95 protein-coding genes and 1 tRNA gene (2 of these 96 running past the window's edge) are annotated in these 113,210 nt (G+C 71.5%); 37 read left to right on the top strand and 59 right to left on the bottom strand.

Going from position 1 to position 113,210, the window contains the following annotated elements; all coding sequences use genetic code 11:
* Window positions 1-391 carry the final stretch of an ATP-binding protein gene (locus ACIRDU_RS08540; RefSeq protein ID WP_403576108.1) on the top strand. The gene continues 569 nt to the left of window position 1, outside the view, so 391 of the gene's 960 nt are visible here — the last part of the coding sequence; the start codon falls outside the window, past its left edge; the stop codon is at window positions 389-391.
* A 48-nt stretch (window positions 392-439) separates the two neighbouring features.
* Here the strand turns inward: ACIRDU_RS08540 and ACIRDU_RS08535 are convergent, their stop codons facing one another.
* Window positions 440-982, bottom strand: coding sequence for a hypothetical protein (locus tag ACIRDU_RS08535; RefSeq protein WP_403576106.1), 543 nt, complete (start codon window positions 980-982; stop codon window positions 440-442).
* A gap of 169 nt (window positions 983-1,151) precedes the next feature.
* Here ACIRDU_RS08535 and ACIRDU_RS08530 point away from each other — a divergent pair, with 169 nt between their 5' ends.
* Window positions 1,152-1,778: an HD domain-containing protein gene (locus tag ACIRDU_RS08530; RefSeq protein WP_403576104.1), complete on the top strand. Its 627-nt coding sequence runs from the start codon at window positions 1,152-1,154 to the stop codon at window positions 1,776-1,778.
* A 76-nt stretch (window positions 1,779-1,854) separates the two neighbouring features.
* On the opposite strand, the gene ACIRDU_RS08525 is transcribed toward ACIRDU_RS08530, so the two are convergent.
* The 4 genes from ACIRDU_RS08525 to ACIRDU_RS08510 are packed head-to-tail and all read right to left on the bottom strand — an operon-like array spanning window position 1,855 to window position 6,405.
* On the bottom strand, window positions 1,855-3,213 hold the full coding sequence (locus ACIRDU_RS08525; RefSeq protein ID WP_403576102.1) for a GH1 family beta-glucosidase: 1,359 nt from the start codon (window positions 3,211-3,213) through the stop codon (window positions 1,855-1,857).
* 29 nt (window positions 3,214-3,242) lie between these two features.
* Entirely contained in the window at window positions 3,243-4,082 is an 840-nt protein-coding gene (locus ACIRDU_RS08520) for a carbohydrate ABC transporter permease (protein ID WP_403577323.1), read from the bottom strand.
* Between the two features lie 11 nt (window positions 4,083-4,093).
* The gene (locus ACIRDU_RS08515; RefSeq protein WP_403576100.1) at window positions 4,094-5,083 is read right to left on the bottom strand and encodes a carbohydrate ABC transporter permease; all 990 of its coding nucleotides are present in this window, start codon (window positions 5,081-5,083) and stop codon (window positions 4,094-4,096) included.
* A gap of 5 nt (window positions 5,084-5,088) precedes the next feature.
* The gene (locus tag ACIRDU_RS08510) at window positions 5,089-6,405 is read right to left on the bottom strand and encodes an ABC transporter substrate-binding protein (RefSeq protein ID WP_403576098.1); all 1,317 of its coding nucleotides are present in this window, start codon (window positions 6,403-6,405) and stop codon (window positions 5,089-5,091) included.
* Window positions 6,406-6,648: 243 nt separating this feature from the next.
* Here ACIRDU_RS08510 and ACIRDU_RS08505 point away from each other — a divergent pair, with 243 nt between their 5' ends.
* Window positions 6,649-8,460 (top strand): coagulation factor 5/8 type domain-containing protein, encoded by a 1,812-nt coding sequence (locus ACIRDU_RS08505; RefSeq protein ID WP_403576096.1) that lies wholly within the window; start codon window positions 6,649-6,651, stop codon window positions 8,458-8,460.
* A gap of 53 nt (window positions 8,461-8,513) precedes the next feature.
* Here the strand turns inward: ACIRDU_RS08505 and fusA are convergent, their stop codons facing one another.
* Window positions 8,514-10,556 carry an elongation factor G gene (gene fusA / locus ACIRDU_RS08500; RefSeq protein ID WP_403576094.1) on the bottom strand — a complete coding sequence of 681 codons (2,043 nt, stop codon included), beginning with the start codon at window positions 10,554-10,556 and terminating at the stop codon, window positions 8,514-8,516.
* A 505-nt stretch (window positions 10,557-11,061) separates the two neighbouring features.
* Between fusA and ACIRDU_RS08495 the strand changes: the two genes are divergently transcribed.
* Window positions 11,062-11,445: a DUF6083 domain-containing protein gene (locus ACIRDU_RS08495; RefSeq protein WP_403576092.1), complete on the top strand. Its 384-nt coding sequence runs from the start codon at window positions 11,062-11,064 to the stop codon at window positions 11,443-11,445.
* Between the two features lie 75 nt (window positions 11,446-11,520).
* On the opposite strand, the gene ACIRDU_RS08490 is transcribed toward ACIRDU_RS08495, so the two are convergent.
* The 5 genes from ACIRDU_RS08490 to ACIRDU_RS08470 form a co-directional block, all read right to left on the bottom strand.
* A complete protein-coding gene (locus tag ACIRDU_RS08490) occupies window positions 11,521-12,435 on the bottom strand; it encodes a YceI family protein (protein WP_403576090.1) in 915 nt (304 codons plus the stop codon).
* Window positions 12,436-12,572: 137 nt separating this feature from the next.
* Window positions 12,573-13,415 (bottom strand): NAD(P)H-binding protein, encoded by an 843-nt coding sequence (locus ACIRDU_RS08485; protein WP_403576088.1) that lies wholly within the window; start codon window positions 13,413-13,415, stop codon window positions 12,573-12,575.
* Between the two features lie 9 nt (window positions 13,416-13,424).
* Complete coding sequence (locus ACIRDU_RS08480) at window positions 13,425-14,531, bottom strand: maleylacetate reductase (RefSeq protein ID WP_403576086.1); 1,107 nt, start codon at window positions 14,529-14,531, stop codon at window positions 13,425-13,427.
* The gene (locus ACIRDU_RS08475; protein ID WP_403576084.1) at window positions 14,528-15,397 is read right to left on the bottom strand and encodes a dioxygenase; all 870 of its coding nucleotides are present in this window, start codon (window positions 15,395-15,397) and stop codon (window positions 14,528-14,530) included. The genes ACIRDU_RS08480 and ACIRDU_RS08475 overlap by 4 nt, the downstream gene beginning before the upstream one ends.
* Window positions 15,398-15,442: 45 nt before the next feature.
* On the bottom strand, window positions 15,443-17,191 hold the full coding sequence (locus ACIRDU_RS08470; RefSeq protein ID WP_403576082.1) for an FAD-dependent oxidoreductase: 1,749 nt from the start codon (window positions 17,189-17,191) through the stop codon (window positions 15,443-15,445).
* Between the two features lie 174 nt (window positions 17,192-17,365).
* Between ACIRDU_RS08470 and ACIRDU_RS08465 the strand changes: the two genes are divergently transcribed.
* Window positions 17,366-19,081: a sigma-54-dependent Fis family transcriptional regulator gene (locus ACIRDU_RS08465; RefSeq protein ID WP_403576080.1), complete on the top strand. Its 1,716-nt coding sequence runs from the start codon at window positions 17,366-17,368 to the stop codon at window positions 19,079-19,081.
* A 105-nt stretch (window positions 19,082-19,186) separates the two neighbouring features.
* Here the strand turns inward: ACIRDU_RS08465 and ACIRDU_RS08460 are convergent.
* Window positions 19,187-19,271, bottom strand: a tRNA-Leu gene (locus ACIRDU_RS08460).
* Window positions 19,272-19,413: 142 nt separating this feature from the next.
* Between ACIRDU_RS08460 and ACIRDU_RS08455 the strand changes: the two genes are divergently transcribed.
* A complete protein-coding gene (locus ACIRDU_RS08455; protein ID WP_403576078.1) occupies window positions 19,414-20,745 on the top strand; it encodes a DUF2254 domain-containing protein in 1,332 nt (443 codons plus the stop codon).
* Between the two features lie 185 nt (window positions 20,746-20,930).
* Here ACIRDU_RS08455 and ACIRDU_RS08450 read toward each other — a convergent pair whose 3' ends face one another.
* The 3 genes from ACIRDU_RS08450 to sucC form a co-directional block, all read right to left on the bottom strand.
* The gene (locus ACIRDU_RS08450) at window positions 20,931-22,472 is read right to left on the bottom strand and encodes an aldehyde dehydrogenase family protein (protein WP_403576076.1); all 1,542 of its coding nucleotides are present in this window, start codon (window positions 22,470-22,472) and stop codon (window positions 20,931-20,933) included.
* 96 nt (window positions 22,473-22,568) lie between these two features.
* The gene (gene sucD, locus ACIRDU_RS08445; protein ID WP_403576074.1) at window positions 22,569-23,480 is read right to left on the bottom strand and encodes a succinate--CoA ligase subunit alpha; all 912 of its coding nucleotides are present in this window, start codon (window positions 23,478-23,480) and stop codon (window positions 22,569-22,571) included.
* 14 nt (window positions 23,481-23,494) lie between these two features.
* Entirely contained in the window at window positions 23,495-24,625 is a 1,131-nt protein-coding gene (gene sucC / locus ACIRDU_RS08440) for an ADP-forming succinate--CoA ligase subunit beta (RefSeq protein WP_403576072.1), read from the bottom strand.
* 176 nt (window positions 24,626-24,801) lie between these two features.
* On the opposite strand from sucC, the gene ACIRDU_RS08435 reads away from it, so the two are divergent.
* The 4 genes from ACIRDU_RS08435 to ACIRDU_RS08420 all read left to right on the top strand — a co-directional run bounded on the left by ACIRDU_RS08435 (window position 24,802) and on the right by ACIRDU_RS08420 (window position 31,395).
* A complete protein-coding gene (locus tag ACIRDU_RS08435) occupies window positions 24,802-26,484 on the top strand; it encodes a thiamine pyrophosphate-binding protein (protein WP_403576070.1) in 1,683 nt (560 codons plus the stop codon).
* 9 nt (window positions 26,485-26,493) lie between these two features.
* Complete coding sequence (gene frc / locus ACIRDU_RS08430; protein ID WP_403576068.1) at window positions 26,494-27,735, top strand: formyl-CoA transferase; 1,242 nt, start codon at window positions 26,494-26,496, stop codon at window positions 27,733-27,735.
* 4 nt (window positions 27,736-27,739) lie between these two features.
* Window positions 27,740-29,884, top strand: a complete 2,145-nt coding sequence (locus tag ACIRDU_RS08425) for an acetate--CoA ligase family protein (RefSeq protein ID WP_403576066.1) — start codon at window positions 27,740-27,742, stop codon at window positions 29,882-29,884.
* A 122-nt stretch (window positions 29,885-30,006) separates the two neighbouring features.
* Window positions 30,007-31,395: an OFA family MFS transporter gene (locus ACIRDU_RS08420; RefSeq protein WP_403576064.1), complete on the top strand. Its 1,389-nt coding sequence runs from the start codon at window positions 30,007-30,009 to the stop codon at window positions 31,393-31,395.
* Between the two features lie 215 nt (window positions 31,396-31,610).
* Here the strand turns inward: ACIRDU_RS08420 and ACIRDU_RS08415 are convergent, their stop codons facing one another.
* The 19 genes from ACIRDU_RS08415 to ACIRDU_RS08325 form a co-directional block, all read right to left on the bottom strand.
* The gene (locus ACIRDU_RS08415) at window positions 31,611-32,663 is read right to left on the bottom strand and encodes a sugar phosphate isomerase/epimerase family protein (RefSeq protein WP_403576062.1); all 1,053 of its coding nucleotides are present in this window, start codon (window positions 32,661-32,663) and stop codon (window positions 31,611-31,613) included.
* An 81-nt stretch (window positions 32,664-32,744) separates the two neighbouring features.
* On the bottom strand, window positions 32,745-34,163 hold the full coding sequence (locus ACIRDU_RS08410; RefSeq protein WP_403576060.1) for a nucleotide pyrophosphatase/phosphodiesterase family protein: 1,419 nt from the start codon (window positions 34,161-34,163) through the stop codon (window positions 32,745-32,747).
* Window positions 34,160-35,329, bottom strand: a complete 1,170-nt coding sequence (gene eboE / locus ACIRDU_RS08405; RefSeq protein ID WP_403576058.1) for a metabolite traffic protein EboE — start codon at window positions 35,327-35,329, stop codon at window positions 34,160-34,162. The genes ACIRDU_RS08410 and eboE overlap by 4 nt, the downstream gene beginning before the upstream one ends.
* 3 nt (window positions 35,330-35,332) lie before the next feature.
* On the bottom strand, window positions 35,333-36,244 hold the full coding sequence (locus ACIRDU_RS08400; protein ID WP_403576056.1) for a TatD family hydrolase: 912 nt from the start codon (window positions 36,242-36,244) through the stop codon (window positions 35,333-35,335).
* Window positions 36,244-37,038, bottom strand: coding sequence for an EboA domain-containing protein (locus tag ACIRDU_RS08395; protein WP_403576054.1), 795 nt, complete (start codon window positions 37,036-37,038; stop codon window positions 36,244-36,246). Before ACIRDU_RS08395 ends, ACIRDU_RS08400 begins: the two co-directional genes overlap by 1 nt.
* Window positions 37,035-38,081: a sugar phosphate isomerase/epimerase family protein gene (locus tag ACIRDU_RS08390; RefSeq protein ID WP_403576052.1), complete on the bottom strand. Its 1,047-nt coding sequence runs from the start codon at window positions 38,079-38,081 to the stop codon at window positions 37,035-37,037. Before ACIRDU_RS08390 ends, ACIRDU_RS08395 begins: the two co-directional genes overlap by 4 nt.
* Window positions 38,078-39,115, bottom strand: a complete 1,038-nt coding sequence (locus tag ACIRDU_RS08385; protein WP_403576050.1) for an SCO3242 family prenyltransferase — start codon at window positions 39,113-39,115, stop codon at window positions 38,078-38,080. Before ACIRDU_RS08385 ends, ACIRDU_RS08390 begins: the two co-directional genes overlap by 4 nt.
* The gene (locus tag ACIRDU_RS08380; protein WP_403576048.1) at window positions 39,112-40,296 is read right to left on the bottom strand and encodes an inositol-3-phosphate synthase; all 1,185 of its coding nucleotides are present in this window, start codon (window positions 40,294-40,296) and stop codon (window positions 39,112-39,114) included. Before ACIRDU_RS08380 ends, ACIRDU_RS08385 begins: the two co-directional genes overlap by 4 nt.
* An 87-nt stretch (window positions 40,297-40,383) precedes the next feature.
* Window positions 40,384-44,106 (bottom strand): ThuA domain-containing protein, encoded by a 3,723-nt coding sequence (locus ACIRDU_RS08375; RefSeq protein ID WP_403576046.1) that lies wholly within the window; start codon window positions 44,104-44,106, stop codon window positions 40,384-40,386.
* A gap of 266 nt (window positions 44,107-44,372) precedes the next feature.
* Window positions 44,373-45,371: a sugar phosphate isomerase/epimerase family protein gene (locus ACIRDU_RS08370; RefSeq protein ID WP_403576044.1), complete on the bottom strand. Its 999-nt coding sequence runs from the start codon at window positions 45,369-45,371 to the stop codon at window positions 44,373-44,375.
* A 14-nt stretch (window positions 45,372-45,385) separates the two neighbouring features.
* Window positions 45,386-46,600, bottom strand: a complete 1,215-nt coding sequence (locus ACIRDU_RS08365) for a Gfo/Idh/MocA family protein (RefSeq protein ID WP_403576042.1) — start codon at window positions 46,598-46,600, stop codon at window positions 45,386-45,388.
* Between the two features lie 55 nt (window positions 46,601-46,655).
* Window positions 46,656-47,702 carry a substrate-binding domain-containing protein gene (locus tag ACIRDU_RS08360; RefSeq protein WP_403576040.1) on the bottom strand — a complete coding sequence of 349 codons (1,047 nt, stop codon included), beginning with the start codon at window positions 47,700-47,702 and terminating at the stop codon, window positions 46,656-46,658.
* 17 nt (window positions 47,703-47,719) lie between these two features.
* Window positions 47,720-48,739: an ABC transporter permease gene (locus ACIRDU_RS08355; RefSeq protein ID WP_403576038.1), complete on the bottom strand. Its 1,020-nt coding sequence runs from the start codon at window positions 48,737-48,739 to the stop codon at window positions 47,720-47,722.
* The gene (locus ACIRDU_RS08350; RefSeq protein WP_403576036.1) at window positions 48,736-50,253 is read right to left on the bottom strand and encodes a sugar ABC transporter ATP-binding protein; all 1,518 of its coding nucleotides are present in this window, start codon (window positions 50,251-50,253) and stop codon (window positions 48,736-48,738) included. Before ACIRDU_RS08350 ends, ACIRDU_RS08355 begins: the two co-directional genes overlap by 4 nt.
* 85 nt (window positions 50,254-50,338) lie before the next feature.
* Window positions 50,339-51,520, bottom strand: coding sequence for an ROK family protein (locus ACIRDU_RS08345; protein ID WP_403576034.1), 1,182 nt, complete (start codon window positions 51,518-51,520; stop codon window positions 50,339-50,341).
* A gap of 222 nt (window positions 51,521-51,742) precedes the next feature.
* Entirely contained in the window at window positions 51,743-52,420 is a 678-nt protein-coding gene (locus ACIRDU_RS08340; protein WP_403576032.1) for a GntR family transcriptional regulator, read from the bottom strand.
* Between the two features lie 147 nt (window positions 52,421-52,567).
* Entirely contained in the window at window positions 52,568-53,506 is a 939-nt protein-coding gene (locus ACIRDU_RS08335; RefSeq protein WP_403576030.1) for a beta-ketoacyl-ACP synthase III, read from the bottom strand.
* Window positions 53,507-53,655: 149 nt separating this feature from the next.
* Window positions 53,656-53,796 carry a hypothetical protein gene (locus tag ACIRDU_RS08330; protein ID WP_167526639.1) on the bottom strand — a complete coding sequence of 47 codons (141 nt, stop codon included), beginning with the start codon at window positions 53,794-53,796 and terminating at the stop codon, window positions 53,656-53,658.
* Window positions 53,765-55,096, bottom strand: a complete 1,332-nt coding sequence (locus ACIRDU_RS08325) for an OFA family MFS transporter (protein ID WP_403576028.1) — start codon at window positions 55,094-55,096, stop codon at window positions 53,765-53,767. The genes ACIRDU_RS08330 and ACIRDU_RS08325 overlap by 32 nt, the downstream gene beginning before the upstream one ends.
* A 234-nt stretch (window positions 55,097-55,330) precedes the next feature.
* Between ACIRDU_RS08325 and ACIRDU_RS08320 the strand changes: the two genes are divergently transcribed.
* Genes ACIRDU_RS08320 through fdhD form a run of 5 tightly spaced genes read left to right on the top strand, consistent with a single transcriptional unit; the run spans window position 55,331 to window position 61,767 of the window.
* Window positions 55,331-56,302 (top strand): 2-dehydropantoate 2-reductase, encoded by a 972-nt coding sequence (locus ACIRDU_RS08320; protein ID WP_403576026.1) that lies wholly within the window; start codon window positions 55,331-55,333, stop codon window positions 56,300-56,302.
* Window positions 56,299-58,224, top strand: a complete 1,926-nt coding sequence (locus tag ACIRDU_RS08315; RefSeq protein WP_403576024.1) for a molybdopterin oxidoreductase family protein — start codon at window positions 56,299-56,301, stop codon at window positions 58,222-58,224. Before ACIRDU_RS08320 ends, ACIRDU_RS08315 begins: the two co-directional genes overlap by 4 nt.
* Before the next feature lie 6 nt (window positions 58,225-58,230).
* Window positions 58,231-60,054: an NAD(P)H-dependent oxidoreductase subunit E gene (locus tag ACIRDU_RS08310; protein WP_403576022.1), complete on the top strand. Its 1,824-nt coding sequence runs from the start codon at window positions 58,231-58,233 to the stop codon at window positions 60,052-60,054.
* A complete protein-coding gene (locus ACIRDU_RS08305) occupies window positions 60,051-60,911 on the top strand; it encodes a 2Fe-2S iron-sulfur cluster-binding protein (protein WP_403576020.1) in 861 nt (286 codons plus the stop codon). The genes ACIRDU_RS08310 and ACIRDU_RS08305 overlap by 4 nt, the downstream gene beginning before the upstream one ends.
* Window positions 60,912-60,918: 7 nt before the next feature.
* Window positions 60,919-61,767 carry a formate dehydrogenase accessory sulfurtransferase FdhD gene (fdhD, locus tag ACIRDU_RS08300; RefSeq protein ID WP_403576018.1) on the top strand — a complete coding sequence of 283 codons (849 nt, stop codon included), beginning with the start codon at window positions 60,919-60,921 and terminating at the stop codon, window positions 61,765-61,767.
* Between the two features lie 106 nt (window positions 61,768-61,873).
* On the opposite strand, the gene ACIRDU_RS08295 is transcribed toward fdhD, so the two are convergent.
* Window positions 61,874-62,311 (bottom strand): MarR family winged helix-turn-helix transcriptional regulator, encoded by a 438-nt coding sequence (locus tag ACIRDU_RS08295; RefSeq protein ID WP_403576016.1) that lies wholly within the window; start codon window positions 62,309-62,311, stop codon window positions 61,874-61,876.
* A 102-nt stretch (window positions 62,312-62,413) separates the two neighbouring features.
* On the opposite strand from ACIRDU_RS08295, the gene ACIRDU_RS08290 reads away from it, so the two are divergent.
* From ACIRDU_RS08290 to ACIRDU_RS08280, 3 genes are all read left to right on the top strand, one after another.
* Window positions 62,414-63,331 carry a zinc-binding alcohol dehydrogenase family protein gene (locus ACIRDU_RS08290; RefSeq protein WP_403576014.1) on the top strand — a complete coding sequence of 306 codons (918 nt, stop codon included), beginning with the start codon at window positions 62,414-62,416 and terminating at the stop codon, window positions 63,329-63,331.
* Between the two features lie 140 nt (window positions 63,332-63,471).
* On the top strand, window positions 63,472-65,343 hold the full coding sequence (locus ACIRDU_RS08285) for an exo-alpha-sialidase (RefSeq protein WP_403576012.1): 1,872 nt from the start codon (window positions 63,472-63,474) through the stop codon (window positions 65,341-65,343).
* Window positions 65,344-65,354: 11 nt separating this feature from the next.
* Entirely contained in the window at window positions 65,355-66,590 is a 1,236-nt protein-coding gene (locus ACIRDU_RS08280; RefSeq protein WP_403576010.1) for a DUF4185 domain-containing protein, read from the top strand.
* Here the strand turns inward: ACIRDU_RS08280 and ACIRDU_RS08275 are convergent.
* Window positions 66,526-67,539 carry a bile acid:sodium symporter family protein gene (locus ACIRDU_RS08275; protein ID WP_403577320.1) on the bottom strand — a complete coding sequence of 338 codons (1,014 nt, stop codon included), beginning with the start codon at window positions 67,537-67,539 and terminating at the stop codon, window positions 66,526-66,528. The genes ACIRDU_RS08280 and ACIRDU_RS08275 overlap by 65 nt on opposite strands.
* A 160-nt stretch (window positions 67,540-67,699) precedes the next feature.
* Here ACIRDU_RS08275 and ACIRDU_RS08270 point away from each other — a divergent pair, with 160 nt between their 5' ends.
* The 3 genes from ACIRDU_RS08270 to ACIRDU_RS08260 all read left to right on the top strand — a co-directional run bounded on the left by ACIRDU_RS08270 (window position 67,700) and on the right by ACIRDU_RS08260 (window position 71,654).
* Window positions 67,700-68,578, top strand: coding sequence for a LysR substrate-binding domain-containing protein (locus ACIRDU_RS08270; protein WP_403576008.1), 879 nt, complete (start codon window positions 67,700-67,702; stop codon window positions 68,576-68,578).
* A gap of 300 nt (window positions 68,579-68,878) precedes the next feature.
* Window positions 68,879-70,705: an AMP-dependent synthetase/ligase gene (locus ACIRDU_RS08265; RefSeq protein WP_403576006.1), complete on the top strand. Its 1,827-nt coding sequence runs from the start codon at window positions 68,879-68,881 to the stop codon at window positions 70,703-70,705.
* Window positions 70,706-70,862: 157 nt separating this feature from the next.
* Window positions 70,863-71,654 (top strand): aldo/keto reductase, encoded by a 792-nt coding sequence (locus tag ACIRDU_RS08260; protein WP_403577318.1) that lies wholly within the window; start codon window positions 70,863-70,865, stop codon window positions 71,652-71,654.
* A gap of 72 nt (window positions 71,655-71,726) precedes the next feature.
* Here ACIRDU_RS08260 and ACIRDU_RS08255 read toward each other — a convergent pair whose 3' ends face one another.
* From ACIRDU_RS08255 to ACIRDU_RS08245, 3 genes are all read right to left on the bottom strand, one after another.
* On the bottom strand, window positions 71,727-72,428 hold the full coding sequence (locus tag ACIRDU_RS08255; protein ID WP_403576004.1) for an SDR family oxidoreductase: 702 nt from the start codon (window positions 72,426-72,428) through the stop codon (window positions 71,727-71,729).
* Between the two features lie 87 nt (window positions 72,429-72,515).
* Complete coding sequence (locus ACIRDU_RS08250) at window positions 72,516-73,412, bottom strand: class I SAM-dependent methyltransferase (RefSeq protein ID WP_403576002.1); 897 nt, start codon at window positions 73,410-73,412, stop codon at window positions 72,516-72,518.
* 130 nt (window positions 73,413-73,542) lie between these two features.
* Complete coding sequence (locus tag ACIRDU_RS08245) at window positions 73,543-75,255, bottom strand: glycoside hydrolase family 6 protein (protein ID WP_403576000.1); 1,713 nt, start codon at window positions 75,253-75,255, stop codon at window positions 73,543-73,545.
* A 401-nt stretch (window positions 75,256-75,656) separates the two neighbouring features.
* On the opposite strand from ACIRDU_RS08245, the gene ACIRDU_RS08240 reads away from it, so the two are divergent.
* Both ACIRDU_RS08240 and ACIRDU_RS08235 read left to right on the top strand, forming a co-directional pair.
* Entirely contained in the window at window positions 75,657-78,575 is a 2,919-nt protein-coding gene (locus ACIRDU_RS08240) for a glycoside hydrolase family 48 protein (RefSeq protein ID WP_403575998.1), read from the top strand.
* Between the two features lie 215 nt (window positions 78,576-78,790).
* Window positions 78,791-81,445: a cellulose binding domain-containing protein gene (locus ACIRDU_RS08235; RefSeq protein ID WP_403575996.1), complete on the top strand. Its 2,655-nt coding sequence runs from the start codon at window positions 78,791-78,793 to the stop codon at window positions 81,443-81,445.
* A gap of 352 nt (window positions 81,446-81,797) precedes the next feature.
* Here ACIRDU_RS08235 and ACIRDU_RS08230 read toward each other — a convergent pair whose 3' ends face one another.
* A complete protein-coding gene (locus ACIRDU_RS08230; protein WP_403575994.1) occupies window positions 81,798-82,760 on the bottom strand; it encodes a helix-turn-helix transcriptional regulator in 963 nt (320 codons plus the stop codon).
* Window positions 82,761-82,799: 39 nt separating this feature from the next.
* Here ACIRDU_RS08230 and ACIRDU_RS08225 point away from each other — a divergent pair, with 39 nt between their 5' ends.
* Both ACIRDU_RS08225 and ACIRDU_RS08220 read left to right on the top strand, forming a co-directional pair.
* Window positions 82,800-83,279, top strand: coding sequence for a hypothetical protein (locus ACIRDU_RS08225; RefSeq protein ID WP_403575992.1), 480 nt, complete (start codon window positions 82,800-82,802; stop codon window positions 83,277-83,279).
* A complete protein-coding gene (locus ACIRDU_RS08220; RefSeq protein WP_403575990.1) occupies window positions 83,276-83,752 on the top strand; it encodes a hypothetical protein in 477 nt (158 codons plus the stop codon). The genes ACIRDU_RS08225 and ACIRDU_RS08220 overlap by 4 nt, the downstream gene beginning before the upstream one ends.
* Here ACIRDU_RS08220 and ACIRDU_RS08215 read toward each other — a convergent pair.
* Window positions 83,721-84,464: a class I SAM-dependent methyltransferase gene (locus tag ACIRDU_RS08215; protein WP_403575988.1), complete on the bottom strand. Its 744-nt coding sequence runs from the start codon at window positions 84,462-84,464 to the stop codon at window positions 83,721-83,723. The two genes, ACIRDU_RS08220 and ACIRDU_RS08215, sit on opposite strands and share 32 nt — an antisense overlap.
* Before the next feature lie 4 nt (window positions 84,465-84,468).
* A complete protein-coding gene (locus ACIRDU_RS08210; RefSeq protein WP_403575986.1) occupies window positions 84,469-84,774 on the bottom strand; it encodes a 4a-hydroxytetrahydrobiopterin dehydratase in 306 nt (101 codons plus the stop codon).
* Window positions 84,775-84,901: 127 nt separating this feature from the next.
* On the opposite strand from ACIRDU_RS08210, the gene ACIRDU_RS08205 reads away from it, so the two are divergent.
* Entirely contained in the window at window positions 84,902-85,708 is an 807-nt protein-coding gene (locus ACIRDU_RS08205; RefSeq protein ID WP_403575984.1) for a helix-turn-helix domain-containing protein, read from the top strand.
* Here the strand turns inward: ACIRDU_RS08205 and ACIRDU_RS08200 are convergent.
* Window positions 85,690-86,115: a hypothetical protein gene (locus tag ACIRDU_RS08200; protein WP_403575982.1), complete on the bottom strand. Its 426-nt coding sequence runs from the start codon at window positions 86,113-86,115 to the stop codon at window positions 85,690-85,692. The genes ACIRDU_RS08205 and ACIRDU_RS08200 overlap by 19 nt on opposite strands.
* Before the next feature lie 242 nt (window positions 86,116-86,357).
* Between ACIRDU_RS08200 and ACIRDU_RS08195 the strand changes: the two genes are divergently transcribed.
* The 3 genes from ACIRDU_RS08195 (at window position 86,358) to ACIRDU_RS08185 (ending at window position 88,724) form a co-directional block, all read left to right on the top strand.
* Window positions 86,358-87,221, top strand: a complete 864-nt coding sequence (locus ACIRDU_RS08195; RefSeq protein WP_403575980.1) for a helix-turn-helix domain-containing protein — start codon at window positions 86,358-86,360, stop codon at window positions 87,219-87,221.
* Window positions 87,222-87,320: 99 nt separating this feature from the next.
* Complete coding sequence (locus tag ACIRDU_RS08190) at window positions 87,321-88,142, top strand: SAM-dependent methyltransferase (protein WP_403575978.1); 822 nt, start codon at window positions 87,321-87,323, stop codon at window positions 88,140-88,142.
* Window positions 88,143-88,256: 114 nt separating this feature from the next.
* The gene (locus tag ACIRDU_RS08185) at window positions 88,257-88,724 is read left to right on the top strand and encodes a nitrate reductase molybdenum cofactor assembly chaperone (RefSeq protein WP_403575976.1); all 468 of its coding nucleotides are present in this window, start codon (window positions 88,257-88,259) and stop codon (window positions 88,722-88,724) included.
* 21 nt (window positions 88,725-88,745) lie between these two features.
* On the opposite strand, the gene dnaK is transcribed toward ACIRDU_RS08185, so the two are convergent.
* The 8 genes from dnaK to ACIRDU_RS08145 form a co-directional block, all read right to left on the bottom strand.
* The gene (dnaK, locus tag ACIRDU_RS08180; protein WP_403575974.1) at window positions 88,746-90,611 is read right to left on the bottom strand and encodes a molecular chaperone DnaK; all 1,866 of its coding nucleotides are present in this window, start codon (window positions 90,609-90,611) and stop codon (window positions 88,746-88,748) included.
* A 63-nt stretch (window positions 90,612-90,674) separates the two neighbouring features.
* Window positions 90,675-91,415, bottom strand: coding sequence for a glycerophosphodiester phosphodiesterase family protein (locus ACIRDU_RS08175; protein WP_403575972.1), 741 nt, complete (start codon window positions 91,413-91,415; stop codon window positions 90,675-90,677).
* On the bottom strand, window positions 91,412-92,797 hold the full coding sequence (locus ACIRDU_RS08170; RefSeq protein WP_403575970.1) for a hypothetical protein: 1,386 nt from the start codon (window positions 92,795-92,797) through the stop codon (window positions 91,412-91,414). The genes ACIRDU_RS08175 and ACIRDU_RS08170 overlap by 4 nt, the downstream gene beginning before the upstream one ends.
* A 124-nt stretch (window positions 92,798-92,921) precedes the next feature.
* Window positions 92,922-93,350, bottom strand: a complete 429-nt coding sequence (locus ACIRDU_RS08165) for an OsmC family peroxiredoxin (protein ID WP_363116990.1) — start codon at window positions 93,348-93,350, stop codon at window positions 92,922-92,924.
* A 78-nt stretch (window positions 93,351-93,428) separates the two neighbouring features.
* The gene (locus tag ACIRDU_RS08160) at window positions 93,429-95,159 is read right to left on the bottom strand and encodes a hypothetical protein (RefSeq protein WP_403577315.1); all 1,731 of its coding nucleotides are present in this window, start codon (window positions 95,157-95,159) and stop codon (window positions 93,429-93,431) included.
* Between the two features lie 68 nt (window positions 95,160-95,227).
* On the bottom strand, window positions 95,228-96,289 hold the full coding sequence (locus tag ACIRDU_RS08155) for an ATP-binding protein (RefSeq protein WP_403575968.1): 1,062 nt from the start codon (window positions 96,287-96,289) through the stop codon (window positions 95,228-95,230).
* Between the two features lie 97 nt (window positions 96,290-96,386).
* Window positions 96,387-98,462 (bottom strand): phage holin family protein, encoded by a 2,076-nt coding sequence (locus ACIRDU_RS08150; protein ID WP_403575966.1) that lies wholly within the window; start codon window positions 98,460-98,462, stop codon window positions 96,387-96,389.
* Between the two features lie 108 nt (window positions 98,463-98,570).
* The gene (locus ACIRDU_RS08145) at window positions 98,571-98,972 is read right to left on the bottom strand and encodes a hypothetical protein (RefSeq protein WP_403575964.1); all 402 of its coding nucleotides are present in this window, start codon (window positions 98,970-98,972) and stop codon (window positions 98,571-98,573) included.
* Window positions 98,973-99,055: 83 nt separating this feature from the next.
* Here ACIRDU_RS08145 and ACIRDU_RS08140 point away from each other — a divergent pair, with 83 nt between their 5' ends.
* Window positions 99,056-99,829: an MBL fold metallo-hydrolase gene (locus tag ACIRDU_RS08140; RefSeq protein ID WP_403575962.1), complete on the top strand. Its 774-nt coding sequence runs from the start codon at window positions 99,056-99,058 to the stop codon at window positions 99,827-99,829.
* Window positions 99,826-100,476 (top strand): DedA family protein, encoded by a 651-nt coding sequence (locus tag ACIRDU_RS08135; RefSeq protein WP_403575960.1) that lies wholly within the window; start codon window positions 99,826-99,828, stop codon window positions 100,474-100,476. The genes ACIRDU_RS08140 and ACIRDU_RS08135 overlap by 4 nt, the downstream gene beginning before the upstream one ends.
* A gap of 28 nt (window positions 100,477-100,504) precedes the next feature.
* Here the strand turns inward: ACIRDU_RS08135 and ACIRDU_RS08130 are convergent, their stop codons facing one another.
* The 4 genes from ACIRDU_RS08130 to ACIRDU_RS08115 all read right to left on the bottom strand — a co-directional run bounded on the left by ACIRDU_RS08130 (window position 100,505) and on the right by ACIRDU_RS08115 (window position 104,654).
* Window positions 100,505-101,566 carry an MBL fold metallo-hydrolase gene (locus ACIRDU_RS08130; RefSeq protein WP_403575958.1) on the bottom strand — a complete coding sequence of 354 codons (1,062 nt, stop codon included), beginning with the start codon at window positions 101,564-101,566 and terminating at the stop codon, window positions 100,505-100,507.
* Complete coding sequence (locus ACIRDU_RS08125) at window positions 101,563-102,810, bottom strand: aminotransferase class I/II-fold pyridoxal phosphate-dependent enzyme (protein ID WP_403575956.1); 1,248 nt, start codon at window positions 102,808-102,810, stop codon at window positions 101,563-101,565. The genes ACIRDU_RS08130 and ACIRDU_RS08125 overlap by 4 nt, the downstream gene beginning before the upstream one ends.
* 183 nt (window positions 102,811-102,993) lie before the next feature.
* Window positions 102,994-103,695 (bottom strand): hypothetical protein, encoded by a 702-nt coding sequence (locus tag ACIRDU_RS08120; protein WP_403575954.1) that lies wholly within the window; start codon window positions 103,693-103,695, stop codon window positions 102,994-102,996.
* 164 nt (window positions 103,696-103,859) lie between these two features.
* The gene (locus ACIRDU_RS08115; protein WP_403575952.1) at window positions 103,860-104,654 is read right to left on the bottom strand and encodes an RNA polymerase sigma factor SigF; all 795 of its coding nucleotides are present in this window, start codon (window positions 104,652-104,654) and stop codon (window positions 103,860-103,862) included.
* Between the two features lie 240 nt (window positions 104,655-104,894).
* Between ACIRDU_RS08115 and ACIRDU_RS08110 the strand changes: the two genes are divergently transcribed.
* Window positions 104,895-106,688, top strand: a complete 1,794-nt coding sequence (locus ACIRDU_RS08110) for a thiamine pyrophosphate-requiring protein (RefSeq protein ID WP_403575950.1) — start codon at window positions 104,895-104,897, stop codon at window positions 106,686-106,688.
* On the opposite strand, the gene ACIRDU_RS08105 is transcribed toward ACIRDU_RS08110, so the two are convergent.
* Window positions 106,642-106,827, bottom strand: a complete 186-nt coding sequence (locus tag ACIRDU_RS08105; RefSeq protein WP_403575948.1) for a hypothetical protein — start codon at window positions 106,825-106,827, stop codon at window positions 106,642-106,644. The genes ACIRDU_RS08110 and ACIRDU_RS08105 overlap by 47 nt on opposite strands.
* Window positions 106,828-106,986: 159 nt before the next feature.
* On the opposite strand from ACIRDU_RS08105, the gene ACIRDU_RS08100 reads away from it, so the two are divergent.
* The 3 genes from ACIRDU_RS08100 (at window position 106,987) to ACIRDU_RS08090 (ending at window position 108,625) form a co-directional block, all read left to right on the top strand.
* Window positions 106,987-107,388: a DUF2795 domain-containing protein gene (locus ACIRDU_RS08100; RefSeq protein ID WP_403575946.1), complete on the top strand. Its 402-nt coding sequence runs from the start codon at window positions 106,987-106,989 to the stop codon at window positions 107,386-107,388.
* 67 nt (window positions 107,389-107,455) lie between these two features.
* A complete protein-coding gene (locus ACIRDU_RS08095) occupies window positions 107,456-107,887 on the top strand; it encodes a CBS domain-containing protein (protein ID WP_403575944.1) in 432 nt (143 codons plus the stop codon).
* Window positions 107,888-108,082: 195 nt separating this feature from the next.
* Complete coding sequence (locus ACIRDU_RS08090) at window positions 108,083-108,625, top strand: type 1 glutamine amidotransferase domain-containing protein (protein ID WP_403575942.1); 543 nt, start codon at window positions 108,083-108,085, stop codon at window positions 108,623-108,625.
* Between the two features lie 89 nt (window positions 108,626-108,714).
* On the opposite strand, the gene ACIRDU_RS08085 is transcribed toward ACIRDU_RS08090, so the two are convergent.
* A complete protein-coding gene (locus tag ACIRDU_RS08085) occupies window positions 108,715-109,002 on the bottom strand; it encodes a DUF6158 family protein (RefSeq protein WP_031118201.1) in 288 nt (95 codons plus the stop codon).
* A gap of 64 nt (window positions 109,003-109,066) precedes the next feature.
* On the opposite strand from ACIRDU_RS08085, the gene ACIRDU_RS08080 reads away from it, so the two are divergent.
* Window positions 109,067-110,167 carry a Vms1/Ankzf1 family peptidyl-tRNA hydrolase gene (locus ACIRDU_RS08080; RefSeq protein ID WP_403575939.1) on the top strand — a complete coding sequence of 367 codons (1,101 nt, stop codon included), beginning with the start codon at window positions 109,067-109,069 and terminating at the stop codon, window positions 110,165-110,167.
* A gap of 13 nt (window positions 110,168-110,180) precedes the next feature.
* On the opposite strand, the gene ACIRDU_RS08075 is transcribed toward ACIRDU_RS08080, so the two are convergent.
* Complete coding sequence (locus tag ACIRDU_RS08075) at window positions 110,181-111,800, bottom strand: ATP-binding cassette domain-containing protein (RefSeq protein WP_403575937.1); 1,620 nt, start codon at window positions 111,798-111,800, stop codon at window positions 110,181-110,183.
* Between the two features lie 63 nt (window positions 111,801-111,863).
* Entirely contained in the window at window positions 111,864-112,406 is a 543-nt protein-coding gene (locus tag ACIRDU_RS08070; RefSeq protein WP_403575935.1) for an MOSC domain-containing protein, read from the bottom strand.
* Window positions 112,407-112,772: 366 nt separating this feature from the next.
* Here ACIRDU_RS08070 and ACIRDU_RS08065 point away from each other — a divergent pair, with 366 nt between their 5' ends.
* Window positions 112,773-113,210: the 5' portion of a class I SAM-dependent methyltransferase gene (locus ACIRDU_RS08065; protein WP_403575933.1), read on the top strand. Its footprint extends 384 nt past the window's final position; the window shows 438 of its 822 coding nt (coding positions 1-438); the start codon lies at window positions 112,773-112,775; its stop codon lies off the right edge, out of view.

Genomic DNA, 113,210 nt, shown 5'->3' with positions numbered 1-113,210 from the left:
GTACCGCGACCACGCCGAACAGTTCGGCATCCGCATCGCCGTCGTCGGCAACAAGGTCACCTGCGAGGACGACCTGCTCTTCCTCAAGGAGCAGGTGGGCGACGACCTCCTGACCCACCTGGAACAGTCCCCCTGGGTGCGCGCGGCCGAGCAGGGCCGCACCGAGTCCGGCCCGGACGCCCTGGCGTCGCTGGAGCCGCACAACCGTCACGCCCTCACGGTCCTGCGCGAGACGGTCGACTCCCACCCGCGCGACTGGGACCGGCTCCACGGGCACGCGGTCGAATTCCACCTGCGCAACGTCCACGCCTGGGCGGACGCCCGCACGGGGGAGGATCTGGCGGGGCAGGTGGATCCGGAGTACGTCCCGGGGCCGGCCGCCCTGGCCTGAGGGGCACCACACTCATCACGGCTCTCTCCTGCTGACCCGTCCCGCCGGCTACTCGATCCCCGTGGCATCGAGTAGCCGGACCATGTCCTTGCGCCCGTACCCGAGCGATCGGGCGCGGCCGGCGGCCATCAGCAGCAAGTGCGCGACGATCTTCGCCGCGTATCCGTTCTTGTCGTCCGCGTCGAACCATTCCTGGGGTTTCTCGACACCCAGGCTGTTCATCACCACTCCGTGCTCTCGGCGGACCTCCGCGACCGTACCGGCGACCGCGTCCATGAGCGTCTTCCCTGGCCGCTCGCACTCCAGAGCGAAGCACCCCCGGTCGACGGGCACGCACCCCTCCGGGGGACGCGCCCGCAGCCCCGCATACCTCTCGTCCCCGAACCCCGAGGCCCGGAAGTCCTCGTGCACCAAAGAGAACCGATGGAACCCGGGCGGAGTCGGAGGCGGTGGAGGCGTGTACTCCCACCCGGCGTCCTCGTACAACTGCCGCTTCACCTCTTCCTCTTCGACATGCGTCACGGTGAAGCCGTTGGCCTCGTTGCGACCGGTCGTCGTGCCGTCGGGGTTGCGGTGGAAATGCAGGCCCATGGTGTGCTCCCGTTACCGTGCTGAGAAGGGACGACAAGTTCCGTCACCAGCTCGAACGGCCCGCAGGCCGGGCGGGTGCCCGCTCCCCGAAGCACCATCCGATCGCGTGAAAAGGGGCGCTGCGGGAACTTCCCGGCTCAGCCGGACGAGCGATTGTTACGCTCACCCGATGAGGATTCCGGGCCCCGCAGAGATCCGGGCGCTGCACGAGAAGTACGCGCCCACCACCGAGGCGTTCACGCTCGTCCACACCCATTGCGAGATCGTCCGGGGGATCGCCGAGCAGCTCATGTCCGCACCCCACCTCGCTCACCTCGACGCCGAACTGGTCCGCGCCGGCTGCCTCCTGCACGACATCGGCGTCTACCGCCTCTACGGGGACGACGGACGGCTGGATCACGAGAACTACATCCGACACGGACTGCTCGGCCACGAGATCCTCGAAGCGGAGGGCTTCCCCGAGCCCCTGCGCCGCTTCTGCTCCCACCACACCGGAGTGGGACTCACGCGGCACGACATCGTGAGCCAGGGTCTGCCCCTCCCTCCCGCCGACTACCTGGCGGTGACGGAGGAGGAGAGGCTGGTGATGTACGCGGACAAGTTCCACACCAAGTCCCGGCCGTCGGTGTTCCTCTCCCCCGACGAGTACGCCGCCCACATCAGCCGCTTCGGCGGGGACAAGGTGACCGCCTTCCAGGCCCTGCGGGCGGAGTTCGGCGACCCGGACCTCAACCGGCCTCTCGGCCGGTCGACGCCCGTGTCGGCGCACACAACAGAGCCATGTCCGGGGCCTTGACACCGCCTCGCCGCCGGACGGCAACCATGGGCCGCCGGAACCCCGGGCAGGGGTTTTGGCGGCCGGTCGTCGCCTCTCAGGCAGCCCTGCGCGCCTGACTCCGATGGGCCCGGACGACATCGGCGTACCGATGCCCCGTGCCCTTGATCGTGCGCCGCTGCGTCTCGTAATCCACGTGGACGAGGCCGAACCGCTTCTCGTAGCCGTACGCCCACTCGAAGTTGTCCAGCAGCGACCAGGCGAAGTAGCCGGCCAGCGGGGCGCCCTTGCGGGCGGCGGAGGCGCAGGCCTCGAGGTGCCGCAGCAGGTAGTCCTGCCGCTCGGGGTCGTCGACCGTGCCGTCGGGGCGGACGACGTCCGGGAAGGCCGAGCCGTTCTCCGTGACGTACAGCCGGCGGGCCCCGTAGTCGTCGGTGAGCCGCAGCAGCAGTGACTCGATGCCGCTCGCGTCGATCTCCCAGTCCATGCCGGTGCGCGGGACGCCGTCTCGGCGTACGGCCCGGGCGTGGGGCGCCGGTCCGTCCGGGTCGTCGGCGACGGTCTGCGGGAAGTAGTAGTTCAGGCCCAGCCAGTCCAGCGGAGCGGCGATGGCCGCCGAGTCGCCGGGCCGTTCCGGGAGTTCGACGCCGTAGAGCTCGCGCATGTCCGACGGGAAGCCCCTGCCGTGCACCGGGTCGAGCCACCAGCGGTTGGTGTGGCCGTCCATGCGGCGGGCGGCGGCGATGTCCTCGGGGCGGTCGGTGGCGGGGTGGACGGTGGAGAGGTTGTTGACGATGCCGATCTGGGCGTCCGGGGCCGCCGCGCGGATCGCGCGGGTCGCCAGGCCGTGGCCGAGCAGCAGGTGGTAGGAGGCGCGGACGGCGGCCGTGAGATCCGTCAGGCCGGGTGCCATCGTGCCCTCGAGGTGGCCGATCCACGCCGAGCACAGGGGTTCGTTGAGCGTGGCCCAGTGGGTGACGCGGTCGCCCAGGCGTCCGGCGACCACCGAGGCGTACTCCGCGAAGGCGTGGGCGGTGTCGCGCTCCGGCCAGCCGCCCCGGTCCTGGAGCGTCTGCGGCAGGTCCCAGTGGTAGAGGGTGACGGACGGGGTGATGCCCGCCTCCAGCAGGCCGTCGATCAACTCGTCGTAGAAGGCGAGGCCCTTGGCATTGACGGGGCCGTCGCCGCCCGGGACGACGCGCGGCCAGGCGACCGACAGGCGGTAGGCGTTCACCCCCAGCCGGCGCATCAGGGCGATGTCCTCGGGCCAGCGGTGGTAGTGGTCGCAGGCGACGTCGCCGTGGTCGCCGCCGGCGGTCTTCCCGGGGGTGTGCGAGAACGTGTCCCAGATCGACGGCGAACGGCCGTCCTCCGCCACGGCTCCCTCGATCTGGTACGCCGAGGTGGCCGTGCCCCACAGGAAGTCGTGCGGGAGTGCGGCGAGGTCGATGGTCACGGAAGTCCCTTCGAGAACGGGCGAGTCGGTCACTTGACGGCTCCCGCCGTCAGGCCGGCCACGAGATAGCGCTGGAGCAGCAGGAAGCCCGCGACCACGGGCACGCTGACGACCAGCGAGGCGGCCATGATCTGGTTCCAGTACACGTCGTTGAGCGTGGAGTAGCCCTGGAGGCCGACGGCGAGGGTGCGGGTGGTGTCGTTGGTCATGACGGAGGCGAACAGGACCTCGCCCCAGGCGGTCATGAAGGCGTAGACCGCGACCGCGATGATGCCGGGGACGGCCGCCGGGACGACGACCCGGAACAGCGCGCCGAGCGGGCCGCAGCCGTCGACCAGGGCCGCCTCGTCCAGATCGCGCGGCACCGAGTCGAAGTAGCCGATCAGCATCCAGATCGAGAACGGCAGGGAGAAGGTGAGGTACGTGAGGATCAGGCCGCCGCGGGAGCCGAACAGCGCGATGCCCGTCGCGTTGCCGATGTTGACGTAGATCAGGAACAGGGGCAGCAGGAAGAGGATGCCCGGGAACATCTGCGTCGACAGCACGGTGACCGTGAAGAGGCGCTTGCCGCGGAAGTCGTAACGGCTGACGGCGTACGCGGAGAAGACCGCAATCACCACGGAACAGACCGTCGCCGCGCCCGCCACCACCAGGGAGTTGACGAAGTAGCGCGCCAGCGGGACCGTCGACCAGATGTCGATGTACGGGCGGATCGTCAGCTCGCTCGGCAGCCAGCGGAACTCGCCGGTGACGTCCGCCAGGGGCTTCAGCGAGCTGGAGACCATGACGTAGACCGGGATCAGCACGAAGCCCGTCAGCAGCGTCAGGAAGATCCGCCGGGACCACAGGAACGAGCGGGGCGGGGCCATGGGGGACGTGGTCATGGGGCGGTCCTCCGTCCGCGCGAGGTGAGCACGAGGTACGCGCCCGTGACCAGCAGCAGGAACAGCAGCAGCAGGACGGACATCGCGGAGCCGGTGCCGAAGTTCCAGGTGACGAACGACGCCTGGTAGATGTGCACCGAGATGAGGTCGGCGGCCTCCGGCGCGGTCCTGCCGAACAGGACGAACGGCGTGTTGAAGTCGTTGAACGTCCAGAGGAAGAGGACGAGCACCAGGACCTGGTTGACCGGGCGCAGCGACGGCAGGGTGATCCGGCGGATCTGCTGCCAGACGCCGGCCCCGTCCAGGGCGGCCGCCTCGTACAGTTCGCGCGGGATGTTCTGCAGGCCCGCCATGATGATGAGGAAGGCGAACGGCCAGCCTTTCCACACCGACACCGTCAGCAGCGCGATGAAGCTGTTGTCGCCGATGAGCCAGAAGGACGGCTTGTCGGTGAGGCCCAGCTGGTCGTGCAGGACGTGGTTCACCAGGCCGTTGTCATGCTGGAACATGAACACCCAGGTGATGACGGCCGCGTAGACCGGCAGCGCGTACGGGACGAGGAACAGGGCACGGAGCAGGCCGCGGCCCCGGAAGGTGTCCTGCATGAAGACCGCCGCGGCCGTGCCGATCAGCCAGCACAGGCCCACCGACAGCAGGGTGAAGGCGATCGTGACGAGGAACGAGTGGAGCAGCGCCTCGCCGACCGGGGCGTCGAAGTCCACCGACACCTTGTAGTTGTCGAGGGCGGACCAGGGGGCGGCGCCCCAGTCGCGGATGTAGAACTGTGTGAGCTCCTTGAAGCTCATGACGATGCCGATCACCATCGGCACCAGGTGGACGAGGAGTTCGAGGAGCAGGGCGGGCAGGAGCAGCAGGTAGGGCAGGCCGAAGCGCTGGAGCCGCCCGGTGCGGCGGCGGGGGCCGCGTGCCGCGCCGGGCGGGCTCTTGCGGACCGCCGGCCTCTCGGCCTGGGCAGTGGTGGTCATGTCGCTCAGGCCGCCGGCATCTGCTGCTGGGCCTTCTCCAAGGCCGCCTTCACCGAGGCCGTGGTGACCGGGCGTCCGGCGGCCGCGTCGGCGAACAGGCCCTTGATGGCCGTGCCGACCGCCGTCTCGAACTGGGACTCGTCGGCGACCTGGGGCAGCGCCACGGCGCTCTGCGCCAGGGTGTCCTTCAGGACGGTGTTGGCCGGAGTGGCGAAGGCGGCGTCCGCCTGGGCCGACTTGACCGGTGGAATCGTGCTGTAGGCCTTGTTGAGGATCTTCTGCTCGGCGTCGCTCGTCATGAACTTCACGAACTTCGTGGCGCCGTCGGTGTTGTCGGTGTTCTTGAAGACGGCCAGGTTGATGCCCGCGACCATCGAGTTGACCTGCTTGCCGGTGCCGGGGGTGCCGGACTGCACGGGCACCGGGGCGATGCCGTAGTCGTCCTTGCTCATGCCCTGCGACTCGAGGTTGGCGGACGCGGACTGCCACAGCAGCATCGCGGTCTTGCCCTTGGCGAAGTCGCTGACCGACTGGTTCTGCGCGTACTCGGCGTTGCCCGGCGCGATGACCTTGTCCTTGGCCATCAGGTCGACGTACTGCTTGACCGCGGCGACCGTCCCGTCGCTCGTGAACTCGGGCTTGCCGTCGGCGGTGAAGAAGTCGGCGCCGTGCTGCTCGGCGAAGACGAACGCGTGGTGGATGTTCTCCGACGGGTTCGAACCCTCCATGCCCAGGGCCCACTTGCCGTCCTTGGACAGCTTCTTCCCGTCGGCGACGAGCTCGTCCCAGGTGGCCGGTGGCTTCGAGATGCCCGCGTCGGCGAACATCTTCTTGTTGTAGTAGAGCGCGTACGACATCGAGTACAACGGCACCGCCGCCGGGTCCTTGCCCTCGGCGCCCGTGGAGCCGAGCGCCGAGTCGACGAACCGGTCCCTGCCGCCGATCTTGTCGAAGTTCTTCTGGTCCCACGGCAGCAGTGCGCCGGTGGCCTGGAGCGAGGCGCTCCAGGTGTTGCCGATGTTCAGCACGTCCGGGCCCTGGCCGGAGGTGGTGGCGGTGAGGATCCGGTTCAGCAGGTCCGACCAGGGGACGACCTCCAGCTTCACCTTGATCCCGGTCTGCTGCTCGAACTTGTCGAGTTCGGGCTGGAGGACCTTCTTGTCGACCTCGATGCTGGCGCCCTGGTTGGACGCCCAGTAGGTGAGCGTCTCAGGCGAGTCGTTCGACCCACCGCCGGTCGCGGAGCCGCCTCCGCAGGCCGTGGCCGCGAGGGCGAGTGACAGTGTGACGGCGCCTGCCGCCGCGGCTCGGATGCTGCGCATGGCTGCTCCTGGCCCTTCCGGGAGTACGGGAGTGCGTCCCCCTCACGTCGCGAGGGAGTCGTCATGGCTTAATTTAGGACGTGAGTTAATCCCCGGAAGGCAGTCCCGTCAAGGGGTTGGACACACTCTTGGAACTCTCGCCGGACCCCTTGACGCATCTGTTCCACGGATGAACCATTCAGCGGCGAGAGAGCGCTCCCCGCACCCCACTTCGTTCACTTCCTGAACCAGGAGAGCCGCCCCATGCCTGCTGACTCCCCGCAATCCCGCATGCCCGGGCCCGGCCGCCGGGCCGTCCTCACCGCCGCCGCGGCCGCGTCCACGCTCGCGGCGCTGCCCGGCACGGCCTCCGCCGCCACGGCCGCCCCGGCCGGTCGCGAGCAGCCCGTGCGCAAGAAGCCGCGCGCGCTGCCCGGCGGTGGCGACCTCGGCCCGAACGTGCTGGTCTTCGACCCGGCCACCCCGAACATCCAGGCCAGACTGGACGAGATCTTCCGGCAGCAGGAATCGGCCCAGTTCGGCACCGGCCGCTACCAGTTGCTGTTCAAGCCCGGCACCTACCACGGCCTGAACGCGCAGATCGGCTTCTACACCTCCGTCTCCGGCCTCGGCCTCTCCCCCGACGACACCACCATCAACGGCGACATCACGGTCGACGCCGGCTGGTTCAACGGCAACGCCACCCAGAACTTCTGGCGTTCGGCGGAGAACCTCGCGGTCGTCCCCGTGAACGGCACCAACCGTTGGGCGGTCTCGCAGGCGGCCCCGTTCCGCCGGATGCACGTCCGCGGCAACCTGAACCTCGCCCCGACCGGTTACGGCTGGTCCAGCGGCGGCTACATCGCCGACAGCCGGATCGACGGCCAGGTGCAGCCGTACTCGCAGCAACAGTGGTACACCCGGGACAGCGCGATCGGCGGCTGGCTCAACGGCGTGTGGAACATGGTGTTCTCCGGCGTCGAGGGCGCCCCCGCGCAGGGCTTCCCGAACCCGCCGTACACCACGCTGAGCACCACGCCGGTCTCCCGCGAGAAGCCGTTCCTGTACCTCAGCGGCGGCGAGTACCGGGTCTTCCTGCCCGAGAAGCGGACCAACGCCCGCGGTGTGACCTGGGGCAACGGCACCCCTCGGGGCACCTCGCTGCCCCTGTCGCGCTTCTACGTCGCCAAGCCCGGCGTCTCGGCGGCCACGCTGAACCAGGCCCTCGCCCAGGGACTCCACCTGCTGCTGACACCGGGGATCTACCACCTCGACCAGCCGGTCAGGGTCGATCGCGCCAACACCGTGGTGCTCGGGCTCGGTTACGCCACGCTCATCCCCGGCAACGGGGTCACCGCGCTGAAGGTCGCCGACGTCGACGGCGTACGACTGGCCGGGTTCCTCGTCGACGCCGGGCCGGTCAACTCCGCCGTCCTGCTGGAGATCGGCCCGAGGGGTGCCTCCCGCGACCACTCCGCCAACCCGACGACCGTGCAGGACGTGTTCATCCGGATCGGCGGGGCGGGCCCGGGCAAGGCCACCACCAGCATGGTCGTCAACAGCCGGCACACCATCGTCGACCACACCTGGGTCTGGCGCGCCGACCACGGTGACGGCGTCGGCTGGGAGACCAACCGCGCGGACTACGGCGTCGTCGTCAACGGCCACGACGTGCTGGCGACCGGGCTGTTCGTGGAGCACTTCAACAAGTACGACGTGCAGTGGTTCGGCGAGCGCGGCCGCACGATCTTCTACCAGAACGAGAAGGCGTACGACGCCCCGAACCAGGCCGCGATCCAGAACGGCCCGGTCAAGGGCTACGCCGCCTACCGGGTCGGGGACGACGTGACCAGCCACGAGGGCTGGGGCCTGGGCAGCTACTGCTACTACAACGTCGACCCGACCATCGTCCAGCACCACGGCTTCGCGGCACCGACCCGGCCCGGAGTGCGCTTCCACGACCTGCTCGTGGTCTCGCTCGGCGGCAACGGGCAGTACGAGCGCGTCATCAACGACACGGGGTCGCCGACGTCGGGGACGTCCACCGTGCCGTCGACGGTGGTGTCGTACCCGTAACCCGTAGGACGGGGCGGGCCCCTCCCCCCTTCGGAGAGGGGCCTGCCCCGTCACTACCGCACCGGCGTCACGACCGGCGCCGGCGCATAACCGGTGGGCCGGGCCGTGAACGTGCCGCGGCCCTGGGTACGGCTGCGCAACCGGGTCGCGTAGCCGAACAGCTCGGCCAGCGGCACGGTGGCAGTGACCACTGCCGCTCCCGCACGGGTGGCCGAGCCGGTCACCCGGCCGCGACGGGCGGCGAGATCGCCCAGCACACCGCCGACCGCGTCCTCGGGGACGGTGACCGTGACCTCGACGACCGGCTCCAGCAGGACCATCGCACAGGCACGCAGGGCCTCTCGGAGACCGAGGCGGCCGGCCGTGCGGAACGCCGTGTCCGAGGAGTCCTTCACATGGGTCGCCCCGTCGGTGAGCGTGACGCGCAGCCCGGTCACCGGGTTCCCGCCGAGCGGGCCCTCGGCGAGGGCGTCCCGGCAGCCGGCCTCGACCGCCCGGACGTACTCCTGCGGCACGCGCCCGCCGACGACGGCCGAGCGGAAGTCGAAGACTCCCTCCTCGTACGGCTCCACGTCGAGGACGACATGGGCGAACTGACCGGCCCCGCCGTCCTGTTTGACGTGCCGGAACACCAGCCCGGACACGCCCCGGCCGACGGTCTCGCGGTAACTGACCCGGGGGCGGCCGACGTTGACCTCCAGCCCCAGCTCGCGCCGGAGCTTCTCCACCGCCACCTCAAGGTGCAGTTCACCCATGCCGGACAACACCGTCTGCGCGGTCTCCGGGTCGGTCCGCACGACCAGCGACGGATCCTCCTCGGTGAGCCGCGCCAGCCCCGACGCCAGCCGGTCCGTGTCACCGGCCCGGCGGGACTCGACCGCGACCGACACCACCGGCTCGGGCACCCCGGGCGGTTCCAGGACGAGCGGTGCGTCCGGTGCGCACAGGGTCGAGCCGGCGCGGGCCGACTTCAGCCCGACGACGGCGACGATGTCCCCGGCGACGGCCCGGTCCAGCGGGGCGTGCCGGTCGGCCCGGACGCGCAGGATGCGCCCGATCCGCTCGGTGCGCCGCGCGCTCGCGTCCCACAGGGTGTCTCCCTTCTCGATCGTGCCCGAGTAGATCCGCAGATAGGTCAGCCGTCCCGTCGAGGTGGCGTGCACCTTGAACGCGAGAGCGGCCGCCGGTGCGTCCGGGTCGGCGGGCCGTTCCCGCTCCTCGCCGTCGTGTGTGCCGCGCACCGGCGGCACGTCCAGCGGCGACGGCAGATAGGCCACGACCGCGTCGAGCAGCGGTTCGACACCGCGGTCGCGGTACGCGGAACCGCACAGCACGACCACGCCGTCACCGTCACGGGTCACCTCGCGCAGCGCCGAGGAGAGCGTCTGCTCGCAGAGCGTGCCCGTGTCGCAGAACTCCTCGAGCGCGCCCGGGTGCAGTTCCGCCACGGCCTCCTCCAGCGCCCGGCGGCGGGCGACGGCTTCGTCCCGAAGGTCGTCCGGCACCGGCGCCTCCTCGACGGCGTCGCCATCCGCCCACAGCAGGGCACGCATGCGCACCAGGTCGACGACGCCGGTGAAGGCGTCCTCCGTGCCGATCGGCAGCTGCACGACCAGGGGCGCCGGGTGCAGTCGCTCCCGGATCGACGCCACGGCCGCGTCGAGGTCGGCGCCCGCGCGGTCCATCTTGTTGACGAACGCGATCCTGGGTACGCCGTGCCGGTCGGCCTGCCGCCACACCGACTCGCTCTGCGGTTCCACCCCGGCCACCGCGTCGAACACGGCCACGGCACCGTCGAGCACCCGCAGGGCACGCTCCACCTCGTCGGCGAAGTCGACGTGCCCGGGGGTGTCGATGAGGTTGATCCGGTGACCGTCCCAGGCGCAGCTCACCGCCGCGGCGAAGATGGTGATGCCCCGGTCCCGCTCCTGCGGGTCGAAGTCGGTGACGGTCGTGCCGTCGTGGACCTCGCCGCGTTTGTGAGTGGTTCCGGTGGCGTACAGGATCCGTTCGGTGACGGTGGTCTTGCCGGCGTCGACGTGGGCGAGGATGCCGAGGTTGCGGACGACGGCGAGCGGGTTGGGGTGGGTGCGCACGGCCCAGGGCCTTTCGAGTGCGATCGGAAAGAGGCAGCGCGATTTCCGGGCGCCAGGAGCAAGCAAGGCGGGCCTGACGACCCGTCAGATCAGCGACGTGTGTCCGGCGTTCGTCCCGGTCAGCCGATGCCGCCGCGCAGCGGGCACCGGGGCGACGAAGACACGAGGATCACCTCGTAGCGCGGCAGGGAGACGGCGACAGCGGTGTGGTCACGCATGGCCGTCTCCCTTCGTTCGTCACATCGGCGCACCGCCGGGATCGTGGGCGGCGCGGGTACGGGCGTGAGTGTAGGGAGGCAGGAGGGGCGGGGGCCAGGGATTTTCGGCGGTGTACCGCGGGTGCGGGGCGGTGGCGTGCCGTCGCATCCCGGCCGCCGCAGATCCGGCGGTGGTTGCTGGTCGGACCTGCCGAGCTTCGCTCCGCCCCGGTGGCATCAACGCAACTCAGGCGCCTCGTCCGGTTCGCGCTCTACTCGCCGCGCCGGTAACTGCGCACTCTGGCTGTATGGGGGCTGTTGACGAGGGGCTGCGCCGATTACAGGTCGGCCGGGATGCGTGTCCGCGCTGCCGTTTGCCGCAGGACCGCATGGTGACGCTGGAGCAGGACTGGGTTCTGCTGGAGCCCGGACTGGAGGTGCCGGCACATCTCGTGCCCGCGGAGCATCGGTGGATCACGCTGTCGGACGGCCGGGTCACGGTGTACGGCGTGTGCCCGCCGGACGGGTCGCAGCGATGCCGGATCGAGCACCGGCTGGCGTGCTCGAAGCAGCCGCTGCCGGACCTGTGGCCGTGGCTAACGGCTCTGCGGGAGGAGAATGCCCGGGCGGCGGAGCGGCGGACCGACCAGGAACCGCCCCGGCCGCCGGAGGTGTGGCCGGATGCCGGTTAGGCGTGGCTTGTCCGTACGGCGGAGCCGAGGGCCCGGGGCGTGACCTGGGCCCTTCGGAGGGCCCAGGTCAGGTGACTACTCCGGCGGCGTAGGCGTGTCGTGCGTGCGGTACATCGCCTGGACGTCCAGCTCCAGTTGGACGGTCGGGCCGACCACGGCGATGCCCCGGGCCAGCATGGAACGCCAGTTGAGGGTGTAGTCCTCGCGGTGGAGTTCCGCCGTGGCGAGGGCGGCGCAGCGCAGCTCCTGCCCGTAGCCGCCGTTCACCGTGCCGAGGTACGTCGTGTCCAGGCCCACCGAGCGGCTGACGCCGTGCATCGTGAGGGAGCCCTGAAGCGTCCACTTGCTGCCGCCCCGGTAGGCGAAGCGCGAGCTCGTGAAGTCGATGTGCGGGAAGCGCTCGACGTCGAGGAAGTCGGCGGACCGGAGATGGTTGTCGCGGGTGGTGTTGCCGGTGGTGATGCTGGAGGCGTCGATGCGGACGTGCACGCGGGAGTCGGTCATGTCCGGGGCGATCCGGATGCCGCCCTCGAAACGTTCGAAACGGCCGTGCACATGGGCCATGCCGACGTGCTTGGCGATGAACCGGATCGCGGTGTGCGGCGGGTCGAAGAGCCAGGTTCCGGCATGCGGCAGCTGGAGCGCCTCGGCGGGTTGCAGCCAGACACGCTCGGTGGCCGTCGGGGTGCCCGGGCCCGTCTCGATCGTCTCGCGGTGCGGCCGCAGGCCCTCCGCCGAGATGAGCAGGCTGTACCGGCCGGGCGGCAGCGCCGCGAGGAAGTAGCCGTACGGGTCGGTCGTGCCGCGGGCGGCGACGCGGTGGGTGTCCAGGGCGGTGACGGTGACGTCCGCGGCCGCCAGGGGCGAGCCCATCGGGTCGACGACCTCGCGGGCGACGGCGCCCGCGCCGGCGGGGAGGGGGAGGGCGAGGCCCGCCGCTGCGGCGGGGGTGCTCTTGAGCCACCGGCGCCGGAGCAGTGCGAGGGCCATGGTGGTCACCTTTCTTCGGGTGTGCGGCCGGCCGGCGGCGATTCAGCGCACGCCGACGGCCGCACCTTGCTGCGGTCACACCCCCTTGTCGATCTTGACGGACCGGGCTCCGGTGCGGGTGTCTCAATACGAGACAGTCAGGACTGTCCCCTGAACGCGTCCGCGTGTTCGGCGGCCCACTGGGCGAAGGTGCGCGCGGGGCGGCCGGTGACCTTCTCGACGGTGCCGGAGACCGTACGGCCCACCTCGGGGGTGTCCCCGTACGCCATGAGCAGGAAGCCGATGACGTCCTCCGCGAGACCGGCCGCCCGCCACTGCGCGACGGCCTCCTCCTCGGTCAGTTCGACCAGGGTGATCTCCCGGCCGACGGCTGTGGCGATCGTCTTCACCTTGTCGCCGACGGTCAGCACCTCGGGGCCGGTGATCACGTACTCCTGGCCGCCGTGCCCCTCCTGCGTGAGCGCGACCGCGGCGACGGCGCCGATGTCGCTCTCGTGGACCATGGCACTCAGCCGGTCGACGAACGGCTCCCGCACCTCGCCCGAGGCCACGATGCCGTCCGCCCACTCCAGGGCGTTGGCCATGAACTCGACCGGCATGAGCACGGTCCAGGCCACGCCGTCGTCGGCGCGCACCGCGTCCTCCAGCGGGGTGGGGCCGCCGCCGTGCAGCACGGTGACCCGGCGGACCCCGGCCGAACGGGCGAGCTCCAGGATCCGGGGTCCGGTCTCCAGCGGGCTGAAGGCGGCGCCGCCGAAAGTGATCAGATGAACGCCGGTGACCCCCTCCAGGGCCGGGACCAGGCTGTCCGGCTCGGTCAGGTCGCCCTCGACGACTTCGACCCCGGGCGGAAAGACGGCCTTCGCGGCATCACGGGTGAGGGCACGCACCTCGTGTCCTCGGGCGAGCAGTTCGGTGACGACCTGACGGCCGACGGTTCCGGTGGCACCGGTGACAAGAATTCTCTGCGTCTGCGTCATGCCACGACCCTAGGAAGGCTTGCGGTCACCTTCTGTCCGCAAGCCGGAGTTCGGCGGGCCTCCTTCGTAGGCGGCGAGCAGGACGCCCCGAACGCCCTCCGCCGTCACCTCGCGCGGGTTGGCGTACGGCTCGCCCGCGACCCGGTCCGCCGCCGGGGCCACGTCGGCCTGCGCGAGGCCGAGTTCGGCGAGGGAGCGCGGGGCGCCGAGGCGTCCGGCCAGGTCCCACAGGGCGCGGGGCACGTCGTCGGTGTCGAGGGCGCGGCCCAGTACCGTCAACGCCAGCGGGGCCGCGGGGGCGTTGTGGGCGAGGGCGTAGGGCAGGACCACGGTGTGGGTCTCGGCGTGCGGCAGGCCGTAGGTGCCGCCCAGGACGTGGCACAGCTTGTGGTGCAGCCCCATCGTGGTCGCGCCGAGGCACGCGCCGCACAGCCACGCCGCGTACAGCGCCCGGCTGCGCGCGTCGAGGTTCTCCGGGTCGTCGGCCAGCCGTGGCAGCGCCTCGGTCATCGCCCGGGCGCCCTCCTCGGCCATGAGCGTCACCAGCGGCGAGGCGTCCGGGGCGTACAGCGCCTCGACGGCGTGCGCGAGCGCGTTGATCCCGCTGGTCACGGTCAGCGGCACGGGCAGGGAGAGGGTGAGCCGGGGGTCGTAGACGACGCTGCGGGGCTGGACGACCGGGTCGCGGCCGGTGCGCTTGGTGCCGTGCTCGGTCAGGCCCCACACCGGGGTCATCTCGGAGCCCGAGTAGGTCGACGGCACGGCGATCAGCGGCAGTCCGGTGCGCAGGGCGATCGCCTTGCCGAGCCCGATCGCGGAGCCGCCGCCGACCGCGACGCAGCCGTCGGCCCCGGCCGCGCGTACGGCCGCGACGGCCCGGTCGGCGTCCTCGACGGGCACGTGCATGCGGGCCTCGGCGTGCAGCCCGGCACAGCTGTCGCCGAGGGCGTCCGCGACGGCCCGGGCCACGGGCTCGCCCCGGCTGCCGCACACCACGAGCAGCCGCCTCAGGCCCAGGCGCGCCGCCTCACCCGGGGTCGCGGAGACGGCGGCGCCGGGCCGGAAGACGACCCGCACGGGCCGCGTCTCGTACGTGAAGTCCTCCTGGAACGTCATGCGGTGCGCTCCAGGACGAGGTCGAAGCGGGCGTGCCGGAAGGGGTTGTCCACGCCGAACTCCCGGGCCAGCGAGGGGTCGTCCGTCTCCGCGAAGTCCTGGACGAGGCTCTGCTTCACGGCGAACACCGCGTCGGAGTCGAGGTAGTCGCCGCCGGCCACGAAGATGTGCGTGGTGACGGGCGTGTGGCCCTCGGCCGCGGCGATGAAGTGGATGTGCGCGGGGCGGTAGGGGTGCCGCCCGGTCGCGCGCAGCAGTCCGCCCACGGGGCCGTCGGTGGGGATCGGATACGCCGCCGGGACGCAGGTGCGGAACCAGAAGCGGCCCTCGGCGTCGGCTGTGAAGAGTCCGCGTCCGTTGCCCGCCGGCTGGACGCCGGGTTGCTGGACGTCGTAGTAGCCCTGGTCGTCGGCCTGCCAGACGTCGACGACGGCGCCGGGCAGCGCGGTGCCGTCCGCGGACCGCACCCGGCCGCTGACGACGCATTTCTCGCCGCCGCCGACCAGGTCGATGTCGTCGCCGAGCGCGCGGACCGGCGACTCGGTCATGTGGAAGGGGCCCAGCACGGTCGATTCGGTGGCCCCGGCCGCGCGATCGCCGTGGACGGTCTCCACGAGCATGGAGAGGCCCAGCACGTCCGACAGCAGGATGAACTCCTGGCGGGTGTCGGTGCACGTCTGCCCGGTCGCGGTCAGGAAGGCGACGGCCCGCTCCCACTCGTCCTGGGTGAGTCGGGTCTCGCGCGCGAAGTCGTGCAGATGGCGGACGAGGCCGGTGAGCAGTTCGCGCAGCCGCGGGTCGGCGGTCCCGCGCAGGCTGGCGAGGGCCTGCTCGGTGACGCCGGCCCCGGTGGCATCGGTGGTCATCCCGGCTCCTCGTCGTCGGTGTCCGCTTCTTCCATGATGGCGCGCTCAGGCATACCCGAGGATCCGCCGCAGCGCGTCCCCGAGCAGGTCTGCGGCGTCCGGACCGGCGGAGGCGTGCCGGAAGGCGACGAACCCGTCCGGACGCACGAGGAGGGCGCCCGCGTCGGGGATCTCGCGCAGCCGCGCCCAGTCGCCGTACGGGTCCTCGTACTGCTGCCCGGGGCCGATCACCACCGTGGCGATCTCGACCTCCTGAGCCTCTGCGGCCCGCACCCAGGCCTCTCCCCCGATGCCGGTCAGCAGGGTGAAGCGGCCCCGTCCCACCGTGTCGAGGGTGGAGAGCGTGCGGGTGCCGGAGGTGATCCAGGCGTGCGGGAGCCGGGCGCCGGGCCGGGAGGACGGCTGGTGGTACAGCTCGGGGTCACGGGCGAAGCCGGGGTCGGGCGTGCCGTCCGGGACGATCGCGGCGAAGCTGTCGGCGGGATAGCGCTGGTTGAGGTCGACGCCGTGCGCATTGAACTCGTAGACCTTGAAGGCGATCGCCTCGCGCAGCTTCGCCCGCTGCTTCTCGGCGGCCTCGGTGGCGTCCTTGCGGGCGGCGATGTTGGCCCACAGCTGCTCGGGGGTCTGCGGGGAGAGCCCGTCGAGGGCTTCGAAGACCGGGGCGGTCTCGCGGATGGACCGGTTGGCGCGGGTGACGATCTGCCGGCCGACGGGTGCGCGCTCGGCGGTGTAGCTGTCGAGCAGCCCGGGGTGCGCGGTGCCGTCGAGGACCAGCTTGAGCTTCCAGGCGAGGTTGTAGGCGTCCTGGATCGAGGTGTTGGAGCCGAGGCCGTTGGACGGCGGATGCCGGTGCACGGCGTCGCCGGCGCAGAAGACCCGCCCGTTCGTGTACGTCTGCGCGTACATCTCGTTGACGGTCCACGCCGAGGAGGACTTGACGGTCACGGGGATGTCGTCGTCGCCGACGAGCCCCCGGACGATTCCCTCGGCGTACTCGGTGGTCAGGTCGGGCGCGCCCGCACTCACGTCGTAGCCCCACACGATCAGCCACTCGTTCCAGGGACGTACGCAGCGCACCAGGCCCGCGCCGATGCCGCCGACCGTGGCGCCAGGAGCGAGGACCCAGTAGAGGGTGGACGGGCGATGGGCGGTGTACTTGGCCAGGTCCGCCTCGAAGACGATGTTGATGCTGCCGGCCACGCCCATCTGACCGCCCATCGGCAGCCCAGCGTCCGCGGCGACCTTCGACCGTCCGCCGTCGGCGCCGATCAGGTACTTGGCGCGGATCTCGTAGGTGTCCCCGCGCAGCCGGTCGCGGACGGTGGCCGTGACGCCGTCGGCGTCCTGGGTGTGGGAGAGGTACTCGTTCTGGAAGCGGAGCCGGGTGCCGCGGGCGACGGCCGCGTTCACGAGGACCGGCTCCATGAGGTGCTGCGGCATGTCGCACATGCGGGTGGGACTGGCGAGTTCGTGCTCGGCCTGCACGAGCGGGTCGTTGCCCCAGGAGCGCACCCGGCCCAGTTCCTCGCCCGCCAGGCTGGTGCAGAAGGTCGTGTTGCCCATCAGGTGCTGCGGGGTGGCCTGTGCGACGACCTCCTGCTCCACGCCGAGGTCGCGCAGCACCTCCATGGTGCGCTGGTTGGTGATGTGCGCACGCGGGGTGTCGGCGAGGCTCGCGTAGCGGGTCACCACGATGTTGGGGACGCCGTAGGTGCTCAGGGCGAGCGCGGCCGAGGCGCCGGCCGGGCCGCTGCCCACGATCAGGACGTCGGTCTCGACGACGGTGGACACGGGGCGCTCCTGCGGAAGGGGGTGGGGCGGGCGGGATGCGGAACGTGCTTGATCATGGGGCGCTTCGGCGGGGCGCGGGTGTCTCATTACGAGACACCGGTGTGCCGGTGAAGGGCGGCGCCGCGACCCGCAGTTGTTTCCCGTTCAACCGAACCGGCTACGGTGGTCTGTGCCGTGACCACCACAGACCCCTCCCCCGGAACCACCGCCCGGCCCACGCTCCGTGTCGCCCGCGAGCGGTTCCTGTCGGGGTACCCGCTGCCCGAGGGCGTACCGGAGGAGGTCGCAGCGGCGTGGCGGCGGGCCCGGTTCTTCGGTGTACGGCACGACTTGGAGGAGCCTCCGGCGTGCCCGTCGCGCCCCCGCGAGTCGGAGCTGCTCGGTGCGGCCCGGCCGGTGCTCGACCGGATCGTCCCCGCCCTGGGGACAGGCCGGTCGCTGCTCATCCTGACCGACGAGCGGCTGCGCGTGCTGTGGACGGCGGGGAAGGTGCCCGGGGTCGGGGCGTGCACCGTCCTGTCGGAGCAGGAGGTCGGCAACAACAGCGCGGCCCTGGCCCTGCGCACCCGGAGCCGGGCCGAGGTCCACGGGCCCGAGCACTACCTCGACCGCTGGCAGGAGGTGTCCGCGGTCAGCGTCCCGGTGCTAGGGCCGGAGAGCGGGCAGGTGCTGGGCACCCTGACGGTCGCGTCACGGTTGTGCGCCGCGGCGCCGCATCCGCAGGCGGCGTTCGTCGAGGCGGCGGTCGCGGCGGTCGAGACGGAGCTGCGGGCGCGGGCGGGCCGGGGCGAGCGGGCGCTGCTGGACGCCTACATGCGGGCGGCGCGCGGGCAGGACCGGGCCGTGGCGGCGCTCGACGGCCGCAACCGCCTGGTCAGCGACGCGGCACAGCGGTTGCTGACGCCCGAGGTGCTCGGCGTGCTGGAGCGTACGGCGGCCGGCGCGGGGGACCCGGACGTCACGGGCTTCGCGGAGTTGCCGGAGGGCGCCGGGTGCACCGCGCGCGTCACCCCGGTGCGTCTGGACGGCACGGCCATCGGGATCGTGGCCGTCCTGGAACCGCTCGACGATCCGGCGCCCTCGGCGACGTCCTCCCCGTGCCCGCCGGCCGCACTGACCGGCTCCTCGGTCCCCTGGCGGCACGCCGTGGGGCGCGCCATGGAACTGGCCCGCTCCCGGGAGCCCCTGCTGCTCACCGGCGAGCGCGGAACCGGCAAATCCGCACTGGCGTGGGAGTTGCTCGGCCCGGACCCCGCCCGGATCGCCGACGCGGCGCAGGACGCCGGGCTCGACCGGACCCTGCCCGCGTGGCAACCCGATCGCCCGCTCCTGCTCCGCCATGCCGAGCGCCTCGCGCAGTCCGGCGTGGCCGCGCTCAACTCCCTGCTGGACCAGCACCCGGACGCCCGGCTGCTGGTCACCCATACTCCCGGTGCGCCGGTCGGCCCCTGCCTCCAGCGCCTGCTGGACAAGCTGTCCGCACGCTCGGTGACCCTGCCGCCGTTGCGGGAACGGACCGAGGACATACGGGACCTGCTGCCGGCCCTCACGCCCCGCCCGGCGCCCGGGCAACCGCCGCTGACCTGGACCCTGGACGCCCTGCGCGCGCTGGAGCTGTACCCGTGGCCCGGCAATGTCACCGAGCTGGCCCATGTCGTCCGGGCCCTGGCGGAGCACCGGCGGGCGTCCGGGCCGGTGCGCCGGTCCGAGCTGCCGGACGCCGTCCGGGAAGGACCGGCGGCGCGCCCGCTCAGCCCGATGGAGCACGCCGAGCGCGCCGCGATCCTGGAGGCGCTGCGCCGCCACGGCGGCAACAAGGCCCGCGCCGCGGCCGCGCTGGGAATCGGCCGGGCGACGCTGTACCGCAAGCTGCGGGGGTACCGGCGCTGAGCCGGGAACGACGCTGAGACACGGTGTGCCGCGGGAACACGGTCGCCGGCGACGCACGACAGCTCGGGCGGGCCGAGAAGATCTCGACCCGCCCGAGCTGGTCTGTGTCCGAGGGGGGACTTGAACCCCCACGCCCGATAAAGGGCACTAGCACCTCAAGCTAGCGCGTCTGCCATTCCGCCACCCGGACCAGGTGTCCGCCGCCTTGTCAGGGGTGCTCCCCGCGGCGACACGGACAACAATACCAAGGTTTCGGAGTGCCCTTCACCTGCGTTTCCGTCCGCCTGGCGGGGGTCCGGGACCTCGCGCCCCGATGGCTCTAGGGTCACACCATGAGTGACTGGATGGTGACGCAGAGCTCCTCGGCGGGGCGGCGCCCGCGTGCGCTGTCGCCGCTCAGGGAGCATCTGCGGGACACGTTCTGGTTCGCCCCCACCGCGGCGATGGTGAGCGTCTTCGTGGTCTGGGTGGGGGCGCAGATGCTCGACACGGCCCTCGTCGACGCGCTCCGGGAGGACCGGGACTTCGAGACGCTCGACGAACTGCTGCGGTTCTCGGAGGACGCGAAGGCCGTCGTGAGCGCGGTCGGCTCGGCGATGATGACCTTCATCGGTGTGGTGTTCAGCATCTCGCTGGTCGCCGTGCAGATGGCGAGCGGGCAGTTCACCCCGCGCGTGGTACGGCTCTTCGTCCGGAGCCGGATCACCAAGGCGACCTTCGCCGTCTTCCTGGCGACCTTCGTGCTGACCCTGCTGGTCCTGACGAGCTTCGACAGTGTCGACGACCCCCGTGCCGTCAGGTCGGTGCCTCTGGTGCAGTCGGTCCTCACCCTGTGCATGGTGGGGCTGAGCCTGCTGCTCTTCGTGCTGTACGTGAACGCCACCCTGCGGCTGATGCGGATCAGTCAGGTGATCGCGCGGATCGCCTCGGAGTCGTTCCGGGTGGCCGCCGCGATGCCCGTGCCGGTGGGCGGGCAGGACGCTGCCGGCCTCGGCCCCGAGACCGCGCAGGTGCCGCACGAGGGCCGGGCGGGGGTGCTGCGGGACGTGCACATCGCGCGGTTGGTGCGGGTGGCGCGCACACACGGGGTCGTGTTGCGGCTGATCCCGCGGATCGGCGACTTCGTGGTGCCCGGGATGCCCGTACTGGCGGTGCACGGCGGGCCGGTTCCACCGCGCAGGGTGCTGCGCTACGCGATCTCGGTGGGGGTGGAGCGGACCTACCACCAGGATCTCGGTTTCGGGCTGCGGCAGTTGTCCGACATCGCGTTGCGCGCCCTGTCGTCCGCGATCAACGATCCGACGACCGCCGTGCAGGCGCTGGACCGTGTCGTCCAGTTCCTCGCAGCGCTGAGCCGTCGGCCGCTGGACGCCGCCCTGCACCGGGACCGGGCCGGTGCGGTGCGGCTGGTGCAGCCCGTGCCGGGGTGGACCGAGCTGGTGGATCTCGGGTTCACCGAGGTACGGGGCTGCGCCATCGGGAACCCGCAGGTCTCCCGGCGCATGCTGGCCGGCCTGGACGACCTGCTCCTGCTGGCGCCGCCGGAACGCCGCGAGCCGCTGCTGCGCCATCGCGAACTGCTCCGGCAGGCCGTCGACCTCGCCGCGCCGACGCCGTCGGACCGGGACTTCGCCCTGCGCCCGGACCGGCAGGGGATCGGCTGAGCGACGTACCGGCACAGTCGGGACAGGCTTCCCGGCCAGGACGGCCCGGATCGGGGAGCGGCCGGACCGCCGTAGGGAGCCGAACCGCCGTGGCAGGCAAGTCCGGCGTCGGACCGTGTTCGGCGGCCGACGCCGGCACCACGGGACGAACGTGTGGTGCACCGGCGTCGGCCGCTCCCCCCTTCTCATGGCAGCAACTGGTACTCCGGGAAGTTCCCCGGCAGCCGCTCCCCCTCCGGTCCCCGCGTCACCGCGCGCACCAGCAGGTCGCCGCCGACGAACGCGCCTCGCCAGGACGCGCCGAGCCCGCCGAACAGCTCGTCGCGATCACCCCGGGAGCGGGGCGCGCCGTGGCCGACCTTGAACGCGCGGATGTGCGGGGCGAGCCGGTCGTACGTCGACCGGTCGTCCGTGGACAGCGTGGCGACCAGCGCGCCGTTGGAGGCGTTCATCGCGGCCAGCAGCTCCGCCTCCGTGTCGACCAGGACGATCGTGTCGACCGGGCCGAACGGCTCCGCGTGGTGCAGCGGAGACGACGAGGGCGGGTTGAGGAGGGTGACCGGCTGGACGTAGGCGGAGGTGTCCTGGCCGGGCAGGAAGCGGGCGTCGTCGGGTGTGGCGCGGTGCAGCGGTACGGCGCCGCGCTCGATCGCCTCGGCGACCTGGTCGCGCAGTTCCTTCGCCTTGGCCGCGTTGATCACCGGCCCGAAGTCCGGTGCCGGGTACGGGTCGTCCGGCTGTTCCACGGCGAGCGGATGCCCGACCCTGAGGGTGCGCACCGCCGGGAGGTACGCCGCCAGGAACGCGTCGAACAGGTGCCGCTGGACGACGAAGCGCGGGTACGCCGTGCAGCGCTGCTTGCCGTAGTCGAAGAGCTTGGGGATCACCGCGGTGAGGGCGTCCCAGTCCGAGTAGTTCCAGATCCCCCAGGTGTTGAGTCCTTCCTGTTCGAGTACGTGTCGTTTGCCGAGGTCGGCGACGGCCGTGGCCACCGCGGCGCCGGTGTCGCGCCCGCCGACGAAGGAGACGCAGCCGATCTCGGGCGCCCGCACCAGCGCCTGGGAGAGCTCGCCTCCGCTGCCGCTGACGAGGGTCACGGGAACTCCCTCGCGGGCGGCGAGGGCGCAGGCCAGGGTAAGGCAGGCGACACCGCCGTCGGTCGGGGTCTTGGCGATGACCGCGTTGCCTGCCAGTGCCTGGACCAGCATGGCGTGAACGAGCACGCTCATCGGGTAGTTCCAGCTGGCGATGTTGGACACGGGACCGTCCAGCGGGGAACGGCCGGCGAGCATCGGTTCGACGCCGTCGACGTACCAGCGGACCCCGTCGATCGCCCGGTCGACATCCGCGAGGGCGAGCCGCCAGGGCTTGCCGATCTCCCAGACGAGCAGCAGCGCGAGCAGGCTGCGATGTTCCGCGAGGGCGTCGAGGGTGGCCGCGACCCGGGCCCGGCGCTCGTCCAGGGGGAGGCGCCGCCAGGCACGGTGCTGGTCGAGTGCCGCGCACACGGCCCGGTGGGCGGTGGTCCCGTCCAGGCGGGGCGGGCCGGCGATCGGGCTGCCGTCGACCGGGCTGACGGCGGGCAGGACCCGGCCGTCCTCCTGCCAGGTGCCGTTCCAGAGGTTGAGGACCCGGTCGTCGCGGAAGGCCTCGGGGGCGACGGCGAGGCAGCGCCGCCAGGCCTCGGGCCAGGACGTGCCGGTCTTGAGGGTGAGGGTGGGTGCCATGGGGTTGCTCCGCTCTCGGTGCACAGTCGGGGGCGGGGAATTCGGCGTGGGGCGGCCCGGCAATCGGCCGGAGAATCGGCGTGGGCGGCCCGGTTGTCAGCGTTCGAGTCGCGCGAGCACCAGCTTCGCCGTCTCGGTCGGTGTGCTGCCCACGCTCACCCCGACCGCCTCCAGGGCCTCCTTCTTCGCGGCGGCGGTGCCCAAGGAGCCGGACACGATCGCGCCCGCGTGCCCCATGGTCTTGCCCTCGGGTGCGGTGAACCCGGCGATGTAACCGACGACCGGCTTGGTGACGTGCTCGCGGATGTAGGCCGCGGCGCGTTCCTCCGCGTCGCCGCCGATCTCGCCGATGAGGACGATCAGATCGGTGTCGGGGTCGTCCTGGAAGGCGGCGAGGCAGTCGATGTGCGTGGTGCCGACGACGGGGTCGCCGCCGATGCCGACGCAGGTGGAGAAGCCGATGTCGCGCAGCTCGTACATGAGCTGGTACGTCAGCGTGCCCGACTTGGAGACCAGTCCGATGCGGCCCGGTTTGGTGATGTCGGCCGGGATGATGCCCGCGTTGGACTGGCCGGGGGTGATCAGGCCCGGACAGTTGGGGCCGACGATGCGGGTGCCCTTGTCCTTCGCGTAGGCGGTGAAGGCGACGGAGTCGTGGACGGGGATGCCTTCGGTGATGACGACGGCGAGGGCGATGCCGGCGTCGGCGGCTTCGACGACGGCCGCCTTGGCGAAGGCGGGCGGTACGAAGACGACGGTGACGTCCGCTCCGGTGGCGCGCATCCCGTCGGCGACCGAGCCGAAGACGGGCACGGCCCTGGGGGCACCTCCCAGGCCCTTCAGGCACTGGGGGACGTCGAAGTCGACGGTGCGGCCCGCCTTGCGCGGGTTCACCCCGCCGACGACGTTCGTGCCGGCCGCGAGCATCCGCCGGGTGTGCTTCATGCCCTCGCCGCCGGTCATGCCCTGGACGAGGACCTTGCTCTCCTTGGTGAGGTAGATGGCCATGGCGTTCCCTCTCCTCAGGCCGTGGTGGCGAGTCGGGCGGCACGGGCGGCGGCGCCGTCCATGGTGGTGACCTGCTGGACCAGCGGATGCGCGTGCTCGTCGAGGACGGCCCGGCCCCGGGCCGCGTTGTTGCCGTCGAGGCGCACGACGAGCGGCTTGGTCAGCCGGACGGTTTCCAGGGCCTGCACAATGCCGTCGGCGACCGCGTCGCAGGCGGTGATCCCGCCGAAGACGTTGACGAAGACGGATTTCACGGCCGGGTCGGAAAGGATGACCGACAGTCCGTCCGCCATCACCTGGGCGCTCGCACCGCCGCCGATGTCGAGGAAATCGGCCGGTCGCGCTCCGCACCCCGCGACCACGTCGAGCGTCGACATGACGAGGCCGGCGCCGTTGCCGATGATGCCGACCTCGCCGTCCAGCTTGACGTAGTTGAGTCCCTTCGTGGCGGCGGCCGCCTCGAGCGGGTCGTCGTGCCCGGTGTCGTCCGCGCCCCAGCGAGCCTGCCGGAAGCGGGCGTTGTCGTCGAGGGTGACCTTGCCGTCGAGGGCCAGGATCTGGCCCCCCTTCGTGCGGACGAGCGGGTTGACCTCGACGAGGAGGGCGTCCTCGCGGACCAGAACCTCCCACAGGCGGACGAGCACGTCGACGGCCTGGTGCGGAAGCCCGGCCGCGTCGGCGATCTCGGTGGCCCTGGCCGGGGTCACGCCCTCGGCCGGGTCGACGGGGATGCGGGCGACCGCCTCCGGCCTCGTGACGGCGACCTCCTCGATCTCCATGCCGCCCTCGGCCGAGGCGATCGCGAGGAAGCGGCCCGCCGCGCGGTCGAGTACGTAGGACACGTAGAACTCGGTTTCGATGTCCACGGGTTGGGCCAGCATGACCTTGCCGACCGTGTGGCCCTTGATGTCCATGCCGAGGATCTGGCGTGCGGTCAGCTCCGCCGCGGCCGGGTCTGCGGCGAGTCTCACACCGCCGGCCTTGCCGCGCCCACCGGTCTTCACCTGGGCTTTCACCACGACCCGACCGCCGAGCCGGCGTGCGATCTCGCGCGCTTCCTTGGGCGAGTCGGTCACCTCGGCCCGCGGCACCAAGATGCCGTGCTCTTCGAAGAGTTCTTTTGCCTGGTGTTCGTACAGGTCCATTTCGGCTCCTGACTGCTGTGTCTTCCGGGGAGCGACCTCCAGCCCCCCGAAAATGCCGCACGCCCCCTGGACACCACCCACCGGATGCGGGATAACAAGCTTCATACAGTATTCGTCGACTGTATGCAATGTACCGCGAACCGCTCCAACCCCCTACGAAGGGACAGGACTTCGCCATGCCCGACGACACCCAGGACTTGATTTCCGGTGGTCATCTCGTAGCCAAGGCGCTGAAGGCCGAGGGGGTCGACCGCATCTACACCTTGTGCGGCGGCCACATCATCGACATCTACGACGGCTGCGTCGACGAGGGCATCGAGGTCGTCGACGTACGCCACGAGCAGGTCGCCGCCCACGCCGCCGACGGTTACGCGCGCATCACCGGCAAGCCCGGCTGCGCGGTGGTCACCGCGGGACCGGGGACGACCGACGCCGTCACCGGTGTCGCCAACGCCTTCCGCGCGGAGTCCCCGATGCTGCTGATCGGCGGTCAGGGAGCACTCGCCCAGCACAAGATGGGGTCCCTCCAGGACCTGCCGCACGTCGACATGATGAACCCCATCACCAAGTTCGCGGCGACCGTGCCCGACACGGCCCGCGCGGCGGACATGGTGTCCATGGCGTTCCGCGAGTGCTTCCACGGCGCGCCCGGCCCCTCCTTCCTGGAGATCCCGCGCGACGTGCTGGACGCCAAGGTCCCGGCCGCCAAGGCGCGCGTGCCGCAGGAGGGCGCCTACCGCGCCTCGACCCGCTCGGCGGGCGACCCCGAGGCGATCGAGAAACTCGCCGACCTGCTGGTGCACGCCGAGAAGCCGGCCATCCTGCTCGGCAGCCAGGTGTGGACGACCCGCGGCACCGAGTCGGCCATCGAGCTCGTGCGGGCCCTCAACATCCCCGCCTACATGAACGGCGCGGGACGCGGCACCCTCCCGCCCGGCGACCCGCACCACTTCCAGCTCTCACGCCGGTACGCCTTCTCAGGCGCCGACGTCATCGTCATCGTCGGCACGCCCTTCGACTTCCGCATGGGCTACGGCAAGCGGCTGTCGCCGGACGCGACCGTCGTGCAGATCGACCTCGACTACCGCACGGTCGGCAAGAACCGCGACATCGACCTCGGCATCGTGGGCGACGCCGGTCTGGTGCTGAAGTCCGTGACCGAGGCGGCCTCCGGACGCATCAACGGCGGTGCGTCCAAGCGCAAGGAGTGGCTGGACGAGCTGCGGGCGGCCGAGCAGACCGCTCTGGAGAAGCGGCTGCCGAACCTGAAGTCCGACGCCTCACCCATCCACCCCTACCGTCTGGTCAGCGAGATCAACGACTTCCTCACCGAGGACTCGATCTACATCGGTGACGGCGGCGACATCGTCACCTTCTCCGGGCAGGTCGTCCAGCCCAAGTCGCCCGGGCACTGGATGGACCCGGGCCCCCTCGGCACGCTCGGCGTCGGTGTCCCCTTCGTGCTCGCGGCCAAGCAGGCGCGGCCCGACAAGGAGGTCGTCGCGCTCTTCGGTGACGGCGCGTTCTCCCTGACCGGCTGGGACTTCGAGACGCTCGTCCGCTACGACCTCCCGTTCGTCGGCATCGTCGGCAACAACTCCTCCATGAACCAGATCCGGTACGGCCAGGCCGCCAAGTACGGCAAGGACCGCGACCGGGTCGGCAACACCCTCGGCGACGTCCACTACGACAAGTTCGCCCAGATGCTGGGCGGTTACGGCGAGGAGGTCCGCGACCCCGCCGACATCGGCCCGGCGCTGCGACGCGCCCGCGAGTCCGGCAAGCCGTCGCTGATCAACGTCTGGGTCGACCCCGACGCGTACGCCCCCGGAACCATGAACCAGACCATGTACAAGTGAGGTGCCCCGATGACCCCTACGTCCACCAAGGCCCTCGAAGGCATCCGCGTCCTGGACATGACCCACGTCCAGTCCGGGCCGTCGGCGACCCAGCTGCTCGCCTGGCTCGGCGCGGACGTCGTCAAGCTGGAGGCGCCGACCGGCGACATCACGCGCAAGCAGCTGCGTGACCTGCCGGACGTCGACTCCCTCTACTTCACGATGCTCAACTGCAACAAGCGGAGCATCACCCTCAACACCAAGACCGAGCGCGGCAAGGAGATCCTCACCGAGCTGATCCGGCGCTCCGACGTCATGGTCGAGAACTTCGGCCCGGGCGCGGTGGACCGGATGGGCTTCACCTGGGACCGCATCCAGGAGATCAATCCACGGATCGTCTATGCCTCCATCAAGGGGTTCGGCGAGGGCCCGTACACCAACTTCAAGGCGTACGAGGTCGTCGCGCAGGCCATGGGCGGGTCGATGTCGACCACCGGTTTCGAGGACGGGCCGCCGCTGGCGACGGGGGCCCAGATCGGGGACTCGGGGACGGGGGTGCACGCCGTGGCGGGCATCCTCGCCGCGCTCTACCAACGGGAGCGCACCGGGCGCGGGCAGCGGGTCAACGTGGCCATGCAGCACGCCGTGCTGAACCTGTGCCGGGTGAAGCTGCGGGATCAGCAGCGCCTGGCACACGGGCCGCTCGCTGAATATCCCAACGAGGACTTCGGCGACGAGGTTCCCAGGTCCGGAAACGCCTCCGGCGGCGGGCAGCCCGGCTGGGCGGTCAAGTGCGCGCCGGGCGGCCCGAACGACTACGTGTACGTCATCGTCCAGCCCGTCGGCTGGCAGCCGATCAGCGAGCTCATCGGCCGGCCCGAGCTGGCCGCCGACCCCGAGTGGGCGACGCCCGAGGCGCGGCTGCCCAAGCTCGGCAAGATGTTCCAGCTGATCGAGGAGTGGTCCTCGACGCTGCCCAAGTGGGAGGTGCTGGAGCGGCTCAACGCGCACAACATCCCGTGCGGGCCGATCCTGTCCACCCGGGAGATCATCGAGGACCGTTCGCTGGTCGCCAACGAGATGGTCGTCACCGTCCCGCATCCCGAGCGCGGCGACTTCGTGACCGTCGGCAGCCCGCTCAAGCTGTCCGACTCTCCGGTCGAGGTGACCAGTTCCCCTCTGCTCGGCGAGCACAACGAAGAGGTCTACGTCGGAGAACTCGGCCTCGGCGACGAGGAAGTGCGCCTGCTCAAGTCGAACGGAGTGATCTGACGTGATGGCGGAAGACCGGGTCCTGCGGGTGCGGTCCCTCCTGGAGTCCGTGCGGGCCGAGGGGCGGACCGCGCTGACCGCGCCCGAGGGCAAGGTGATCGCCGACGCGTACGGGATCGCCGTACCGGGCGAGGAGCTGGCGACGGACGTCGACGAGGCCGTGGCGTTCGCGGCGCGCTTCGGCGGGCCCGTCGTGATGAAGATCGTTTCGCCGGACATCCTGCACAAGACCGACGCCGGCGGAGTCATCGTCGGGGTCGAGGGCGCGACCGACGTACGGGCCGCCTTCCACACCATCATCGACAACGCGCGTGCGTACGACGCCGATGCCCGCATCTCGGGCGTGCAGGTGCAGGAGCTGCTGCCGAAGGGGCAGGAGGTCATCGTCGGCGCGGTCACGGACCCGACGTTCGGGAAGGTGGTCGCCTTCGGGCTCGGAGGGGTCCTCGTCGAGGTCCTGAAGGACGTGACGTTCCGGCTCGCGCCGGTGGACGCCGACGAGGCGCTGTCGATGCTGGACTCGATCCGCTCGGCGGAGATCCTGCGCGGGGTGCGCGGCCAGGCGGGCGTGGACCGGTGGGCCGTCGCCGAGCAGATCCGCCGGGTGTCGCAACTCGTCGCCGACTTCCCCGAGATCGCGGAGGTGGACCTCAACCCGGTGATCGCGACGGCGGAGGGGGCCGTCGCGGCCGACATCCGGGTGATCCTCGCCGAGTCGCAGCCCGCGCCGCGCCGGACGTACTCGCGCGAGGAGATCCTCACCTCGATGCGCCGGCTGATGCAGCCGAGCTCGGTCGCCGTGATCGGCGCCTCCAACGAGCAGGGCAAGATCGGCAATTCGGTGATGCGCAACCTCATCGACGGAGGGTTCGCCGGTGAGATCCATCCGGTGAATCCCAAGGCCGATGACATTCTGGGACGCAAGGCGTACAAGAGTGTCACGGACGTTCCCGGTGAGGTGGATGTGGCGGTCTTCGCGATCCCCGCCAGGTTCGTGGCCTCGGCCCTGGAGGAGGTGGGACGCAAGAAGATCCCGAACGCCGTGCTGATCCCCTCCGGGTTCGCGGAGACCGGCGAGCACGAGCTCCAGGCGGAGATCGTGGCGATCGCCGAACGGCACGGCGTACGGCTGCTGGGGCCGAACATCTACGGCTACTACTCGACCTGGCAGGACCTGTGCGCCACGTTCTGCACGCCGTACGACGTCAAGGGCGGGGTGGCGCTGACCTCGCAGTCGGGCGGCATCGGGATGGCCATCCTGGGCTTCGCCCGCACCACCAAGACGGGTGTGTCGGCGATCGTCGGGCTCGGCAACAAGTCGGACCTCGACGAGGACGACCTGCTGACCTGGTTCGGTGAGGACCCGCACACCGACTGCATCGCGATGCACCTGGAGGACCTCAAGGACGGCCGCGCCTTCGTGGAGGCGGCGCGGGCGACCGTGCCGAAGAAGCCGGTGGTCGTGCTGAAGGCCGGGCGCACCGCCGCGGGTGCAAAGGCGGCCGGTTCGCACACTGGGGCCCTCGCGGGCGACGACGCCGTGTACGACGACATCCTGCGGCAGGCCGGAGTCATCCGGGCGCCCGGGCTGAACGAGATGCTGGAGTACGCGCGCGCGTTGCCGGTGCTGCCCGCACCCAAGGGCGACAACGTCGTGATCATCACGGGCGCCGGCGGCAGTGGTGTGCTGCTCTCCGACGCGGTGACGGACAACGGCCTGTCCCTGATGGAGATCCCGCCGGACCTGGACGAGGCGTTCCGGAAGTTCATCCCGCCCTTCGGGGCCGCGGGCAACCCGGTGGACATCACCGGGGGCGAGCCGCCGTCGACGTACGAGGCGACGATCCGGCTGGGTCTGGACGACCCGCGCATCCACGCGCTGGTCCTCGGCTACTGGCACACCATCGTCACTCCTCCCATGGTCTTCGCGGAGCTCACCGCGCGCGTGGTGGCCGAGTTCCGCGAGCGCGGGATCGAGAAGCCCGTGGTGGCCTCGCTCGCGGGCGACGTGGAGGTCGAGGAGGCCTGCCAGTACCTCTTCGAGCACGGGGTCGTGGCGTACCCGTACACGACCGAGAAGCCGGTGGCAGTGCTCGGCGCGAAGTACCGCTGGGCGCGGGAGGCGGGGCGGCTGGGGGGCGGTACATGAGGTGAGTGAGCGGGGGGCCGGCCGACGGTGCGCGTCGGCCGGCCCCGGGACCCGCACGCGCACGAAAGGCATGGGACAGGGGGCGCTGGCCAGATCTTTCGACGCAAGGGGTGCGACACGACATGACAACGACCGATCTGCCCACCACGGTTCCCTACCGGGAGGTCACCGACGCGAACGGTCGCGTCTACCGCCTCGGTGAGACCGACATCGACATCATGGGGCGCAAGCGCAAGTGGATGGTGATCCTGCCCTGGATCGGCATGATGGGCATCTCCTCCGCCGAGTACGCGTTCGCGTCGGCCGAGGACACCCTGCACACGGCGCACAGCTGGAACAGCATGCACATCTTCTGGATGATGACCGTCTGGGTCTTCTTCCAGGCCGCGGTGGCCTTCCCCGCGGGCAAGCTGCGTGAGAGCGGAAAACTGCCGGCCCGCTGGGCCATGATGCTCGGCGCCACCGGCACGCTGCTGGGCTACCTGTCCCTCGCCTTCGCGCCGCACGTGGTCTTCGCCTACATCGGCTTCAGCATGTTCAGCGGCATGGGCGCGGGAATGGTGTACGCCACCTGCGTCAACATGGTCGGCAAGTGGTATCCGGAGCGCAAGGGCGGCAAGACCGGCTTCGTCAACGGCGGTTTCGCCTACGGCTCGGTGCCCTTCGTCTTCCTCTTCAACGGCTACATGGACCTGACCAACTTCCGCTGGGTGCTGGTCTCGGTGGGTGTGTTCCTGGCCGCGATGGTCGCGTGCTCCGGCTACTTCTTCAAGGACCCGCCGAAGAACTGGTGGCCCTCGACGATCGACCCGCTGAACCCGCCGGACGACCCGCGCGCGGCTCGTTCGATGCGCATGAACCCGCCGGCGGTGCGCCAGTACTCCCCCAAGGAGGCGTGGAAGACCGGCCGGGTGGCCCTGATGTGGTTCTGTCTGGCCTGTACGTCCGGCGTGAACATCTTCGGTATCGCCTTCCAGGTGGAGATCGGCGAGGAGGCCGGATTCGCGGGCGGGATCGTCGCCACGGCCATGTCCCTGAAGGCCATCGTCAACGGCACCGGCCGCGGTGTCATCGGCTGGCTCTCCGATCTGTACGGCCGCAAGCGATGCCTGCTCGTCGTGTGCGTGATCCTGGGCCTGTCCCAGTACGGCATCCTCTGGTCGGCGAACGCCGAGAACCTTCCGCTGTTCCTGATCTTCTCCTCGATCTCCGGATTCGGCGGCGGCGCCATCTTCCCGATGTTCGCCGCGCTCACCGCCGACTACTTCGGTGAGAACAACAACGCCTCCAACTACGGCATGGTCTACAGCGCCAAGCTCGTCTCCGGTCTGGGCGCCGGCATGGGTGCCGTGGTCGTCGGCGCCTGGGGGCACTCCGGTGCCTTCATCCTGGCCGGCTCCATCTCGCTGTTCGCCGGCTGCGTGGCGCTGTTCCTGACCCCGCCGGGACGCGACAAGGAAACGCGCCGCATCTCCCCCAACCCGCAGCCGCTCGGCGAGGACACGACCTGACATGACGGCGGATCCGCCCGCGGCGAGCAGACCGTTCACACCGTCCGCCGTACACCGTCCCCATCGTCGAACGACCGACTGCCACCCCCGCCTGCACCGCCTCGGCGAGACGGGCGGGGACGTCCCGGGCCGGGCTCGGCCCGCGGCCTGACCGTCCGCCACGTGAGGAGGCCCTTCCCCGGGCGGGGAAGGGCCTCCTCACGCTTCCACGACTGTCAGCACCTCTCCCTCAGGGAGTGCAGGTGCGCGCTTGAGCGGCGCGCGAACGTGAAGGACTCGGCCGGGTTGTCGTGCTCGGCCTGCCAGTGGTGGGCCATGCGGTGGCCGCGCAGCCGGGTCACGGCGGAGATGAACCGCTGGTAGTCGATGTCACCGTCGCCGACGTCGGTCATGCGGTAGCCGTACGGGTTCGACGGGTCGCTCTCGCCGTCCTTCACGTGGAAGAGCGGGTAACGGTCGGGCCGCCGCAGGACGTAGTTCAGCGGCTCGAACGGCGCGGGCGTGCCGTCGGGCCGCTTGGAGAAGCGGAACTGGCCGACGTACGCCCAGTAGATGTCCATCTCCAGGTACACGAGGTCGGGGTCGGTCTCCTTGAGCAGGATGTCGTAGAGGCGGACCTTGGGGTTGTCGGTGGCGAAGGAGAACTCCTCCGAGTGATTGTGCTGGTAGAACTTCATGCCCCGGGCCCTGGCCGCCGCGCCGTAGGTGTTGAAGTCCTCGGCGGCGCGCTTCCAGGCGTCGACGGTCGAGCCGTAGCGGAACGGGCCGGAGGCCGTGCCGATGTGCTTGAGGCCGAGGGCCTGGGCGTCGTCGAGGACCTTGGTGAGGTTCTGGGCGAAGGTGTAGGCGTTCGGGTCGTCGGAGTAGTAGCCGACGTGACTGCCGATCGGGTTCAGGCCGTGGTCGCGGGCCAGCCGCTTGAGCTGGGCGAGGGTGATGGGGCCGGCCGAGCCCTGGGTGTAGCCGGCGAACTCGACCTCGTCGTAGCCGTAGCGCTCCAGTTCGGCGAAGACGGGGCCGAAGCCGAGGGTGGAGACCTTGTCGCGCAGGCTGTAGAGCTGGATTCCGAGGCGGCCGGGCGGCAGGACGGGACGGCCACGGCCCTTGGCGCCGGAGGCGGTGCCGGTGGTGGCTGCCGTGGGGGCGGCGGCCGCCGGGGCCGCGGCACCGAGCAGGGCGGCGGCGGTGGCACCGGCGGCCACGCCGAGCATGCCTCGTCTGCTGAGGCGGTGGCTGAGCTCGGGGTCGGGCTGGGAGAAGCGGCTCATGCGTGGAACTCCTCGTGATCGCGGGGCGTTGTCAGTGGTGAGTGCTTCACTTGTGACCAGTCGGTACCGAGGGCTGTGACCTCAGGCGAGACCGGCGAGTCGGAGCAGCAGTGACTTCACATCGGTGGCCGCGACGCGGTCGCCGACAGCGCGGGGGGTGGAGCAGATGAGGAGCGGACCGTCGTCGTCGCTCTGCGGAAGGCGGCCGTGGCTGCCGCGAATAGGCGAGGGGTCCAGAGGCACGACCGCCATGCGGTAGCGCATGCCGAGCTTCTTGCGCGCCAGTGCGGTGGCCGCCTTGACCTTCACGTACGGGTCGAGGGGATCCATGAAGAGTTCGACCGGGTCGTAGCCGGGTTTGCGGTGGATCTCGACGAGTTGCGCGAAGTCGGGCGCCTGGTCGTCGTCGAGCCAGTAGTAGTACGTGAACCAGGCGTCGGGTTCCGCCACGGCGACGAGTTCGCCCGCGCGCGAATGGTCGAGATGGTGGCTCTTCTTGCCCTCGTCGTCGAGGAGTTGAGCGATGCCGGGCAGGCCGTCGAGTGCGGCCCTGGCGGCGTCGAGGTCCTCGGGGCGGCGCACGTAGACATGGGCGATCTGATGGTCGGCGACCGCGAAGGCACGGGACGCCATCGGGTCGAGGTACTCCATGCCGTCCTGCGTGTGCACCTCCAGCAGCCCGGCGCGGCGCAGGGCGCGGTTGATGTCGACGTGCCGGTCCACGCGGGTGATTCCGTACTCGGACAGCGCGACGACGGTGCGGCCCTCGGCGCGGGCGTCGTCCAGCAGCGGGGCCATGGCGGCGTCCAGGTCGGCGGCCGCCTTCAGTGAGCGCGGGTCGTCGGGGCCGAAGCGCTGCAGGTCGTAGTCGAGATGAGGGAGGTAGCAGAGCGTCAGGTCGGGGTGGCGGGTGTCGATGATGTGGCGGGTCGCGTCGATGATCCACCGGCTGGAGACGAGGTCGGCTCCGGGGCCCCAGAAGTGGAACAGGGGGAACGTGCCGAGCTTCTCGGTGAGTTCGTCGTGCAGTGCGGCCGGCCGGGTGTAGCAGTCGGGTTCCTTGCGGCCGTCGGCGTAGTAGACCGGACGGGGGGTGACGGTGATGTCGGTGTCGGCGCCCATGGCGTACCACCAGCAGATGTTCGCGACGGTGTAGCCGGGGTGGGCGCGGCGGGCGGCGTCCCAGAGCTTGTCGCCGGCCACGAGCCCGTTGTGCTGGCGCCACAGGAGGACGTCGCCGAGTTCGCGGAAGTACCAGCCGTTGCCGACGATGCCGTGCTCCGAGGGCATGGTGCCGGTGAGGAAGGTGGACTGGGCGGCGCAGGTGACGGCGGGCAGGACGGTGCCGAGTGGGGCCCGGGAGCCGGACTGGCCGAGCGCCTTGAGGTGGGGCATGTGGTCGAGCAGACGGGGGGTGAGGCCGACGACGTCGAGGACGAGGAGCGGGGTGGGTCGGTGCGGGGTGGCCGGGGCGGGGTGCTCATGGATGCCGGTGCTCATGGCAGCTCCTTCAGGCCGAGGTCCGTCAGCAGGTCGCGGGCGAGGGTGAGTTCGGCGGCGATGCCCTCGGCGAGCTGGGTGCGGCCCTTGGGGCGCAGCTCGGGCGGGAGGGCCTGCCAGGTGTAGGTCTCGACCTCCAGGTGGCGGGTGAGCGGGGCCGGGCCGCCGACGAGCCGGGTCAGTGCGGATCTCAGGACCGGGAGGGTGGAGGTGAGGGGCGCGGCGGGGGCCGCGTGCAGCGGGACGTGGAAGTGGGCGCGCCAGGGTGAGCCGTCCGGCAGGGCGTGTCCGGCGAGGGCCTCGTCGAGGTCGTCGGTGGCGCGCAGGCCGGCGGAGGTGGCGGTGCGGGTCTGGTGCAGGAAACGGGGTTCGGCGAAGGCGGAGAGGGCCTCGCGTACCTCGGGGAGATGGGGGTGTTCGGCGTGCAGGGCGGCGGAGAGCTGGGATTTGACGACGGGGACGCGGGCTTCGGTGAGCGCGTCCAGGGCGGTGTGCGGATCTTCGAAGGAGGTGGCGAGATGGCAGGTGTCGACACAGATGCCGATGCGGTCGTGGCCGATCGCGGTGAGCGGGGCGATGGCGTCGCGGGTGGTCTCCACGACGCAGCCGGGTTCCGGTTCCAGGCCGACGCGGATGGAGCGGCCGGTCAGCTCCTCGAGGGCGTCGAGGCGTTCGGCGAGGGTGCGCAGCGCGGTGCGTGCGGTCTCCGCGCGCTCGTCGTCGTAGGCGGTGCGCCAGGCGAGGGGCAGGGTGGAGATGGTTCCGTCGGCGACGTCGTCGGGAAGGAGCCCGGCGAGGACGCGGGCCAGGGCGGTGGTGTGGTCGAGGCGTTCCGGGTCGGCCCAGTCCGGCTTGTAGACGCGGTACTTGACCTCCTCGGCGCCGAAGCCCTCATAGGGGAAGCCGTTGAGGGTGACGACCTCGAGGCCGCGCCGGTCCAGCTCGGTGCGCAGCTTGCGCAGTGCGGAGGGGTCGGTGACGAGGGCGTGGGCGGCGTCCTTGGCGAGCCACAGCCCGATACCGAGCCGGTCGCGGCCCAGGCGGCGCCGGACGGGTTCGCAGTGGTCGCGCAGCTGGGCGAGGACACCGTCGAGGGTCTCGGCGGGGTGGACGTTGGTGCAGTAGGCGAGGTGGACGGTGGAGCCGTCGGGGTGGCGGAAGCGCATGGGTCACGCCTCCGCGGCGGGGACGCGGGCCGGCATGCCGGGGCCGCGGTCCGGCTCGTGCGGATCCTTCGGGGCGCCGCGGAGGATGGAGTTGCCTTCGTGAGTGGCCTCCGTGCCGGTGACGTCGAGGTTCAGGCGGCCGCTGAGCCCGTAGAAGGCGACGGGGTTGCGCCACAGCACCTGGTCGACGTCGTCCTCGGTGAAGCCCTCGGCCAGCATCAGGTCACCGACCTTGCGGGTCTTGAGGGGGTCGCTCTTTCCCCAGTCCGCCGCGGAGTTCACCAGGACGTGCTCGGTCCCGTGGGCGCGCAGGATCGCCACCATCCGCTCCTCGTCCATCTTGGTGTCCGGATAGACGGAGAAGCCCAGCCAGCAGCCGCTGTCCCTGGCCTCCTTGACGGTGGTCTCGTTGAGGTGGTCGACCAGGACGCGGTCCGGGGCCAGTGCGGACTCCCGGACGACGTCGAGGGTGCGGCGCAGTCCGGCGAGCTTGTCGCGGTGCGGAGTGTGCACGAGGGCGGGCAGGCCGTGCTCGGCGGCGAGCTGGAGCTGCGCGGCGAGGGCGGTGTCCTCGGCGGGGGTCATGGAGTCGTAGCCGATCTCCCCGACGGCCACGACGTTGTCCTTGACGAGGTACCGCGGCAGTTCGTCGAGGACGGGCGAGCAGCGCGGGTCGTTCGCCTCCTTGGGGTTGAGGGCGATGGTGCAGTGGTGGGCGATGCCGTACTGGGCGGCGCGGAAGGGTTCCCAGCCGAGGAGGGAGTCGAAGTAGTCGCGGAAGGAGGCGGGCGAGGTGCGCGGCTGGCCGAGCCAGAAGGACGGCTCGACGACGGCGCGGACACCGGCGGCGTACATGGCCTCGTAGTCGTCGGTGGTCCGGGAGGTCATGTGGATGTGGGGGTCGAAGATGCGCATCAGGACTCCTTGCCGTGGGGGTGGTCCGTGCCGGGGGCCGGGGTGACGGACTCGGTGAGGTCCAAGACGCGGTGCAGGTCCTCGGGGACGGAGCGGCCGGCGGCGGTGCGTTCGGCGGCGTAGTCGCCGAGCATCCGGGCGAGTTCGCCGTCGCCGGCGGCGCGTCGGGGCAGGTCCGCCACGTGGTCCACGGGGACGCCGGTGAACAGGCACTTCAGCACGGCGTGACGCCAGGCGTGGGCGGTCAGGTGCCGGGCGGCGTAGGGGCCGACGGCGGCGCTGAGGAGCCGGGTGTCGTTGGTGCGCAGGGCGTCCTCGATCAGCGGGAGGGCGTCCGGGCCGGACACGAGGTGGGGCAGGGCGTGCAGGACGGCTCGGCGCTCGTCGGCGGTGCCCTGGAAGTACACCCGGGTCAGGGCGTCGGTGCCGGCGCGGGCCGCGTCGAGGATGAGGACGCGGGCGGCGTCGGCGTGCGCGGTACCGCAGCGCCGGCCGGCTTCGGCGAGGCGCAGCTCCCACACGGAGATGGGCCCGTGGAGGCCGGGGTGGGCGGCGGCCTCGTCGAGGGCGTGGTCGAGCCAGGCGCGGGCGGCCGGGTCCAGGTGGGTGGCGAGGTGGTGGCGGAGGCCGGTGAGCGAGGGGGTGGGGGCGGTGTCCTCGGTGGGGAGGCGGGTGCGGGTGCGAGCGTCGCACGGGTCCTGTGCACTCCGGTCGGTGTCCTTGAGGCCCTGGGTGACCCGGGTGCTCTCGGTCTTCTCGGTACTCGCCGCTGGTGTGGTGCGGGGTCGGCTCATCTGGTGCTGCTCCCCTCATGGGTGGCGGAGGGAGCGCCGTGGGGTGGCGCGGCCTGCTGGAGGGCCGGGGCGGGGCCGGGCGGCAGGGTGGCCGCGGTCCGCTCGGCGTGGTGGAGGAACGGGAGGGAGTGGGCGGCGAAGTGGGGACCGGCGTGCGAGTGGCGGGGCAGTTCGACGACGGTCAGGCCCTGGTAGCCGGTGGCGGCGAGGGCCGCCAGGACCGGCGGGAAGTCGATCTCCCCGTCCCCGAAGGGGAGGTGCTCGTGGACGCCGCGCCGCATGTCCTCGATCTGGACGTGCCGCAGCCAGGGGGCGGCGGCGCGTACGCAGTCGGCCGGCGGCAGGGGTTCGAGGCACTGGCAGTGGCCGATGTCCAGGGTGAGGCCGAGAGGTTCGGGGTCGCCGAGGGCGGCGCGGAGGTGGTGGAAGTCGGCGAGGGTCGCGAGGAGGTGGCCCGGCTCGGGTTCGATGGCGAGCGGAATGCCCGCGGAGGCGGCGGCGTCCAGGACGGGGGTCAGGGTCTCGGCGAGGCGCTTCCACGCGGCGTCCGTGTCGGTGCCCTGCGGGACGACACCGCTGAAGCAGTGGACGGCGTGGGCCCCGAGGTCGCCCGCGACCTGGACGGCCCGGACGAGAAGGCCGACGCGGCGGGCCCGGTCGTCGGGGTCCGGGTCCAGCAGGGACGGGCCGTGTTTGCGGCGCGGGTCGAGCACGTAGCGGGCGCCCGTCTCGACGGTGACGCCCAGGCCGAGCGCGTCCAGCCGGTGCGCGACCCGGCGCGTGCGGGCGGCCAGGTCGGGGGCGAGCGGGTCGAGGTGCATGTGGTCGAGGGTCAGTCCGACGCCGTCGTAGCCGAGGTCGGCGAGGAGGGAGAGGGCGTCGTCGAGCCGGAGGTCGGCGAGGCCGTTGGTGCCGTAGCCGAAGCGGAGGGAGGGTAGGGCACCGGGCGGGGCGGTGGTGGTGCGGGGCGAGGCGGCGGCCTGGGCGCCGGGGGCTCGCGCGGCGCCGGCACGGCTCTCGGGGGCGCGGGCTTCGGGGCTCATGTGACGCTCACCTTCTTCGCGAACCGGGCTCCGAGGGGGGCGAGGGCCGCGATGAGGAGGGCGGTGGCCGTGCCCCGGGAGCGGGCGGCGAGGGTGGCCTGGAGGGGGATGGTGGCGCGGATGCCGGCGCCGACGGCGCGTTGGGTGAGAGGAGGCGAGGGGTTCAGGGTGGCGTGGAAGCAGGGGCGTGCGGTGGTCGCGGCGTAGGCGGCTCCGAGGGCGGTGGTGAGCAGCACCGCGCGCTCCTGTCCCGGGTACCGGGCTGCTCGGGGGCCCGTCGGCCCGTGGACGGTTGCCTGCCGGCGGCCTCTGGGCGGAGCAGCGGGGCGACGCGTCACCAGTCGGGTCAGCAGCGCGGTCGTCGCGAGGGCCGCCAGGGGAGGCAGGGGTGATCCGCCCTGCGCCTCCTGGCGGGAGACCGTGGTGACGGCCAGGGTGTGGGTGCCGAGGAGGGCGGCGGAGGGCAGGGCCTCTCGGGTGCGGCCGGTGGTGGCCGCGGCTCCCAGGAGCAGGTCGAGGCCCCGGGCCGCGCCCATGGCCACCGGTCCGGCGGGTGTGTGTTTCAGGCCGAGGTCGTACGCCCAGACGGTCGCCGCCAGGGGTGCGGCCACGGCCAGCGCCGGGCGGCCCGCGCGGGTGGCCAGGACCAGTCCGGCTCCGGTGAGGGCGCAGGCCGCCGTGAGGGCGGCGGCCGGCCGGATGCGGCCGGAGGGCAGGGGGCGGTGCGGTCGTTCGACGGCGTCGACGTCGCGGTCGGCCCAGTCGTTGAGGGCCATGCCGGCCTCGTAGAGGCAGAGGGAGGAGGTGATGGCGAGCAGGGTGCGGGGGTTGGGTGCCGAACCGGTTGCGGCGGCTCCGGCCAGGGCGTCACCGGGGACGCTGAACAGGGCGGGCAGGCGGAGGAGTTCGGCCCAGGCCCGGCTCCGGTGCGAGCGGCCGGTGCATGCGCGGGTGGCCGTGGCGACGGCAGCGCCTCCAGGGGCGGTCGCGGACACTGTGTCGGGGCATCCGCAGGGGGTCTCGCGCAGGGTCACAGCGCTTCCTCCGACTCGTCGGCCCGCTCCACCGACCCCACGCCAGGGCCCTCTTGGGCGGCTGCCGCAAGGCTCCGCCCGAACCGCACCAGCGCCTCGTACTGCTCGGACAGCCCCGAGGGCCCCTCCCCCACCGGGTCCTTGAAGTAGAAGCCGAGTGCGTCGAGCGGGCCGGACAGGCCGGTCTCGTGGGCGCGGGCGGTCAGGCGGGCCAGGTCGAGGACCAGGGGTGCGGCAAGGGCCGAGTCGCAGCCCTGCCAGATGGTCTGGAGGATCATGCGGGTGCCGAGGAAGCCGTCGAAGGCGATGTGGTCCCAGGCGGTCTTCCAGTCGCCGAGGGCGGGGACGTCGTCGATGTGGACCTCGCCCTCGGGTGCGGTGCCGAGGGTGTCGGCGAGGACGCGTTCCTTGCCGGCGTTCTTCGCCGCCGCGGCGGCGGGGTCGGCGAGGGCCGCTCCGTCACCGCCGCCGAGGAGGTTCGTGCCGGACCAGGCGCGGACCCTCAGCGCCCGCTGCGCGAACATCGGGCCCAGCACGGCGCGCAGCAGCGTCTGTCCGGTCTTGCCGTCCCGGCCGGCGAAGGGCAGGCCGCTCCGTTCGGCCGCGCGGGCGGCGACGGGGTGGTGCATGCCCTCGGACGGGGTGAAGTTGACGTAGGGGCAGCCTGCGCGCAGCGCGGCCAGCGCGTACAGGGTGCTGGCCGGCAGCGGGGTGTCGGGCCCCTGGGGCGCGGGTTCCGTGGAGGCGACGTTCACCACGACGGCCCGCTCCAGCTCGTGACGGTGGACGAAGTCGCGGATGTCGCCGGCGAAGGCGGTGATCAGTTCGGTCTCGCTCCTGGCGTCCCCCGGCGTGGGGCCGCCGGGCCTGATCTCGCGGTCGGCGGCGGCGAGTTCGGCGGCGACGGCCGTGGCGACGCCGGGTGGGAGGACGCCGCCGGCGGTCAGGGTCTCGGCGCGTTTGGGCAGGGGGCAGTCGAGGGTGTCGTGCCCGCCGAAGACCAGGTCGGACAGTGCGGGCAGACCGCTGTCGGTGAATGCCGGAGTCTCGGTCACCATGCCGGTGGGCGGGTGCAGTCCCGCGGTGACGGCGGCGCACCCCGTGACGACGGTGGTGGCGACGGAGCCTCGGGCTCCGATCAGCCACACCCCCACACGCGGTCGGGAGAGGGACGCGGACATGGGCAGCCTCCTGATCGTGCGCGAGCACCCGGGGGGAGAGGTGGAGAGACGGCGGGCGGGGGTCCGGCGTCCCCCGCCCGCCGCCGTTCACTGGCCCTGGACGGGCAGTTCCTTGAGCTGGATGTTGCGGAAGGAGACCTGGTCGTCGGCGCCATGGTTCTGCAGGCCGATGTGGCCGTCGGTCAGGCTCCGCTGGGGGTCCTTGTTGGTGAAGTCGTTGATCTTGACTCCGTTGAGGAACACCTGGAGGCGTTCGCCCTGGACCTTGATCTCGTAGGAGTTCCACTGGCCGGGCGGCCGCAACACCTGGTCACGGGCCTTGATGTCGGCCGACTTGAACGAGTAGACGGAGCCCGTGGTGCGGTCGGCGGCGTCGGTGGCGTCGATCTGGATCTCGTAGCCCTTGTTCACCGCGGACCAGGGGTCGTCGGAGGCGGGGAAGCCCACGAAGATCCCGGAGTTGTCGTCGCCCCGCATCCTCCAGTCGAGCTTGAGGGAGTACGACTTCAGCTCCTTGGCCTGGTACCAGAGCAGCCCCATGCCGCCCTCGGACTCCATCACGCCGTCCTTGACGACGAACGTGCCGGGTCCGGCCTGCTTCCAGCCGTCCAGGGTCTGGCCGTTGAAGATCTTCCGGTAGTCCTTGCTGGGCTTGCAGTCCGCCTTCACCTGGCCGGTGGCGTACTGGAGGCCGCCGAGCAGATGGGCGCGGAAGGCCGCGTCGGCGTAGGACTCCTTGGTATGGCCGCCGCCGGTGTAGAAGGAGCGGCCGCCGCCGTAGCTCTGGCACCAGGCGATCGGATGGTCGCCCTTCATGGTGCCGCCCTGGTAGGTGGTCTCGTCGAGGGTGGCGAGGACCTTGGCCTGGTCACGGGGGTTGGTGCGGTAGTTGTACCACTCGTCGGTGCGCTCCCAGGTGTCGTCCAGGTGCGCGGTCGACGGGTGGTCGTGGTCCTCGACGCGGACGGTGGCCTTCTGGATGGCCGGGTGCGAGTGGAAGTAGGCGCCGACGAGGCCGCCGTAGAACTCCCAGTCGTACTCGGTGTCGGCGGCGGCGTGGATGCCCATGTAGCCGCCGCCGTTCTTCACGTAGTTCTCGAACGCCTGCTGCTGTTCGGCGTTGAGGACATCACCCGTGGTGGACAGGAAGGCCACGGCGTCGTACTTGGCGAGGTTGGCCGTGGTGAACTGCCTGGCCTCCTCGGTGGCGTCGACCGTGATGCCGGCCGGGCCGCCGAGCTCCTTCAGCGCGGTGATGCCGGCCGGGATGGAGTCGTGTCGGAAGCCGGCGGTCTTGGAGAAGACCAGGACCTTCTTGCCGCCCTTGAACGGTTCCTTGGAGAACTCGAAGTCGTCCAGGTCGTACAGCGCGCCTTCGCCGCCCTTGAAGACCAGGTAGATGTCCGTGGTCTTCTTCGGCAGCGACCGCAGGGGCACGTCGACGTTCTGGAAGGTCTCCCAGCCGCCGGTCGGCGGGATGTACGCCGAGCCGTGCAGCGGTCCCTCGGGCGAGCCGGTGCGCAGTTCGATGAAGCCGCCCGCGCCGCCGGAGGAGGCCCGGACGGTCATCTTCCTCTGCCCGTCGAACCGGTAGGGGGTGAAGGAGATCCAGTCGCCGTCGTTGATGTCGCCGACGGTCTTGCCGCCGTTGGCGCCGGTCTTGTCGATGACCGATACGCCCGACTGGGTGGTGAAGTGCTCGCCCTGGCGGTGCAGCGGCTGGAGCACGGTGCGGGCGGTGCCGGTCAGCGCCTCCTGGCCGTTGGCCCCGCCGTCGGTGTAGCCGGCGCCGACGACGCCGTAGATGTTGGCGTTGGGGTCGTGGCCGCCGTCACCGGCGGGCGGTGTCAGGGTGCCCTCGCAGCCCATCTCGCTGGTCAGCTCGTGGGCGTGGGAGTCGTGGCCGAGGCTGTAGGTGACCTTGACCTTGGAGCAGTCGACGGTCTCCTCGGGGTCGGTGACCTTCACCTTGAACGGGACGGGCTTGCCGAAGGCGGCCAGGGTGCCGTTGGCCGGGGTTTCGATCGTCACCTTGGGCTCGGTGTTGCCGACGACGATCCGGACGCTGGCGTTTCCGGTGTTGCCCTCGGGGTCCTTGGCGGTGAAGGTGGCGCTGTAGGTGCCGACCTTCTTGTACCGGTGGGTGGGGTTGAGGCCCTCGCCCTTGGTTCCGTCGCCGAAGTCCCAGCTGTAGGTGAGGTCCGTGGAGTCGGCGTCCTTGGCGGAGGCGGTGAACTTGACCTTCAGACCGGCCGCGCCGGACGTCTTGTCGGCGCTCACCTCGGCGATCGGCGAGAAGCCGTCCTCGGCGTTCTCGATCCGGTACAGAGCGGAGTGCTCGTCGCCCTGGAACCAGGAGACGCCGTAGTCGAGGACGTACAGCGCCCCGTCGGGGCCGAACTCCATGTCCATGATCTGGGTGCCGGTCCACGGGAAGTCGTTGATCTTCGCGACGGACCCGTCCCCGTTCTGCTCGATGCGCTTGATCCAGCGGCGGCCGAACTCACCGGCGAAGAAGTCGCCGTCGTAGGCCTCGGGGAACTTCACGCTGGAGTCCAGCTCGGGGTCGTAGCGGTAGACCGGGCCGGCCATCGGGGACTCGGAGCCGCTGCCGAACTCGGGCACGGATCCGCCGTCGTACGGAATCCAGGCGGCCTGCGCGGGCGGCAGGTCGACCAGGCCCGTGTTGTGCGGCGAGGTGTTCTTCGGGGCGGCGCAGTCGAACGTCTCGCCGGACTCCTTGGTGGCGAAGTCGTAGTCGACGTAGGCGTCGTTGTCGCCGGTGCAGAAGGGCCATCCGAAGTTGGCGGCCTTGGTCACCTTGGCGAACTCGACCTGTCCCGCCGGTCCGCGCTGGGGGTCGGCGGCACCCGCGTCGGGGCCGTAGTCGCCGACGTAGACGACGCCGGTCTTGTCGTCGACGCTCATCCGGAACGGGTTGCGGAAGCCCATCGCGTAGATCTCGGGGCGGGTCTTCTCGGTGCCCGGGGCGAAGAGGTTGCCCTCCGGGACGGTGTACGAGCCGTCCTCGGCGACCTTGATCCGCAGGATCTTGCCGCGCAGGTCGTTGGTGTTGGCGGAGCTGCGGCGGGCGTCGAAGGCCGGGTTGCGGTTCGGCCGGTCGTCGATGGGGGTGTAGCCGTCGGAGGCGAAGGGGTTGGTGTCGTCGCCGGTCGACAGGTAGAGGTTGCCGTCCGCGTCGAAGTCGATGTCGCCGCCGACGTGGCAGCAGGTGCCCCGGGAGGCCGCGACGTCCAGGACCTTCTTCTCACTGGCCATGTTCAGCGTGCCGTTGGCGTTGAGCACGAAGCGGGAGAGTCGGTTGACGCCGTCGAACTTCTTGAAGTCCTCGGCGGTGCCGGTCTCCGGGGCGTCGCCCGCGGGGGTGTCGAGCGGCGGGGCGTAGTAGAGGTAGATCGCCCGGTTGTTCTTGAAGTCCGGGTCGATGCCGACGCCCTGGAGGCCTTCCTCGTCGTGGCTGTAGACGTCGAGCTTGCCGGCGATCTTGGTGACACCGCCCTGGTCGGTCAGGCGCAGCGTGCCGTCGCGCGAGGTGTGCAGGACGCTGCGGTCCGGGAGCACGGCCAGCGACATCGGCTCGCCCGTCTCGGGCTCGCCCTTGGCGAGCGGCACCTGCTGGAACTGGCCCTCGGCGGCCGCCGGTTCGTCGTGTTCCGGGTGCCCGGGGTGGGCACCGGCGACGGTGGCCGGGGTGCCGACGGCGAGGAGCAGGCCGGTGAACAGGGCGACGGTGGTGCGAAGCCCGGTACGCCTGGGGGTGCGGGTGCTTCTGGGTCTGGTTCTGTGCACGAAGTCCCTCCGGGAACGGGGTGGGCCGTACGGGGTGGGTGCGTGGTACGTGCGGTGCGGGCGCCGGGGTGCGCCGTCACCCCGGAGGTGCGTGTGTCCTGAACACTTCAAAGGACGGTAACCGCGTCCGTCCGGGGCGAACACCCCTTGCGCCGGACTCGGTTGCTCTTTCTCCCATCCCAGGACAAAGCAGGGATTCACGCAGGCCGGAGGGGGGACCGGCGGTGCTGCAGGTCCCCGTCCCCGGCCTGCGCCGGGAGCGTGGTTCAGCTGTTGAACGCGGCGTCGAAGGACGCGCTGGGCGGCTCGAAGTCGAACGCCTTGAGACGGGTCAGCGCCTCGGGCGCACCCTGGAGCCGGTCCATGCCGGCGTCCTCCCACTCGACCGAGATCGGGCCCTGGTAGTCGATGGAGCGCAGCATCCGGAAGACGTCCTCCCAGGGGACGTCGCCGTGCCCGGCGGAGACGAAGTCCCAGCCGCGCCGCGGGTCGCCCCAGGGCAGGTGGGAGCCGAGCCGGCCGTTGCGTCCGTCGAGGCGCTTGCGGGCCTCCTTGCAGTCGACGTGGTAGATGCGGTCGCGGAAGTCCCAGAGGAAGCCGACCGGGTCGAGGTCCTGCCACACGAAGTGGCTGGGGTCGAAGTTGAGGCCGAAGGCGGGGCGTCGGCCGACGGCTTCGAGGGCCTTCTGGGTGGTCCAGTAGTCGTAGGCGATCTCGCTGGGGTGGACCTCGTGGGCGAACCGCACGCCCTCGGCGTCGAAGACGTCCAGGATCGGGTTCCAGCGGTCGGCGAAGTCCTGGTAGCCCCGTTCGATCATCGCGTCGGGGGCGGGCGGGAACATGGCCACCAGGTGCCAGATGGCGGAACCGGTGAAGCCGATGACGGTGCTGACGCCGAGGGCGGCCGCGGCCCGGGCGGTGTCCTTCATGCGTTCCGCGGCCCGCTGCCGGACCCCTTCCGGGTCTCCGTCGCCCCACACCTCCCGCGGCACGATGGCCTGGTGGCGTTCGTCGATGATGGCGTCGCAGACGGCCTGGCCGACCAGATGGTTGGAGACGGCCCAGCACTTCAGGCCGTACTTGTCGAGGAGCTGATGTCTCGACTCCACGTAGGAAGGATCACTCAGCGCCTTGTCGACTTCGAAGTGGTCGCCCCAGCAGGCGAGTTCCAGGCCGTCATAGCCGAAGTCACGGGCCAGACGGCAGACCTCCTCCAGGGGCAGGTCCGCCCACTGGCCGGTGAAGAGCGTGAAGGTGCGCGGCATGGAAAGGGGCCTCCTCAGACCGCGATCGGGGTGTAGACGGAGTTCTTCTCGGCGCTCTCCTCCACCGCTGCGAGCACCCGCTGCACCTGGAGCCCGTCCGCGAAGGAAGGTTCGGGGCGGCGGCCCTCGGCGATGGCGTGGACGAGGTCGCGGGCCTGGTGGACGAAGGTGTGCTCATAGCCGAGACCGTGGCCCGGCGGCCACCAGGCCTCCAGGTAGGGGTGGTCGGGTTCGGTGACGAGGATCCGGCGGAAGCCCGCCTCCGCGCCCGGCTCGGTGGCGTCGTGGAAGGACAGCTCGTTCAGCCGTTCCAGGTCGAAGGCGAGCGAGCCGCGCTCCCCGTTGAGTTCGATGCGCAGGGCGTTCTTGCGGCCGGTGGCGTAGCGGGTGGCCTCGAAGGAGGCGAGGGCCCCGGAGAGGAAGCGGGCCGTGAACAGGGCGGCGTCGTCGACGGTGACCTGGCCGGTGCCGGCGGACGTGACGGCGGACAGCCCGCTGGTGGCGCCGGTGGGCAGGGGCCGTTCGCGTACGAAGGTCTCCGTCAGCGCGGACACACCCGCCAGCGGCTCCCCCACCAGGTACTGCGCGAGGTCGACGATGTGCGCGCCCAGGTCGCCGAGCGAGCCCGAGCCCGCCTGCTCCCTGCGCAGCCGCCAGGTCAGCGGGAACGCGGGGTCGACCAGCCAGTCCTGGAGGTACGTCACGCGCACGTGCCGCAGCCTGCCCAGACGGCCTTCGGCGACCATCCGGCGCGCCTGGGCGGTGGCCGGCACCCGGCGGTAGTTGAACCCCACCATCGCCACTTGGCCGCGCGTGTGGGCCTCTTCGGCCGCCAGCGCCATCGAGGTGGCTTCCTCGACGGTGTTGGCCAGGGGCTTCTCGCACAGGACGTGCTTGCCCGCGGCCAGGGCGGCCAGCGCGATCTCGGCGTGGCTGTCGCCGGGGGTGCAGATGTCGACGAGGTCGACGTCGTCCCGTTCGACGAGGGCGCGCCAGTCGGTCTCGGTGGACGCCCAGCCGTGCCGGTCCGCCGCCGCGCGGACACCGGCGGCGTCCCGGCCGCAGATCACGGCCTGCACGGGGTTCAGCGGCAGGTCGAAGACGCGGCCCGCGGTGCGCCAGCCCTGGGAGTGGGCGGCGCCCATGAAGGCGTAGCCCACCATCCCCACGCGCAGGGGTGGCTTGCCTGCCTCCTCGGTCCCTTCTGACTGCTGCTGCGGCTGTCCCATACGGGTGTCCTCCTCGTCCTGGTCGGGGTGGCGCACGTGGGGGGTGCGGGATGGATCACTTGAAGCCGGTGGACATGTACTGGTCGACGTTGGTCTTGTCGACGACGGCCGAGTAGAGGGTGATCGACGACGGGATCTCGAACTCGGCGAGGCCACCGATGCCCTTGCTCTGGCCGAGTGCGCGGGCCAGGTCGATCGCGGAGGCGGCCATGGTGGGCGGGTACAGCACGGTCGCCTTGAGCACTCCGTCGTCCTGCTTGATGGCCTGGAACGCGGAGAGCGCGCCGGCGCCGCCGACCATCAGGAAGTCGTCGCGCCCTGCCTGCTCGATTGCGCGCAGCGCGCCCACGCCCTGGTCGTCGTCGTGGTTCCACAGCGCGTCGAACTTCGACTGGGCCTGGAGGAGTTGGGCCATCTTGGCCTGGCCGGACTCGACGGTGAACTCGGCGGCCTGCCGGGCGACCTTCTTGATGTTCGGGTAGTTCTTCAGGGCGTCGTCGAAGCCCTGGGTGCGCTGCTTGGTGAGCTCCAGGTTGTCCAGGCCCGCCAGTTCGATGACGCGGGCGCCCGACTTGCCCTTGAGTTTCTCGCCGATGTAGTGCCCGGCGTTGAGGCCCATGCCGTAGTTGTCGCCGCCGATCCAGCAGCGGTAGGCCTGCGGCGTGTTGAAGATCCGGTCGAGGTTGACCACGGGGATGCCGGCGCGCATCGCCTTCAGCCCGACCTGGGTGAGGGCCTTGCCGTCGGCGGGCAGCACGACCAGGACGTCGACCTTCTTGTTGATGAGGGTCTCGATCTGGCCGATCTGCTGGGCGGTGTCGTTGGAGCCCTCGGTGATCTCCAGGGTGACGTCGGAGTACTTCTCGGCGCGGCTCTTGGCGTTGTCGTTGATGGCGTTGAGCCAGCCGTGGTCGGCCTGCGGGCCGGCGAAGCCGATGGTGACCTGCTTGCCGGGCTTGTCGTCGGCGGCCGGCTGGTTGTTCCCGGCCGGCTCGTCCTTGGAGTCGGAGGGCTCGTTGCTGGTGCACCCCGTGAGGAGGGCACCGGCGGAGACGGCGGCGGCCCCGAAGAGCAGTCCTCTGCGGCTCGTGTTCTCTGGCATGGCGGGGAACCCTTTCCTCAGGTCGTGCTCGCGGTACGGCGCTGGACCAGCACGGCGGCGACGATGATCGCGCCCTTGGCGATCTGCTGGACGTCGCTCTGCAGGTTGTTCAGGGCGAAGATGTTGGTGATGGTGGTGAAGATCAGGACACCGAGCACGGAGCCGGTGATGGTGCCGCGGCCGCCGGTGAGCAGGGTGCCGCCGATGATCGCGGCGGCGATGGCGTCGAGTTCGTAGAGGTTGCCGTTGGTGTTCTGGCCGGAGCCGGCCAGGACGATCAGCAGGAACGCGGCGATGCCGCAGCACAGCCCGGACAGCAGGTAGAGGTAGAGACGCTGACGGCGGACGTCGATACCGGCGAGCCGGGCGGCCTCCGGGTTGCCGCCGACGGCGACCGTGCGGCGTCCGAAGGTGGTGCGGTTGAGGACCAGCCAGCCGATGACGGTGACGACGGCGAACACCATGACCAGGGGCGGGATGCCGAGGACGTAGGCGTCACGCTCCCCCAGGTCGAGGACGGAGGGCACGGTGACGATCTGCGTCTTGCCGTCGGTGATCTGCAGGGACAGGCCGCGGGCGGAGGCCAGCATGGCGAGGGTGGCGATGAACGGCACCATCGCGCCGTAGGCGATGAGCACCCCGTTGACCAGGCCGCAGCCGACTCCGACGACGACCGCCGTGAAGAGGATGCCGGCGAAACCGTACTCCTGGGTGGCGACGGTGGTCGCCCACACGGAGGCGAGGGCGACGATCGCGCCGACCGACAGGTCGATGCCGCCGGAGACGATGACGAAGGTCATGCCGACGGTGACGACACCGATCACGGACGCCTGGGTGAGGACGAGTTGCAGGTTGCGGGTGTCGAGGAACTCGTCGGGCTTGGTGATGCCGCCGATGAGGATCAGCGCGGCGAGCACGCCGAGCAGGGACAGGGTGCGGACGTCGGCGCGGATCAGCAGGCCGCGCCAGGCGGGGGGCTGCGCCTGGGGCACCTTGGCGGTGCTGCTGTCCCGCGGCGGGGAGACGGGCTGCGTCATGACGCCGGGCTTCCTTCCATGACCAGGTCGAGTACGCGGTGTTCGTCGAGTTCGCGCGCGGGTGCCGTGTGGACGACACGGCCCTCGCGCAGCACCAGGACGCGGTCGGCGAGGCCGAGCACCTCGGGCACCTCGCTGGAGACCAGCAGCACGGCGAGGCCCTCGTCGGCCAGCCGGCGGATGACCGCGTACAGCTCTGCGCGGGCGCCGACGTCGACGCCGCGGGTGGGTTCGTCGAGCAGCAGCACCTTGCAGCCGCGCAGCAGCCAGCGGGCCAGGACGGCCTTCTGCTGGTTGCCGCCGGACAGGGTGCGCACGGGCACGGACGGGTTGTCCGGCCTGAGTGACAACGCGCGGGTCGCGGCCCGGGCGGCGCCCAGTTCGGCGCCCCGGTCGATCCAGCCGCCGCGCGAGAAGCGGGACATGGAGGAGAGCGACACGTTGCGGGTGACGGACTCCAGCATCAGCAGGGCCTGCGCCTTGCGTTCCTCGGGGGCGAGCCCGAGTCCGGCCCGGACGGCGGCCCGTACGCTGCCCGGCTTCAGGGCCTCGCCGTCGACCAGTACCTGACCGGTCGTCGGTTTGCGGGCACCGTAGACGGTCTCCAGGATCTCGGAGCGGCCCGAGCCGACGAGTCCGGCGAGTCCGACGATCTCGCCCGGCCGCACCTCCAGGTCGAAGGGCTCGAACTCCCCTTGCCGCGACAGTTCTTGGACTTTCAGCACGGGCTCGGCGGGTGGCGGGGAGGCGGGCCGGTCGGGGAAGACGTACTCGACGTTGCGGCCCGTCATCAGCGCGACGACCTCGCGGGTCGGGGTCGACTTCGCCGGGAGTCCGTTCGCGACGGCCCGGCCGTCCTTCAGCACCGTCACCCGGTCGCCGATGCGGCGGATCTCCTCCAGGCGGTGCGAGATGTAGACGACGGCGACTCCGGCGGCGGTGAGGTCGCCGACGATGCGGAAGAGGTTGTCGACCTCGTCCGGGTCGAGGGCCGCGGACGGCTCGTCCATCACGATGAGCCGCACGTCGTGGGAGAGGGCACGCGCCATCGACACGATCTGCTGCTGAGCCGCCGACAGTTCGCCGACCAGCCGGGCGGGATCGACTTCCGGGTGCCCGAGACGCTTCAGCAGAGCGGCCGTCGAGGACCTGGCCGCCTTCCCGCGCACGACGAATCCGGCGGCGGTCGGCTCATGCCCCAGATGGACGTTCTCGGCGACCGACAGGTGCTCCACCAGGTCGAGTTCCTGGTAGATGGTGGCGATGCCGAGGCGCATGGCGGAGATCGGTGAGCGGAGCGTGACCTCCTCGCCGCGCCAGCGGAGGCGGCCGGTGTCGGGCTGGTGGGCGCCGGCCAGGACTTTGATGAGGGTCGATTTGCCGGCGCCGTTCTGGCCGAGCAGGCAGTGCACCTCACCGGCCTGGACGTCGAGGTCGACGCCGTCGAGGGCCCGGACTCCGGGGAACGACTTGGTGATGCCGGACATGCTGAGCAGCGGTGGTTCTGGTGCCATGAGGTCCCCTTGGCGGGCGTGCGGGCCGGTTTCAGGGCAGGGCGAAGCAGGGCGCTGTGCTGGTAGGCCGTACTGAACTGAGTGCTTACGCGGGAGAGAACAGGTGGTCGCTGATGAGCCGGGCCGCGCCGATGACGCCGGCAGTGGGGCCGAGCTCGCCCAGGACGATGGGCAGGTTGCCGGTCGCGAGCGGCAGCGACTGGCGGTAGACCTGGGTGCGGATCGCGGCGAGCAGGGTGTGGCCGAGGCCGGTCACCCCGCCGCCGATCACCACCAGGCCCGGGTTGAAGAAGCTGACCAGGCCGGCGATGACCTGGCCGGTGCGGTTGCCGCCCTCGCGGATCAGATCGAGGGCGGTGGCGTCACCGGCTGAGGCGGCGGCGGCGACGTCGACGGCGGTGAGGCCGCCGTTCGTCTCCAGCCGCGAGGCCAGTTCGTCCGAGAGTCCCTGCTGGGCGGCCTCCGTGGCGTCGCGGGCGAGGGCGGCCCCGCTGAAGTGGGCCTCCAGGCAGCCCCGGTTGCCGCAGGCGCACGGGCGGCCGTCGGGGACAGCCTGGATGTGCCCGATGTCGCCGGCGCTGCCCGTCGTACCGCGGTAGACCTCACCGCCGACGACGATGCCGCAGCCGATGCCGGTGCCGATCTTGACGCAGAGGAAGTCCGCGACGGTGCGGGCGACGCCCGCGTGCTGCTCCCCCATCGCCATGAGGTTCACGTCGTTGTCGACCATGACCGGGCAGCCGAGTTCCTGGCTGAGCGCCTCCCGCACGGGGAAGCCGTCCCAGCCCGGCATGATCGGCGGTGCCACCGGGATGCCCTCGGGGAAGCGGACCGGGCCCGGGACGCCGATACCGGCGCCGTCGAACCCCTCCGCGAGCCCGGAGGCCCGCAGTTTCGCGGCCATGGCCAGGACCTGCTCGAAGACCGCGACCGGGCCCTCGCGCACGTCCATGGGCTGGTTGAGGTGCCCCAGGGTCTCCAGCTCGGCGTTGGTGACGGCGACGTCGATCGAGGTCGCGCCGATGTCGACGCCGAGGAAACGCAGTTCGGGGTTGAGCCGGATGTTGTGGGAGCGGCGGCCACCGCGCGAGGCGGCGAGTCCGTCGGCCACGACCAGCCCCGTCTCCAGCAGCCGGTCCACCTCCACGGCCAGCTTGGACCGCGAGAGATCGACCTGGTCGCCCAGCTGGGCACGGGAGTTGGGTCCGCCGTCACGCAACAGCTTGAGCAGCCGGGCCTGGTGGGCGTTCGCGGGTCGTGCGGTCATACGTCTCACGAGCCCCTCCCCGCCTGATCGGCCTGCGCGCGCCGGTTTTCCGCCACCGCTGCGGCTTGCTTTCGGAGGGAACGTAGCAGTGGCTGCCGGGAGTGGGAAGAAGTCGCGCAGGAATTGCCCCCCACTTTTTCCACTCACAGGACAAAGGAGCAGTGGCGGGTGCCGCGGCCGAGCTTCCCGGCGGCGATAGATCGCAGGACTGTCGTGGCGGCGCTAGGAACGCGAACGCTCGTGGTACGACCGTCGCGTGTGCTCCGTGTGTGCGCGCATCAGCTCGGTGGCGCGCTGTTCGTCCCGGTCGGCGACCGCGGCGATCAGTTCGCGGTGCTCGATCCAGGACTGGTGGCCGCGCCGGCGGGCCACCGGCGTGTAGTACCAGCGCACGCGCCGGTCGACCTGGGCGGCGAGTTCGGCGAGGACCGCGTTGCCGGCGAGCTCCATGATCTTGGCGTGGAAGCGGGCGTTCATGGCGACGGCCCCGTCCACGTCGTCGGCCTCGACGGCCTTCTCGCCCTCCGCGCACAGCGCTTCCAGGGCGGCGATGCCCGCGCTGTTCGCGCCCGCCGCCGCGAGCCGGGCCGCCTCGGCCTCCAGGAGTGTACGGACCGTGAGGAGCTGGTCGGCCTCCTCCTCCGTCGGCTCGTGCACGAACGCGCCCTGCGCGGGCCGCAGATCGACCCACCCCTCGGTGTTGAGTCGCTGCAGCGCCTCGCGCACCGGCTGCCGCGAGACCCCGAGATGCCCGGCGAGTTCGCTCTCGACGAGATGCTGGCCGGGCTGGAGCGCACGGGTGGTGATGAGTTCGAGCAGTGCCTCGTAGACACGGTCGCGCAGCGGACCCGGACGTTCCAGCTTGGGTACCGCCCCCTGGGGCAGGCCTGTCGACAGCATCGCGGTCCCCCTCCTCGGCAGGGCCGTGCACAGCGCGGCGCGAGCCGGTGCCGCCGCAGAGTCAGTATTGATTGTCTTTCGTCTACAGTCTACGGCGCACAAGAGCCAGGGTTTCGGGGAGTTGACCGCGTCACACGGCCACGCCGCTCACGGGCAGCGCACGACCTGCCCCGCGTACGACAGGTTCCCGCCGAAGCCGAACAGCAGTACCGGGTCGCCCGTGGTGAGCGCCCCCTGCTCGACCAGCTTGGAGAAGGCCAGCGGAATGCTCGCGGCCGAGGTGTTGCCGGACTCGGTGACATCGCGCGCGACGACCGCGTTGACGGCGCCGATCTTCTCCGCGAGGGGTTCGATGATGCGCAGGTTCGCCTGGTGCAGCACGACTCCGGCGAGGTCGGCGGGTTCCAGCCCGGCCCGCTCGCAGGCCCGGCGCGCGATGGGCGGGAGCTGCGTGGTGGCCCAGCGGTAGACGCTCTGCCCCTCCTGGGCGAAGCGCGGCGGGGTGCCCTCGATGCGCACCGCGTTGCCCATCTCGGGCACCGAGCCCCACAGCACCGGCCCGATGCCCGGCTCACCGGCGGCCTCCACCACCGCTGCGCCCGCTCCGTCACCGACGAGCACGCACGTGGTGCGGTCGCTCCAGTCGGCCACCTCGGACATCTTGTCGGCCCCGATGACCAGTACCCGGCTCGCGCCCCCCGCGCGGACGGCGTGGTCGGCGGTGGCCAGGGCGTGGGTGAAGCCGGCGCACACGACGTTGAGGTCCATGGTGGCGGCCTGCGGGATGCCCAGGCGCGCCGCGACCCGGGCGGCCATGTTGGGCGAGCGGTCGACGGCGGTGGAGGTGGCGACCAGCACCAGGTCGATGTCGGCCGGGGTCAGACCGGCTGCGGCCAGGGCCTTCGCGGCGGCGTGGGCGGCCAGCTCGTCGACCGGCTCGTCGGGAGCCGCGATGTGGCGCGTGCGGATGCCCACCCGGCTCCTGATCCACTCGTCGCTGGTGTCCACCAGGCCCGCCAGGTCCTCGTTGGTGAGCACCTTGGCGGGCTGGTAGTGGCCGACGGCGGCGATGCGCGAGCCGTTCATTGGGTGGGTCCCCCTCGTTGCCTTGGGTAGCGGATCCTCCAGTCTGATCAATGACTCGCGGGTACGACGGCAGCCAACGTGACAGGAAACGGGCGCCGGGGTTGTCAGCTTCTGTCAGCACCTCGGGCGCCCGGGCACCTGTCGAACCTCTACCCGGTGAACAGCTGCGTCGCCTTCCGCACCAGTTCGTACAGCCCGTACGCGAGCGGCACGCCCACCCACACCCAGGCGAGGGCGATCAGCCACCGCCGGTCCGGGCTAGGCGGACTCTGACTGCTGTCGCTCGACATGGGCGGCCTCCTTCGGGACGGGGACGTGATGGCGGGGGTCGACGGGCCGGACCAGTTCATTGGCGACGAAGCCGACGACGAGCAGCCCGATCATGATGACGAACGACAGCCCGTACAGGGACGCCCCGTGCCGGCCCGCCTCCTCCTGCCGGTCGGCGATCCAGTTCACGATCAGCGGGCCGAGCACCCCGGCCGTGGACCAGGCGGTCAGCAGCCGCCCGTGGATGGCACCGACCTGGTACGTACCGAACAAATCCTTCAGATATGCCGGAACCGTGGCGAAACCACCTCCGTAGAAGGAGAGGATGACCAACGCGCACAGGATGAACAGCGGCTTGGAGGAGTCGCCGAACAGGGCGATGAGCGCGTACATCAGGGCACCGGCGCCCAGGTAGACGCGGTAGATGTTCTTGCGGCCGATGAGGTCGGACGTCGACGACCAGCCGATACGGCCCGCCATGTTCGCCGCCGACAGCAGCGCGACGAAACCGGCGGCGGCCGTCACCGACACCGGGGTGGAGGTGTCCGCGAAGAAGTCCGTGATCATCGGCGCGGCCTTCTCCAGGATGCCGATGCCGGCGGTGACGTTCATGCAGAGCACGAGCCACAGGAGCCAGAACTGCGGGGTGCGGACGGCCTGGTTCGCGGAGACCTGCGGGCCGGCGAGGACACTCGGCCCGCTCTCCACAGGCTTCTCGACGCGAGGCACCCGGACCAGCAGCACACCCAGCAGCATGAACACCGCGTACGACAGCCCGTGCACGAGGAAGGCGAGCGCGATGCCGGAGCTGTCGCCGCCGAACGACTCCAGCATCTGGGCCGACCACGGGGAGGCGATGAGCGCGCCGCCGCCGAAGCCCATGATGGCGATGCCGGTGGCCATGCCGGGCCGGTCCGGGAACCACTTGATCAGGGTGGAGACGGGCGAGATGTAGCCGATGCCCAGGCCGATGCCGCCCACGAAGCCGTAGCCGAACACGATCAGCCAGTACTGCTCCAGGGACGCGCCCAGCGCGGAGAGCAGGAATCCGGAGGAGAAACAGAGCAGGGCCACGGTCATGGCCCAGCGGGGGCCGTTGCGCTCCACGAGCGTGCCGCCGAACGCGGCGGACAGACCCAGCATGACGATGCCCAGCTGGAAGGGCAGCGCGCTCTGCGTGCCGCTGAGGCCGAGCGCGGACTCCAGGGGCGGCTTGAACACACTCCAGGCGTAGGCCTGGCCGATGGAGAGATGTACGGAGAGAGCGGCGGGCGGGACGAGCCAGCGGCTCCAGCCCGGGGGCGCGACTGGGGGACTCATGAACCCCGGACGGTAGGGATCCGCAACGGAGTTGAGAAGGCGGCGCGTCGACCGTATGCGGTGAGCGGTATCCAGCATGCGCCGAACGGTCGGCGCACGGACCCTTGCCGCCCCAACCTCCATACTGTAGACAATATTTCGTCGACACAAGCCGTCCACGAGCCCTACGCGGCCCGTGGGCGGCCGGACGCCGGCCACCTCCGCGGTATCCCTCAAACCGAACGGAGTGTTCCCGTGAAAGTCGCAGTTCTCGGCGCCGGTGCCATCGGCGCCTACGTCGGCGCCGCGCTCCATCGCGCGGGTGCCGAGGTGCATCTCATCGCCCGTGGACCGCATCTGGCGGCCATGAGGCAGCACGGAGTCCGGGTGCGCAGCCCACGTGGCGACTTCACCGCGCACCCCCACGCCACCGACGACCCGGCCGAGGTCGGCCCGGTCGACCATGTCTTCCTGGGCCTGAAGGCCAACGCGTACGCGGCGTGCGGGCCGCTGATCGCGCCCTTGCTGCACGAGACGACGTCGGTCGTCGCGGCCCAGAACGGCATCCCCTGGTGGTACTTCCACCGGCACGGCGGCCCGTACGACGGCCACCGGATCGAGAGCGTGGACCCGGACGGCGCGGTCAGTGCGGTGCTCGCGCCCGAACGGGCCGTCGGATGTGTCGTCTACGCGGCGACCGAGCTCGAAGGGCCGGGCGTCGTCCGGCACCTGGAGGGCACGCGGTTCTCCGTCGGCGAGCCAGACCGCAGCCGCTCCGCCCGCTGCCTCGCCTTCAGCGAGGCCATGCAGGCGGGCGGACTGAAGTGCCCGGTCGAACCGGACCTGCGCAGCGACATCTGGGTCAAGCTGCTCGGCAACATCTCCTTCAACCCGATCAGTGCGCTGGCCCGCGCGACCATGCGGCAGATGTGTCTGCACGGCGGCACCCGCAAGGTCATCGAGATCATGATGACCGAGACACTGGCGGTCGCCGAGGCCCTCGGCTGCGAGGTCGGTGTCTCCATCGAGCGCCGGCTCGCGGGTGCCGAGCGGGTCGGCGACCACCGCACCTCCACGCTCCAGGACCTGGAGCGCGGCAAGCCGCTCGAACTCGACGTGCTGCTCGCGGCGGTCGTCGAGCTGGCGGAGATCACCGGCGTGGAGGTGCCCACCCTGCGCACCGTGCACGCCATCTCGGACCTGCTCGCGCTGAGGAGCGCCGCATGAGGACACGCGACCGGACCCCCAAGACCTACACCCGGCTCACCCACCCGCTCGTCAGGGACTCCCGTGACGAGCCGTTCCGGCAGGCCACCTGGGAGGAGGCCCTGGAGCGGGCCGCCCTGGGCCTCGGGCGCAACCGCGACGCCTTCGGCATGTTCAGCTGCGCCCGCGCCACCAACGAGATGAACTATGTGGCCCAGAAGTTCGCCCGGGTCGTCATGGGCACCAACAACGTCGACTCCTGCAACCGCACCTGCCACGCCCCGAGCGTGGCGGGCCTGTCGGCGGCGTTCGGCTCGGGCGGCGGGACGTCGTCGTACGAGGAGATCGAGCACACCGACGTCATCGTGATGTGGGGCTCCAACGCCCGGTTCGCGCACCCGATCTTCTTCCAGCACGTGCTCAAGGGGATCAGGAACGGCGCCCGGATGTACGCCGTCGATCCGCGCCGGACCTCGACCGCCGAGTGGGCGGAGAGCTGGATGGGGCTCAACGTCGGCACGGACATCCCGATGGCGCACGCGATCGGCCGCGAGATCATCCACGCGGGGCTCGCGAACGAGGCGTTCATCGAGCGCGCGACCAGCGGCTTCGAGGGGTACAAGGCCCTGGTCGAGCCGTGGACGCTGTCGCTCGCCGAGAAGGTGACGGGCGTACCGGCGGCGGCGATCCGCGAGCTGGCACACGCCTACGCCCGCGCCGAGCGGGCCCAGTTGTGCTGGACCCTGGGCATCACCGAGCACCACAACGGCACCGACAACGTCCGCGCCCTGATCAACCTGTCCCTGCTCACCGGGCACGTCGGCCGCTACGGCTCGGGGCTGCAACCCCTGCGCGGGCAGAACAACGTGCAGGGCGGCGGCGACATGGGCGCGATCCCCAACCGGCTGCCCGGGTTCCAGGACATCCTGGACGCGAGCGTCCGTCTGAAGTTCGAGTCGGCCTGGGACACCGTGATCCAGCCGCACTACGGCCTGAACCTCACGGAGATGTTCGAGGCGATGGAGGACGGCACGCTCAAGGCCGTCTACTGCATCGGCGAGAACCCGGCCCAGTCCGAGGCGGACAGCGAGCAGGCCGTACGGCGGCTCAAGGCGCTGGACTTCCTGGTCGTTCAGGACATCTTCCTGACCAGGACGGCCGAGCTCGCGGACGTCGTCCTGCCGGCCACCGCCGGCTGGGCGGAGACCGACGGCACGACCACCAACAGCGAACGGCGGGTCCAGCGCGTCCGCAAGGCCGTCACCCCGCCCGGCGAGGCCCGCGAGGACATCGACATCCTCTGCGACCTCGCGGCCCGCCTCGGTCACGACTGGAAGTACGCCGACGCCGAGACCGTGTGGAACGAGCTCAGGTCCGTCTCGCCCGACCACTACGGCATGACGTACGAGCGCCTGGAGGAGCACCAGGGCATCCAGTGGCCCTGCCCGAGCACGGACGGGATCGAACCGACCTATCTGCACGGCCGGTTGTGGGAGACCGATCCCTCGCGGCGCGGGCCGCTCGCGCCCTTCGGGATCGTGCAGCACGACCCGCCCGTGGACCTCACCGACGAGCGGTACCCGATCCGGCTCACCACCGGGCGGCGGCTCGACTCGTACAACACCGGGGTGCAGAGCGGCGGTTACGCCTCGCCGCTCAGGCGCGGGGAGTTCATCGAGCTGAGCCCGGAGGACGCCGAGCGCTACGGGGTCGTGGTCGGCGAGCACGTCCAGGTGACCTCGCGGCGCGGGTCGGTGACCGCGCCCGTGTGGGTGGACCCAGCCCTGCGGCCGGGGCTCGCCTTCATGACCATGCACTTCCCGGACGAGGTGGACACCAACCAGCTGACGATCGAGGCGAACTGCCCGATCGCGGGGACGGCGGAGTTCAAGGCGTCGGCGATCCGGATCGAGAAGCTGCCCATCGCGACCATCGTGGGGTGAACGCACGTGGACCTGCACTTCGGTGACAGCAAACCGACGGACGAGGAACGGGCGGCCGTCGACGCCCTGCTCGGGCCTCCGGAGTCCTCCTGGGAGGGTGCCGACCGCTCCGACGCCGATCTGAGGTGGGCGCGTGGCGGGCGCGAGGCCCGGGACCGCCGCGACCTGCTGTTGCCGGGGCTGCACGCGGTCAACGACCGGATCGGCTGGATCAGCGAGGGCGCCCTCGACTACCTGTGCCGGCGGCTGACGGTGCCGCCGGCGGAGGCGTACGGGGTCGCCACCTTCTACGCCATGTTCTCGGTCAAGCCGCGTCCGGCGACCGTGCTCCACGTGTGCACGGATCTGGCGTGCGCGGCGGCCGGGGCGCCGGAGCTGTGCGCCGGGATCGAGGAGCGGCTGGGCCTCGGCAGCGGGGTGAGTGTCGAGCGCAGCCCCTGCCTGGGCCTGTGCGAACGCGCCCCGGCCGCGCTCGCGATCAAGGCCGGGGACCCCGTGCGTACGGCGGTCTCGGCGCCGGCGACCGTCCCGGACTCCGTACTCGCCGCGAGCTCGCCCGGCTCGGCACCCGAGGAGCCGCCCGCCGCGCTGGCGGTACCCCAGGCCGGGCAGGACGGTCTGATGCTGCTGCACCGCGTCGGCGTGGTCGACCCGTGGTCCCTCGACGACTACCGCGCCCACGGCGGCTACACCGCCCTGCGCCGGGCCTTCGCACTGGGCCCCGCCGGCGTCATCCGCGAGGTCACCGACTCGGGCCTGGTCGGGCGCGGCGGCGCCGCCTTCCCCACCGGCCGCAAGTGGCAGGCCACGGCGTCCCAGCCCGACCGTCCGCACTACCTCGTCTGCAACGCCGACGAGTCGGAGCCGGGCACCTTCAAGGACCGGGTGCTCATGGAGGGCGACCCGTACGCGCTCGTCGAGGCGATGACGATCGCCGGGTACGCGACCGGCGCTCACAAGGGCTACCTGTATCTGCGCGGCGAGTACCCGCGCGCCCTGCACCTGCTGGAGCACGCGATCGCGCAGGCCCGTGCGCGCGGACTGCTCGGCGACGACGTCCTCGGGCAGGGCTACGCCTTCGACATCGAGATCCGGCGCGGCGCGGGCGCCTACATCTGCGGTGAGGAGACGGCCCTGTTCAACTCCATCGAGGGCTACCGGGGCGAGCCGCGCTCGAAGCCGCCGTTCCCCGTGGAGAAGGGCCTGTTCGGCAAGCCGACGGTCGAGAACAACGTGGAGACGCTGGTCAACGTCCTGCCGATCCTGGCCATGGGCGCCCCGGCGTACGCGGCGATCGGCACCGGGCGCTCCACCGGTCCGAAGCTGTTCTGCGTGTCCGGGAGTGTGGAGCGGCCCGGTGTCTACGAGCTGCCCTTCGGCGCGACCCTCGGCGAGCTGCTCACGCTGGCGGGGGTGCGCGACGGGCTGCGGGCGGTGCTGCTCGGTGGGGCCGCGGGCGGTTTCGTCCGGGCCGACGAGCTGGACGTCCCCCTCACCTTCGAAGGGACGCGGGAGGCGGGCACCACACTCGGCTCGGGGGTCGTCATGGCCTTCGACGACAGCGTGCCCCTGCCCCGGCTGCTGCTGCGCATCGCCGAGTTCTTCCGGGACGAGTCGTGCGGGCAGTGCGTGCCCTGCCGGGTCGGGACGGTGCGGCAGGAGGAGGCGCTGCACCGGATCGTGGAGCGCACGGGCGCCGACGCCGCCGGCGACATCGCGCTGCTGCGGGAGGTCGGCCGCGCCATGCGGGACGCCTCGATCTGCGGTCTGGGGCAGACCGCGTGGAACGCCGTGGAATCCGCCATCGACCGTCTGGGGGCGTACGAATGACCGTCACACCGCTGGGGATCCCGCGGCGCATGCTGGAGTTCACTCTCGACGGGGAGGAGGCGCGGGTCCCCGAGGGCTCGACGATCCTGGACGCCTGCCGGGCGGCCGGGAAGGACGTCCCGACCCTGTGCGAGGGCGACACCCTGCGGCCGAAGAACGCCTGCCGCGTCTGTGTCGTGGAGGTGGAGGGGGCCAGAACGCTCGTGCCTGCCTGCTCCCGCAAGGCGGAGCCCGGCATGGAGGTGCGCACGGACACCGAGCGCGCCCGGCACAGCCGGAAGGTCGTCCTGGAACTGCTCGCGTCCTCCGTCGACCTGTCGACGACGCCGAAGGTCGCCGGGTGGCTCAAGGATTACGAGGCGAAGCCGGACCGCTTCGGCCCGGACGCGGCGCGGCTCGACGAGGAGCCGAGGGTCGACAACGACCTGTACGTCCGCGACTACGACAAGTGCATCCTCTGCTACAAGTGCGTCGACGCCTGCGGGGACCAGTGGCAGAACTCCTTCGCGATCTCGGTCGCGGGTCGCGGCTTCGACGCCCGGATCGCCGTGGAGCACGACGCGCCGCTGACCGACTCGGCGTGCGTGTACTGCGGGAACTGCATCGAGGTGTGCCCCACGGGCGCGCTGTCGTTCAAGTCCGAGTTCGACATGCGTGCGGCGGGTACCTGGGACGCGTCGCGGCAGACGGAGACGACCACGGTGTGCGCGTACTGCGGAGTGGGCTGCAACCTGACGCTGCACGTGCAGGACAATGAGATCGTGAAGGTCACCTCGCCGCACGACAACCCGGTGACCCACGGCAACCTCTGCATCAAGGGCCGCTTCGGCTACCAGCACGTACAGAACCGGGACTGATCGGGACATGGGACGAGTCACGGAACGACGCAAGGTACTCCGCATCCGGGACGGGGCGGTCTCCAGCCGCCCGGACACGCTCGTCGCCGAGGAACCCCTGGAGATCCGGCTGAACGGCAAGCCCCTGGCGATCACCATGCGCACGCCGGGCGACGACTTCGCGCTGGCGGCGGGCTTCCTGGTGAGCGAGGGGGTGCTGGGCGGGCAGCAGGACCTCCAGAACATCGTCTACTGCGCCGGGGCAACGGTCGACGGTTCGAACACGTACAACATCGTCGACGTGAAGACGGCCCCGGGCGTGGTGATCCCCGACATCACGCTGGAGCGCAACGTCTACACGACGTCCTCCTGCGGCCTGTGCGGCAAGGCGTCGCTGGACGCGGTACGGACGACGGCTCACTGGCCCATCGCCGACACTCCCCCGGTCCGGGTCACCCCGGAGCTGCTGGCGAGCCTTCCCGACCGGCTGCGCGCCGCCCAGCGGGTCTTCGACCGGACCGGGGGCCTGCACGCGGCGGCCCTGTTCTCGGAAGGCGGCGAGCTGCTGGACGTCCGGGAGGACGTGGGCCGGCACAACGCGGTCGACAAGCTGGTCGGCCGCGCCCTGCAGAACGGGGAGCTGCCGCTGTCGCGGGCGATTCTGCTCGTGTCGGGCCGGGCCTCCTTCGAGCTGGCCCAGAAGGCCGTGATGGCCGGCATGCCGGTCCTGGCGGCGGTGTCGGCACCGTCCTCGCTGGCGGTGGACCTGGCCGCCGAGACGGGCCTGACGCTGGTGGGCTTCCTGCGGGGCAGCTCCATGAACGTGTACGCGGGTGAGGACCGCATCGCCCTGCGGGCCGCGGCCGCCCAGGGCTGAGCAGGTTCCTCCGCGACACGGCGGCGGGGCCCCGACCGGCGGGGAGCGCCCCCTGCGCCGCAGGGGCCCCGTCTCGGCCTGCCCGCGCGAGGACCCGGGGGACTCGTCAGTCCGCCGTGCCGGATATCCGCAGCAGCATCCCCGTGAACTGCTCCCGCTCGGCCGCCGACAGCGGTGCGAGCAGTTCGTCGTTGGCCGCGCGGGCCGCCTGCTCGCAGCGCTTCAGCAGCCGTGCTCCCCGCTCCGTGAGGGACACCGCGTTCTTGCGGCGGTCCCTCGGGTCCGGCTCGCGTACCACCAGGCCGGCCGACTGGAGGTCGTTGAGGACGCCGACCAGGTCCTTGGGGTCCAGCCGGACCCCGCGACCGAGGTCGGCCTGGGCGACGGGACCGAGGTCACGGACGGCGGACAGCACCACGTGGTGCCACATCCGCATGTCCTCCTCGGCCAGCGCCTCGGCCACCAGCGCCCGGCCGCGGGCGGCGGCGCGGCCGAGCAGCCAGCTGGGCAGGGAGCGGATCGCAGGGAGGGGGGCTTCCGACATGGCCGCAGCCTAACCAGAAAATCGTTGGGTCTTCCTATGATCGTCCTATACCGTTGGGTTCCCCAACGGATTCATTGGGGCCACCAACGACCCGGAGGTGCGATGCGCCGCGTCCGCTACGAATCCCGAGGCGGCCCCCTGTTCGTGGAGGAGGCACCGCTCCCCGAGCCCGGCCCCGGAGAGCTGGTCGTGCGCGCGGAGGCGATCGGCGTCACCCTCCCGGTCGTCCGCAAGGTCACCGAGGCGGCCGACCCCGTCCCGCTCGGCGGCGAGATCGCCGGCGAGGTCATGGCCGTCGGCGAGGGCGTCACCCGCTTCGGCACCGGCGACCGGGTGACCGGGCTCTGCCTCGGCCACGGCTACGCCGACTTCGCACTGCTGCACGAGGCCATGGCCTCCCCGGTCCCGGAGAACGCCGGGGCCGTCGACGCGGTCGCCCTGGTCCGCAGCGGCCTGGTCGCCCTCGGCGCCCTGGAGGCGGCCCGCCCCCAGCCGGGCGAGGCGGCCCTGGTCACCGCTGCCGCGAGCGGCGTCGGCCACCTGGCCGTGCAGCTGGCCAGGACGCGCGGCGCCGGACGCGTCGTGGGAGCCGTCTCCGACGCGGCCAAGGCCGGCTTCGTCCGGGGCCTCGGCGCCGACCACGTCATCACCTACACCGACGACAGCTGGGGCACCCCGGCCGACTACGCCCTGGACGCGGTGGGCGGCGAGCTGCTCACCCCCGCCCTCGCCGCACTCGCCCCGGAGGGACGGCTGGTGGCGTACAGCTCGGGCGGCGGCACCGTCCAGGCGTACGACCTGCTCGCGGGCGCCAAGTCGGTGATCGGGTTCCAGATGGCCCGTATCGCCCGGGGGAAGCCGGAGTTGTACGAGCAGTGGCGTGAGGAACTGTGGCGGCTGTTCGCGGCGGGCGAGCTCAGGCCCGTCGTGCACGGGGAGTTCGCCCTGGAGGACGCGGCCAAGGCGCACGGGGAGATCGAGGGCCGCTCCAATCTGGGCAAGGTCGTCCTGATCCCCTGACGCACGGTTCTTGTGGGGGGTCCGAGAGGCCAAGTACCGTCTGTGGCCCACACATTGGACGTGGGATGTCCGAATGACCGGATGTCTGTTCCCATGCACCGGTGGTCCAGCCGACAGACGCATGAAGGGCAGGTCGCACCATGCCGTCAAGTCTTCGCGCACGTCTGAGATCCACCCTGACAGCCGCTGCCACCGCGGGGGCGTTGCTCGCGCCCACCGCCCCGGCGCACAGCCAGTCCGCCACGGCCTTACCGGAGTTCGAACAGCGGGTCCTCTTCAAGGCGTCCCAGGACCCGGGCTACGCCTGCTTCCGGATCCCGGCGATCGTGCGCACCACGAGCGGCACGCTGCTGGCGTTCGCCGAGGGCCGCGTCCTCAACTGCGGGGACGCGGCCGACATCGACATCGTCCTCAAGCGCTCCACCGACGGTGGCCGCACCTGGGGACCGCTCCAGGTCGTCACCGAGGGCGCGGGCGACACGCACGGCAACCCGGCGCCCGTCGTGGACCGCAGGACCGGCCGGATCCTGCTGGCCGAGACGTTCAACACCGGCCGTACGGACGCCGGCAACTGCTCCGTCCCCTGCGACCGCACCCCACATCTGCAGTACAGCGACGACGACGGCCGGACCTGGTCCGAGCCACGCGATCTGAGCGACGAGATCCTGCCCGCGCACTGGAACTCGTGGTACGCGACCGGCCCTGTGCACGGCGTCCAGCTGACCCGCGGCAAGCACGCCGGGCGGCTCGTGTTCGGCGTCAACACCGAGACGTGGAACGGCAGCCGGGTCTCCGCCAACCACGCCGCGCTCATCGTCAGCGACGACGGCGGCGACTCCTGGCGGGTCGGCGCCACGGACACCTGGCCCATAGCGCAGGACGGCACGTTCCGGCAGAAGCCGTCCGAGGTGACGCTCACCGAACGCGCCGACGGTGCCCTGCTCGTCAGCGGGCGGGAACAGGACGGCACCGACCTGGGCCACCGCTCCCAGACCCTCAGCCGGGACGGCGGCGGCAGCTTCGCCACGCCCTTCCGCGCTCTGCCGGACCTGTACACCCCGCAGGTCCAGGGCGCGACCCTGCGCCTGGGCGACCGGATGCTGCTGTCCGCTCCGGCCGACCCCGACCGCCGCCGCACGATGATGGTCCGCTCCTCCTACGACGGCGGACGCACCTGGGAGAGCGTGGACCGGGGCACGGTCGTCACCACGGACTGGTCCGGCTACTCCGACATGGCGGCGGTCGACGGCACGACGGTGGGCCTGCTGTACGAGGGCGGCGCGGTCGACGCGCGCGACGAGATCCGCTTCGCCCGCTTCACCGAGGACTGGCTGAAGCCGCGCCGGGGCGCCGACCCGACCACCCGCGACGCGGCGGCGGGCGCCAGGCCCGCGGCCGTGCTCGGCGGCGCCGGGCGGACGGCCGGTGTCCGCGGCGGCGCGCTGTCCTTCGACGGCACCGACGACGCCGTACGGCTGCCGTACCGGTCCCGGCTCCCGCTCGGAGAAGGGGACTTCACGGCCTCGCTGCACTTCCGCTACACGGCCACGACCGGCGAGCAGCCCTTCCTGTGGATGGGAGGTGTCGGCACCACCCAGCCGCAGATCTGGCTGCGCGGGGAGCCGGCGAGCAACCGGGTCCGCGGGCTGATCACCACCCGCTCGGGCGCGACGACCGTCAGGTCGGCCTCGGTGTGGACCGACGGCGCCCACAACGACGGCCACTGGCACCATCTGGCACTGCGCCGCGGCGGCGGCCGTCTGACCCTCTTCCTCGACGGCAAGGCGCTCAGCACCGCGGACGTGCCCGGCTCGGTCAGCCGCAACTCCCCCTTCGGCGTGCACATCGGCCAGCGCATGGACAGCCGGGCCTTCCTCACCGGGGCGATCGACGACGTCCGTGTGTGGAACCGGGCCCTGAGCGACAAGGAGCTCGCCTCCGGCACCTCGGGCGCCTTCTCCCGGGGCACGGTGCTGTGGCTGCCCATGGACCAGGTGAGCGGCAGCAACTAACGTCACACGGCGTGCCCGACGACTCAGGAGCAGCACGAGCACGACAGCGCACGGGAACCGGGATCGGCCTGCTGCTGGCCCTGGTTCTCGGCGCCGCGCTGCTCATCGCCCTGCCGGACGACGACGGTTCGGACGCCGGCGCCTGCCGGGCGCTCACGGTCGGCTCCTGGAAGGCGGACGACGGTCTCACCGCCGAGTTCGCCCGCTACGGCGACGACGCGAGCCGCACCGACGACTGGACCGGCGGTGACGGCACCCACTCGGTGCGGCTGCCGGACGGCCGGGTGCTGTGGCTGTTCTCCGACACCTACCTGGGCCGGGTCTACGGCCCGCCCAACCCGCACGGCGAGTCCTACGCCTGGCGGGACGCCACCACGCCGCTGGTGCGCAACTCGGCCGTGCTGATGCGCGACGGCCGGCTCGAATCCACCCTGCCCGCCCCGCTGTTCGCCGACCCGGCGCCCGACCAGTGGCGCTGGCCGGTCGCGGCCCGCGTCGAACCCCGCTCCCCCGGTTCCTCGGAGCAGGTCGTCCGGGTGCTGCTGTGGGTGCGCACGGCGGGACAGGCACCGTGGATCTACGGCGTGCCCACCGCCACCGAGGTCGCCACCCTGTCGCTGCCCGGCCTGCGCCTGGAGTCGATCGTGAAGGTGCTCGACCAGCAGTCGGTCCGCGACGCGTCCCGGCGCGTACTGTTCGGCACGACTCTGGTCGAGGAGGACGGCTGGACGTACGTGTTCGGTGGCGACGACGGCCGTGCGGTCTCCCGCCCCGCCTCGCACGCGTACGCGGCCCGGGTACCGGAGGGCGGGCTCGCGGATCCGGACGCCTGGCAGTACTGGAGCGGCTCGGCGTGGGTGCCCGGCGTCCGCCCCCGGCCGGTGCTCGGGGACGGGCAGCGCAAGGGCGTGGGCAGCGCGTTCTCCGTCGTCCGGGACTCCGGCACGTATGTGCTCTTCACGATGGCCGCCGGCCCGAAGGGCCTGACCACGGTGGCGTCCTACTGGGCCTGCTCCCCGGCCGGGCCGTGGCACGGTCCGGCGAAGGAGTTCAGCCCGTCGCTGCCGCAGGGGCAGGTGGCCGCCTACAACCCCCAGGCGCATCCGGTGCTGAGCGGCGAGGGACGGCTCGTCCTGAGCTACGACGTCAACTGGCTGGGCACGACGGGCGCCGCCGCCCAGCTCAGCCGGAACGTGTCCCTGTACCGACCACGGTTCGTGACGCTGCGGCTGGCTGCGGCGCGTTGACCTCCGTCGCCGCTTCCCGTGCGCGCCCCTTGGCGATCACCGCGCACACGATCAGCTGCATCTGGTGGAAGAGCATCAGCGGCAGCACGGCGAGCGCCGCCTGCGCGCCGAACAGGACGCTCGCCATGGGCAGCCCGGCGGCCAGGGACTTCTTCGAGCCGGCGAACTGGATCGCGATCCGGTCCGCCCGGCCGAAGCGCAGCGCCTTCCCGCCGTACCAGGTCAGCAGCAGCATCACGGCGAGGATCACCGCCTCGACGACGACCAGGCCGCCCAGCCGGGCGGGGCTGACCTGGTGCCAGATGCCCTGGACCACGCCCGCGCTGAACGCGGTGTAGACGACGAGCAGGATGGAGCCGCGGTCCACCAGCCCGAGGACCTGCTTGTGCCGGGTGACGAAGCCGCCGATCCAGCGCCGCAGCACCTGTCCGGCCAGGAACGGCACCAGCAGTTGCAGCACGATCTTCAGCAGCGAGTCGGCGGAGAACCCGCCGCCGTTGCCGCCGAGCAGCGAGGCCGCGAGCAGCGGGGTGGCGATGATGCCGACGAGGGAGGAGAAGGAGCCCGCGCAGATCGCCGCGGGCACGTTGCCGCGGGCCATCGAGGTGAAGGCGATCGACGACTGCACGGTGGACGGGACGAGCGTGAGGAAGAGCAGGCCCTGGTAGAGCGGGTGCGTCAGGATCACCGGCACCAGCCCGCGGGCCGCGAGCCCGAGCAGCGGGAAGACGACGAAGGTGCAGGCCAGCACGGTGACGTGGAGCCGCCAATGCCGCAGCCCGTCGAGCGCCTCACGCGTGGACAGCCTGGCGCCGTACAGGAAGAAGAGGAAGGCGACGGCCGCCGTGGAGGCACCAGAGGCGACATCGGCGGCCGACCCGCGCGCCGGGAACAGTGCGGCGAGGCCCACCGTCCCGAGGAGCAGCAGTATGTAGGGGTCGATCGGCATCCACTGCGGCCAGTGCAGGCGTTTCACGGTGCTCCACTTGCTTGGTACTTCGGTCGGTCCGGGGCCGGAGCGGCCCCCTTCCATCCTGCTCCCCCGACCGGCGATCGGGAATCCCGTATACCGCTCTCACTGTCATCACATTCCGCGATAACGTGAGGCCATGTACGACCCCGCCCATCTGCGCACGTTTCTGTCGGTGGCGCAGACGCTGAGCTTCACGCAGGCCGCGCGGCGGCTCGGGCTGCGGCAGTCGACCGTCAGCCAGCACGTGCGGCGGCTGGAGGACGCCGCCGGGCGGACGCTGTTCACCCGGGACACGCACTCGGTGGAGCTGACGGAGGACGGCGAGGCCATGCTCGGCTTCGCGCGCCGGATCCTGGAGGTGCACGAGCAGGCCGCGGCGTTCTTCACGGGTACCCGGCTGCGCGGCCGGCTGCGCTTCGGCGCCTCGGAGGACTTCGTGCTGACCCGGCTGCCCGAGATCCTCGAGGGCTTCCGGCACGAGCACCCGGAGGTCGACCTGGAGCTGACGGTCGAACTGTCGGGGACGCTGCACGAGCAGCTGGCCGCGGGGAAGCTGGATCTGGTCCTGGCCAAGCGGCGGCCCGAGGACCCGCGGGGCGAGCTGGTCCGGCACGACCGGCTGGTGTGGATCGGCGCGGAACGCCTCAGGCTCGACCCGGACCGCCCGGTGCCGCTCATCGTCTACCCGCCGCCGGGCATCACCCGCGCGCTCGCCCTGGAGGCCCTGGAGCGGCAGGGCCGCCAGTGGCGCGTGGTGTGCACCAGCGGCAGCCTCAACGGCCTCGTCGCGGCGGCCCGGGCCGGTCTCGGCGTGATGGCCCACTCCCGCGGCCTCATCCCGCCGGGGCTGGTCCGGGTCCCGGACCGGGCGGGGCTGCCGGAACTGGGGCAGGTCGACTTCGTCCTGGTCCACGGCCGGCGCCGGCCCTCCGCCCAGGGCGCGGCCGACGCCCTGGCGGCGGCGATCCTGGCGGGCGGGGACCGGCTGCACCGCAGTGAGCGCAAGGGCCTGTGACGAACCGGAGTGACAGAATCCGCCGCCGCCCCGCTGACAGAAGAGACCCCCTTCGAAGGGGCATCGCACGGCGGCTGGACTCGTACAGATTCGGTGGAGATTACGGCACCGAAACTTACTCAACCGTCAGGAATGTGCCCGACCCTTCCCCGTGTGAGCACTTTGTCCCTCACTGACCAACGCGGACAAGAGCGATGCTCGCCTTCGCGCCCCCTCCCACCCCCTGGCCGGGTGGGGTAGCTTTCACGGCGCTGTGCGGGGCGTCACTCGACAGGAGCGCTGAGGAGCGGGGAGCGGGGTTTGCGCGAGTTCACCAACCCTCCGTTGGCCTTGCCGCCTCCGGTGGGCGGTCTGGCCGATGTGGTCTTCGAGCATGCCCAGGACGACCCCCTGCACATCGCGCTGGGCCGCAAGGACGCCTCCGGACAGTGGCGGGATGTCACGAGCGCCGAGTTCCGCGACGAGGTGCTGGCCCTGGCCAAAGGCCTGCTGGCGAGCGGCATCCGGTTCGGCGACCGGGTCGCGATCATGTCCCGTACACGCTACGAGTGGACCCTGTTCGACTACGCGCTGTGGACGATCGGCGCCCAGGTCGTGCCGGTCTACCCGACCTCCTCGGCCGAGCAGTGCTTCTGGATGCTGTACGACGCCGAGGTGACGGCCGCGGTCGTGGAGCACGAGGACCACGCGATGACGATCGCCACCGTCATCGACCGGCTGCCCCAGCTGCGCCGGCTGTGGCAGCTCGACTCCGGCGCCGTGCACGAGCTGTACGACGCGGGCGCGCACCTCGACGACGAGGTGGTACACCGCCACCGGCAGGCCGTCACCCCCGAGTCGGTCGCCACGATCATCTACACCTCGGGCACCACCGGCCGCCCCAAGGGCTGCCTCCTCACGCACGGCAACTTCATGTTCGAGGCGGACACCGTCATCCGGCGCTGGGAGTCGCTGTTCCACTCCAAGCGCGGCGACGAGGCGGCGACCCTGCTGTTCCTGCCGCTGGCGCACGTCTTCGGGCGGATGGTCCAGGTCGCGGGGATCCGCGGCAAGGTGAAGTTCGGCCATCAGCCGCAGCTGAACGCGGCGGCCCTGCTGCCGGATCTGGCCGCGTTCAAGCCGACGTTCTTCCTGGCCGTGCCGTACATCTTCGAGAAGGTGTTCAACGCGGCCCGCCGCAAGGCCGAGAAGGAGGGCCGCTCCGGCCCCTTCGAGAAGGCCGTCGACATCGCCATCAAGTACGCCGACGCGATGGAGGCCAAGGCCTGGGGCACCGGCCCCGGCCCGTCGGCGGGCCTGCGCATGCAGCACCAACTGTTCGACAAGCTGGTCTACGCCAAGATCCGCGCCGCGATGGGCGGCCGCATCAAGCACGCCATGTCCGGCGGCTCGGCGATGGACCGCCGGCTCGGGCTGTTCTTCGCGGGGGCGGGCGTGCACATCTACGAGGGCTACGGCCTGACCGAGTCCACGGCGGCCGCGACCGCCAACCCGCCCGGGCGTACCCGGTTCGGCACGGTCGGGCAGCCCATCCCGGGCATGACCGTCCACATCGCGGACGACGGCGAGATCTGGCTGCACGGCGAGAACGTCTTCCAGGGGTATCTCAACAACCAGAAGGCCACCGACGCGACCCTGCACGACGGCTGGCTCGCCACCGGCGACCTCGGCGCACTGGACGAGGACGGCTTCCTCACCATCACCGGCCGCAAGAAGGAGATCCTGGTCACATCCGGCGGCAAGAGTGTTTCGCCCGGTGTGCTGGAGGAACGCGTCCGGGACCATCCGCTGGTCAACCAGTGCATCGTCGTCGGCAACGACCGCCCGTACATCGCCGCCCTGGTCACCCTCGACCAGGAGGCCGTGGAGCACTGGCTGGCCATGCGGGCCAAGCCGCAGATGTCCCCGGCGGAGCTGGTGCGCGACGCGGACCTGGAGACAGAGGTCCGGCGCGCGGTGGTCGCCGCCAACACCCTGGTCTCACAGGCCGAGTCGATCCGCACCTTCCGCATACTGGCCCAGCCGTTCACGGAGGAGCACGGGTTGCTGACCCCGTCCCTGAAGCTGAAGCGCAAGGCGATCGAGAAGGCGTACGAGAACGAGGTCGAGGCGCTCTACCGGGCGTGACCTCCGCCCCGCGGGGCAGGTGTGGCTTCGGAATTCTCCCGTCAGGAATGCATCACCGCCCGTGATCGTTGACGATGGGAGCACATCTGACCACTTACCGAAGGATCGAGAGCTCGTGAGCAAGGTCCCCCCGATCATCCTGAACAACGGCGTCGAGATGCCCCAGCTGGGCTTCGGCGTCTGGCAGGTGCCGGACGACGAGGCGGAGACGGCCGTCGCGGCGGCGCTGGAGGCCGGGTACCGCAGCATCGACACCGCGGCGATCTACGGCAACGAGGAGGGCACCGGCAAGGCCATCGCCGCCGCCGGTCTCCCCCGCGAGGAGCTCTTCGTCACCACGAAGCTCTGGAACGCCGACCAGGGATACGACTCCACGCTGCGCGCCTTCGACACGTCGCTGGAGAAGCTCGGCCTGGACTACGTCGACCTGTACCTGATCCACTGGCCGACGCCGGAGCGGGGTCTGTACGTCGACACCTACAAGGCGTTCGAGAAGCTCCAGGCCGACGGCCGGATCCGGGCCATCGGTGTCTCCAACTTCCTTCCCGAGCACCTTCAGAAGCTGATCGGCGAGACGTCGGTCGTCCCGGCGGTGAACCAGATCGAGCTGCACCCCCACCTCCAGCAGCAGGCCGCCCGTGAGTACCACGCGGAGCAGGGCATCGCCACGGAGGCCTGGTCGCCGCTCGGCCAGGGCAAGGGCCTGCTGGAGGTCCCGGCGATCGTGGCCATCGCCCGCAAGCACGACCGCACGCCGGCCCAGGTCGTGCTGCGCTGGCACCTCCAGCTGGGCAACGTGGTGATCCCGAAGTCCGTGACGCCGTCGCGGATCAAGGAGAACATCGACGTGTTCGACTTCAGCCTCGACGACGAGGACCTCGCGGCGATCAGCGCCCTGAACGAGGACCGGCGCCTGGGCCCCGACCCGGCGGAGTTCAACGGAGCGTGAGCAGCGCCCGCGTCGCCCCGGTCCCCGGGCCCTGACGGGCCGGGGACCGGGGTGCCGCCGTTCCGGGCCCTCTCAGACCGGCTGCCCCACCGGCCGTACGACCACCGTGTTGACATCGACCCCGTCCGGCCGGCTCATCGCCCAGACGACCGAGTCGGCGATCTGGCCGGCGGTGAGGAGGTGGCCGGGCGGGAGGCTGCCGTAGGAGTCCCAGAAGGGCGTTTCCGTCCGGCCGGGCGCGACCAGGGTCACGCCCACGCCCCACTCGGTGACCTGCCGCCGGGTGTTCTCGGCGAGCCCGGTCACCGCCCACTTGGTCGCCCCGTAGATGTTGCCCGGTCCGTACACGAACCCGGCGACGCTGCCCACCAGGACGATCCGGCCGCGCGTCTCCTTCAGCGCGTCGATGGACGCCCGGATCAGCAGGGCCGGACCGAGGACGTTGGTCAGCACCATGTCGGTCCAGCCTGCCGGGTCACCCTCCGCGACCGTGTCATGGGTGGCGAAACCGGCGTTGGCGACGACGGTGTCCAGTCGGCCGAACGTCTTCACGGTGCTGTCGACCGCCGCCCGGACGTCCTCGTACACGGCGGTGTCACCGGCGAGTGTCAGCAGCCCGTCGGGCCGCCCCAGTTCCTCGGCGAACCCGCGCAGCCGCTCCTCCCCCCGCCCGGTGACCGCCACCCGGTGCCCGGCGTCCAGCAGTTGCCGGGCGACCGCGGCGCCGATCCCGCTGCCTCCTCCTGTGATGAGCGCGACCTGAGAGTCGGACATGGATTCCCCCTGTGGTGTGGGCCGGTGTGCGATGCCGGGGAGTCCATCAGTTGGAGCGCTCTCGAAGTCAAGGGGCCGCCGCCGTCGCTAGGCGGGCCGGACCGCCGTGTGGACCGTGTGGGCCTCCAGGACGAAGACGTCCGGACGGTGGTGCAGGCTCGCCTCGTCGTCCGGGTCGAGCAGGCGGTCCACGGTCGCGAGGTCCTCGGCGTCGAGCCCCTCGGCGAGCTTGTCGCGCATGTGCGACAGGGACGCCACGACATACGCACGCGCCCGGTCCGAGGCGGGCGCCGGGAGGTCGAGCAGGAAGCTGTGCGTCCTTGCGTGCTTGAGCCCCGCGGCGGCCAGCAGGGCCGGCCAGTGTTCCGTCTCGGCCACGTGCCCGGGCAGCTCGGTACGCATCCGGGTGAACCACTCCGTCTCCACCGCGTCGATCCGCGCCTGGAGACCGGGCCGGCCGATGCCGAAGTCGCGCGGCAGGAAGCGCAGAGGCAGACCGCCCTCCATGAGGGCCAGCGTGCCGCCGGGTGCCAGCCGCTGCGCGAACGCGGCGAGCGCGGCCCGTTGGTCGCCGAGGTGGTGCAGGCTGCGGCTCGCCCACAGCAGATCGGCGGGGTATTCCAACTCGCCCAGCACTTCCGGTAGTTCACCGGCGATGGTGCCGAAGCGGTCGGCCACCCCCTGCCGCTCGGCCCGCGCCCGGGCCCGCTCCAGCAGCCCTTCGGAGCCGTCCACCGCCACGATCCGCGCGCCCGGGAAGGTCTCCGCGAACAGGCACGACACGACGCCCGGCCCGCTGCCCGCGTCGACGATCAGGCCCGGCTCGGTCACCTCCTGCGCCAGCCAGCCCAGGGCCCGCTCGTACAGCGACGCGAAGAGTTCCGCCGAGGACTCCAGCATCGGGCCCATCTGGGCCCAGTCGAGGTCCGTGTGGTCGTGGTGAGGGCCGTGGCCCCGCTCGTGGTCGTGGTGGTGGTGCGCCATGGTGGTCAGCCTCTCGCTCGGATGCGGTCAGCGTGCGACGGCGCACCGTGCGGAGGCCACTGCTGTTGCCGGTCCCGCAAAATCCGCCGGGGCACGGGCCCCGGCGGATCAGCGGTTCAGCACGGAGGGGTCAGGACAGCGGCGGGTACGCGTTCTGCATCAGCTGCCGGAACTGTGCGGAGAACCAGTGACCGGACAGCGGCGCGTCCGGCAGGGCACCGGACATGTTGTTGTTGTTGCGCGGGTTGCCCGTGTAGGTCGGGTCGCACATGCGGTCGAAGCCCTTGCCCTCGTCGTTCGGGATGGCCTTGCTCGCCCCGTCGGACTCACCCGGCGGCTTCATCCACACGTACGCGTCGATCCCCGCCGCGGGGGCGGCCTGCGGGCGCTCGCCGAGGCCCGCTCCGGACTGGTTGCACCAGTTGCCGGTGTTGAAGCGACGGTCGTAGCGCCCGCCGTCGACGTACGTGTCGACGCTGGTCGTCGCGCCCGGTCCGGTGGGCCGCGCGGCGCCGCCCCAGCCGTTGCGGGAGGTGTCGATCAGCATGCCGATGTTCGAGTTGAAGCCCGCCGTGACCAGCTGGTTGCGGAAGGCCTGGGCGTAGGACAGCTCGTCGACGTAGCGGTTCCAGTCGACCCATTTCGACTCACGGACGGACTTGCCGGCCACGGTGTCGTTGATGGTGAAGTTGTTCTCTTTCAGGGCACTGTAGTTCGCCGTGTTGGTGATGAAGCCGTGGACGTCGTTCACCGTGGCGCCCTCGGCGGTCGCCGCCTCCTTCATGATGGTGGCGGTGGGGCCGAAGTTGTCGTCCCAGCCGATCCAGCCGTGGTGCCCGGCGTCGACATAGTTGTAGACGTTGGGCACGTCGCCGAGCTTGTTGAGCGCGTAGCCGACGCCCTTGATGTAGTTGCCGTTGGCCTTCATCACATCGCACTGCGGGACGGCCGTCGGGCGGCTGCCGGTGTTGGTGACGAGGTTCGGCAGCGAGTCGATCTCGACCGTGGTGACGATCCGCAGCGAGGCGTACTTCGAGTCGGCGAGGATCGCCTTGATCGGGTCGATGTACTCGGTCTTGTAGCGGTCGATCTCCGTCGGGCCGAGCTCGCCGTTGGAGGCGAGGGCGGAGCAGTCCCGGCCCGGCAGGTTGTAGATGACGAACTGGACGACGAGTTCGCCGGTGCCCTTCTGGCGGAGTGCCTCGTCGAGGTGGGCGCGCAGACCCATCTTGCCGCCCGCGCCGTTGATGGCCGCGATGCGGTCCAGCCAGACACCCGTGGGCTGGTTGGAGACACGGCTGCCGCCCGGCTCGGCCGCGGCGTTGGCCGACCACTCCGGGTTCACGTACACCTTGGCACCCTCGTAGGGGTTGTTCACCCGGTTCGCCGGGTCCGGCGGGGGGTCCGTGGGGCCGCCGGGGCCGCCGTCGACGTTGCAGGTCACGCCGTCGAGGGTGAAGGTGGCCGGGATCGCGTTGCTGCCGCTGTAGCTGCCCTGGAAACCGAAGCTGACCGAGCCGCCGGTCGCCAGCCGGCCGTTGTAGGACTCGTTGGCGGCGGTGACGGCGGTGCCGCTCTGGCTGAGCTTGGCGTTCCAGCCGCTGGTGACCTTCTGGTTGCCGGCGTACGACCACTTCAGCGACCACGAGGACTTGGCGGCGCTGTTGTTGGTGACGGTCACGGCGGCGGTGAAGCCGGTGTTCCACTCGTTCTGGATCTTGTAGTCGACGGTGCACGGGACGGCGGCGATATCGGCACCGCCCGGGTCGACTGCGAAGGCGGTGCCGGTCGCACCGCCGACCAGGGCCATGGCGGCCAGTAACGCGGTTCTCGTACGGCTCATGAGTGGGGGTTTCCTTTTCGGTGGTGGGGGTGACAGCCGTTCAGGGCGCGCTCCGACAACGACATAAGGAACCCGGCACCGGCACTCACGCAGCCCGGGGCGACCGCGTGGGCGGCGGCTAAAAGTACTGAACGCGAGGGGTGTCGCATGAGCGACTCCTTGCAGGCCGGGTGCGTCGTGACGGACGCGTCGACTGATGGAATCGCTCCCACTGGTGTCCAGGAAGGTAGCGCCAAGTGTCGGCAAAGAACAGGGGAGTCACTGACTTTCGCTCAACTCGCGGCATCGAATCTTTTCGACTCTTCGAGCACCTTGACCGGTACCTGACGCGTCCGCACTATGGGAGCGCTCCCACTGGTTCAAGCCTTGACTTCTCCGAGCCGCAAGGAGGGACCAGCACCATGCATCCCCCACCCCGGAGACGCGGAGCGGTGCGGCGGTTGTGGACCGCCGCCCTCGCAGCTCTCGCACTTCCGTTGACGATGCTCTCCTCAGGGTCGACTCCCGCTCAGGCGGCTGCACTTCAGTGCAGTGTCGACTACAAGACGAACGACTGGGGTTCCGGTTTCACGGTCGACCTGACCCTCACCAACCGCGGCACGGACGCCATCGACGGCTGGACGCTGACCTACGCCTACTCCGGCAACCAGAAGCTGGGCAACGGCTGGAACGGCACCTGGTCGCAGTCCGGCCAGAACATCACCGTGAAGAACGCCGCCCACAACGCACGGGTCGCCGCCGGCGCAGCCGTCTCCACCGGCGCCCAGTTCTCCTACAGCGGCACCAACACCGCGCCGACGTCCTTCTCGGTCAACGGCACGCCCTGCACCGGCGCGCACCAGCCGCCGATCGCCGTGCTGACCAGCCCGAGCGCGGGCGCCGTCTACACCCAGGGCCAGGCGGTGCCCCTGGCGGCGACCGCAGCCGCCGCGGACAACGCCACGATCAGCAAGGTGGAGTTCTACGACGACACCAAGCTGCTGGGCACCGACACGAGCGCGCCCTACGCGCTCTCCGTCTCCGACCTGGCCGTCGGCGGTCACTCCCTGGTGGCGAAGGCGTACGACAGCAGGGGCGCCTCCGCCGACTCCACTCCGGTCGGCATCACCGTCGCCTCCGGTCCGACCGTCGTCGCCTCGCCGCTCCAACTCGGCGTCCAGTCGGGCAAGTCGGGCACGTACGAGGTGAAGCTGTCCAAGCAGCCGTCCGCGAACGTGACGGTGACCTCGGCCCGCGCGAGCGGCAACTCCGGGCTGTCGGTCTCGGCCGGAGCCTCGCTGACCTTCACGCCGCAGAACTGGAACACCGCGCAGAAGGTGACCGTCACGGCCGCGAACTCGGGCACCGGATCGGCCGTGTTCGAGTCGACCGCAGCCGGCCACGCGAAGGCCTCGGTCACCGTCACCCAGCTGGCCGCGGCGAAGGTGTACGACGCCCGCTTCCTGGAGCTCTACGGAAAGATCACCAACCCGGCGAACGGCTACTTCTCCCCCGAGGGCATCCCCTACCACTCGGTCGAGACGCTGATCGTCGAGGCGCCGGACCACGGTCACGAGACCACCTCGGAGGCGTACAGCTACCTCCTGTGGCTCCAGGCCATGTACGGCAAGGTGACGGGTGACTGGTCCAAGTTCAACGGCGCGTGGGAGCTCATGGAGAAGTACATGATCCCCACCAAGGCCGACCAGCCGACCAACTCCTTCTACAACGCCTCCAAGCCGGCCACCTACGCACCCGAGCTGGACACGCCGAACGAGTATCCGGCCAAGCTCGACACCGGTGTCTCGGTCGGCACGGACCCGATCGCGGGCGAACTGAAGAGCGCCTACGGCACGGACGACGTCTACGGCATGCACTGGCTGCAGGACGTCGACAACGTCTACGGCTACGGCAATTCGCCCGGCAAGTGCGAGGCGGGCCCCTCGGACACCGGCCCGTCGTACATCAACACCTTCCAGCGCGGCGCGCAGGAGTCGGTGTGGGAGACGGTGCCGCAGCCGACCTGCGACGCCTTCAAGTACGGCGGCAAGAACGGCTATCTGGACCTGTTCACCGCTGACGCCTCCTACGCCAAGCAGTGGAAGTTCACCAACGCGCCGGACGCCGACGCGCGGGCCGTACAGGCCGCCTACTGGGCGGATCTGTGGGCGAAGGAGCAGGGCAAGGGCTCGGACGTCTCCGCGACGGTCGGCAAGGCCGCCAAGATGGGCGACTACCTGCGCTACTCGATGTTCGACAAGTACTTCAAGAAGGTCGGCAACTGCGTCGGGCCCTCGACCTGCCCGGCGGGCACCGGCAAGGACGCCTCGTTCTACCTGATGTCCTGGTACTACGCCTGGGGCGGCGCCACCGACACGAGCGCCGGCTGGGCCTGGCGCATCGGCTCCAGCCACGCCCACGGCGGCTACCAGAACCCCCTCGCCGCCTACGCGCTCAGCAGCTACGCCCCGCTGAAGCCCAAGTCGGCGACGGGCGCGGCGGACTGGGCCAAGTCCATGGACCGGCAGCTGGAGTTCTACCGCTGGCTCCAGTCGAACGAGGGCGCCATCGCGGGCGGCGCGACCAACAGCTGGGCGGGCCGGTACGCGACCCCGCCCGCCGGGAAGTCGACGTTCTACGGCATGTACTACGACGAGAAGCCCGTGTACCACGACCCGCCGTCCAACCAGTGGTTCGGCTTCCAGGCGTGGTCCATGGAGCGGGTCGCCGAGCTGTACCAGCAGACGGGGAACGCGAAGGCCAAGACGGTCCTCGACAAGTGGGTCGACTGGGCGCTGTCCAAGACCACGTTCAACCCGGACGGCACGTTCCGCATCCCGTCGACGTTGCAGTGGTCGGGCCAGCCCGACACGTGGAACGCGTCGAGCCCCGGCGCCAACAGCGGGCTGCACGTCACCGTCGCCGACTACACCAACGACGTCGGTGTGGCGGCCGCGTACGCCAAGACCCTGACGTACTACGCCGACCGCTCCGGTGACACGGAGGCCGCGGCGGCGGCGAAGAAGCTGCTGGACGGCATGTGGGCGAACCACCGGACCGATCTGGGGATCGCCGTTCCGGAGAACCGCGCGGACTACAACCGGTTCGACGACCCGGTGCACATTCCGAGTGGCTGGACGGGCACGATGCCGAACGGTGACGCGATCAACTCGTCGTCGACGTTCGACTCGATCCGCTCCTTCTACGAGGACGATCCGGCCTGGTCGAAGATCGAGAGTTATCTCGCGGGCGGTGCGGTGCCGTCGTTCACCTATCACCGGTTCTGGGCTCAGGCGGACATCGCCTTGGCCATGGGCTCGTACGCGGAGCTTCTCGAATAGCCCCCGCCGGACGCTCCGCGGGTGGGCGGGATCTCGGCTGCGGGTCCGTCGTGGCTGGTCGCGCAGTTCCCCGCGCCCCTGAAACAGAAGGTGCGTCCGAAGCTCTGCGTACATGGCCCTGCACCTGACGCAGGGCCACCACGGCCGGGCGGCTCCCCCCGCACGGGAGTCGCCCGGCCCTCGCACGTTCCCCCTCCCGCGGAAGGAACCCCACCGTGCGAAGAACCCGTACCCTCACGGTCGTGCTGGCGCTGGCGGCCGGTCTGCTCTCGGGTGCCCCCACCGCCCTGGCCGCCGATCCCCCGGCGACCGAACTCGCCGCCGACACGTACACCTGGAAGAACGCCCGGATCGACGGCGGTGGCTTCGTCCCCGGCATCGTCTTCAACCGCTCCGAGAAGAACCTCGCCTACGCCCGCACCGACATCGGCGGCGCCTACCGGTGGCAGGAGTCCTCGAAGACCTGGACTCCGCTGCTGGACTCGGTCGGCTGGGACGACTGGGGGCACACGGGCGTCGTCGCCATCGCGTCCGACTCCGTCGATCCGAACCGGGTGTACGCGGCCGTGGGCACGTACACCAACAGCTGGGACCCGAAGAACGGCGCGGTCATGCGCTCCTCCGACCGGGGAGCGAGCTGGCAGAAGACGAACCTGCCGTTCAAGCTGGGCGGCAACATGCCCGGCCGCGGCATGGGCGAGCGGCTGGCCGTCGACCCGAACCGGAACAGCGTGCTGTACCTGGGCGCGCCCAGCGGCAAGGGCCTGTGGCGGTCGACGGACTCGGGCGTGACCTGGTCGCAGGTGACGAACTTCCCCAACGTGGGCAACTACGTGGCGGACCCGAGCGACACGTCCGGCTACTCCAGCGACAACCAGGGCATCGTCTGGGTCACCTTCGACGAGTCCACCGGCACGTCCGGCAACGCCACGAAGACGATCTACGTCGGGGTCGCCGACAAGGCCAACGCGGTGTACCGCTCGACGGACGCGGGCGCCACCTGGCAGCGGCTGGCCGGGCAGCCCACCGGTTACCTCGCCCACAAGGGCGTGCTGGACGCGAAGAACGGCTACCTCTACCTCGCCTACAGCGACAAGGGCGGCCCGTACGACGGCGGCAAGGGCCAGTTGTGGCGGTACGCCACGGGAACCGGGGCCTGGACGAACATCAGCCCGGTGGCGGAGGCCGACACCTTCTACGGTTTCAGCGGGCTGACGGTCGACCGGCAGAAGCCGGGCACGGTGATGGCGACCGCGTACAGCGCCTGGTGGCCGGACACGCAGATCTTCCGTTCCACGGACAGCGGCGCGACCTGGACCAAGGCATGGGACTACACGTCGTATCCGAACCGTGAGAACCGCTACACGATGGACGTGTCGTCCTCGCCGTGGCTGACCTGGGGCGCGAACCCCCAACCGCCCGAGCAGACGCCGAAGCTGGGCTGGATGACGGAAGCGCTGGAGATCGACCCGTTCGACTCGAACCGGATGATGTACGGGACGGGCGCCACGATCTACGGCACGGAGAACCTCGGGAACTGGGACAGCGGCGGCAAGTTCACCGTCAAGCCGATGGTGCGGGGCCTGGAGGAGACGGCGGTCAACGACCTCGCCTCTCCCCCCTCCGGAGCTCCGCTGCTGAGCGCGCTCGGTGACATCGGCGGGTTCCGGCACACGGACCTGACGAAGGTGCCGTCCATGATGTTCACCCAGCCGAACTTCACGACGACCACGAGCCTGGACTTCGCCGAGTCGAAGCCCGACACGGTGGTGCGGGTGGGTCATCTCGACTCGGGGCCGCACATCGCGTTCTCGACGGACAACGGGGCCAACTGGTTCGCCGGAACCGACCCTTCGGGCGTGAGCGGCGGCGGCACGGTCGCGTCGGCGGCCGACGGCGGCCGGTTCGTATGGAGCCCCGAGGGCGCCGGCGTGCACCACACGACGGGCTTCGGCACGTCGTGGCAGGCGTCCGGCGGGATCCCGGCCGGGGCGATCGTCGAATCGGACCGGGTCGACCCGAAGACCTTCTACGGCTTCAAGTCCGGCAGGTTCTACGTCAGTACGGACGGCGGGGCGACCTTCAAGGAGTCACCGGCCACCGGGCTGCCGAGCGGTGACAGCGTCCGCTTCAAGGCGCTGCCCGGCGGGAAGGGCGACGTCTGGCTGGCCGGTGGCGCGACGGACGGCGCCTACGGCCTGTGGCACTCCACGGACGGCGGAGCGACCTTCACCAAGCTGTCGAACGTCGAGCAGGCCGACATCGTCGGCTTCGGAAAGGCGGCACCCGGCGCCTCCTACCAGACGCTCTACACCAGCGCGAAGATCGGCGGCGTGCGCGGCATCTTCCGCTCGACGGACAAGGGCGCGCGCTGGACGCGCATCAACGACGACGCCCACCAGTGGGGCTGGACGGGAGCGGCCATCACCGGCGACCCGCGGGTGTACGGCCGTGTCTACGTCTCCACGAACGGCCGCGGCGTCCTCTACGGCGACAGCTCCGGCGGCGGCACGACGGACCCGGGTCCGGGCCCCGACCCGACGCCGACCGGCGCCTGCAAGGTGACGTACAAGGTCACCAGCCAGTGGTCGGGCGGCTTCCAGGCGGACGTCCAGCTCACCAACACCGGTACGAGCGCCTGGAACGGCTGGTCCCTGGGCTGGACCTTCCCCGACGGCCAGAAGCTGACCCAGGCCTGGAACGCGGGGGCGACGCAGTCGGGCGCGGCGGTGACGGCGAAGAACGTCGGCTGGAACGGAACCGTGGCGGCGGGCTCGTCGGTGAGCTTCGGCTTCACGGCGAACTGGTCGGGCACGAACACGAAACCGGCCGCGTTCAAGCTGGGCGAACAGACCTGCACGATCGCCTGACCGGGCGATCCGAGGGCGTGTGCCGGAAGCGGCATGCGCCCTCTCCGCATGTCACGACCGATCACGAACCGATCACCGCTTGCCCTCACACCACTCACATTCGCCACCGCCAAGGCCAGGGCCACGGCGGACACCGCGGACACCGCGGACGACGCCGAGGCCGCCGACGTCGCTCCCGAGGGCAAGGCGGTGTTCAAGGTGTGGGGCTCCGCCCCCTCCGGCGGCGACATCCAGTGCTCGGTCACCATCGACGGCCGGACGAAGCCGGGCAGGGCGCAGGGCGGCTACAACATCTGCTCCGCCCAGCTCGACAGCGACTTCAGCGGCGGCTTCAGATGGCCTCGCGCCGGCGTCAGGGACGGTGGTCACCGCCCGGGGCGCGGTTGCCGTACCGTTGCGCCAGTTCGGTTGCGGTCCGGGCGATCCGGTCGCGCAGTTCGAGGGGTTCGAGCACCTCGATGCCGCTGCCCAGGCGCAGGAAATCGGCGTGGGCGCGGTCGACGGACTCGATGGCGACGGTGACACGGGTCCAGCCGTCCTCCTCCACGTGTGCGTCGGTCTGCGCCGGGCCGGGGAGGGGCACACCCGGTGCCAGCCGGACCACGGCCCGGGCCGGTCGGAGCCGGTGGTGGAAGTCCCGCTGGTACGCCGTCCAGTGGACGGCCAGGTCGAAGTCGTCGGGCGCGCTGAACTCCTCGCCCGTGACGTCCAGTCGCAGGATCTGGTCGACCCGGTAGGTGCGCGGGCCCGGGCCCGCGACGACGTACCAGCGGCCCGCCTTGAGGACGAGCCCGTACGGCTCCAGCCGGCGCTCCACGTCGGTGGGCTCACGCCAGCGGCGGTACAGGACGTTCACGGCACGGCGGTTCCAGACCGCGTCGGCCACCGCCGGGAGGTACGGCGTCTCGTCGGCGTCCGCGTACCAGCCGGGCGCGTCGAGGTGGAAGCGGCCGCTGATCCGGTCGGCGTGCGGGCGCAGTTCGGACGGCAGCGCGGCCCGGACCTTGAGCTGGGCGGCGGCAAGGACGGAACCGAGACCCAGCTGAGCGGCGGCACCGGGGGCACCGGCGAGGAAGAGCGCCTCGGCCTCGTCGGCGGTCAGCCCGGTGAGGCGGGTGCGGTAGCCGTCCAGCAGGTGGTAGCCGCCGGAGTGGCCCGCGTCGGCATACAGCGGGACACCGGCCGCGCTCAGCGCCTCGACATCCCGGTAGACGGTGCGCACCGACACCTCCAGCTCGTCGGCGAGCTGGGCGGCGGTCATCCGGCCGCGGGTCTGGAGCAGCAGGAGGATGGAGACGAGCCGGCTGGACTTCACTGACACAGGATGTCAGTGAAGCGGCCCTAGCGTCCCGGCATGGGCTTCACCGAGAAACTGCTGACCGTGCCCCCACCCCTCGAGGTGGCGGGACGCCACATCAAGCGCTACCACGTCACCGCCGATCCCGCGGGCATCGAGCCCGAGGTGGAGAAGGCGGCGTATGCGATCCTGCCGGAGCTGCTGCCGGAGCCGGACGGTACTCCCCCGGCGACCTTCGTCGTCCTGCACCGGGGCGGTGACGACGGCGCCTATCTGAACGCGTACAGCTGGGTGTGGGACAACGTCCTGCACTTCAAGGGCGCGGCGGCGGGTCAGCCCGTACTGGGCTGCCCGGACCGCGATCCGGCCCACTTCATCACTCCCGAGCTGCCGTGGATCGGCTGCGTCTGGGAGCTGCCGCCGGTCCTGCACGAGCGGGACGCCTGGGTGCGGCACCTGCTCGCACCCGATGTCCCGGACCTCGAGGCCTACGTGGCCGACTCCCTGACCGAAGGAACCACAGGAGACCGCGCATGAGCAGCCCGCACGACTTCGACTTCTTCCACGGCGACTGGGAGGTCCGCCACCGGCGCCGCACCGGCTTCCTCGACCCGGACAGCGCCTGGACCGAATTCCCGGGGACCAGCCACTGCCGGCCGCTGTTCGACGGGGCCGCGAACATCGACGAGGTCGACATGCCGCGGCTGTCGGCCAAGGGCGTGACCCTGCGCCTCTTCGACCCGGCCACCGAGCGGTGGTCGCTGAACTGGGCCTCCAGCCTCAGCGGAACCCTGTTCCCGCCGGTATTCGGCCGGTTCGAGGACGGACGCGGCGAGTTCTACGGCGACGACACGTATGACGGCGCAGAAGTGCGGGTGCGGTTCGTCTGGTCGGGCGTCTGCGCCGAGTCGGCCCGCTGGGAGCAGGCGTTCTCCGTCGACGGCGGTGACACCTGGCTCACCAACTGGGTCATGGAGTTCACCCGGCCTTCCGGAACGACCGCAGGCTGAACACCGGGTCCGGGCGGGGCCGGTCCTGGTCGGGGAGGCTCGAGAGCCGGGTGGCGAAGCCGTCGGCGAGCGGGTCGCCGGGCGGCAGGGTCACGAACCAGCCCCGGCGCAGGTCGGCGATGGTACGGCGGGGGCTGCGGCCCTGGCCGTACCCGGTGAAACGGGCCTGCCCGGCCGGGGCCAGGCCGTGGGCGGCGGCGCAGGACTCGATGTCCGCCGCCGCGTCCCGGACGGGGCTGGGCGGCCGGGAGGACAGGACGACATCGATGTCACTGCCCACGTTGTGCGAGGCGGCCTTGTCGACCGTGGTGACGTAGACCCCGCCGGGCCGCAGCACCCGCGCGCACTCGCCGACGATGGTCCCTACCTCGGCGGGTCCGGCGGCCAGGTGCAGCAGCCATACGCTGCACACCGCGTCGAACTGTCCGTCCCGGAAGGGCAGCCGGCGGCTGTCGGCGCGCACGACGGCCCCGGGGAGCCGGGTGGAGGCCTGCCGCGCCATCGCGGCGGCGAGGTCGACACCGGTCACCCGCATGCCGTCGCGGGCGGCCGCGAGCCGTCGGGTCACGATGCCGGTTCCGCACGCGACGTCGAGCAGGTCACGCGTGTCCGGCGGCAGCAGGCCCAGCACCGCCTGCGCGGCGGCGGCCGCCCGGGGCTCGCCGCCGCGCGAGGCGTCGTACCGCTCCGCTTCCTTGTCGTAGTCGAGCACCCGGTCAGTGTGCCCCGTGCCCGGGGGCCAGGTCCTCCACCCTGCGGGCGAGCTCGAAGTCCTTCTCGGTGACGGCGCCGCCCGCGCTGTGCGTGTGCACGGCGAGGGAGACGGTGTTGTAGCCGAGCGTGAGGTCGGAGTGGTGGTTCAGTTCCTCCTGGACCTGGGCGATGTGCACGACCATCGCCGTCGCCGCGACGTGCGAGCCGAGCCGGTAGGAGCGGATGAGGTGATCCTTGTCGAGCGACCAGCCCGGTAGCTCGGCCAGCCGGTCCTCGACCTCCTTCTGCGACAGCGGTTCGACGGGCATGGGCTGCGCTCCTTCCCTTGCTCCGGAGTCCTGGGTATTCCCTCAGCCTGCCACAGCACGGCGGCCGAGACCCTGGTCAGAAGGGTGTGCCTGTCCGACACGACCGGTTCTCGACTACGGTCCTGACATGACCATTCACGCGTCCACCGCCGAGAAGGGCGTGGGTCCGCTGCTGCGGGCCTGGCGGGAGCAGCGGCGGGTCAGCCAGCTCGAGCTGGCCCTGCGCGCGGACTCCTCGGCCCGGCACATCAGCTTCGTCGAGACCGGCCGCTCCCGGCCCAGCGAGGAGATGGTGCTGCGGCTGGCCGAGCACCTGGAGGTCCCCGTGCGGGAGCGCAACGCGCTGCTGCTGGCGGCCGGTTACGCCCCGCGCTACCCGGAGACCCCGCTGGACGACCCGGCCCTGGGCGCGCTGCGGGAGGGAATCGAGCGGCTGATCGGCGGCTACGAGCCGTATCCGGCGCTGGTGGTGGACGCGTTGTACGACGTGGTGGCCGCCAACCGAGGGGTCATGACGCTGGTCGACGGTGTCTGCGAGTCGCTGCTCGAACCGCCGCTGAACGCCATGCGGCTGGCCCTGCATCCGCGGGGCCTCGCGCCCCGCATCCGCAATCTGCGCGCCTGGCGGGGCCATCTGCTGGAGCAGATGGAGCGGCAGATCGCGCTGCACCGCTCTCAGCCGCTGCGGGCGCTGTACGAGGAGGTGGCGGCGTATCCGGTACCCGAGACGGATCCGGCGGACGAGCCCTCGGAGCCGGTGCCGTACTTCGCGCTGCCGCTGCGGATCGAGCACGAGGGGCGAACCTTGTCGTTCATCTCCTCGATCGCCACGTTCAACACGCCGATGGACGTGACGGTCGCCGAGCTGGCCATCGAGACACTGCTCCCGGCAGACCCGGCGACGGTCAAGTACCTTCAGGAGCTCATGCCCTGACGGGCCCTCAGGGCCGTGTGCTGGAGGACGGCGAACGCGGCCACGGTCAGGGCCTGGAGCACCGTCCACACGGCGCCCGCCGTGCTCGGCGTGAGCCACAGCGCCAGGGCAGCGAGGCTCACCGCCGCCCAGGCGAGGTTGGCCTCGACGACGGCCCGCACGCCGAGCGCCGGCGGCTGCCTGCGGGCGGCCAGCAGACCGACGCCCGCGGCGTAGACCGCGAGGAACGCGCCCAGGGCGAGCAGCAGGGTGCCGTCTGCGCCGAGGAACCGTCCGAGCGGGCCGGAGAGCGCCAGGTAGGCGAGCGCGTTGGCGCCGGTCACGACGGCGTCCAGGGCGAGGAATCGGCGCAGCATCGACTGCGGCTCGGAGGTCCGGGCGAGTGCGGCGAGCTGGATCGCGGACATGGGGAGATCACCCTCTGTCAGGTCGTGGTGCGGCGGCTGGGGCCGGGTCCCGGGCCGGAGTGCGCCGGCCCGGGACCCGGTACGTTCACGATCCCGTCCGGGCGGCGTCCGGTCGATTACCCGCGGGGTAATGCCCCTGTCGGCCTTCCACTTCCGGCGATCTTCTCGGTGCGAGTCCTGTGAGGGCGCGGGCCGGACGTGACAGACTGATCGCAGGCTTGGGCACGTTGGGGAGGCGTGGCGTGAGTGAACGGCGGGCCGCACCCACCGTGGGCCAGGTGGTCCTGGGCAAGCGGTTGCAGGAGCTGCGCGAGGCCGCGGGTCTCAGTCGAGACGAGGCCGCCCGGGTGCTGCGGGTCGCCCCGGCGACCGTCCGGCGGATGGAGACCGCCGACGTCGCGCTGAAGATCCCGTACGTGCAGATCCTGCTGACGGCGTACGGGGTGGCCGAGGACGAGGTGAGCGCGTTCGTCGACCTCGCCGAGGAGGCGAACCGGCCGGGCTGGTGGCAGCGGTTCCATGACGTGCTGCCGGAGTGGTTCAGCCTGTTCGTGAGTCTGGAGGGCGCCGCCCGGATCATCCGGTCGTACGAGCCGCACTTCGTGCCGGGGCTGCTGCAGACCGAGGGGTACGCGCGGGCCGTGCTGGAGGCCGGCACCATCGCGAACGCCGGGCCGGAGGCCGTCGAGCGGCATGTGTCGCTGCGGATGGAGCGGCAGCGGCTCCTGGACCGCCCGAACCCGCCGCACCTGTGGGTCATCATGGACGAGACGGTGCTGCGCCGCCCGGTGAGCGTCGACGGCCGGGTGATGCGCGACCAGCTGGACAAGCTGCTGGAGTACGCCGAGCGCGACCGGGTCACCCTCCAGATCGCCGAGTTCAAGGACGGCCCGCATCCGGGGACGTACGCGCCGTTCTCGCTGTTCCGCTTCGCCGAGCCGGAGCTGCCCGACATGGTCTTCACCGAGTACCTGACCGGCGCGCTGTACCTGGACTCCCGCAAGGAGGTCTCCGCGCATCTGGAGGTGCTGGACCACATGACGGCCCGGGCGGGCTCGGCACAGCGCACGGAGGAACTGCTGCGGGAGTACCGGGAGAAGTACTGAGCCGCGCGGCAACCTCCGGGGCGTGGGCGGCGTCTTCTCGTCGGTCCCCTCAGTCGTTCGTACCCGTCACGCACTGCCGGCCTCAGGAGAAGACACCGCATGACCGGATCCGACGCCATGCCCGCCCCCGTCGACATCGACACCGGCCGGCCGCACCCGGCCCGGGTCTACGACTGGTGGCTGGGCGGCAAGGACAACTACCCGGTGGACGAGGAGCTGGCCCGCAGGATCCTCGCGGCGGACAGCTCGGTGCTGCGCGGGGCGCGCGCCAACCGCCGTTTCATGCACCGGGCCGTGCGCACCGCCGCCGAAGCCGGGATCCGCCAGTTCCTGGACATCGGCACGGGCATTCCCACCGAGCCCAACCTGCACCAGGTGGCGCAGCGGGTCGCGCCGGAGTCGAAGGTCGTTTACGCGGACAACGACCCGATCGTCCTGCGGCATGCCGAGGCGCTGCTGCGCAGCACCGCCGAGGGCAGCACGGCGTACGTGCACGCCGACGCCCGGGACCGCGCCGCGCTGCTGGGCCGGGCCGGTGAGTCGCTGGACTTCTCCGAGCCCGTCGCGCTGTCTCTGGTGGCGCTCACCCACTACCTGGGCGACGATCCCGACGGCGACGACGTGTACGGCCTGCTGGACGCGTACACCGCCGCGCTCGCCCCGGGCAGCTTCCTGATCCTGTCCCAGGTCACCGCCGACCTCGATCCGGATGCCGTCGAAAGGGCAGCCGACCACTTCCGGCGCAGCGGCATGCCCTTCCACCCCCGCCCGCTGGCCGCGTTCTCGCGCTTCTTCGCGGGCCTGGAGCTGCTGGGCCCGGGCGTCATCCCGGTGTCCGGGTGGCGGCCGGAGCCGGAGGACGTGGCGGCCCAGGCGGAGGGCCTCGTACCGGTGTACGCGGGGGTCGCCCGCAAGCCGTGACGTCATGGCACGGGTACTGACCCGTACGGGCCCTGTCGGCAGGTGTGCTCCCCGGCCCGCCCCTAGCGTCGGGATGACGGGGCAGGCAAGGGAGCGCACGCGAAGGAGGTTCCGATGCCCGGATTCGAGATGCTCTACCAGGCGGCCGCACTGTGCCTGATGTACCCCGACGACGACTTCCACGCCCGGCTGCCGCTGCTGCGCGAAGCCGCGCCGCAGCTACGGGAGTTCGCCGACCACGCGGCCGTCACCCCGCCGCAGGAGCTGGCCGCGCACTACGTCGAGGTCTTCGAGGCCGGGCAGGACCACAGCCTTTACCTCAGCGTCTGGCGCGAGGCGGCCCCGGCGCCCTCCGAGGAGGTCTACCGCGCCCACGGCCTGGAGACCACCGGCGAGGAGCCCCCGGACTTCCTTCCCGCGGTCCTCGAACTCGCGGCCCGTACCGGCACCACCGACCTCCTGACGGACCACCGCGACGGCCTCGACCGGCTCCGCACCGGCCTCGCCGCCTTCGGCACCCCGTACGCGACGGTCCTGGACGCGGTGTGCGCGACGCTGCCGCCCGCGCACACCGGGGCCTGATCCCGGGGACGGGAGGTCGGATCAGGCGGCACCGCCCTTCTCGTCCCGTCCGTTCTTCTCGTCGTCCACGATCTCCGCGTCCACCACGCCCTCCTCGTCGTGCGGTGCGGTGGAGGGCTCCTCCGTGGGGGTCTGCTGGGTCTGGGCGTACATCGCCTGGCCCATCTTCTGGCTGACGGAGGCGAGTTTCTCGACGCCGGTGCGCAGGGCGGCGGTGTCCGCCTGCCGTTCCAGTTGCTCCTTCACCTCGGCGACGGCCGATTCGACCTCGGACTTCGTGTCCGCCGGGACCCGGTCGCCGTTCTCTCGGAGGAAGTTCTCGGTCTGGTAGACGAGTTGCTCGGCCTGGTTGCGGGTCTCGGCGGCCTCGCGGCGCCCCCGGTCCTCCTCGGCGTACTGCTCGGCCTCGCGCATCATGCGGTCGATGTCGTCCTTGGGCAGCGCGGAGCCGCCGGTGACGGTCATCTTCTGTTCGCGGCCGGTCGCCAGGTCCTTGGCGGAGACGTGCATGATGCCGTTGGCGTCGATGTCGAACGCCACCTCGATCTGCGGCACACCGCGCGGCGCCGGCGGCAGGCCGGTCAGGTCGAAGACGCCGAGCTTCTTGTTGTACGCGGCGATCTCCCGTTCGCCCTGGTAGACCTGGATGCCGACCGAGGGCTGGTTGTCGGCGGCGGTGGTGAAGATCTCCGAGCGCCGGGTGGGGATCGTCGTGTTGCGTTCGATGAGCTTCGTCATGATGCCGCCCTTGGTCTCGATGCCCAGGGACAGCGGGGTGACGTCGAGCAGCAGCACGTCCTTGACGTCACCGCGGATGACGCCCGCCTGGAGCGCGGCGCCCACGGCCACGACCTCGTCGGGGTTGACGCCCTTGTGCGGCTCCTTGCCGGTGAGCTCCTTGACCAGGTCCGTCACGGCCGGCATCCGTGTCGAGCCGCCGACGAGGATCACGTGGTCGATCGCCGAGAGCTTCACGCCGGCGTCCTTGACGGCCTGGTGGAAGGGCGATTTGCAGCGGTCGAGCAGATCGGCGGTGAGCTCCTGGAACTGGGCCCGGGTCAGCTTCTCGTCGAGATGCAGGGGCCCTTCGGCGGAGGCCGTGATGTAGGGCAGGTTGATCGTCGTCTCGGTCGAGCTGGACAGCTCGATCTTGGCCCGCTCGGCGCCCTCGCGCAGCCGCTGCACCGCCATCTTGTCGTTGCCGAGGTCGACGCCGTTCTGGCCCTTGAACCGCTTGATCAGGTATTCGACGATCCGCTGGTCCCAGTCGTCGCCGCCGAGGTGCGTGTCGCCGTTGGTGGCCTTCACCTCGATGACGCCCTCGCCCATCTCCAGCAGCGACACGTCGAAGGTGCCGCCGCCGAGGTCGAAGACGAGCACCGTCTGGTCGTTCTCCTTGTCCAGTCCGTAGGCCAGGGCCGCGGCCGTCGGCTCGTTGATGATCCGCAGGACCTTCAGGCCCGCGATCTCACCGGCTTCCTTGGTCGCCTGCCGCTGGGTGTCGTCGAAGTAGGCGGGGACGGTGATCACCGCGTCGGTGACGTCCTCGCCGAGGTAGGACTCCGCGTCCCGCTTCAGCTTCTGCAGCACCCGGGCGGACAGCTCCTGCGCCCGGTACCGGGTGCCGTCCACGTCGCCGGTGTCGGGGAAGCGCCAGTGTGCGTCGCCCATGTACCGCTTGACCGAGCGCGCGGTGCGCTCCACGTTCGTCACGGCCTGCCGCTTGGCCACCTCCCCGACCAGCACCTCGCCGTTCTTGGCGAACGCCACCACCGAGGGTGTGGTCCTGGCCCCCTCCGCGTTGGCGATGACGGTGGGCTCGCCGCCTTCCAGCACGGCGACCACCGAGTTCGTGGTTCCGAGGTCGATTCCGACCGCACGTCCCATCGCTGTCCCCTTCCGCCAGGGCGCTCTTCCCACACTCCAGCACAAAACTTGAGTGCGCTCTTGTCAATGCCGCGATGGGGTGATCGGGCCGCGCAGCGCCACGGCGCGCCGGGGGCGGTCGGTGACGAGCACGTCGACGCGCGGGTGGGCGAGGAAGGCCCGCATGAGGGTGTCGTCGTTGACGGTCCAGACCATGGTGAACAGGCCGTGCCGGGTCGCCTCGCGCAGCACATTGGCCCTGGCCAGCCGCTGGTGCACGGCGACGCCGTGCGCCCCGCAGGCCCGGATGCGGCGGGCCGGGAACAGCTCGCTCAGTCTGGTGCCGGGCAGCCGGGCCGCCGCCAGTTCCCTGCGGTCGCGCCCCAGGGACAGGGCGGTGCGCACTCCGGGGTGGCCCTGGGTGACGGCGGCGACGGAACGGTCCTCCAGTGTCGTCACGACGAGCCCGTCCGCGCCGAGCAGGGCGACCGCCCGGTCGATCACCTCCCGCTCGTAGCCGACCTCCTTGAGATCCGCATGGGCCACGAGCTTTCCGGCGATCAGTGCCATGACCTCGTCCACGACGGGCACGGCGTATCCGGCCCGTTCGCACAGCTCGGCATGCGTGAGCGTGGACAGCGGCGGCCCGGCTGGGCCGACGCGGGGGTCGTGGTAGACGACGAGGACCCCGTCCCTCGTGCGGCGGATGTCGAACTCGACGTACTCCGCGCCGGACTCGATGGCGTCCTCGTACGCCTCCCAGGTGGCGGGGCCGGCACGCTCGGAGCCGCCCCGGTGGGCGGAGACGGCGGGGTGTGGGGTCATGGTCGTCGGTTCCCGGAGGGCGAGCGGGGAGGCGGCACGGGGGCGAAGGCGTCGTCGGGCACGGGCAGCAGTGAGCCGGAGCGGGTGCTGACGCGTCTGAGCAATATCCAGCCGATCACGACGAGGACGACGAAGGGCAGCCAGGCCAGCGCGTAGGCCGTGCCGTAGGCGCGCACGTCGAGGATGGAGCGGTGCTCGTCGACGTTCGTGCCGTTCACGCCGAAGAAGGCCAGCAGCAGGGTCGGCGGCAGGGCGATCAGAGTGGCCGCGGCGACCAGGCCGGAGACGGTGCGGTCGCGGCGGTCGTCGCGCTCGGCGAGTTCGGCGTCCAGGGCGGCGGAGCGGGCGCTGGTCACCGAGGTCAGACGCTCGACCATGCGGGCCGAGTTCTCCAGGCTGTCGCGGATGCCGAGGGCGTCGCGCAGCGAGGACTGGAAGGTCTCCGTGACCATCTCGGGGATCAGCAGGCTGTCGACGTAGGCCTCGACGCCGAAGGCCAGGTCCAGCTGGAGTTCGTTGACACCGGCGGAGAGGCGGGAGATCAGGGAGCGGATCTCGGTGGGCGAGTCGGTCAGGGCCTGCTCGTTGGCCTTCATCATGGCGAAGGCCGCCAGCCGGGTGCGCTGGAGCACGGCCAGGGCGGAGATCATGCCGACGGCGACGAGGACCAGGCCGTTCTCCACGTGCGGGGCCCAGCCGGCCTGGACGGAGACGCCCCGGCCGAGGGAGGACAGGGTGAGGCCGTGGTTCCTGAGATGCGGCGCGAGGCCCGCGTCGTAGGGCGTGGCGGGGTTCCACGGCATCCGGCCGCGGTAGACGATCTCGTTCAGCAGGATCGCTTTGCGGGCCGCGTCGGCGCTGAGCAGTTCCCGTTGTAACCGGCCACCGGGGAAGACGAGTTGGTGCACGTTCTGGCCGAGAGCGAGCGGCCGGCCGCCGAGTTGGGCGGCCACGGTCTGCAGCAGCGGGCGGTCGTCGAGCTCGATCCGCTCGCGGTCGAAGCAGGTCGTGGCCAGCCAGGCCGCGAGGTCGCCGGCGGTGGTCTCGCCCGCGAAGGCGCAGTCCACGACGAGGGTGGCGTCGCCGCGCGGGGTGGTGACGACGAGGATCCGCAAGGAGGCCAGACCCAGGCCGTGGTCGCCGTGCGGAAGCCGCAGCCGCCGGGGGGCGACCTGTTCGTCGAGGACCGGGACCGGCAGCACGTCCTGACTGGCCGTCAGGTGGGAGGCGAAGCGGCCGTAGTCGTAGCGGTCGACGAGGGCGCCGAGGGCGGTGTCCCGGGGGCGCAGCCGTCCGGAGAGGCTGAACAGCAGCAGGACGCGGGTCCGGTCGCGGGTGGCGGAGTCGAGCACTGTCGCGTGCGTGGACGTTCCCGGCAGCATCGCGTTCCTTCCGGCCCGGCGGTTCGAGGCGTCTGGTTTCCTACCCCGGCCGGTGGTGGCGAACCGACGACGACGCGCGGGCCGCCCCTGGTGGGGCCGGCCCGCGCGACAGGGGTGCGGCGGGTCAGGCGAGCTTGGCGGTCAGCGTGATGGGCGTGGCCTTGAGGGCCTGGCTGACCGGGCAGCCGACCTTGGCCTCGTCGGCGGCGGCCTGGAAGGCCGCCTCGTCGATGCCGGGGACGGTGCCCTCGACGGTGAGGTGGATGCCGGTGATGCCCTCGCCGGGCTGGAAGGTGACGTCGGCCGAGGTGATGAGCTTGGTGGGCGGCGTCCCGGCCTTGTTGAGGATGTTGGAGAAGGCCATGGAGAAGCAGCTGGAGTGGGCGGCCGCGATCAGCTCCTCGGGGCTGGTCTTGCCGTTCGCCTCTTGGGCGCGCGAGGCCCACGTGACCGGCTGCTCGCCGATGGCACCGGAGGAGTCGAAGGTGACGACGCCGTTGCCCTCGAGCAGGTTGCCTTCCCAGACCGTGTGTGCGGAGCGCGTGGTAGCCACGAGTTCTTCCTTTCGCGTGCGGACTCGCGTGCGGGCCCGTCTCCGGGCCCCGTTTCCCCCATCCGATCACACTACGTCTCAACTCACGGCAAAGACCTCCCCTCCGGGAGTGAACGGCAGCCGCGCTCCCCGAGGGATCAGGTACGCGTGCTCGCGCCGCACCCGCAGGACGTCGCACCAGCCGTCGGTGATGATCAGGACGGGCGCGCCGGGCGGGAAGTCGTCGGCGCGGTGCAGCAGGTCGATGCCGGGTTGCAGGACGGTGCCGCCGCGGCCGTGCACGCGGACCCGGCCGGCGATCTCGGTGACGGGCAGGTAGCCGGCGTCGTGCGGGGCCGCGTCGCAGAACACGACCCGGGCGGCCGGTACGTCCCTGGCCCCGGCGTAGGAGGCGATGGCGCCCAGTGCCTTGCCGAGCAGGAGGCGGTTCATGGAGCCGGAGGTGTCCAGGACCACGCCGAAGGTGCAGCGGGCGATCTCCTCGGGCGGGAAGTACCGTCCGGCGCGCGGGATGCCGGGGGTGGCCGCCTGGCGCCGCGAGGGGCGGGCGTAGGACCGGACGGGCTCGGGGCCGGGCACGAACTCGTCGAACCAGCGGGCCAGCCGCGCGTCCCAGGGCAGCGGCGGATGGCTGAGAGCCCGGATCTCCTCGACCAGGCCGCCGGGCAGGAAGCCGCGCTCCTGCCGCTGGTGGAGGTCGAGGCCCTGGGCGAGGCCGCGGCGGTAGAAGGCGTCGAGGTCGACGTAGTCGCGGGGCGGGCCGAGCGGGCCGCCGAGGATGTCCCCGACGCCCTTGCCGCGCAGGGTGGCCAGCCGGCGTGTGCGGCGCAGGTCGCCGGCGATGCGGTCGTAGACCTCCTCGGCGGACAGGCCCGCGACTTCCGGGTCGTGCAGCAGCCCCTCGGGCATGCTGCCGACCTGCATCTCCTTCAGCCAGCCGTTGATGACGTAGTCGCAGGCGACGTTGAAGAGGTACGGGTCGCGGGTGCCGCAGCGGTCGCCGTGGCGCAGGGCGGCGTGCAGCATCTCGTGGGCGAGGACGAACCGCCACTCCTCGTCGTCGAACCGGCGCAGCGGGTTGATGTAGATCTCGGCCGCCTCGGCGTCGACCGCGGCGACGGCGATGCCGTGGGCGCGGGCGAGTTCGGCGTCGGCGACCAGTTTGATGCCGGAGGCGATGCCGCCGAGCAGCGGGTACGAGGAGATGAACCAGCTCAGTGCCCGCTCCCAGGGCTGCCGCCGGGGGGCCTCGCCGTCCAGGCTGTCGCGACGGCCGCCCGCCATGTCCATCGCGGCGGACACCGTCCGGGTCAGGGCGGTCGCGAAGGCCAGCTGCCAGTCGGGCGGCCCGGACCAGCCCACCCACGGCACCAGCACCTGGTCGGGCTCGTCGCCCGCCGTGCCGCAGCGCTCGTACACGGCGGGCAGCCCGTCGCGGCGCCAGCGGGCGGCGAGCTGCTCCTCGTCGCCGTCCGGGTAGGAGGCGGGCAGGTGCTCGGGGGTCTCGCCGATGGTGAAGCCGAGCAGGAAGCGGTTGACGACGACGCAGCGGGCGGCGAGGTCGTGGCGGTCGGGCTGGACACGCTCGCCCTTGACCGCCGGGACGTGCCCGAAGCCGAGGTGGAGGACGGCGTGGGCGAGCGCCCAGGCCCAGGCGGCCGGCTCGGCGAGGCGCGCGGGGTGGACGTGCAGATCGCCGTCGGAGTCGACGGCGACGAGTCCGTCGCGGGGCGCGAAGCGGCACTCCTCCTGGCGGCAGACGTCGAACTCCACAGCCGCGAGGGCGGGGTTGGCTTTCATCAGCCGCATCCCCTCGGCGAAGGCCTCGGCGGCGAGGTCCCGCTTCTTCTTCCCCCGGTCCTTGCCCCGGCCCCGGCTCACCGGCGGGCCTCCACCAGCCGGGGCATGTCCCGCGCCGCCTCGACGAGGAACCAGGAGGGCAGCACGGGGTTGCCGTCGCTGTCGGAGGCGATGACGGTCTGGGCGACCTCGACGGAGATCTCGGCGAGCTGCACCAGCAGCGACTTGGCGCGGTAGGCGGTCTGACGGCCCTTCGCGGACATGTGCTCCTTGCTCGCGGGCAGTTCCTTGACCAGGCGGCCGCGGAAGGACTCGGCGAGGTAGTAGAGCAGATCGCGGTCCTGCGGCCGGTTCGGCCAGGGGGCGTCGCCCTTGATGACGGCCTCGATGCCGTACCGGCTGCGGACGATCTTGACGTATCCGCAGAAGGCGGTCGCGTGCGCCGGGGTCAGCGTGCCGTGCGCGAGGACCTTCAGGGTCTCCTCGTCGAGGTCCCGGCCGAAGGAGTGCAGGGCGTCGGAGAGCATGTGCCAGGAACGGGGCGTGGAGAACGGCTCCTCGCTCTTCGGCGGCTTGGACCACAGGTGGTCGGGCCGGTCGGTGAGGTGGTCCACGATCCAGGGGTGGATGCCGTTGTTCGCGGCCCAGGTCAGCCAGTCCTTCGCGGAGGCCTCCAGGTGCACGTGCGCGAGACGGTTGACGAGCGCGGAGGCGATGGGCCGGGCGAGCGCGTTGTCGGTGGCGCGGTTGCCGGCCCCGATGACGATCGATCCCTTGGGCAGCTCGTAGGTGCCGATCCGGCGGTCCAGGATCAGCGAGTAGAACGCCTTCTGCACGTCCGGCGTGGCCGCGTTGAGCTCGTCCAGGAACAGGCAGTAGGGCTCGTCCCGGGCGATGGTCTCCGGCGGGCAGAACACCGAGCGGCCGTCGCGGATCTGCGGGACGCCGATGAGGTCCTCGGGGGCGAGCTGGGTGCCCAGCAGGCTCACGCACTCCAGGCCCAGCGACTCGGCGAAGTTCCGTACCAGGGAGGACTTTCCGATGCCGGGGGCGCCCCAGATGAAGACCGGCCGGACGGTGGCCAGGCCGAGCAGCAGGTCGGGGATACGGGCGGGCGTGACGGTGACGGCTGCCTGCAAAGCAGCAACTCCTCGGGGGTGTTCGAGAGGGACGCGCGGGTGTGCGGCGTCCGGTCCGAACAGTGTGTGCGTACGGCCCGGTGGGCGCAGCCGAATTTCAGGCGGCGCGCTCCTCCTCGGTGGCCTCCAGCGGCACCTGCGGTCCGTTCGACTCGCGCAGCCAGCGCCGCAGCACCCGGTGCACGTGCTCGGCGCCCACGAGTTCCTCGCCCTCGGCGACCGGTGCGGAGACGCCGAGCGGCGACAGCAGGAAGGGTCTGCCCTGGGCGCCGCCGAGGCCGCCGTGGGAGCCGATCTGCTCCTCGAAGGCGAGGACTTCGCCGTCGGCCGGGTCGTGGAAGGAGTTGACCATGATGTCGGCCGTGTGCGGGAAGGAGTGCGTCCGGCGGACCGCGTCGGCAGCGCCCGGGCCGAACGGGGCGAGCGGGCCCGGGTTGTCGTCGAGGTCGGCCAGCGGGATCTCGGCGCCGTACGCGCCGAGCACGACACCGCCGTGCTCCTCGCTGCGGACCAGCAGGAAGCCGATGCCCGGGTGGTTGGCGAGGGTCGGCAGCAGTGCGGGGTGGCGGGCGTCGATCTCCTCCTTGCTCATCCGGTGCGTCACGTCCGGGAAGGAGACCAGGCCGAGGTTGCCGGAGGCCAGCACGATCGGCTCCTCGCGGCGCCCGGGGCGATGCTGCTCGCCGGACTCCTCCACGGGGATGCGCAGCGCGGCGCGCACGGCGGCTCGGGCCTCCGCCCCGCTGCGGGTGCGCTCCGCCCTGCGCGGTACGGGCATGCCGCAGCCCGCCCGCACCAGGTCGCCCAGCGTGAGGCCGTAGCGGGAGCGGAAGGTCTCGCCGGGGCTCTGGCCGTGGTCGGACAGCACGACGATGCGGTACGGGCGCGGGGCGTGCTCGGCGACGCTCTCGATGAGGGCGAGCGAGCGGTCGAGGCCTTCGAGGACCTTCTGCGCGTCGCGGCTCGCCGGGCCGGAGTGGTGGGCGACCTCGTCGTAGGCCACCAGGTCGGCGTAGACGGCGGTGCGTCCGGCGAGCATGTCGCCCGTCACGGCGGAGACGACGACGTCCCGCTCGACGACGGTCGCGAAGGCCCGGACGAGGGGGTAGAGACCGCCGCGGGAGACGCGCGGGCGTTGCTGGCGCAGACGCGCCCGGGTGGACTGGCCGATCTCCCGGCCCACCTCGGCGATGAAGGACAGCGCCGTGCGCACGGCATTGGCCGGGTCGGAGAAGTAGGCGAAGTAGCCGTCCCTGGAACGGTTCTCCCGGCTGCGGCGGCGGGTGGCGATGGACAGCACGAGGGCCTGCTCGTCGGCGCCGCCGCTGAACAGGTTGCCGCGGCTGGCGCCGTCGACGGTGAGCAGCCCGCCGTGCCCCGCGTACTCGACGGCGCGGCGCTGGAGTTCGACAGCGCTGGTGGGGCGGTTGCAGACGACGACCTCGCGGGTGTCCTTCTCGTACCAGCGGAACGCGGGGACGTCGTGGTTGCTGCCGTGCAGGATGCCGAGCTGGCTGGCGCCGGTCTGGCTGGACCAGTCGGTCCGCCAGGGGGTGAGCCGGTGGCTGGGGCGGCCGCCGTCGCCTATGTCGAGCCATCGGGCGACGGTGGGCATCAGACCCTTGCCGACCGCGTCCAGCAGGGTGTCGTGGCCGACGCCGTCCAGTTGCAGGAAGACGGTGCCGGGGCTCGCCGGGCAGGGCGGCCCGGACCGGCGGCGGCGGTCGGAGAGGCGGTACAGCCTGCGGCGGTAGGCGTCGTCGTCCCGCACGGCCAGGGCGGCGCCGGTCGCGGAGGCCACGGCCGACATCACGGCGGCGACCACGACGGCGGTCTCCGGGGCGGCCGCGCCGCGCTCGGCCGGGTTGAGGTGCAGAGCGAGCAGCAGCAGGGCGCCGTTGAGGAAGAACACCAGCAGCCCCAGCACGAGCGCCGGTACGAGGAGCAGGAGCCGGACGAGCAGCGGCCACACCACGGCCGACAGCAGACCGAAGGCGCCGGCGCCGAAGGCCGCCGTGACGGCTATGTCCGTCGCGCTGTCGCCGTTCTCCGAGCGGAGCCGGAAGTCCGGGAGGATCCCGGCGAGCACGAGCATCGTGACGGTGGAGACCGCCCACACGGCGACGCTCCGCCCCACCTGACTGGCGACCCGCCGCCACCGCACGCCCCGCACGCCCCGTCACCTCACGTCCCTGGCCCGCAACCGTCGCGGGCCCTCCCCGACAGTGTCCCAACGCCCGGCCGGGTCACTTCGTCCCCGGGTCACCCCCGGTGAGAGACGTCAGCGCCCGTCGTAGCCGGCCGTCGGCATCGACAGCCGCCGGTGCACGCACGCCTTCATCGCGGCGTCGTACGCCGGTTCCGCATGCCCCACCGTCTCGACGCGTACACCGCGCCGCACGCACTCGGCGGTGAACTCCTCGACGGAGGCGAGCGCACTCTCCAGTACCCGCCGGCTGGGCGCGACGAACAGGTCGAGGCCGGGCCGCACGCCGTCCCACAGCGCGCCGTGGTCGGGCCGCAGCCCGCGGACCAGTAACTCCCGGCTGACCACGTAGCCCCGTTCGGCGGCCCAGCGGGCGCACATCGCGTGCTGACTGCGGGAGTCGACCAGGAACGGATCGTCGTCCAGCTCCTCCAGCGGCGTCAGACTCGCGATCGCCGTGACCCGCACCGGCACCATGGCGTCCCCCTCACCTCCGGTTTCGCCGCCGACCCTACTCCTGCACGTAGGCTTCGGGGGAGTCGCGCGAAGGAGGCAAAGAAGTGCCGGTGGAGATCACCTGGTGGGGTCACGCCACTTGCACCGTCGAGGACTCGAACGTGCGCGTGCTCACGGATCCCCTGTTCGCACGCCGGCTCGCGCACCTGCGCCGCCGGCGCGGGGCCCTGCCGCCTCCGGGCGCCCCGCGCGCGGACGTGGCGCTGGTGTCGCATCTGCACGCCGACCATCTGCACGTGCCGTCGCTGATGCGGCTCGCTGCGGGCACGCGCCTGCTCGTGCCCCGGGGCGCGCGCCGGGCGGTGCCCGGACTGCGCCGGCTCACGCACCTGCGGGTGAGCGAGGTGGCCCCCGGAGACGAGACCCCGGTCGGCGACATCGTCGTACGGGCCGTGCCCGCGCTGCACGACGGGCGGCGGCTGCCGTTCGGGCCGCACCGCTCCCCCGCCCTCGGTTACGTCATATCCGGCGAGGCCCGGACGTACTTCGCCGGGGACACCGGGCTGTTCGACGAGATGGCCAAGGAGGTCGGGCCGGTCGAGGTGGCGCTGCTGCCGGTGGGCGGCTGGGGGCCGTACCTGGGCGAGGGGCATCTGGACGCGGGGCGGGCGGCGCAGGCACTGGAGCGGCTGGCGCCGCGCAGTGCGGTGCCGGTGCACTACGGCACGTACTGGCCGATCGGCATGGACGCGGTGCGCCCCCACGAGTTCCACGCGCCGGGGGACGAGTTCGTCCGGCTGGCGGCCCTGCACGCGCCGGCCGTGGCGGTGCACCGGCTCGGGCACGGGGAGAGCGTGCGCCTGGAGGGCGCGCGGTGAATTGGTCAGCGCCCCTGGCGCTCGCGGCGTCGGCTGTCACACCGGCGGCCCTGGTTCCGGAGTCCACGCAGCAGGCCGTCGGCTATCCGACGCTCTTCGTGCTGGTGCTGGCCGGGGCGCTGGTGCCGGTGATCCCGACGGGGGCGCTGGTGAGTTCGGCGGCGGTGGTCGCCGTGCACCGGACGGCGCCGTTCTCGCTGGCGATGGTGTTCGTGACGGCGTCGCTGGCGGCGTTCCTGGGCGATGCGGCGCTGTACTGGCTGGGGCGGCGCGGGCTGAAGTCGAAGAACGGCTCCCGGTGGCTGGAGGCGCTCCGGTCGCGGGCGCCGGAGGACCGGCTGGAGCAGGCACAGGAGAAACTGGCCGCGCACGGGGTGGCGGTGCTGGTGCTGTCGCGGCTGGTGCCGGCGGGGCGTATCCCGGTGATGCTGGCCTGTCTGCTGGCGGAGTGGCCGATGCGCAGGTTCTCCCGGGGGAACCTGCCGGCGTGTCTGGCCTGGGCCGTGACGTATCAGCTGATCGGGATTCTCGGGGGCTCGCTGTTCGCCGAGCCGTGGCAGGGCGTGGTGGCGGCGATCGCGCTGACCGTGCTGATCAGCGCGGTGCCGGCGGTGGTGCGGCGGGTGCGCAGTTCCCCACGCTCCTGAAGGCGCCTCCGGGGCCGGTGCCCTGAGGTCAGTCCCCGGACAGCACCCGTGAGGCGCCCACCGGCATGTCCCAGAGGTTCTCCCGGGGCAGCCCCGCCTTCTCCCAGGCCGCCCGCACGCGCGTCAGGGGCTCCATGACCGGCTCCGCCGACAGGACGAACGTCGCCCAGTGCATGGGGGCCATCCGGCTCGCGCCGAGGTCCTGGGCCGCGCGGACCGCCTCCTCCGGGTCGCAGTGGACGTCGCGGAGCCACCAGCGGGGGTCGTAGGCGCCGATGGGCAGGAGGGCCAGGTCGATACCGGGGTAGCGGCGGCCGATGCGGGAGAACCAGTGGCCGTAGCCCGTGTCGCCCGCGAAGTAGACGCGTCGGCCGCCTGGGTCGGTGAGGACCCAGCCGCCCCACAGGCTGTGGCAGGTGTCGGTGAGGCTGCGCTTGGACCAGTGGTGGGACGGGACGAAGTCGAAGCGGACGCCGTCCAGTTCGGCCGCCTCCCACCAGTCGAGCTCCGTCACGCGGGTGAAGCGGCGGCGGTGGAACCAGCCGGCGAGCCCGGCAGGGGCGAACACCGGGGTGTCGCGCGGGAGGCGGCGCAGTGTGGGGGCGTCCAGGTGGTCGTAGTGGTTGTGGCTGATGACGACGGCGTCGACGCGCGGCAGGTCCTCCCAGGGGACGCCCACGGGGGTGATCCGGGCCGGCGTGCCGAGGATGCGGCGGGACCACACCGGGTCGGTGAGAACGGTCAGTCCGCCGATGCGCAGCACCCAACTCGCGTGTCCCGCCCAGGTGACGGCGACGGTGCGGGCGTCGACACGGGGCAGCGGGGCCGGGGCGTAGGGCAGCCGGGGGATGTCGGCGAGGCCCTCCGGGCCCGGTCTCACCGCGCCCTCGCGGGCGAAGCGGGCCATGGCCTTCAGACCCGGGAGGGGCGCGGTCAGCCGGTCGTGGAAGGTGCGCGGCCACACCCGCCGCTCGGCCAGTGGCCGGGGTTCGGCCAAGGGCGGGCAGGGGGGCGCGAAGGGCGACGGGAGCGAGGGCTCGGCGGGCTCCTGGGTGGTCGTGCTGGTGGTCGACTCGGACTGCTGCGTCATCGAGGAGGCTCCCATCGCTGAGCGTCGTCGCGGAGATCGTCGAAGACCGACTTCAGTCGGATCAACGCGCGGTGCACATGCGGCAGTTCCAACGGTGCGGGTGAGGTGAGGCACTCCGCGCGTTCCGTGTCGGAACCGGCCACCAGTGCGCCGGTGGAAAGCCGCACGCGCGGGGCTTCGAGGTCGTCGCCGAAGCGGTGCCCGCCCGGGGCGGGCATACCGAGGCGTGCGGTGAGGAAGTCCTCCAGTTCCTGTGCGTCGCCGACGCCGTGCGCGCTCAGCGCGGGCTCCAGCGGGGCCAGATCCACGTACAGGTGACGGCCGCAGCGCGGGGGCCGGGCGAGGGCGCCCGCGGCGACGACGGCCGTGTGCGCCTCGTCGGCCAGGAGCGCGTGCAGGCGCACGGCGGTCGCCACGCGCGCGGTGACGGGTTCCGGCTCTCCCAGGGCGTACGCGGACGCCGCGGCGATGGGCGCGGCGACACGGGCGTCGAGGGCGGTGAGGATGTCGAGCACGCGCGCGTGCAGGCCGTCGCCGTCCTCGCCGGCCGGGAAGCGGGCCACGGCGGCCGGCCAGCCGGGCGGGAGCAGGGCGCCGGCCAGGTCGGTGACGACGGTGACCCGGCCGGGCACCATCTCGGCGGGGCTGAGCAGCACGGTGTCGTGCGGGTCGTGCAGGGTGTCGCGCCAGGTCTCGTCGCTGACCAGGTGCAGGCCCTCCCCCTGGGCGGCCTCGATGGTCTCGTGGAGCAGTTCGGGCGGGGTGACGGTCGCGGTGGGGTCGTCGGCGACGGACAGCACGAGCAGCCGTGGGTCGCCGCCCTCGTCGCGGACCCGGCGCACGGTCTCCAGCAGCGCGTACGGGTCGGGGACCCCGCCGCTCTCCGGCGGGGTCGGCACCTGGAAGGCGGGGCGCCCCAGCAGACGTGCGTACGGCGCCCACCAGGCGGCGCAGGGTCTCGGTACGAGGACGTCGCCGCCGAGGGCGGCGGTCAGGGCGAGCAGCAGCGCGGGCGAGCCGGGGGCGGCGGCCACCCGGTCCGGGGCGCAGTGCAGTCCGCGCCGGTCCCAGTAGCCGCAGGCGGCCTCGCGCAGGGCCGGGCCGCCGCCGACCGGCTCGGGGCCGCCCCGGGACCCCGCGGCGGCGAGCACCGCGGACAGCTCCGGCAGGACGGGCAGTCCGTCCTCGGGCAGCGGCGGCCCGAACCGGACGGGGCCGTGACCTTCGGGGGCCGTCCGCCGCATCCGTACCTCCGCAGTGCCAGTGCCTGGTGCCGCCGTGTTGTGCCGCCCTCGTGCCCTCGGCCACTGAGTACCCAGGGTGCTGCCGCCCCATGGGCGCCCGGCCGGGTTGTGACGGTCACAGCATGGGCGGGCCCGGGCCGGGGAAACCGGGTCCTTCCGGGGTGGTGCGACGGGCCGGGCGGGTCAGCGGTAGGGGTCGTGCTCCCGGTTGCGCAGCCGGTGCACGGCGGCCCCGAACGCGCCCGCGATCAGCACCCCGCCCGCGACCAGGGCCGGCACGGAGTCGGTGAAGGCACCGCCGTCACCGGCCCGTACCCCGCGCTGGACCGGTGCCGCGTCGCACTCGGTGTGGTGGCGTTCACGGTGGTGCGAGGGTTCGGGGCAGGGCTTGTGGGTGGGGTGGTGTGTGGGCTGGTGCGTGGGCTGGTGTGTGGGCTGGTGCGACGGCTTGTGGGGCCCGGCGCCGTGCGCCACGGTGAACGTCGCGCTCCACTCCTTGCCCTCCCCGCCGGGAGCGGCCGGGCAGGTGCCGTCGACGGTCCACGCGGAGTCCTCGCCCAGGGCGTCCGGATCACCCTCGAAGTTCTCGGCGGAGGCGATCAGGGCCGTGCCCCGGTAGGCGGGGCCGGACACCTCGTCGTCGTTGCCGGTGACCCGTTGCAGCGGCACCGTGCCCTCGTCGAAGGCCTGCGAGGTGGCGTCGATGGTGTCGGGCGGCGGCCCCCCGGTCGGATCACAGCTGACCGAGACGGTGAGCGTGCCTCCGGGCTGGACGGTGGCGGGACTGACCTCGGCGGCCGGTTCGGCGAAGACCGCCGGCGTGAAGCCCACCAGGGCCGAACCGGCCAGGACGGCGACGGACAGGGCGTGCAGGCTGCGGCGCATCGAGGGGACTCCTTCGGTAGTCATACCCCTCTGCCATGACAGCCCGCCCGCGGCGGGCCCGCGCGGGACCGGACCCCATTAGCGGGACAGCACCCTCCAACCGGGTGAAGGTGGAGCGGCCCCGAGTCGTGGGAGCAGCCCCGAGTCGTGGGAGCACCCCCGCGTCAGGCCACGTCCCGCATGACCTGCTCCCGCACCCGGCCGCAGCACCGGCTGATCAGCCGGGACACGTGCATCTGCGAGATCCCCAGCTCCTCGGCGATCCGGCTCTGCGTCATGTCGTCGAAGAACCGCATGTACAGAATCGCCCGCTCCCGCTCCGGCAGCGCCGCCAGCCGGGCCTTGACGGACTCACGGTCCACGACCGTGTCCAGCGCCGGGTCGTGGGACCCCAGCGCGTCGCTCAGGGAGTACCCGTCCTCACTGCCGGGCAGCTCCGCGTCCAGGGACAGCGCCGTGAAGCTCTCCAGCGCCTCCAGGCCGGTCCGGACGTCCTCCTCGCTCAGGTTCGCGTGCTCGGCGATCTCGGCCACGGTGGGCCGACGGCCGGAGATGGTCTGGGACAGGTCCTGGCCGGCGAAACGCACGCGGTTGCGCAGGTCCTGGACGCGGCGGGGTACGTGCAGGGTCCACATGTGGTCCCGGAAGTGCCGCTTGATCTCGCCGGTGATGGTCGGCACCGCGTAGCTCTCGAAGGCGTTGCCGAGCTCGGGGTCGTACCGGTCGACGGCCTTGACCAGGCCGAGGGCCGCGACCTGGCGGAGGTCCTCGAAGCTCTCGCCGCGGCTGCGGAAGCGTCCGGCGAGGCGGTCCGCCATGGGCAGCCAGGCTTCGACGATCTCGTCGCGGAGCGCGTCACGCTCCGGGCCGGCGGGCATCGAGGTGAGCCTGCGGAAGGCCTCGGCGGTGTCGGGGGCGTCGTGGTGGGGGTGCTGCTTCGCGCTGATTCGGGTCGGCATGATGCGTCGCAATCCCTTGAGAGTGCTCTTGGGTCGGACGGTCACCGTGGAAGCGCATCCGCTGTGGGACAGGGCCTCGGTGGCGGCGCGCGACGCCGCTCCCACGGGCGTGCCTCCTGTCCGAAGCACTGAAGGTGCGCCTGCCCCCGGCCCCCACCCGCAAACCCGGAGAGGTTTTCCGCCGTCGCGCAGGGTGACTCGTACTGCCGGCTCTGTCCCCCTACGTCCGGGAGGTCGTACATGAGCACCAAGGTCGCCGACCACGTCCTGCGGAGGCTGCGCGAGTGGGGAGTGGAGCAGGTCTTCGGCTATCCGGGCGATGGCATCAACGGCCTGCTCGCCGCGTGGGGCAGGGCCGAGAACGAGCCGCGTTTCGTGCAGTCGCGGCACGAGGAGATGTCCGCGTTCCAGGCGGTCGGCTACGCCAAGTTCAGCGGCCGTCTCGGGGTGTGCGCAGCCACGTCGGGGCCGGGCGCGATCCATCTGCTGAACGGCCTGTACGACGCCAAGCTGGACCATGTCCCGGTGCTGGCGATCGTCGGCCAGACGCACCGCACCGCGATGGGCGGCTCCTACCAGCAGGAAGTCGATCTGCACACGCTGTACAAGGACGTCGCCTCCGACTTCGTGGAGACGGTGACGGTGCCGGAGCAGCTGCCGAACGTGCTGGACCGGGCCATCCGCACCGCGTACGCGCGCCGCTGCCCGACCGCCGTCATCATCCCCGGCGATGTGCAGGAGCTCGACTACTCGCCGCCGACGCACGAGTTCAAGATGGTGCCCTCCAGCCTGGACCGCAGTTCGTGGACGGCCGTGCCGTCCGACGACTCGGTGCGGCGGGCCGCCGAGATCCTCAACTCCGGTGACAAGGTGGCGATCCTGGTCGGCCAGGGCGCGGCCGGCGCGCGGGCCGAGGTGGAGCGGATCGCCGAGCTGCTCGGCGCGGGTGTCGCCAAGGCGCTGCTCGGCAAGGACGTCCTCAGCGACGAACTGCCGTACGTCACCGGCTCGATCGGCCTGCTGGGCACCCGCCCGTCCTACGAGCTGATGCGCGACTGCGACACGCTGCTGACCATCGGGTCGTCGTTCCCGTACAGCCAGTTCCTGCCGGAGTTCGGCACGGCGCGGGGCGTGCAGATCGACATCGACCCACACATGATCGGCATGCGCTACCCGTACGAGGTGAATCTGGTGGGCGACGCCAGGGCCACCCTGGAACGGCTGATCCCGCTGATCGAGACAGGCCGCGGGCGCGAGTGGTACGACACGGTGTGCGACAACGTGACGCGCTGGCGCGACGTCATGGAGCGCCGTGCCGGTCTCGACGCCGATCCGATCAACCCGGAGTACGTGGCCCGCGCGCTGGACCCGCTGCTGCCGGACAACGCGATCGTCACGTCCGACTCGGGCTCGACGGCGAACTGGTACGCCCGGCACCTGACGATGCGGCCGGGCATGCGCGGCTCGCTCTCCGGCACGCTGGCGACGATGGGCTGCGGGGTGCCGTACGTGATCGGCGCGAAGTTCGCGCATCCGAACCGCCCGGCGATCGCACTGGTCGGGGACGGTGCGATGCAGATGAACGGGATGGCGGAGCTGATCACGGCGGCCAAGTACCGGCACCTGTGGGAGGACCCGCGGCTGGTGGTCGCGGTGTTCAACAACCATGATCTGAATCAGGTCACGTGGGAGCTGCGGGCCATGGGGGGAGCTCCGTCGTTCCTGCCGTCGCAGGAGCTTCCGGACGTGCAGTACGCCGCGTTCGCCCGTTCCCTGGGGCTGACCGGCATCAGGGTGGAGAAGCCGGAGGACGTCGAGGCGGCCTGGCGGGCCGCGCTGGAGGCGGACGGTCCCGCGGTGCTCGAGTTCCTGACCGATCCTGCTGTCCCACCGATCCCGCCGCACGCCACCTGGGACCAGATGGAGGCGACCGCCGCGTCGGTCCTGAAGGGCGACGCGGACCGGGGATCGATGGTCAAGCGGGGCTTCAAGGCGAAGGTGCAGGAGTTCCTGCCGGGGCGGGAGAAGAAGTAGCGGCCGCGGCGGCGGGGGGTACGCCGGCCGGTTCGCGCCGGTCGGCGTCGTCCTGCGGCAGCAGCAACTCCTCGTAACGGCCCAGCACCAGCACCACTCCGAGCATGAGCAACGGGATGAGCACAGCGAGCAACGCCATGACGGGTCCTTCCCCAGAGAGGTGTGGGGGGTGTGAGCCGGGTCTCCCGCAGGACATGGCGCAAACCAGTGCGGACGGCGGCGATCGGGCCCACGGAACCTGTGTCGGCCCCCGGTGTACGGGTACGCGGTGCGGGCCCCCGAACGTCTGGAGGGAGACATGCAGCGAGGAAGCGACCGGCTGAGCGTCCACCGGGACGACGAGATGAAGCACGAACTGCAGGGTCTGCTCAGGTCCGGGCACCCCACGCGCAGTGAGGAGTGGCACGACCCGGAGCCGGCCGCCGAGGACGATCCCGAGGTCGCCTACGGGCCGGTGACGCCGAGCCGCGCGCCGACGTCTCTCGACTCGGTGCGGCTGGAGCTGGCCCGGATCCTGGGCCGCAGGGCGTTCCCGGCGAGTCCGCGCGAGCTGGCCCGCGAACTGCGCGGTCACCAGGCGCCCGACGCCCTGGTCGAGGCCCTGGAGGGGCTGCCGCGCCAGGAGCGCTACGGCAATGTCCAAGAGCTGGCCCAGGCCCTGATCCGGACCCGTGAGACCGGGCCGGAGGAGTACGCGTGAAGACCGCGCCGGGGGCATCGCGGTACGCCGCGGTGCCCCAACGCCTGGACGGAGGGAAGCCCCAGTGATGGCGGAGTACGTCAAAGAGGTGATGACAGCGGGCGTCGTCGCCGTGCGCCCGGACGCCTCGCTCGTCGAGGCGGCCCAGTTGATGCGCACGCAGAACATCGGCGACGTGGTGGTGGCCGAAGGGCAGGACGTGATCGGCGTCCTCACCGACCGTGACATCACGGTACGGGCCGTCGCCGACGGCGCCGACCCGATGACGGTCAGCGCGCAGACCGTGTGCACGAGGAATCCGGTGACGGTGACGCCGGACGACCGGGTGGCGACCGCCGTGGCGCTCATGCGCGAGCACGCGGTGCGCCGGCTGCCGGTGGTGGAGAACGGGCTGCCGGTCGGGATCGTGAGCCTCGGCGACGTGGCCGAGGCCGAGGACCCCGCGTCGGCGCTCGCGGACATCAGCCGGGCGGAGCCGGACTCCCGGGGCGGTGCATGAGCACCACCGGTGGGCACGGCCTGGCCGACCGGTCACGGCGGGGTACCGCTGCGGTGCGTGCGCGCGAGCCGTAAGCGCAGGAACAACAAGAAGCAGGAACAACAAGAGCACGAGAAGTACGAAGTACGAGAACGACGCGTGGAGCGACGCGGCGCACCGGAGCGCCGCCCGCTCCGGGAAAGGACGTTGAGCATCATGCGTATCGCGTTTCTGGTCGCACCCGAGGGCGTCGAGCAGGTCGAGCTGACCGATCCGTGGCAGGCCGTGAAGGACGCGGGGCACGAGCCCGTGCTGGTGTCGACGCAGCAGGGCGAGATCCAGGCCTTCAACCACCTCGACAAGGCGGACACGTTCCCCGTGGACGAGGTCGTGGGAGACACCTCGCCGGACTCGTTCGGTGCTCTCGTGCTGCCGGGCGGCGTCGCCAACCCGGACTTCCTGCGGATGGACGACAAGGCCGTCGCGTTCGTCCGGGACTTCTTCGAACACGGCCGGCCCGTGGCGGCGATCTGCCACGCGCCGTGGACGCTGGTCGAGGCGGACGTCGTACGCGGACGGGAGCTCACGTCCTGGCCGAGCCTGCGGACCGACATCCGCAACGCGGGCGGCACCTGGGTCGACAAGCAGGTCAAGGTCTGTGACCACGGGGCGAACAAGCTGGTCACCAGCCGTAAGCCGGACGATCTGAAGGCATTTTGCGAGACCTTCCTCGACGTCTTCGCGCAGGAGGCCGCCTGACGGCGTCCCCCGCCGACACCAGGACGCGTTCGTGGCGGCGGTCGCGGGGCATCCGTCTGTTCCCGGTCGTCCCCTTCGAATCGAGGGGCTCAGGTGCCGGGGGTCGTGGGAGTCGCCGACTCCCCGCTCCCCCGCTCCCGGGCCCCTTCGCGTGTGCGGCCCGCGGCCACCGGGCGGCGCGGGTTGCGGCGCAGGTACTCACCCTCGAGTTGCGCCATGCGCTCGTTGTGGGCGCGCAGCGCGTCGTTCGAGCCGTACAGCAGCGTGTCGTGGCGCGTGCGGTGGATGGTCTCCAGCTCTTTCATGAGCTGCTGGTCGTCCAGCCGGTCAGGGTCCACTCCGGTCATCGTGTCGCCCCGCTCGTCGTGTTCGTTCATGCGGTCCGGGTACCCGCCCCCGGAGCAACTGAGCACTGCCCCCGAGCGGCATCCGGGAGGAACCATGGATCTCGCCTTTCTGCACCCACTGTACGAACACCCCGGGCCTTGGGCCTCCGTGTACGTGGACACCTCACGGCACACGGAGGGCACTCCCCACGAGCGGGAGCTGACGGCCCAGGCGATGGCCAGGGAGCTGTCAGCGCAGGGGGCGGACGAGGCGACCTGCCGGGCCGTGCAGAGCGCGATCGAGGATCTGCGGCACTCGTCCGAACCGCACGGCCGGGCCCTGTTCGCACGGGCCGGCGAGGTCGTTCTCGACCCGCCGCTGGTGCGTCCCCCGCAGGGCGGCGACTGGGCCGAATGGGCGCCGCTGCCGCGGGTCGCGCCGCTGCTGGAGCTGGCCGGGGAGGACCCGGTGTGCGTGGTGGCGTACGTCGACCGCAAGGGCGCGGACTTCGAGTTGCGCAGCGCGCTGGGCCGGGATGGCGCCGGGAGCGTCACCGGGCGGCAGTGGCCGGTGCACCGGACGAGTTCCGCGGACTGGTCCGAGCGGCATTTCCAGCTGCGGGTGGAGAACACCTGGGAGCACAACGCCGCGGAGATCGCCGACGCGCTCGCCGTGTGCCAGGAGGAGACCAAGGCCGACCTGCTGATTCTCGTCGGTGACGACCGGGAGCGGCGGTCCGTGCACGAGCGGCTGCCCAAGCGTCTGCACGACCTGGTGGTCGAAGCGCCGCACGGCACCGGCAGCCGGCTTCTCGACGAGGACGTGGAGCGGGCCCGGGCCGAGCATGTGGGGCGGCAGGCCGAGGCGGAGCTGGAGCGGTTCCGCGCCGCCCGCAACCCGGACGACGAGGGTCGTGCCGGGGCCGTGGAGGGCGTGCCCGCGCTGGTCGAGGCGGCCCGGGAGCACCGTATCGACGAGCTGCTGATCAGGGTGGACGGTCCCGACGCGCACCGCGAGGTGTGGATCGGGGAGGACCCGGATCAGCTGGCGGTGCGGCGGACGGACCTGAAGATCCTGGGCGAGCAGCACTCGTGGCCGGCCCGGGCCGACGACGCGCTGATCCGTTCCGCGGTGGCCACGGACGCGCCCGCACTGTCGGTGTCGGAGCGCGAGGTCCCCGTGGGCGGCCTGGGGGCGCTGCTGCGCTGGAAGTGAACCGGAGCGGGCCCTAACGGGCCCGTTCCACCCTGCGTTCGTCCCAGACCGGGTCCGGGGTCTCCCGGACCCGGCCGTCGCTGCCGAAGACCAGGTAGCGGTCGAACGAGCGGGCGAACCAGCGGTCGTGGGTGACCGCGAGGACCGTCCCGTCGAAGGCCTCCAGGCCCTCCTGGAGCGCCTCCGCGGACTCCAGGTCCAGGTTGTCCGTGGGCTCGTCCAGCAGCAGCGCGGTCACGCCCTGGAGCTCCAGCAGGAGGATCTGGAAGCGGGCCTGCTGGCCGCCGGAGAGGCGTTCGAACGTCTGCTCCGCCTGGTGGGTGAGCTCGTAGCGGCGCAGGCGGGACATCGCGGCGCCGCGGTCCTGTGCGTGCTCCTTCCACAGGATGTCGAGGAGTGTGCGGCCCTCCAGCTCCGGGTGCGCGTGTGTCTGCGCGAAGTGGCCGGGCACCACCCGGGCGCCCAGTTTCCACTCGCCCGTGTGCGCCACGTCCTCACCGGCGAGCAGGCGCAGGAAGTGGGACTTGCCGGAGCCGTTGGAGCCGAGGACGGCGACGCGCTCGCCGTAGAAGACCTCCAGGTCGAAGGGGGTCATCAGGCCGGTGAGCTCCAGGTTCGCGCAGGTGACCGCACGGACGCCGGTACGGCCGCCCTTGATCCGCATCGTGATGTCCTGCTCGCGCGGCGGCTCCGGGGGCGGCCCGGCCTCCTCGAACTTGCGCAGGCGGGTCTGGGCGGCCGCATAGCGAGAGGCCATCTCATGGCTGACGGCCGCGGCCTGACGCAGGTTCAGCACCAGTTTCTTCAGCTGGGCGTGCTTCTCGTCCCAGCGCCTGCGCAGCTCCTCGAAGCGGGCGAAGCGCTCACGCCGGGCGTCGTGGAAGGTGGCGAAACCGCCGCCGTGCACCCAGGCGTCGGCACCGGCCGGCCCGGGTTCCAGGGAGACGATCTTCTCGGCGGCGCGGGCGAGGAGTTCACGGTCGTGGGAGACGAAGAGAACCGTCTTGCGGGTCTCCTTCAGCCGTTCCTCCAGCCACCGCTTGCCGGGGACGTCGAGGTAGTTGTCGGGCTCGTCGAGGAGCAGCACCTCGTCGGTGCCGCGCAGCAGCGCCTCCAGGACGAGCCGCTTCTGCTCACCGCCGGAGAGCGTGCGGACCTCGCGGAACTGCGCCTTGTCGTAGGGCACCCCGAGCGCTGCAGTGGTGCACATGTCCCACAGCGTCTCGGCCTCGTAGCCGCGGGCCTCGGCCCAGTCGGCGAGGGCCTGCGCGTACGCCAGCTGGGCGGCCTCGTCGTCAACGGTCATGATGGCGTGCTCGGCGGTGTCCACGGCGCGGGCGGCCTCGCGGATGCGGGGCGCCGCGACGGACACGAGCAGGTCCCGCACGGTCGTCTCGTCGCGCACGGATCCCACGAACTGCCGCATGACACCGAGCCCGCCGCCGACGACCACGGACCCGCCGTGCGGCTTGAGCTCACCGGCGAGCATCCGGAGCAGGGTGGTCTTCCCGGCGCCGTTGGGCCCCACGAGGGCCACGACGGCCCCCTCCCCCACCCGGAACGAGACATCACCCAGCAGCGCCCTTCCGTCGGGCAGGTAGTACTCCAGGTGCGCGGCTTCGAGGTGACCCATGGACGCGATTCTGTGGGGCCGCAGGGGTTCGGGGCAAACGGGTTTCGGATCCGCGGGTGCCGGTCAGACCCGCTCCAGCGGCCGATGCGGTTCGCTGGGAAGCTCCGCCTCGATCGTGTCGCCGGGCCGCACCACGCCGCCCTCCCGCACCACGCTCATGATCCCGGCCTTGTGCACGATGTTCCCCGCCTCGTCCCGTCCGACGACCCGCTTCAGCAGCCCGTCCTGGAAGTGGTCGATCTGCAGACAGGGGTTGCGCAGCCCGGTGACCTCCAGGACCGCGCTCTCGCCGATGCGCAGCAGCGTGCCGGTGGGCAGTCCGAGCAGGTCGATGCCCCGGGTGGTGATGTTCTCGCCGAGTTCGCCGGGCGCCACCTCGAACCCGTCCTCCCCGACCTCGGCGAAGAGCTCCTCGTGGATGAGGTGGACCTGCCGCAGATTCGGCTGGGTGGGGTCCTGCGCGACGCGCGAGCGGTGCTTGACCGTCACCCCGGCGTGCACGTCCCCCTCCACCCCGAGCCCCGCGAGCAGATTGATGCTGTCCCGGTTCGGCTTGGTGAAGGAGTACTCCCCGTTGCTGCTGACCGCCGTCACGTGCCCGCTCATCCGTCGGTTCCCCCTGTTTCGGTGATGATGATCAGCCATGAGCCTGCCCCGAGACCGTCGGTGTGTCCACCCCCCGCCGGGTACCCGCATGCCGAGCTGGACCTCACCACCTCGAAGCCCGGGCGCCATCCCCTGTGCGACAGAGCCCTCTGCCTCGACCGCCGCCTCTTCGAAGCCGCCGCGGTCCGGCACCGGCCGGGGCGGACTGCGTCCTGCCCCGGCTGGGCCCCAGAGTGAACCAGGCGCGCCGGTCGATCGCGGCGCATTGACGCCCTCAGTCCACATAGCGAGATTCGGGTCTCAACATGCGGTAGCCCCGCGTACGGTGATCTCATGCCGACCCAATCGGAAGGGGTGGGATCCGCCATGCCGGAACCCAGGGAGACCGCTGTCTACACCCACGGGCACCACGAGTCCGTGCTGCGCTCGCACACCTGGCGGACCGCCGCCAACTCGGCCGCGTACCTGCTGCCTTCGCTCAAGCCCCACATGAAGATCCTGGACATCGGCTGCGGTCCGGGCACGATCACCGCCGATCTGGCCGAGCTCGTGCCCGACGGACAGGTCACCGGCGTCGACCGGGTGCCGGAGATCCTGGAGCAGGCGCGCGCCACGGCGGCCGGGCGGGGACTGGCCAACGTGGACTTCGCGGTCGCCGACGTGCACGCCCTGGACTACCCGGACGACACGTTCTGCGTGGTGCACGCCCATCAGGTGCTCCAGCACGTGGGCGACCCGGTCCGGGCGCTGCGGGAGATGAGGCGGGTCGTCCGGCCCGGCGGCCTGATCGCCGTGCGGGACGCG

This window comes from Streptomyces sp. NPDC093598 (assembly GCF_044764825.1).
In the GTDB taxonomy this organism is placed as follows: Bacteria; Actinomycetota; Actinomycetes; order Streptomycetales; family Streptomycetaceae; genus Streptomyces.
Note: the sequence above shows the minus strand (reverse complement) of the source record. Positions and strands in the feature narration are given on the sequence as shown.

Bases quoted from the DNA above. Each gene is read 5' to 3' on its own strand.
- dnaK (WP_403575974.1), bottom strand. From the start codon at position 90,611: ATGGGACGTGCGGTCGGAATCGACCTCGGAACCACGAACTCGGTGGTC.
- ACIRDU_RS08340 (WP_403576032.1), bottom strand. From the start codon at position 52,420: ATGCTGTCGACAGGCCTGCCCCAGGGGGCGGTACCCAAGCTGGAACGT.
- ACIRDU_RS08395 (WP_403576054.1), bottom strand. From the start codon at position 37,038: ATGAGCCGACCCCGCACCACACCAGCGGCGAGTACCGAGAAGACCGAG.
- sucC (WP_403576072.1), bottom strand. From the start codon at position 24,625: ATGGACCTGTACGAACACCAGGCAAAAGAACTCTTCGAAGAGCACGGC.
- ACIRDU_RS08275 (WP_403577320.1), bottom strand. From the start codon at position 67,539: ATGCCGATCGACCCCTACATACTGCTGCTCCTCGGGACGGTGGGCCTC.
- ACIRDU_RS08240 (WP_403575998.1), top strand. From the start codon at position 75,657: ATGCATCCCCCACCCCGGAGACGCGGAGCGGTGCGGCGGTTGTGGACC.
- ACIRDU_RS08435 (WP_403576070.1), top strand. From the start codon at position 24,802: ATGCCCGACGACACCCAGGACTTGATTTCCGGTGGTCATCTCGTAGCC.
- ACIRDU_RS08450 (WP_403576076.1), bottom strand. From the start codon at position 22,472: ATGGCACCCACCCTCACCCTCAAGACCGGCACGTCCTGGCCCGAGGCC.
- ACIRDU_RS08115 (WP_403575952.1), bottom strand. From the start codon at position 104,654: ATGCCGACCCGAATCAGCGCGAAGCAGCACCCCCACCACGACGCCCCC.
- ACIRDU_RS08380 (WP_403576048.1), bottom strand. From the start codon at position 40,296: ATGTCCGCGTCCCTCTCCCGACCGCGTGTGGGGGTGTGGCTGATCGGA.
- ACIRDU_RS08125 (WP_403575956.1), bottom strand. From the start codon at position 102,810: ATGCGGCGGACGGCCCCCGAAGGTCACGGCCCCGTCCGGTTCGGGCCG.
- ACIRDU_RS08220 (WP_403575990.1), top strand. From the start codon at position 83,276: ATGAGCAGCCCGCACGACTTCGACTTCTTCCACGGCGACTGGGAGGTC.
- ACIRDU_RS08145 (WP_403575964.1), bottom strand. From the start codon at position 98,972: ATGGTGCCGGTGCGGGTCACGGCGATCGCGAGTCTGACGCCGCTGGAG.
- ACIRDU_RS08190 (WP_403575978.1), top strand. From the start codon at position 87,321: ATGACCGGATCCGACGCCATGCCCGCCCCCGTCGACATCGACACCGGC.
- ACIRDU_RS08185 (WP_403575976.1), top strand. From the start codon at position 88,257: ATGCCCGGATTCGAGATGCTCTACCAGGCGGCCGCACTGTGCCTGATG.
- ACIRDU_RS08520 (WP_403577323.1), bottom strand. From the start codon at position 4,082: ATGGCCCCGCCCCGCTCGTTCCTGTGGTCCCGGCGGATCTTCCTGACG.
- ACIRDU_RS08225 (WP_403575992.1), top strand. From the start codon at position 82,800: ATGGGCTTCACCGAGAAACTGCTGACCGTGCCCCCACCCCTCGAGGTG.
- ACIRDU_RS08090 (WP_403575942.1), top strand. From the start codon at position 108,083: ATGCGTATCGCGTTTCTGGTCGCACCCGAGGGCGTCGAGCAGGTCGAG.
- ACIRDU_RS08325 (WP_403576028.1), bottom strand. From the start codon at position 55,096: ATGAGTCCCCCAGTCGCGCCCCCGGGCTGGAGCCGCTGGCTCGTCCCG.
- ACIRDU_RS08400 (WP_403576056.1), bottom strand. From the start codon at position 36,244: ATGCGCATCTTCGACCCCCACATCCACATGACCTCCCGGACCACCGAC.
- ACIRDU_RS08355 (WP_403576038.1), bottom strand. From the start codon at position 48,739: ATGACGCAGCCCGTCTCCCCGCCGCGGGACAGCAGCACCGCCAAGGTG.
- ACIRDU_RS08085 (WP_031118201.1), bottom strand. From the start codon at position 109,002: ATGAACGAACACGACGAGCGGGGCGACACGATGACCGGAGTGGACCCT.
- ACIRDU_RS08290 (WP_403576014.1), top strand. From the start codon at position 62,414: ATGCGCCGCGTCCGCTACGAATCCCGAGGCGGCCCCCTGTTCGTGGAG.
- ACIRDU_RS08305 (WP_403576020.1), top strand. From the start codon at position 60,051: ATGACCGTCACACCGCTGGGGATCCCGCGGCGCATGCTGGAGTTCACT.
- sucD (WP_403576074.1), bottom strand. From the start codon at position 23,480: ATGGCCATCTACCTCACCAAGGAGAGCAAGGTCCTCGTCCAGGGCATG.
- ACIRDU_RS08360 (WP_403576040.1), bottom strand. From the start codon at position 47,702: ATGCCAGAGAACACGAGCCGCAGAGGACTGCTCTTCGGGGCCGCCGCC.
- ACIRDU_RS08260 (WP_403577318.1), top strand. From the start codon at position 70,863: ATGCCCCAGCTGGGCTTCGGCGTCTGGCAGGTGCCGGACGACGAGGCG.
- fdhD (WP_403576018.1), top strand. From the start codon at position 60,919: ATGGGACGAGTCACGGAACGACGCAAGGTACTCCGCATCCGGGACGGG.
- ACIRDU_RS08080 (WP_403575939.1), top strand. From the start codon at position 109,067: ATGGATCTCGCCTTTCTGCACCCACTGTACGAACACCCCGGGCCTTGG.
- ACIRDU_RS08335 (WP_403576030.1), bottom strand. From the start codon at position 53,506: ATGAACGGCTCGCGCATCGCCGCCGTCGGCCACTACCAGCCCGCCAAG.
- eboE (WP_403576058.1), bottom strand. From the start codon at position 35,329: ATGCGCTTCCGCCACCCCGACGGCTCCACCGTCCACCTCGCCTACTGC.
- ACIRDU_RS08410 (WP_403576060.1), bottom strand. From the start codon at position 34,163: ATGAGCACCGGCATCCATGAGCACCCCGCCCCGGCCACCCCGCACCGA.
- ACIRDU_RS08505 (WP_403576096.1), top strand. From the start codon at position 6,649: ATGCCTGCTGACTCCCCGCAATCCCGCATGCCCGGGCCCGGCCGCCGG.
- ACIRDU_RS08250 (WP_403576002.1), bottom strand. From the start codon at position 73,412: ATGGCGCACCACCACCACGACCACGAGCGGGGCCACGGCCCTCACCAC.
- ACIRDU_RS08415 (WP_403576062.1), bottom strand. From the start codon at position 32,663: ATGAGCCGCTTCTCCCAGCCCGACCCCGAGCTCAGCCACCGCCTCAGC.
- ACIRDU_RS08425 (WP_403576066.1), top strand. From the start codon at position 27,740: ATGGCGGAAGACCGGGTCCTGCGGGTGCGGTCCCTCCTGGAGTCCGTG.
- ACIRDU_RS08315 (WP_403576024.1), top strand. From the start codon at position 56,299: ATGAGGACACGCGACCGGACCCCCAAGACCTACACCCGGCTCACCCAC.
- ACIRDU_RS08245 (WP_403576000.1), bottom strand. From the start codon at position 75,255: ATGAGCCGTACGAGAACCGCGTTACTGGCCGCCATGGCCCTGGTCGGC.
- frc (WP_403576068.1), top strand. From the start codon at position 26,494: ATGACCCCTACGTCCACCAAGGCCCTCGAAGGCATCCGCGTCCTGGAC.
- ACIRDU_RS08285 (WP_403576012.1), top strand. From the start codon at position 63,472: ATGCCGTCAAGTCTTCGCGCACGTCTGAGATCCACCCTGACAGCCGCT.
- ACIRDU_RS08120 (WP_403575954.1), bottom strand. From the start codon at position 103,695: ATGCGCCGCAGCCTGCACGCCCTGTCCGTCGCCGTCCTGGCCGGTTCG.
- ACIRDU_RS08105 (WP_403575948.1), bottom strand. From the start codon at position 106,827: ATGGCGTTGCTCGCTGTGCTCATCCCGTTGCTCATGCTCGGAGTGGTG.
- ACIRDU_RS08510 (WP_403576098.1), bottom strand. From the start codon at position 6,405: ATGCGCAGCATCCGAGCCGCGGCGGCAGGCGCCGTCACACTGTCACTC.
- ACIRDU_RS08130 (WP_403575958.1), bottom strand. From the start codon at position 101,566: ATGACGCAGCAGTCCGAGTCGACCACCAGCACGACCACCCAGGAGCCC.
- ACIRDU_RS08515 (WP_403576100.1), bottom strand. From the start codon at position 5,083: ATGACCACCACTGCCCAGGCCGAGAGGCCGGCGGTCCGCAAGAGCCCG.
- ACIRDU_RS08330 (WP_167526639.1), bottom strand. From the start codon at position 53,796: ATGTCGAGCGACAGCAGTCAGAGTCCGCCTAGCCCGGACCGGCGGTGG.
- ACIRDU_RS08490 (WP_403576090.1), bottom strand. From the start codon at position 12,435: ATGGCCCTCGCACTGCTCCGGCGCCGGTGGCTCAAGAGCACCCCCGCC.
- ACIRDU_RS08535 (WP_403576106.1), bottom strand. From the start codon at position 982: ATGGGCCTGCATTTCCACCGCAACCCCGACGGCACGACGACCGGTCGC.
- ACIRDU_RS08210 (WP_403575986.1), bottom strand. From the start codon at position 84,774: ATGCCCGTCGAACCGCTGTCGCAGAAGGAGGTCGAGGACCGGCTGGCC.
- ACIRDU_RS08350 (WP_403576036.1), bottom strand. From the start codon at position 50,253: ATGGCACCAGAACCACCGCTGCTCAGCATGTCCGGCATCACCAAGTCG.
- ACIRDU_RS08480 (WP_403576086.1), bottom strand. From the start codon at position 14,531: ATGACGTTCCAGGAGGACTTCACGTACGAGACGCGGCCCGTGCGGGTC.
- ACIRDU_RS08095 (WP_403575944.1), top strand. From the start codon at position 107,456: ATGGCGGAGTACGTCAAAGAGGTGATGACAGCGGGCGTCGTCGCCGTG.
- ACIRDU_RS08420 (WP_403576064.1), top strand. From the start codon at position 30,007: ATGACAACGACCGATCTGCCCACCACGGTTCCCTACCGGGAGGTCACC.
- ACIRDU_RS08205 (WP_403575984.1), top strand. From the start codon at position 84,902: ATGACCATTCACGCGTCCACCGCCGAGAAGGGCGTGGGTCCGCTGCTG.
- ACIRDU_RS08200 (WP_403575982.1), bottom strand. From the start codon at position 86,115: ATGTCCGCGATCCAGCTCGCCGCACTCGCCCGGACCTCCGAGCCGCAG.
- ACIRDU_RS08170 (WP_403575970.1), bottom strand. From the start codon at position 92,797: ATGCTGCCGGGAACGTCCACGCACGCGACAGTGCTCGACTCCGCCACC.
- ACIRDU_RS08160 (WP_403577315.1), bottom strand. From the start codon at position 95,159: ATGCGGCTGATGAAAGCCAACCCCGCCCTCGCGGCTGTGGAGTTCGAC.
- ACIRDU_RS08295 (WP_403576016.1), bottom strand. From the start codon at position 62,311: ATGTCGGAAGCCCCCCTCCCTGCGATCCGCTCCCTGCCCAGCTGGCTG.
- ACIRDU_RS08075 (WP_403575937.1), bottom strand. From the start codon at position 111,800: ATGGGTCACCTCGAAGCCGCGCACCTGGAGTACTACCTGCCCGACGGA.
- ACIRDU_RS08270 (WP_403576008.1), top strand. From the start codon at position 67,700: ATGTACGACCCCGCCCATCTGCGCACGTTTCTGTCGGTGGCGCAGACG.
- ACIRDU_RS08175 (WP_403575972.1), bottom strand. From the start codon at position 91,415: ATGACCCCACACCCCGCCGTCTCCGCCCACCGGGGCGGCTCCGAGCGT.
- ACIRDU_RS08365 (WP_403576042.1), bottom strand. From the start codon at position 46,600: ATGGGACAGCCGCAGCAGCAGTCAGAAGGGACCGAGGAGGCAGGCAAG.
- ACIRDU_RS08475 (WP_403576084.1), bottom strand. From the start codon at position 15,397: ATGACCACCGATGCCACCGGGGCCGGCGTCACCGAGCAGGCCCTCGCC.
- ACIRDU_RS08110 (WP_403575950.1), top strand. From the start codon at position 104,895: ATGAGCACCAAGGTCGCCGACCACGTCCTGCGGAGGCTGCGCGAGTGG.
- ACIRDU_RS08070 (WP_403575935.1), bottom strand. From the start codon at position 112,406: ATGAGCGGGCACGTGACGGCGGTCAGCAGCAACGGGGAGTACTCCTTC.
- ACIRDU_RS08530 (WP_403576104.1), top strand. From the start codon at position 1,152: ATGAGGATTCCGGGCCCCGCAGAGATCCGGGCGCTGCACGAGAAGTAC.
- ACIRDU_RS08390 (WP_403576052.1), bottom strand. From the start codon at position 38,081: ATGAGCCCCGAAGCCCGCGCCCCCGAGAGCCGTGCCGGCGCCGCGCGA.
- ACIRDU_RS08100 (WP_403575946.1), top strand. From the start codon at position 106,987: ATGCAGCGAGGAAGCGACCGGCTGAGCGTCCACCGGGACGACGAGATG.
- ACIRDU_RS08485 (WP_403576088.1), bottom strand. From the start codon at position 13,415: ATGACGCAGACGCAGAGAATTCTTGTCACCGGTGCCACCGGAACCGTC.
- ACIRDU_RS08345 (WP_403576034.1), bottom strand. From the start codon at position 51,520: ATGACCGCACGACCCGCGAACGCCCACCAGGCCCGGCTGCTCAAGCTG.
- ACIRDU_RS08495 (WP_403576092.1), top strand. From the start codon at position 11,062: ATGGGGGCTGTTGACGAGGGGCTGCGCCGATTACAGGTCGGCCGGGAT.
- ACIRDU_RS08370 (WP_403576044.1), bottom strand. From the start codon at position 45,371: ATGCCGCGCACCTTCACGCTCTTCACCGGCCAGTGGGCGGACCTGCCC.
- ACIRDU_RS08455 (WP_403576078.1), top strand. From the start codon at position 19,414: ATGAGTGACTGGATGGTGACGCAGAGCTCCTCGGCGGGGCGGCGCCCG.
- ACIRDU_RS08255 (WP_403576004.1), bottom strand. From the start codon at position 72,428: ATGTCCGACTCTCAGGTCGCGCTCATCACAGGAGGAGGCAGCGGGATC.